The following is a 108,966-nucleotide window of genomic DNA, read 5'->3' as shown; positions in this document are numbered from 1 at the left end:
TTCGTTTTTGACGGAATGCTCGCAAAAGATCGCCTTGCGAGTTTAGCAGCCGACGGCATCCAGATTGATGTCGTCACTGAGTCTAGTGTGGTCCAGCGCGCGGAGATGCTATCTTTTCCATTACGCATTTTGACTGATGCGGGGCGAATGGCATCAGTTTTTACACTGTTTTTTTGCGTTGAAAATTCTGCGCGTGAATTGGTGACACAGAGGCTGGCCGAAAGAAGCGGAGAGAGTTGGTGGTCAACCCAAGTTCCTAAAAAGATTCAGGAGCATGTAGATCGTCTCCGATCATCGGAGGCAGTCCATCGATACCACACCCCAAGATCATCAGAATTAATCGGTTACACCACCTTCGGCCAAATCGAACAAATTATAATAAATTGCTGGGATGAGTTCTCAGACTTATTCCCTAATCAAGCCTGGGTAAGTTCAAGATTTAAAGATCTTGAAATGTCCAGAAATATTATTATGCACACCGGAATATTGTCAGAATTTGAGATTGATCGTGTCGAAAACTTAGCCCGCGATTGGGTCCGACAGGTAGGCTGAAGAGGAAAAATTATGTCCGACACCTACGACGTCCTCATCATCGGCGCCGGGCCTGGCGGCTACGTCACGGCGATCCGCGCGGCGCAGCTCGGCTTCAAGACCGCCGTGGTCGATCGCGAGCATCTCGGCGGCATCTGCCTGAACTGGGGCTGCATCCCCACCAAGGCGCTGCTGCGCTCGGCCGAGATCTACCACTACTTCCAGCACGCGGGCGATTACGGACTGACGGCGGAAAAGGTCGGGTTCGACACCGCCGCGATCGTGAAACGCTCCCGCGGCGTCTCGGGCCGGCTCAACGGCGGCGTCGGCATGCTGCTCAAGAAGAACAAGGTCGACGTGATCTGGGGCGAGGCCTCGGTCGACAGCGCGGCCCAGGGCAACCAGCCCGGGCAGGTTACCGTGAAGGAGACCACGCGCGCTGAGGCGCCGAAGGGCGCCAAGGGGGCCGGCACCTACCAGGCCAAGCACATCATCGTGGCGACCGGTGCGCGTCCTCGTGCGATCCCCGGGATCGAGCCCGACAAGAAGCTGATCTGGACCTACTACGAGGCTATGGTCCCCGAGGCGATGCCCAAGAGCCTGCTGGTGATGGGCTCGGGCGCGATCGGCATCGAGTTCGCCTCGTTCTACCGCACCATGGGCGCCGAGGTGACCGTGGTGGAGCTGCTGCCGCAGATCCTGCCCGTGGAGGATGCCGAGATCGCCGGCCTCGCCCGCAAGCGGTTCGAGAAGCAGGGCATCAAGATCCTCACCGGCGCCAAGGTCACGAAGGTCGAGAAGGGTGCCGACTCCGTCACCGCCACCGTCGAGGGTGGCGACGGCAAGACCCAGCAGATCACGGCCGAGAAGCTGATCTCGGCGGTAGGCGTGGTCGGCAACATCGAGGGCATCGGCCTCGAGAAGCTCGGCGTGAAGATCGACCGCGGGATCGTGGTGACGGACGGGCTCGGCCGCACCAACGTACCCGGCCTCTACGCCATCGGCGACGTCGCCGGCCCGCCGATGCTTGCCCACAAGGCCGAGCACGAGGGCGTCATCTGCATCGAGACCATCAAGGGCCTGCACACGCACCCGATGGACAAGGCCAAGATCCCGGGCTGCACATACTGCCAGCCGCAGATCGCCAGCGTCGGGCTCACCGAGGCCAAGGCCAAGGAGCAGGGCTTCTCGGTCAAGGTCGGCCGGTTCCCCTTCGCGGGCAACGGCAAGGCAATCGCGCTGGGCGAGCCGGACGGTCTGATCAAGACCGTGTTCGATGCCAAGACCGGCCAGTTGCTCGGTGCCCACATGGTCGGCGCCGAGGTGACCGAGCTGATCCAGGGCTACGTGGTGGCGATGAACCTGGAGAGCACCGAGGAGGAGCTGATGCACACGGTGTTCCCGCACCCGACGCTCAGCGAGATGATGCACGAGAGCGTGCTCGATGCCTACGGCAAGGTCATCCACACGTAGTCTGAAAACTCATTCTTCAACAGAGCCCTACAAGCCTAGGGCGGCCGAAGGGCTACTGTCGAACCGATGCCCCGGGACCCACGATTGGGGAGCATTCCGGGGCATTTTCGCCAGCGGAGTGTGACAGAACCTGTGACAGCGGACGTACCGGAGCCACCAGCATCAACCGCAGATCCGTGCCCGGGCCAAGAAGCCGTGACAGACCGTTTCCGACGGCCTCGTGCTAAAGTCGCAGGCTAATCTGGTGGCGCGCTTCCCTGTTCTGACGCGTCCGCCTTCGGCCCATCGCGCCCGTGCCTCTTCAACCATCGTGCGTCGATGATCCGGTCAATGCGGCCGCCGATCCCAATCAGGAGCAGCAGCAGAATCAGTCCGACCGCGACGGGAAGATAGGCGCCAACCCCGCACGATATCCCGAGCGCGGCCGTTACCCAGATGGCAGCGGCCGTGGTCATACCGTGGACGTGTGATTTGCGCGCACCTTTGACGATGACACCCGCGCCCAGGAAACCGATGCCCGTGACGATGCCCTGAATGGCCCGGCTGGCGTTGGCGTCGACACCTTCGGCCAGGAACCCTGAACCCGCCATCGTTACGAGAGCCGATCCCAGGCCGACCAACCCAAGAGTTCGGACGCCGACCGACTTGGCGTGCATCTCTCGATCAACGCCGACAACCATGCCGGCGACCACTGAAGCGCCAAGACGGAGGCACAGATCAGTCGCGGTCATCATCATCGTCGGCCAACCGCTGTTTCAGCCCTCAAGCTGTGAGAACGGCGCATCGCTGTCGCCACTCATAAGACGCGGGGACAGTTGGCGGAATGACCATGGCGCGTCCGGCACAGCCCTGTCGAAACGAAGCACCACGTCGAAGCGGTCAGAGTCCCACTTGGTCGGAACGCCCGGGATGCTCTGACTCCCCTTCAAGGCCGGGATCAGGTCCGTCACGATGGCCTTGTGCTCCCAGAAGACGACCACGACTCCGGTGAGCTTCCCTATCTCTTCGGCCAGTTCGCGTTCCTGTGAGACGCCATAATCCGTCTTGAGGGGTATTCCCAAACGTTCAGCAAGGGGTGTCGCGGTTTCGAACGGACGGTGGCTGAACTTGGCCTTCTTCGTCACCGGCTCGGGCTTGGCCGCGCAGATGAGGTTGGGTCTCGGATAGTCGGCGCTGCATCGGTCAGATCCAAACAGCGCAGCCCAAGCCCCGGCCCTCTGCCATCCACGAATCACAAGCGACTTGTCGTCAGTAGTGCCATCGACCGCGGAGCCGTCGCCGGGGAAGCCACCGCCCGGCTTCTCGGCGTGACGGATGAACATGACGGTGAGTGCGGACATGGGCACAGTGTCTCGGTTGCGTGCGACTTGATCGTTGGCCGCTGAAGGGCGCTGAACAACCGGTACGCCATCGGGGCTGTAAGAGCACGACCGGAGTCCACGGGGCGAGGATTTTCAAATCTACAACCCCGTGATTGTATGGGGCATCCTACTCACCGCGACTCGGCGGTCCAGCGATGAAGCGTCGACGGTTTTTGGCTTCTGGTCTCATCTATGTGGGGTATCAGTGCGGCGCTAAAGCTTTTCAAGGCGAGCCTGTCCATAGACTGGCCATCTTACACCCATCAGAACCATTAGAAAAACTAACCATAAAAAATAGCAACCTTGTCGGCAATGCGCTCAAGCATCTCGACAAGCTTGGATATGCCGAAGGAAAGAATCTTGAAATCAGCCGATATTCCGCGATGGGCTCAACAGAGGCGTTGCGCGAACTCGCTGCAACTGTTGTCGCAGCGAATCCTGATGTGATTCTCGCGATTAGCGGCAAGACAGTCTCACGCCTTCGAAAGTTGACCAGCACGATCCCAATTGTTGGCGTGATGAGCGATCCGGTTGCTTACGGACTAGTGACCTCACTTTCACATCCAGGCGGCAACATCACGGGTGCGTCCGTTGATCCAGGGATCGAGATCTGGGTGAAGCGGATGGCGCTTCTCAAAGAAGCCGTGCCGGGCATGTCCAGGGTCTTCTATGTCGCTCCGGATTCCACATGGACGACAGCAGTTGGCCTTGGGGTCGAGGCTGCGGCTCTGAAGATAGGCGTGGAACTGATTGGACCGCCCGTTGAAAATCCTCACGGCGAGGCTGAATACACCAAGGCTTTCTCCGAAGCGTCGAAGCGGGCGGATGCCATATTGGTGAGTAGCGCGGCTGAAAACCGCACATACGGAGAACTCATAGTCAAGCTGGCGCAGGATAATCGAATTCCCACTCTATATCCATACCGCGCCTACGTTGACGAAGGTGGTCTCATGGCTCACGACCTGGATATCGCAGATATTTGGACCCGAGCCGCAGATCAAATTGCCTGGATATTCAGAGGCGATAAGCCTGGAGATATACCGATATATCAACCAAGACAATATCATTTTGTCATCAATATGAGAGCGGCGAAGGCCATAGGATTCGAATTCAAGCAAAATCTGGTCGCCATGGCCGATGAAGTGATCGACTAGTAGGGCAGCCAATGACGACCTCGAAATCGATGCCTCCGTGCTCATCGGCAGCGTCCCATTCACCGCCATCCACAACGCGGACGCCGAAGCACAGGGGCCAATCCAGCCAATCCGCCGCTTTCATCCGATCGTAATCTTCGCCCGCATCCGTGAACGCACGGTCGAAGGCCAACTGGAGCCCGGCATAGCCGAATATGATGGGGACCGGGCCGTGCTCAAAATTGACCGTCGACAGTTCGACGGCGTTTGCCTGGATCTGTCTCTTCGGGTTCAGTAATCCATGCGCATAATGCCCAGGATCAGGTTCGATCCTGGCGTAGAGCAACGGTTCGATGGCGTGTCTCACGAACACCCATTGATCCCTGGGCCACGATCTGTGCCTACCTCGATCCTTCGTCGTTCGCACTTGATGAGGATAGGCGTAAAATCCTCGGCAAGGTCTCGCAGGCTGTTCTTTTAGCCGGGCCATGATGGTGTGCGAGTGCATCCCGGGGCTGCAGCACAAACCCGCCTCGGCACCGATGGGAGAAAATAAGGGTGCCGTTCCCCGCATTGGATCTGCTGCGCCTCCCGGGATTTCAGCCGCTCTCGTCCGACCTATCCCGCTGCGAACCGTCTCCTCAGGGAGACGCTGTTTCCGGTAGAAGCTCGTATAGATTATTAACCTCGACGATGATCTGAGACATTTACTCTGGGCTGCATCTTTCATCGTGAAGTGCCGTAGTGATGCCGCCCCCCAGCGTTCCTGCGGAGATATGCCGCGAACGGGCGAATGGCTTCGCTTGCCCGCGTGAATCGGCAGGATGCGCCCGGCCCGAAACCTCCGTATGAGACAGCCGCAGGGGATTCGAGCGAGGCGCGACCACGATGCAGGGCGAACACGTCGAGGCGACCAGCGCCCTTCCCACCTACGCCGACGTGGCGCGCGCGGCGGAGCGCATCGCGGGCGTGGCGCACCGCACGCCGGTCCTGACGTCCCGCACCGCCGACGCGATGACCGGCGCAAAGCTGTTCTTCAAGGCGGAGAACCTGCAGCGGGCCGGTGCCTTCAAGTTCCGCGGCGCCTACAACGCGATCAGCGCCCTGCCGGAGGCGGCCCGCGCCCGGGGGGTGATCACCTATTCCTCCGGCAACCACGCCCAGGCGATCGCCCTGGCGAGCCGGCTTCTCGGCACGCCAGCCACAATCATCATGCCGGGCGACGCGCCGGCTGCGAAGATCGCGGCCACCCGCGGCTACGGCGCCGAGGTGGTCCTGTACGACCGCTACACCCAGGACCGTGAGGCATTGGGCCGGGAGATCGGGCAGGCGCGCGGCCTGACGCTGATCCCGCCCTTCAACCACCCCGACGTCATCGCCGGGCAGGGGACTCTGGCCCAGGAGCTGATCGAGACGGCGGGTCCCCTCGACGTGCTGGTGGCCTGCCTCGGTGGCGGCGGCCAGCTCGCGGGCTGCGCGCTCGCCGCCGCCGCCCTGTCCCCGGGCTGCCGGGTGATCGGCGTCGAGCCGGAGGCCGGCAATGACGGCCAGCGCTCGTTCCGCGAGGGCCGGATCGTCACGATCCCGGTACCCCGCACCATCGCCGACGGGGCGCAATCGACGGCGCTCGGCGACCTCACCTTCGCGATTATCCGTGCGCAGGTGTCCGAGATCCTCACCGTCACCGACGCGCAGCTCGTCGAAACCATGCGGTTCTTCGCGAGCCGGATGAAGCTCGTCGTCGAGCCGACGGGCTGCCTCGCGGCCGCCGCGGTGCTGAACGGCTTGGTGGATGTGACGGACAAGCGTGTCGGCGTGGTGATCAGCGGCGGCAATGTCGATCTCGCGGCCTTCGCGCGCCTGACCGGCGATGCGGCCTGAGGCGGCGATTGCCGGGGCGGTGTGACCCGGGCGCGGTGGACCGGGCTTCACCCAATGCTTATCTTAGGCCTGTCAGAATGCGCGTCCCCGGGCCTTGAACCCGGATGGGCGGGAGGGTGACGATGTCCGCTAGCTTCAAGGTTCTCTCGCTGACCGATCGTGCCGCCGATCGGATCAAGGCGATCATGGCGGAGGCCGACCGGCCGATCGCCGGTCTCCGCGTCGGCGTCCGGAACGGCGGCTGTGCCGGGATGTCCTACACGATGGAATATGCCGAGGCGGTCAAGCCCGGCGAGGACGTGGTCGAGGATCGCGGCGTGCGCGTGTTCGTCGACCCGAAAGCGGTGCTGTTCCTCCTCGGCACCGAGATGGACTTCACCACCAACAAGCTGGCGTCTCAGTTCGTGTTCAACAATCCGAACCAGACCTCGGCCTGCGGCTGCGGGGAGTCGGTGGCGATCACGCCGGTCTCCGCGGACCGCCTGGCCGCGCCGGCCTGAGAGAATTCCCGAGGGGCGTCCGCCGCTGAGCGGGCGCGGCCTCGGCACGCTCCGGTTCGCGACGGGCGATAGCCGCTCGGACGTATCGGGCGCATCGCCCCGGCGGGAATGGGGCTCGCGCGCCGCATCCGGCAAAGACGGCCTCGTGCCGCGGATGGCGGGCTTGCCGCCGATGAGCGGCGGACGCTCCCGGCGGGACAATCCGCAGACCCGGCAGAGACCGCGTCTGCGAAGCCCGCCTACGCCACCTGCGACAACGACTCGGACGTGTCGTCGAAGGCGCGGTTGCGGCCCGCGCGCTTGGCCGCGAACATGCATAGGTCGGCCCGCTCCATCAGCGAGGCCGGCGTGTCGCCCGGGCGCAGCACCGCAACGCCGAGGGAAATCGTGATCTTACCGAGCGACTCGCCGGTCGAGCGCTTCACCAGTTCGCGACCCATGACACTGGCGCGAACCGTCTCGGCCACCTGCTTGGCCGCGGTCCGTTCGACCCCGGGGAGGATGATGCCGAACTCCTCGCCGCCGAACCGGGCCAGCTGCGCCTGCTTCCCGGCATTCTCCCGCATCACGATCGCCACGAGCCGCAGGACCTGATCGCCCGTGAGATGGCCGTACAGGTCGTTGAAGCGCTTGAAGAAGTCGATGTCGAGGATGATCAGGCTCATCGGGGTGGTGCGCGCCCGCGCGGCCTCCATGGCCGCCTTGAGGCTTTCCTCGAAATGCTTGCGGTTGGCCAGGCCGGTCAGGGCGTCGGTCAAGCTCTCGCGCCGGGTCGCCTCCAGCTTCTCGCGCAGGGTCTCGATCTCGGTGCGGGTCTCGCGCATGCGCGCTTCAAGGATCCGGTTGTTGGCGGCAACCTCCCGGGTCGTCGCGACCAGCGTCGCGACGATTTCGCCGAACCGAGCCCGGCTCGGAAGGCCCTGCGAGAGGTCCTGGGCCACGCCGCGCAGCGACTCGCTGTACTGTGCCGTCGAGCCCAGCGACAGGTCCAGGATCTCCGTCACCGCCGCGATCTCGCCGAGCACCACGCGGCTGACGTCGTCGGTCGTGCTCGCGAGACGCCGCCCGTCGAGATAGGTCTCGTGCAGGTCGTCGATATCGCCTTCGGTGAGGCAGCCGTTCTGGGTGGTGAGGCGCTTCACCGCGTCGGTGAGGAGCGGCAGCTCCCCCGACACGTAGCCGTACCACACCGCGTAGGCACGCGGCGTCGCGGAGGGGCCGTAATCGCGGATCAGATCGTGGCTGCGCTTCGCCAGGGCGAAGCTGCGATCGCGGTCCGAATAGGTCTCCTGGCTCATCCGTATCCCGTGGTCCGGGGCGACCGACGCGCCTGCGCCGCAGCCCTGACCTGATATACGACTGTCTGGTAGCCGGACAGTTAAGCCCGAAGGGACCTTTGTTACTTCTCCTTCTTCGCCAAGACTGGTCGAAGCAAGAAAGCCGGGACGTGCGCGCCCAGGCCGACCGGCGTATCCCCGTCCGCCTCGATCCGGCGCCCACGCTCCTCGCGCCCGGCCTCGCCGCCGCGTGACGTCGCGCGGCTGTCGGGGCGCCGCTCGGTACGCGCCTCGGGACGGCTTTCCGGGCGGCTCTCGGATCGCGGCGCGGCCGATCCAGCGCGGCTGGCCCGCGCCTTCGAGCGCTCGCGGGGTGCTGCCTCGGCATCTCCGGTGCTCTTGACGCCCCGGGCGGTGCCGGCCTTCGTGGAGCGCGGACCGCGCCGGCTCTCGCCCGACCGGCCGCGGTGACGCGTGGCGGTATCGCCGGACGACTCGGCCACCGTCGTCAGATCGCCGTCCAGCCAGGGCACCGGCTGGCCGATCAGCGCTTCGATGGCGCCGAGGGAGCGGGTATCCTCGGGAGCGACCAGCGTGAAGGCCGCGCCGCTCCGGCCGGCGCGACCGGTGCGGCCGATCCGGTGGACGTAATCCTCTGGGTGATGCGGCACGTCGAAGTTGAAGACGTGGCTGACCGCAGGGATGTCGAGGCCGCGCGCCGCCACGTCGCTGGCCACCAGGAGGGCGGTCTCGCCGTTGCGGAACGCATCCAGGGCCGCGGTGCGCGCCCGCTGGTCCATATCGCCGTGGAGGGCGGCGGCGTCGAAGCCGTGGCTGACCAGCGACTTCTGCAGCAGCGCGACGTCGCGCTTGCGGTTGCAGAAGATGATGCCGTTCTTGAGTTCCGCCTCGCCGCGGATCAAGTCCCTCAGGCGCTCGCGCTTGGCATGCCCCTCTGCGCCGGTCGCGACCAGGCGCTGGGTGATGGTCGTGGCCGTCGAGGCGGGACGAGCGACCTCGACCCGCTGGGGATTGTGCAGGAACATGTCCGCCAGCCGCTCGATCTCAGGCGGCATGGTCGCGGAGAAGAATAGGGTCTGCCGGGTGAACGGCACCATTTTGACGATGCGCTCGATATCGGGAATGAACCCCATGTCGAGCATGCGGTCGGCTTCGTCGATGACCAGCAGCTCCACGCCGGTGAGCAGGAGCTTGCCGCGCTCGAAATGATCGAGGAGGCGGCCCGGCGTGGCGATCAGCACGTCCGTGCCGCGCATCAGCTTGGCATCCTGATCGGCGAAGGACACGCCGCCGATGATCAGCGCGACGTTGAGCTTGTGGTTGGTGCCGTAGCGATCAAAATTCTCGACCACCTGGGCGGCCAGTTCGCGCGTCGGCTCCAGGATCAGCGTGCGCGGCATCCGGGCGCGGGCGCGGCCGTTCTCCAAGAGGGTCAGCATCGGCAGCGTGAAGGCCGCAGTCTTACCGGTGCCGGTCTGGGCGATGCCGAGGACGTCGCGGCGTGCCAGCACATGGGGGATGGCCTCGGCCTGGATCGGCGTCGGCTCGGTGTAACCCGCCGCTTCGACGGCGTTCAGGACTTTCTCGCTCAGTCCCAGGTCGGAAAAAGGCATTTGCGTTCAGGAACCGTTGCGCGCCCGGCCGGCGCGAAGGACACCGTCGCGGCAACGGCTGGGAAAGGCTCACGCGGGGCGATCGGACGCTCCCGGGGCCGCGGGGCGCGTGGTTTCTGTCAGTTAGGGCCTTGGCGCGACTTGTCAATCTCGCAATGTCGGCGAGACGCTATCACACACAAGGGATCCGCCGCCAAATTCCGCGTGATCAGGGCCGAAGCGGGTCGGTCGCGGGGAGCCCGCAGGGGTCAAGGCGGGTGACCCGGGCGGAGGCGATGGCACCCGTCGTCTCGGGATCGCTCAACGACGTCGCGGTCGCGAGGGCGACCACGTTCGGCCGGTTCAGGCGCGCGAGCTGGTAGGCGACGATCACGCCCACGATTCCGACGATCCCGGCCATGCGGAGCGCCCAGGGGAGGGGGCCGGCGGTCCTGCCCGACCGGACACGGGCCTCCCGCCGGACAGGGAGGTCGGGGACGGCGTCCGGCGCCCGGCGCTTGCCGAAGGTCGTCCGGCTCCGGTCGTCAGGGCTTTGCATGGACGGCTGTCTCCGCCGGGTGGGGGCCGGCTCTCATCCCAGAACCATCGGAGAACAGGGTTAACCGACCGCTTACGACGGCCCCGCACCGCGGCGAAAGTTGTGCCGGAATAAAACGCCTCCCTCTTTCTGCCCCTTCGGAGACATTGAATGATCTCGGGCAGGCCGCGGGGGCGTTTCAGAATATGCATGACCCGCAACTCAGGTAGTCGCCCTCGCTTTTCCAGGTGTCCCGACGGCATCCCAGACCGCAATCGAGGCGGCTGCTCGAGCAGAGGGTCTGTTAGTCTTCATCTTTCGTTGACGGGATCGACCTAGTCTGAGGAGGCTTGTTGCAGGAAAGCGACAGACCCGCCATCCGAGAGCGCCTAGAAGGCTGCCGGCTCAAGCTAACCCCAGGACCGACACCATCATGAAGAAGCTTCTCCTCGCATCCACCGTCCTCGCCGGCCTGACTGCCGCGGCGTCCGCCGCCGACCTGCCGCGCCGCGCCGCGCCGCCGCCGGTGTTCACGCCGGTGCCGGTGTTCACCTGGACCGGCTTCTACGTCGGTGTGAACGCCGGCTACGGCTTCGACGCCAGCAGCCGCAACACCAGCAACTACGCCCTGCCGGCCGGCTCGCTGATCAACTCGCCCGGCACCGCCGGCGTCGTCAGCGTCAACAACCGCAGCAACAACGACGGCTTCTCGGGCGGCGCCCAGATCGGCTACAACTACCAGTTCACGCCGGGCTCCGGTGTCGTGATCGGCTTCGAGGCCGACGCCCAGTACGTCGACTTCGCCCGCCGCGCCAACGCCACTCAGAACTACGCCTTCGGCGGCACCACCGGCATCGCCTTCGCTCCCCCGCGCGCCTTCGTCGCCACCAGCGGCAACGGCCTCGACTACTTCGGCACCGTGCGTGGCCGCCTCGGCTACGCCTTCGACCGCACCCTCGTGTACGGCACCGGCGGCTTCGCCTACGGCTCGGGCCAGGACGACCAGAACTTCGCTGGCAACCGCTTCCGCGACAGCTTCCGCACCGGCTGGGCCGCCGGCGGCGGCGTCGAGTACGCCCTGCCCACCGACTCGTTCCTGAACTTCTTCCGCTCCTCGGCCGTCACGCTGAAGGTCGAAGGCCTGTACGTCAGCCTCGACCGTCAGAAGAACTCGGCCGGCGGCGTGTTCTACGGCAACCTGCTGGCCCCGAACGGCACCGCCTACCTCAACGGCGCCGCCGCCAAGACCGAGTTCGCCGTCGTCCGCGCCGGCCTGAACTACAAGTTCGGCTCGTACTAAGATCGAACGGCGGAGCCGGCACGACCGGCTCTGTGCGGTGGAAGGGCTCGGCCGGAAGGCCGAGCCCTTTCGCATGTTCGGGCCTCCGGCCGGGTGCGACAGGGGAAGCCGGAACCGTCGTCGCGGCCCGGGATTGAGATCGCGGCGCCCCGGAGACATCCGACGCAGGGACCGGGCGCTCGGGAGCGATCCGCGATGCGAAGCCGAGTTCTTCTTCTGTCCCTCGCAGCCCTCTGTCTGGCGAACGCACCGGCCGGTGCGCAGGACGCGACCGTGATCGGCAAGGGTACGGTCCTGCCGGGCACGGGGCCGGGCACCTCCACGGACGGCAAAGGGACCGGCCGGCTGATGGAGGCGGCGAGCGCCGAGGAAGCCGCCAAGCGTCAGGGGCTCAAGCCCGTCGCCTTCCTGGCCACCAAGATGATCGGCGTGCCGGTGCGCAACGCCGCCGGCGACAGCGTCGGTAAGATCGACGACCTTCTGATCACCGATGGCGGAATACTGAAGGCGGTGGTGATCGACGTCGGCGGGTTCCTCGGCCTCGGCAGCAAGGTCATCGCGGTGGAGCCCGGAGCCGTGGTCCTGCGGCCCGGCGGCGAGCGGTACTCGGCGATCCTCACCCTGAGCACCGACACGGTGGCGGCCGCCCAACCCTTCGACCCGGCCAAGGCGCTCGCCGCGCCGCGATAGGCTGCCGACGCCGTCGCAGCCTCTCGCGCAGGCCCACCGCCCGGCGCGACAGGAGCCGCGCCGATGCCGCGTTCTCAGATGTCGAGATCGGCCCCCTCGGCGAAGGCCGCGCGCTCGCTGATGAAGGCGAAGCGCGCCTCCGGCTTGTTGCCCATCAGGCGCTCGACCGTGTCGCCAGTGGATTCCCGGGCCTCGTCCAAGACCGCGACGCGCAGGAGCGTGCGCTTCTTCGGGTCCATGGTGGTCTCCTTGAGCTGGGCCGGCATCATCTCACCCAGGCCCTTGAACCGCCCGATCTCGACCTTGCCGCCCTTGAACACCGTCTTGGTGATCCGCTCCCGGTCCGCGTCGTCGCGGGCATAGGCCACCTTCGAGCCCTGCTGCAGCCGGTAGAGCGGCGGGATCGCGAGGTAGAGGTGCCCGCGGTCGATCAGCTTCGGCATCTGCCGGTAGAAGAAGGTGATCAGCAGCGAGGCGATGTGGGCGCCGTCGACGTCGGCGTCCGTCATGATGATCACCTTGTCGTAGCGCAGGTCCGCCTCGCGGAACGCCGTGCCGGTGCCGCAGCCGAGCGCCAGGGTGAGGTCCGAGATCAACTGGTTGGCGCCGAGCTTGTCCCGGCTCGCCGAGGCGACGTTGAGGATCTTGCCGCGCAAGGGGAGGATCGCCTGGGTCGCCCGGTCGCGGGCCTGCTTGGCCGAGCCGCCGGCGGAATCGCCCTCGACGATGAAGATCTCGGAGCCGGCAGTGCCGGCGGCCGAGCAGTCGGCGAGCTTGCCGGGCAGGCGGAGCTTGCGGGTCGCGCTCTTGCGGGCGACCTCCTTCTCCTGGCGCCGGCGCAGGCGCTCCTCGGCCCGGTCGATCACCCAGTCGAGAACCTTGTTGGCCTGGGCCGGGGAGGCGGCGAGCCAATGATCGAAGGCGTCGCGCACCGCCGTCTCGACGATGCGCTGCGCCTCGACGGTGGCGAGCTTGTCCTTGGTCTGGCCCTGGAACTCGGGCTCCCGGATGAAGACCGACAGCATCGACGCACAGGTCGCCATGACGTCGTCGGTGGTGACGGCGGTCATGCGCTTGGCCTGGTTCACCCGCTCGGCATGCTCGCGCAGGCCCCGCAGCAGGGCGACCCGCAGGCCGGCCTCGTGGGTGCCGCCCTCCGGCGTCGGGATCGTGTTGCAGTAGGAATGCGAGAACCCGTCCTCGGTGACCATCCAGGCCACCGCCCATTCCAGCGACCCGTGCGAGCCCGGCTTGGTGATCTTGCCGGCGAACATCGCCTCCGTGACCAGGTCCTTGCCGTCGATGTCCCGGGCGAGATAGTCGCGCAGGCCGTCGGGGAAGCGGTGAACGGCCTCCGCCGGTACGCCCTCCAGCCCCTCGAGGAGGGCGGGGGCGCAGCGCCAGCGGATCTCGACGCCGCCGAACAGGTAGGCCTTCGAGCGCGCCATCTTGAACAGGCGGCGCGGGTCGAACTTCAGCGAGCCGAAGATCTGCGCGTCGGGGTGGAAGCGGACCCGGGTGCCGCGCCGGTTCTGCACCCGGCCCACCAGTTCCAGGGACCCCTGCGCATGGCCGCGCGAGAAGGTCTGGCGGTAGAGGGTCTGGTTGCGCGCCACCTCGACCTCAAGCAGGTCGGAGAGCGCGTTCACCACGGAGATGCCGACGCCGTGGAGGCCGCCCGAGGTCTCGTAGACCTTCGAGTCGAACTTACCGCCGGCGTGCAGCGTGGTCATGATGACCTCCAGCGCCGACTTGCCGGGGAATTTCGGATGCGGGTCGACCGGGATGCCGCGGCCGTTGTCGGTGACCACGAGGGCGCCGGTCTCCTCCAGCTCCACCTCGATGAAGCTGGCGTGGCCCGCCACCGCCTCGTCCATGGAATTGTCGATCACCTCGGCGAAGAGGTGGTGCAGCGCCCGCTCGTCGGTGCCGCCGATATACATGCCGGGGCGGCGCCGGACCGGCTCCAACCCCTCCAGCACCTCGATATCGGAGGCCGTGTAGCCGGAATCGGGCTCGGCCGCGGCCAGCGCCGTCACCGAGGCCGTGGCGTCCAGGCGCCGGCGCGGCTCCGGCGCGCGAGACGGAGATGCCGGGGCGGCCGCCTTGCCGCCCGGCCCGAACAGGTCGCGGGCCGGATCGCTCACGCGCGGCCCCCGCGGACGCGCCGCATCGGCCGGCTCGGATTCCCGCAGACGGTTCTGGGATCGTGATGCATGCGCCTTCATCCCCGCACGATAGCGGAACAAATCATAAACATCAAAGCCGTTCGCCCTCGGGCGACGTGACCGCACCATCGCATGCTGCGCCGCCGCGAGCGAGAGCCCGAGGGCTATCGAGTCCCGGCCGGGCAGGGCCGTCCGTCATCACGACGTTGCACAACGATGGGTTAAGGCTTTCCCGTGACCCGCCCGTCCGGCACCCAAAGGCCGCCACCGGAACGGAACGGGACGATCGACGTTGGTGGCGCAGATTAATCTTGACCGTGGTCAGGGAGGCGCAGTCCATGAGCGATGCCGCGATCGAGGCCCGCCGCCTGACGTTGATCCGCTTCGAGCACGCGGCCGGTGCTGCCTTCGGCTGCGACGACGATGCCGCCGGTATGCCCCCCGGCCGAGCCCTTGTGAATTCCACCACGATCGCCCTGGCGACCTTCGCGACGGCCCTGGCGGCGACCATCACGTATCTGGTCTGAGCCGCCGGGCGAGGCTTTCTGCGCAGGCAGAATACGCCCGGTCGCCGCGTCGGCGCGCCCGGGCTCGGCCACCTTTCAGACACGGAGAGCACCGATGACCGAGGGCGTCAGCCGGCGCCCGTCTTCTTCGCCGGGGCCTTCTTCGCCGCAGGCTTCTTCGCAGCCGTCTTCTTGGCCGCCGGCTTGTCGCCGCTCGCAGCGCGCGCGGATGTCTTGCGAACCGCCCCGCGCTTGGCCGGCTTACCGCCGCCCGAGGCCCGCTTGGCGTTGACCAGGGCGATGGCCTCGTCGAGCGTCAGCGCCTCGGCGTTCATGGTCTTCGGCAGCGTGGCGTTCACCTCGCCGTCGGTGACGTAGGGCCCGTACTTGCCGGCCTTGACCACGAGGTCGCGCCCGCTCGCCGCGTCCGTGCCGAGCGGCCGGCCGGGATCGGCGGCCGGACGGCCGCGACCGCCGCCCTGCTCCTTGGCGACGATCAGGTCGATGGCGCGGTTGCCGCCGATCTCCAGCACGTCGTCGTCCTTGCCGAGGTTGGCGTAGGTCTTCCCGTGCTGCACGTAGGGTCCGAAGCGGCCGAGATTGGCCAGGATCGGCTCGCCGGTCTCGGGGTGGCGCGCCACCTCGCGGGGCAGCGCCAGCAGCGCCAGCCCCTTCTCCAGATCCACCGCCGAGGGGCTGAGCCCCTTCGGCAGCGACGAGCGCTTCGGCTTCTCCGCACCCTTCTCGGTGGAGGCCTCGCCGAGTTGCAGGAACGGCCCGAACCGGCCGTCGCGGAGCGTCACCGGCAGGCCGGTCTTGGGATCGTTGCCGAGCACCCGCACGCCGGGCTGGCCACCCTCGGCCGAGGAGCCGTCCCCTTCGCCGTCGACGCCCGAGGCCGAGAGCTGGCGGGTGTACTTGCATTCCGGGTAGTTCGAGCAGCCGATGAAGGCCCCGAACTTGCCGAGTTTCAGCGACAGCTGTCCGGTCCCGCAGACCGTGCAGGTCCGCGGGTTCGCGCCGTCGCCCCGGTCGGGGAAGATGTGCGGCCCGAGCAGACCGTTCAGCGCCTCCAGCACGTCGGTGACGCGCAGCTCCTTGGTCTCGCCGATCGCCGCGGAGAAATCGCGCCAGAAGTCGCGCAGCACCGACCGCCAGTCGATCTCGGCGTTGGAGACGCGGTCGAGCTGCTCCTCCAGGTCGGCCGTGAAATCGTACTCGACGTAGCGCCGGAAGAAGCTCTCCAGGAAGCCCGTGACGAGCCGCCCCTTATCCTCCGGCTGCAGCCGCTTCTTTTCGATTTTGACGTATTCGCGATCCCGCAGGGTTTGGAGGACAGCGGCGTAGGTCGAGGGCCGGCCGATGCCGAGCTCTTCCATGCGCTTCACGAGGCTCGCCTCGGAATAGCGCGGCGGCGGCTCGGTGAAGTGCTGGGTCGAGCTGATCCGCTCGCGGGTGAGCGGGTCGCCGGCCTTCATCGGCGGCAGGCGGCGGCTCTCCTCGTCCTCCTCGTCGTCCTTGCCCTCCTGGTAGAGGGTCAGGAAGCCGTCGAACTTCACCACCTGGCCGGTGGCGCGCAGGTCGATCTGACGGGGGCCGACCTTCGCGGTGACGTCCACGGTGGTCCGCTCCAGCTCGGCCGATTCCATCTGGCTCGCCATGGTGCGGGTCCAGATCAGGTCGTAGAGCTTGGCCTGCTCGGGCTCCAAGTGCCGTGCCACCGCCTTCGGCAGGCGGCCCATGTCGGTCGGCCGCACCGCCTCGTGGGCCTCCTGGGCGTTCTTGGCCTTGACGCTGTACTTGCGCGGCACGTCGGGCACGTAGCGGTCGCCGAACTCCTTGCCGATCACCCGGCGGGCGTCCTGGATCGCCTCCGGCGCCATGTCGACGCCGTCGGTCCGCATGTAGGTGATGATGCCGACCGTCTCGCCGCCGACATCGACGCCCTCGTAGAGGCGCTGGGCGACCCGCATGGTCTGGGCCGGCGCCATCCCGAGTTTTCGCGAGGCCTCCTGCTGCAGGGTCGAGGTCGTGAACGGCGGCTGCGGGTGGCGCTTGGCGGGCTTCGCCTCGACGCTCGCCACATGGAAGGTCGCGAGTTCCAGGTCGCGCTTGAAGGCGGCCGCCTTGTCGCCGGAGCCGACGTCAAGGCGCTGGATCCGCTTGCCGTCGGCGCCCACGAGGCGGGCCTCGAATATCGCGCCGTCGGCGGTCGTCAGCGTGGCGATGAGCGTCCAGTACTCGCGCGGCTTGAACCGCTCGATCTCCATCTCGCGCTCGACGACGAGGCGGAGCGCCACCGACTGCACGCGCCCGGCCGAGCGGGCGCCCGGGAGCTTGCGCCACAGGACCGGCGACAGGTTGAAGCCGACGAGGTAGTCGAGCGCCCGGCGCGCCAGATAGGCGTCGACCAGCGCCTGGTCGATCTCCCGCGGCTTGCGCATCGCCGCCTCGACCGAGGCTTTGGTGATGGCGTTGAAGGTCACGCGCTCGACCGGGATGCCCTTGAGGGCCTTTCGGGCGGTGAGCGCCTCCAGCACGTGCCAGGAGATCGCCTCGCCCTCACGGTCGGGGTCGGTGGCGAGGATCAGCCTGTCGGCGCCTTTGACCGCCTTGGCGATCTCGGAGACCCGGCTCGCCCCGCGGTCGGCCAGCTCCCAGACCATGTGGAAATCCTGTTCGGGATCCACGGAGCCGTCCTTGGCCGGCAGGTCTCGGATATGCCCGAAGGAGGCGATGACTTCATAGTCGCGGCCGAGATACTTATTGATAGTCTTGGCTTTGGCCGGCGACTCGACGACGACGACTTTCATTCAGACCTCTGCCCCTGACGGGACCTGAGCGCGACGGACGAATTCTGATCGCAATTCGCGTGGGACATGAGCCCGCCGTCGGGCCGGGGCCGCGCGCCGGGGACAAGTGGGTCACGGGCGGCGGGTTGTCAAATGGGGTCGGTGACGCAAGCGTCGTCGGAGGGACTCGTCGTAAGCCGCGCGGGCGGCTTGCATGAACGGCACGCGAGGGCGGTCGCCGACCATCCGGCCACGCGCAGTCAGACCCTGGCGGAATGCGAGCGCGGGGAGACGCCGCACCGAGCGCTCAGATCCCCGCGTACCACTCGTAGCCGCGATCCTCCCAGTAGCCGCCGCTGCCCTGGCCGATGCCCCCGAGCGATTCCACCATCTCGATTCGCATCACGTACTTGGCCTGCTTGTAGCCGAGCTGGCGCTCGACCCGCAGGCGCAGGGGCGCGCCATTCGAGACCGGCAGCGACTTGCCGTTGAGGTCGTAGGCCAAGATCGTCTGCGGGTTGAAGGCATCGTAGAGGTCGATGCTCTCGTAGTAGCGGATCGGGATCCCCGCCTGCTCAGGCTCCGGGGCCGGGCTGCCCTGGCCCCAATCGTCCGTGGGGGCATCGATCTTGGGGGCATCGGTCTTGGGGGCATCGGTGGCTGTGGCCGGGCCGCCCCAATCGTCGGCGGCGGCAGCGAGCTGGACGTAGGCCTCGCGGACCGCGCCCGGATGGGTCGGGCGCCACAGGGACGCTCCCTGGCCGCGCCCCTTGCCCCCACCCTTGGGTCCCGCCTCGAACTCCAGCGTGTCGGCGCAGTGGAACACCGCGTAGCGCGCCTGCGGCTTGAGCCCGGCCCGCTTCAGCACCTCGGCGAGGGGCACCCCGGCCCATTGCCCGATGCAGCTCCAGCCCTCGACGCAATCGTGGCGGGTGATCTGCGTCCGCGACGGGAGGGCGCGCAGATCCGCGAGGCTGAGCGACAGCGGGGTCCCGACCAGCCCGTCGACGGTGAGTTTGAAGTCGGCGAATCTGTTCGCCGCGAGTGTGCGATAGGCCCGGTCCGGCGGATCGATGGAGCCGTTCGGCTTGAACCAGGGCGAGATCATCGCGGCCGGGAATTCCCGCGCCAGGGTCGCGGGCGCCATCAGCAGGCGCTGGACATACAGGTTGGCGTCCTCGCCGAGCTTGAGGGCGCGCTGCCCCGAGTCGGTCCCGGCGAACCGGTCGCAGCCGCCGAGCAGTGCGGTGCCCATCAGGCCGGCGCCGGCGGTGAGGAGCTTGCGGCGGTGAAGGATCATCGCGCGGTCTCCCGGTCACGGCCGAGGCTGAACCAGCCGGTGATCATGCCGCGCATGTTGTTGACGAGGCCGGAGACCACCACGAGCACCACGTGGACGACCACGAACAGCACGATCAGGCCGGCGGCGATGAAGTGGACGCTGCGCGCCGATTGCCGGCCGCCGAACAGCTCCGTCAGCCAGGGCCAGGCGGCGTCCATTCCGGGCGACATGGCGAGCCCGGCGAGCACCATCGCGGGCAGCAGGCCCAGCACCAGTACGAGATAGGTGAGCTTCTGGATGACGTTGTAGCGCTTGGCCTCCGTGCCCTCGGGGAAGCGCAGCAGCAGATGCTCCTTCACGGATCCGCCGAAGTCGCGGATCTGGTCGCCGTCCGGGATCAGCCGGCGGCGGAGCTGGCCGCTGAACAGACCGTAGAGGAGATAGCCGGCGCCGTTGATCACCAGCAGCCACGCGAACAAGAAGTGCCAGCGCCGCCCGGTGGCGAGATCCTGGTCGGCCGGCAGCGTCGCCCAGGACGGGAAAGCCCGCTCCGTCTCGGTGCCGCCGTCCCGGGACAGGCCGAGCACGCCGGTCGTGTCGAAGCTGTGCGTGCCGACGGTCACGACGCCGCGGGTCTCGCCGTCGCGGCCCTGATTGCTCGTGATGGCGAGCGCCGGGGTGTCGAAGGTCGAGGTCGCGCCCCAGTAGAGCGCCGGGTGGGCGTTGAAGATCTGCAGGCCGCTCATCAGCAGCACAAGCAGCACCGCGGCGTTGATCCAGTGCGCCAGCCGGATCACCAGCGGGTGTCGATAGAACCAGCGGCGCCCCTGCCGGTCGACGGCCTCGGGGGCTTCGAGGGCAGGGGAGGCGGCCAAGCGTCAGGATCCCGGTCATGCGGCGCGGGGCCGGAAGCGGTACGGCTCCCGACCGTTCGGGCCAATACGTGGCGCGGGTCGCGCCGGTTACCATCGGCCGGCAAAAAACGCCGCAGCCGCCCCTTAGCCTCCCCTCGGAACACGGCTGCACCCATGGGAGCACACGGTTGATGACGGAGCGCAACGCGCCCCCTCTCGCAAGGGAGAGGGGGCGCATCCTCCTGCCGCCGATTGAGCCAGCCGGGGCCTCAAAACCATGTCGTCCGAGGCTATTTTGGGAAGGGGCACACGCCGCGGATAGAACGATGTCTGCGACACAGCCTTGCCCCCCGGGCGCGCCGCACCTACACCCGGGCCTCATCATGACGACGCCCGCGCCCCCGGCCTTCCCGCACCGGCACCTCCTCGGCATCGAGGGCCTGACCCGGCCCGACATCGAGGTCCTCCTCGACGCCGCCGAATCTGCCGTCGACATCTCGCGGCAGGTGGAGAAGAAGCGCACGACCCTGCGTGGACGCACGCAGATCAACCTGTTCTTCGAGCCCTCGACGCGGACGCAATCGTCCTTCGAACTCGCCGGCAAGCGCCTCGGCGCCGACGTCATGAACATGTCGGTTGCCTCGTCCTCGGTGAAGAAGGGCGAGACCCTGATCGACACCGCCGCGACGCTGAACGCCATGCGGCCCGACATCATCGTGGTCCGTCACGAATCGGCCGGCGCGGTCCATCTCCTCGCCCGCAAGGTCGACTGCGCGGTGGTCAATGCCGGCGACGGCGCCCACGAGCATCCGACCCAGGCGCTGCTCGACGGGTTGACGATCCGGCGCAACAAGGGCCGGATCGAGGGGCTCCAGGTGGCGATCTGCGGCGACGTCCTGCACTCGCGTGTGGCGCGCTCCAACATCATCCTGCTGCAGGCGATGGGGGCGCGGGTCCGCCTGATCGCCCCCTCGACGCTGCTGCCCGCCGGACTCGAGCGCTTCGGTGTCGAGACCTTCACGGACATGCGCAAGGGTCTGGTGGGCTGCGACATCGTGATGATGCTGCGCCTCCAGCGGGAGCGCATGAACGGCTCGTTCGTGCCCTCCGTGAAGGAGTATTTCCGCTATTTCGGCCTCGATGCGGAGAAGCTGGCGCTGGCCAAGCCCGACGCCCTGGTGATGCATCCCGGCCCGATGAACCGCGGCGTCGAGATCTCTTCGGAGATCGCCGACGGGGCGCAATCGCTGATCCGCGAGCAGGTCGAGATGGGCGTCGCCGTGCGCATGGCCGTGCTGGAGGCGCTGGCGCGGCACCTGCCGAACGGGTGAGACCCGGACAAAGCCGGGCGGCCTTCACCCGCTCCGCTTGCCCGCAGGGCGGCCCTGGCGCAGTTTCCTGCCGAAATCCGGCCCTGATCTGTATAAGGGGCCGTCGTAACATGCAGATCGCTTCATGACCGCCTACACGCTCGCCGACCTCGCCGCCCTCGTGGCGAGCCGCGCCGGGACCGATCCGGCCACCTCCTACACCGCCAAGCTCCTGTCCGAGGGACCCGCCAAGGCGGCCAAGAAGCTCGGCGAAGAGGCGGTGGAGGCGGCGATCGCGGCCGTGCAGGGCGACAAGACCGGCCTGCGGAACGAGGCTGCGGACGTACTCTACCACCTCGTGGTGCTGCTCCGGGCCGGCGGCGTCGAACTCGACGCCGTGATGGCCGAACTGGAGCGGCGCACCGCCCAGAGCGGCATCGCCGAGAAGGCCGCGAGGCGCCACGCGTGAACGCGGCCGCGCTGCCCGGCACGGTCGAGGCGATCCTCGAAGCGTCGGCCGGGCTCTCGCCCTATCGCCGCTTCAGCCGCGAGGAATGGGCTCAGCTGCGCGCCGACACGCCGCTCACCCTCAAGCAGGAGGATCTGGAGCGGCTGCAATCGATCAACGACCCGATCTCGGTCGAGGAGGTGGTGGCGATCTACCTGCCGCTGTCCCGATTGCTCGCCCTCTACGTCGCGGCGACCCAGGGGCTATTCAAGGCGACGCAGCGCTTCCTCATGGCCGAGCGCGAGACCAAGGCGCCCTACATCATCGGGCTCGCCGGCTCGGTGGCGGTGGGCAAGTCGACCACCGCCCGCATCCTGACCGCCCTGCTGGCGCGCTGGCCCAACACCCCGAAGGTCGACCTCGTCACCACCGACGGCTTCCTGCTGCCCAACGCCGAGCTCGCCGCCAACGGCCTGATGGAGCGCAAGGGCTTTCCCGAGAGCTACGACACCGCCGCGCTGCTGCGCTTCCTCCACGACGTGAAGGCCGGCCACAAGCGCGTGACCGCGCCGCTCTACTCGCACCTCGTCTACGACCGGGTGCCCGGGGAGGAGCGGGTGGTGGAGAGCCCCGACATCCTGATCGTCGAGGGCCTGAACGTGCTCCAGCCCGCCCGCCTGCCGCGCGACGGCACCGCGATCCCGTTCGTCTCCGACTTCTTCGACTTCTCGATCTATCTCGACGGCCACGAGGACGACCTGCACCGCTGGTACGTCACCCGCTTCATGAAGCTGCGCCAGACCGCCTTCCGCGACCCGCGCTCCTACTTCCGGAAATACGCTGAGATCCCGGAATCCGAGGCGCTCGACATCGCCGACCGGCTCTGGACCACGATCAACCTGCCGAACCTGCGCGAGAACATCGTGCCGACGCGCCAGCGGGCGAGCCTGATCCTCACCAAGGGCGCGAGCCACCGGATCGAGAGCGTGGCGTTGCGGCGGCTGTGAACCGATGCAAGACGATCGCGTGATCGGCTCGCATGAAGGCCGAACCTCCGTCATCACGAGCGAAGGGAAGTGACCCAGGGCAGCGCGACGTTCGGGGGCATGTCGCGACCCTGGATTGCTTCGCTTCGCTCGCAAGGACGTGAACGACCAAGCCCAGGCGCATCACGCGAACGGAAACCCCGCCTCCGCCAGGTACGGCCCGCCGCCGGTCGAGTCCTTTGCCGAGAACAGCGTCACCCGGTCAACGACGAACGACAGCGGCGTGAAGACCGGCGCCTGCGAGAGGTACATCGCCGTCGCCTCCGGCGTCGCGTCGCGGCGCAGGCGGGCCAGGGTGACATGCGGGGTGAACTTCCGCCGTTCCGGCTCGAGTCCGGCGCGGCGCACCAGCCGCTCCTGCTCGGCTTGGAGATCGGTGAGCGCCGGGTCGGCCGTCACCGCGGCGTAGAGCGCCCGCGGCTTGTCGCCACCGAAGATGCCGAGGCCGTCGAGCGTCACCGTCAAGGGCGGGCGAACCCGCATCTCGGCGAGCGCCTCCACCACGTCCTCGGCCACGGTCGCCTCGACGTCGCCGAGGAAGCGCAGGGTGACGTGGAAATCACCGGGCTCGATCCACCGCGCACCGTGCAGGCCGCCCTGGTAGGCCTTGAGGGCGTCGGCGACCTCCGGCGGGACGGCGAGCGCCGTGAACAGGCGCGGCATCAGCGTAAGGATCCCTGGCGGAGTCGGTCGAGGAACGCGTTGACCGTCGGCAGCATGCGCGCCGCGATGGTCTCCACGCCCTGCCGGTTCGGGTGCAGCATGTCGTCGAGGTGCAGCCCGCGGTCGCCGACGATCCCGTCGAGGAAGAACGGGTAGAGGGTCAGTCCGTAGCGCTTGGCGAGGTCCGGGTAGATCGCGTCGAACCGCGCCTTGTAGTCCGGCCCGAGATTGGGGGCGGCCTGCATGCCGGCCAGCAGAACCGGGATGCCCCGGGCCTTCAGCCGCTCGATGATCGCGGACAGCGCCCCTTCGGTCACCTTCGGGTCGGTGCCGCGCAGCATGTCGTTGGCGCCGAGTTCGAGGATCACGCCGGCCGTCCCGTCCGGCACCGACCAGTCGACGCGGTCGAGACCGCCGGTCGCGGTGTCGCCGGAGACGCCGGCATTGGTCACCGTCACGGCCTCGCCCTTGGCCTTGAGCATCCGCTCCAGCACGGTGGGGAAGGCGGCATCGCTGGGCAGGCGGTAGCCGGCGGTCAGGCTGTCGCCGAGGGCGACGAGCTTGACCGGTTCGCCCGGAGCGGCCTGCGCCACCGTCACGAAAGGGACCACCAGGAGCGTTAGCGCTGCGGCAAACAGGGCTGTGCGCCGGAACACGGCGCCGCCGTCATGGCGCGGCCCCAATGCGGAACCCATATCGCGGTGCACCCGCGGCCCGTGCAGCCAAGATCGAAGCCAACCGAGGACCTCGCGCGCCATGCTCGTCATCGCCCACAGATCGGCCTGCCCGTGAGCCAAGGCAAGATGCAGCGCGCGCCCGCGATCGCGCTCTCGGACATCGATCTCAGCCTCGGCCGCGGCGCAGCCCGGGTTCACATCCTGCGCGGCATCTCGCTCACCGTGGACCGCGGCGAGGCGGTGGGGCTCGTCGGCCCCTCGGGCTCTGGCAAGTCGACGCTGCTGATGGTCATGGCCGGGCTGGAGCGGCCGGATTCCGGCGGCGTCGTGATCGAGGACACCGACCTCGTCCGCCTCGACGAGGACGCCCTGGCCCGGTTCCGGGGCCGGCGCATCGGGATCGTGTTCCAGGCCTTCCACCTCGTGCCGACCATGACGGCGCTGGAGAACGTGGCGCTACCGCTGGAACTGGCCGACCGGCCCGGTGCCCATGAGCGGGCGCGCGCCGAGCTGGAGGCGGTCGGCCTCGGGCACCGGCTGCATCATTACCCGGCGCAGCTTTCCGGCGGCGAGCAGCAGCGTGTCGCTATCGCCCGGGCGGTCGCTCCCGATCCGGCGATCCTGGTGGCCGACGAGCCCACCGGCAACCTCGACGAGGCCACCGGCCGGCAGATCGTCGACCTCCTGTTCCGGCTCAAGCGCGACCGCGGTGCGACGCTGGTGCTCGTCACCCACGACAACGGCCTCGCCCGCCTGTGCGACCGCACCGTGCGCCTGCGCTCGGGGCGGATCGAGGAGGCGGTGACGGCCTGATGCACGGCACGCTCACCCGGCCCGACCCCGCGCCCCGCCGGATCCCGCTCACCCTGCGCCTCGCGTTGCGAGAGCTGCGCGCCGGCCTCTCGGGCTTCGCGGTGTTCCTCGCCTGCATCGCGCTGGGCGTCATGGCCATCGCGGGCGTCGCGTCGATCTCGCGCTCGCTGTCGGACGGGCTCGGCCGAGAGGGCCGCCGGATCCTCGGGGGCGACCTCGCCTACAACCTGATCAACCGCGAGGCGACCGACGCCGAGCGGCAGGCGCTGGCGCGGGAGGGCCGGCTCGACGTCGTCGCCTCCCTGCGCGCCATGGCCGTCGCCGGCGGCGGCGATGCGGCCCTCGTCGAGCTGAAGGCCGTCGACCCGGCCACCTATCCGGCGGCAGGCGACCTCGCCACCGATCCGCCGGGCCGGCTCGCCGACCTCCTGGCGGAGCGGGACGGGGCGCCGGGGGCGCTCGCCGACCCGGCCCTGCTCACCCGGCTCGACGTGAAGGTCGGCGACCGGATCGCGCTCGCCGGACACACGGTGGCGATCCGGGGCACCATCGTGTCGGAGCCCGACAAGATCGCCGGCGGCATCGGGTTCGGGCCGCGGCTGATGATCTCGGAGCCGACGCTCCGCGCCACCGGCCTCGTCCAGCCGGGCAGCCTCAACCGCTGGAGCTACCGGATCCTCCTGCCGCCCGGCGCGCCGGATGCCGATCTCGACGCCGCCCAGGCGCGCATCCGCGCGGCGACTCCGGAAGCCGGCTGGGAAATCCGGTCGCGCTCCAACGCCGACCCGCGCTTTTCCAAGAGCATCGAGCGGTTCACCCAGTTCCTGACCCTGGTGGGTCTCACGGCGCTGATCGTCGGCGGCGTCGGCGTCGGCAATGCCGTCCACGCCTTCGTGGAGCGCAAGCGGGCCTCGATCGCGACCCTCAAGAGCGTCGGCGCGCCGGGCTCGCAGGTGGTCGCCCTCTACCTGACGCAGGTGATGCTGATCGCCGGTCTCGGCACCCTGATCGGCCTCGTCGTCGGCGCGAGCCTGCCCTTCGTCCTGGACGCGCTGTTTTCGGCCGACCTGCCGCTGCCGCTGAACCCGACGCTTGCCCCGGGTGAGCTGGCCCTCGCCGCCGCCTACGGACTGATCACCGCCTTCGCCTTCGCGATCACGCCGCTGGGCCGTGCCCACGACGTGCCGGTGTCCGGCCTGTTCCGCGACACGGTCGATCCCGCCCGGGTCAGCCCGCGCTGGCGGTACCGGATCTGGCTGGCCTCGAGCCTCGCGGCGCTGGTCGGCCTGTCGGTGGCGACCGCCTTCGACCGGCGCGTGGCGCTGGTCTTCATCGCCGCGGCCGCCATCGCCTTCGGCCTGCTGCACGGGGTGGCGCTCGGCCTGATGGCGCTCGCCCGCCGCCTGCCGCACCCGCGCTGGCCAGCGCCGCGGATGGCGCTTGCCAACCTCCACCGGCCCGGGGCGCTGACCCCCGCCATCGTCCTGTCGCTCGGCCTCGGCGTGACGCTCCTCGTCACCCTGAGCCTGATCGACGCCAATGTCCGCCGCACGATCAGCGCGACCCTCCCCGCGCGGGCGCCGAACCTGTTCTTCCTCGACATCCCGTCGCGGGACGCGGGCGCGTTCCGGGACTTCCTGGCGCGCTCGGCCCCGAACGGGAAGATCGAGGACGTGCCGATGATGCGCGGCCGGATCGTCGCCCTGAACGGCGTGCCGGCGAGCAAGATCCGCCCTCCGGAGGATGCCGCCTGGGTGCTCGACGGCGACCGGGGCATCACCTACGCCGACACGGTGCCGGAGGGCTCCAGCCTCACCGAGGGCGCGTGGTGGAGCGCCGAGCAGGGCGCCAAGCCCCTCGTCTCCTTCGAGGCCGACCTCGCCCGTCAGCTCGGCCTCAAGCTCGGCGACTCCGTCACCGTCAACGTGCTCGGCCGCGACCTCACCGCGACGATCTTCAACCTGCGCCGGGTGGAATGGCGCAACCTCGGCATCAACTTCGTGATGGTGTTCTCGCCCGGCACCTTCCGGGGCGCGCCGCATTCCGACCTCGCCACGCTGACGCTGCCGGGCGGCACGGATGCGGGGGCCGAGAACCGCATCCTGCGCGATGTCGCAAAGGCCTTCCCGTCGGTGAGCGCCGTCCGGGTCAAGGATGCCCTCGACGCCATCGGCGACCTCGTCGGCCGGCTGGTCCTGGCCATCCGCGGGGCGAGCGCGGTGGCTGTCCTGGCGAGCCTGTTCGTTCTGGCGGGCGCCATCGCGGCCGGTCACCGGGCGCGGCTCTACGACGCCGTGGTGCTCAAGGTGCTGGGCGCCAGCCGGTCCCGGCTGCTCGCGGCCTACGCCATCGAGTACGCCGCCCTGGGTCTCGCCACCGCCCTGTTCGGCCTCGCGGCCGGGAGCCTCGCCGGCTGGGTGATCGTCGCCAAGGTCATGCACCTCGACTTCCGGCTGGACCTGTCGGGGGCGCTGGTCGCGGCCCTCGCCGCGGTGGCGCTGGCGATCCTGCTCGGCCTCGCCGGGACGTGGCGGATCCTGGGTCAGAAGCCCGCGCCGTACCTGCGGCAGATCTGAGGGGCACGCCGGGGCAGCGGACCGCCTGCGGGGCTGTTTCGGGGGTCACCAAGAAAAAGCGCCTCCCGATCGACCCGATCGGGAGGCGCGGCATCTCGTGTCACGTCGGACCGTGGATTCCGCCACGCCGTTCCGTGCTTACGCGGCGCGGACGGTGGCGAGGAAGCGCTCGACCTCCGCCCCGAGATGCTCGGACTGGCGTGACAGCTCGGAGGCCGCCGACAGCACCTGGTTGGCGGCCGCCCCTGTCTCCTCCGAGGCCTGCGCCACGCCGGCGATGTTGCTCGTCACCTCACCCGCGCCCATAGCTGCCTGGCTGACGTTGCGCACGATCTCCTGCGTGGCAGCCCCCTGCTGCTCGACGGCCGCCGCGATGCTGGTGGCGACGGCGTCGATCTCCCGGATCTGGCCGGTGATCCCGCCGATGGCGGTGACGGCCTGCTGCGTGACGCCCTGCACCTCGCCGATCTGCCGGGCGATCTCCTGGGTGGCCTTGGCGGTCTGCTCGGCGAGGGCCTTCACTTCCGAAGCGACCACCGCAAAGCCCCGGCCGGCGGCGCCGGCCCGCGCCGCCTCGATGGTGGCATTGAGCGCCAGCAGGTTGGTCTGGCCGGCGATGCCCGAGATCATCCCCACCATGTCGCCGATCCGGGCCGAGGTGGCCTGCAGCGCCTGGACTAGGCTCACGGTCTGGTCAGCCTGGCTCACCGCGGACTGGGCCAGCTGAGCCGAGCCGAACACCTGCCGGCCGATCTCCTGCACGGAGGAACCCAGCTCCTCGGTCGCCGCCGCCACGGTCTGCACGTTCGAGGCGGCCTCCTCCGCGGCGGCGGCCACGGTGGTGGATTGCGACGCCGTCTCGGTCGCCGTGGCGGTCATCGTCCGGGCGGTGGCCTGGAGTTCGGTGGCGGAGGACGACACCATCCCGACGATGCCCCCGACCGCCCGCTCGAACCCGTCGGCGAGTTCGATCATGGTCCGCTTGCGCTCGGCTGCGGCGGCCTCGTCGGCGCGGCGCTTGATGTCGGCTTCCTCGGCGGCCTTGCGGGCGACCATGGTCTTGATGCCCTCGACCGCCTTGCCCACCGCGCCGATCTCGTCGCTGCGGGTCGCTTCCGTGATCTGCGCGTCGATCTCACCGCGGGCCATGCGCTGGAGCACGCTGACGAGGCTGCCCAGCGGGCGGGAGACCTTCACGACGATCGTATAGACGCCATAGGCGATGCTGAGCGCCGCGAGACCGAGCGCGGACAGCAACGCAAGGCGCGACCAGCTCGCGGTCGTCTCGGAGCGCTGAAATTCCGCCTCCGCTTCACGGACCTGCAGCGCGGTCAGCTTGCTGAGGGTCGCGTTGGTGTCCCGCATGTTCTGCAGCAGGTCCGCATGCGTGACCTCGAAATCCGCAGCGCCGCCTGCGAGGCGCTTGAGGATGTCGGCCGCGATGACGCCGTTACGATCGATCCGCTGCTGCATGTCCTTGGCGAGACCCGCCTCTTCCGGGGTCAGGAAGGTCGCCAGGTAGGCCGACCATTGTGTCTGCAGGCTGGAGAGATCGCGTTCGATCCTGTCCCTGGCCCGGGCCGGCTCGATCTGCTTGCCACGCACCATGCGCGAGACGTCGACCAAGTCATCATAGGCGTCTCGAATCATGCTGAACTGCCTGAGACAGACTACACGATCGTCAAATACAGTTTTCAGACTTCCGTGACTCCAGTGGAGCGCAAAATTACCCAGCGCCACGGCAGCGAGCAGCAGCAAGCCGATGACGGCCAGGAGCGAGACGAGTCGCAGCTTGATTGTCATTGAAACGAAGAATCCCTGCGCGCCGTGGCATTAGCAGCCGAAATCGCCCGAACAAAGAGCGCGACGGCCGTGCGTGGATTCAGGGCATCAAGGATAGTGATTAATATTAGACCTATAAGTCTGCATTTTCATAAATTTTTGCTATAATTCGAACCCACGCGATTGCCGATTGACCGGCAAAGTGGCCCACGGTCCGAGAGCGACGTCGCTATAATCTAGGATTGTGTTTGCCTGAAGCAGATCGACCAGACGGCGAGCAGGGCCGGCTCGCCCCCCAGAACCCGTACCGTCCAGGTCGGGATACGGGCCGCTCGGCGCCGCCGCGCCGGGAATCGAACCGGTGCCGCATTCCTCCGCGCGGAGGCGCGGCGTCAACCGCCGGGCTGATCGGGCGGCATCGCGGGTACCTGGACATTCCGGTGAACAACGCCGGCATCGGCGTGGACGACGACGCGACGCCCACCGTCGCGAGGGCGCCCCTTCTGGCGGCCCGGGCGCGGCAGCGCCCCAATCGGCAGGCCTCGCGCGCGGCGACGACGCCCTCTCGGGCGCGGCATTCGGAAGCTGTCAAGACTTCGTCCCAAGCGTTTGAAACCGCAGCAGCCCGGCAACCGCCAGTCGAACAACCCGTCTTGCACCGGGCAATGCATTTTAATCCCTGGCGGGATGGACAAAAATACATCCTCCAGACACGGAAAACAGGCGCCGCAACCGTGGCCGGGGACTTGTGTCGCGGGTTCGGGCGCAACATATTCCGCATCGAGGCGCCAGTCGGGCGCCAGAGGTCCTGCGTGGGCCTCGCCCGAACACCACGCTGAGAGAGCCTCCGCAAGGAAACTCCCATGGCATTCGAGAACAGCCCCTTCCGGTACGGCGCCCAGCAGCAGCCGACTGGCTACGCCGGCACCCAGGTCGAGGTCGACCAGGGCCTGCGCACCTTCATGCTCGGCGTCTACAACAACATGGTCGTCGGGCTCGGCATCTCGGGTCTCGTCGCCCTCGGTCTAAACATGGCCTCCGTGGCGGCCTACCAGGGCACCCGCCCGATCCTGACCCCGTTTGGTCAGACCCTCTACCTCAGCCCGCTCAAGTGGGTCCTGATGCTCGCCCCCCTGGCGTTCATCTTCGTCTTCTCCATGCGCATGGACCGGATGTCGGCCTCCTCCGCGCGGACCATGTTCTGGGCCTTCGCGGCGGTGATGGGCGCCTCGATGTCCTCGCTCCTCCTGGTGTTCACCGGGGGTAGCGTAGTCCAGGTGTTCTTCATCACGGCGGCGGCCTTCGGCTCGCTCAGCCTCTGGGGCTACACCACCCGGCGCAGCCTCTCGGGCATGGGCTCGTTCCTGATGATGGGCCTGATCGGCATCATCCTCGCGTCGCTGGTGAACATCTTCTTCGCTTCGTCGGCCCTCCAGTTCGCCATCTCGGTGCTGGGCGTGCTGATCTTCGCGGGGCTGACCGCCTACGACACGCAGAAGCTCAAGGAGATGTATCTCTACGGCGGCTTCGACGGCGAGATGGCGGCCAAGATGTCGGTGAACGGCGCTCTGACGCTCTATCTCGACTTCATCAACATGTTCCAGTTCCTGCTGAGCCTGATCGGCGACCGCCGCTGAGCCAGCGCGACTGAAGGACGAAGGAGACCCCGGGGGGCAACCGCCGGGGTTTCTTTTTGCCTGGCCCTCGGGGCCGGATGCGCTACGCTCGCGCCCATGCCCGCAATCTCCGGCCTCTCCGCCTTCCCGATCACCCCGAGCGACCGTGACGGCCGGATCGACGCCGAGGCCCTGCGCCGGCTGCTGGAACCGCTCGTGGCCGCCGGCGTCGATTCGATCGGCCTGCTCGGCAGCACGGGGACCTACGCGTATCTGAGCCGGGACGAGCGTCGGCGCGCGGTGGCGATCGCCGCCGAGACCGTTGGAGGCCGGGTGCCGCTCCTCGTCGGCGTCGGCGCGCTGCGCACCGACGAGGCGATCCGCTTGGCGCAGGATGCCCGCGCCGCGGGCGCGGATGTGGGCCTCCTCGCCCCCGTCTCCTACACGCCGCTCACCGAGGCGGAAGTCGAGGCGCATTTCGCGGCGGTGGCGGAGGAGGGCGGCCTGCCGCTCGTCCTCTAYGACAATCCCGCGACGACGCATTTCCGCTTCACGCCGGCTCTGATCGGCCGGATCGCCCGCCGCCCCTGGATCGTGGCGGCCAAATGCGCCGCACCGGATCCGGCGGGCGCAGCGGCCGGCGTGGCCGCTCTGCAGGAGGCTGTACCGGCGGGATTTCCGATCGGCTTCAGCGGCGATTGGAACGTGACCGAGGCGCTCATCGCGGGCGGCGCAGCGTGGTTCAGCGTGGCGGGCGGTCTGTTCCCGCGGACCAGCCTGGCGTTGGTCCGGGCCGTGGAGGCGGGCGACGCGGACCGGGCACGGGCGCTCAACGCGGCGCTGGAACCGCTCTGGGCTCTGTTCCGAGCCCATTCCAGCCTGCGGGTGGTCTACGCGCTGGCCGATCTCATGGGCCTGTGCCGGGTCGAGCCGCCGCGGCCGATCCGCCCCCTGGCGCCGGAAACCGTGGCCGAGATCGCCGCCACCGTCCGGCGCATGTCCCTGTCCTGAGGGGCCGAATCGGGCGCCGTGCGGCGCTCAGACCGCCTTGGGCGCCGGCTCAAGGACGGCGATCACACGGGCCAGATCCGTGCCGCGCTTCAGGATGTGGCCGCTGGCGGCGATGACCGCGTAGGCTCCCTGGCGGCGTGCCAGCCGGGGATCCTTCTCGATCCGGTAGAGCGGCATTTCGGAGGCGCGGCGGTAGATCGAGAACACCGCCTTGTCGCGACGGAAATCGAGGGCGTAGTCGCGCCATTCCCCCGCGGCGACCTGCCGGCCATAGAGATTGAAGATCGTGCGCAGCTCGTCCCGGTTGAAGGCGACCTGCGGAGGAGCCGCGCGGGCGGGAAAAGGGATGACATGCCCCGCCGCCTCGTCGGGCCTCGGCCCGGCGCTCGTCCTCTCGGTCATCGTCACTCCCGGCATTGATGCGTCGCCTGCCGATGATGGGCTTCGCCGCAGCGGCCCGCAAGGGCGGCGCGCGCCGTGTCGTACGAGACACGACCAAGCGACAAAAAACACGGTTTGGCCCAATTCGCGCCTTTTCCGGGCCTCGTTGCCGAGAGACAACACCGACCGAACCTCGCCGGGCTCTGCCCGGTCGGCGCCCGACACCCAGCTCCCCAGCCATCGGCCGCCGTCCGGGATCCCAGGATCCGGCACTCCGAGGTTTCGAGACCCAAGACTTCAGGCCGCCCCTCCGGGCGGCCTTTTTTCCGTTTCCCGTTCAGCCGGGGATGCGGGTATGCCACGGGCATCATGGGTGCGCCCGCCTTCGACGACGCCTTCCTGCACAACCTCGACGCGCTGTTCGCGTGGCGCCGCGACGTGCGCCGCTTCCGGACCGATCCGGTGGACGAGACGCACCTGCACGCCTGCCTGGCGGCGGCCCACCGGGCGCCCTCGGTCGGCAACAGCCGGCCCTGGCGCTTCGTGCGCGTCTCGGATCCGGGCCGCCGTGCCGCCGTCGCCGAAAGCTTCTCCCGCTGCAACGCCGTCGCGGCGGCGGGCTACGATGCGGACCGCGCTGCCCGATACCGGAGCCTCAAGCTCGCCGGCCTGAACGAGGCGCCAGTGCATCTGGCGGCCTTCTGCGACACGGTCACCGAGACCGGCCTCGGCCTCGGACGGGCCAGCATGCCCGAGACGCTGGCCTATTCGGTGGTGGGGGCGGTGCAGTGCTTCTGGCTCGCCGCCCGGGCACGCGGGCTCGGCGTCGGCTGGGTCTCGATCCTGGAGCCCGACGCGGTCTCGGCGATCCTGGCGGTGCCGGAGACGTGGCGGCTCGTGGCCTATCTCTGCGTCGGATACCCCGTGGAGGAACATCTCGACCCGGAGCTGGAACGCCACGGCTGGCAGCCCGAGGACAAGCGGGGCTGCACGCTGATCGAGCGGTGAGCGGGCGCGTGGCCCCCGGCCGCGCAGCCCGGCCGAGGGACCTGTCACCCCACTCGCCGGAGGCGGCACGCGAAGAAGCCGTCGAGGCCGCCGCGGGCGCCGGGGACCTCCGGCAGGTGGCACGGCAGGGTGCGCAGATTGCCGCTGCCGTCGATCAGGTCATCGGCGCCGCCGACCTCCTCGGGCCGGACCGGCACCCGCGCGAACCGAGTCTCGCGGGCCAGGAAGGCCGCGACCTGCGCCTCACCCTCGTCCGGCTCCAGCGAGCAGGTGCAATAGACGAGAAGGCCGCCCGGACGGACCAGGCCGGCGGCGTGGTCGAGGAGCCTGGCCTGGAGCCCGGCGAGCCGTGCGATGTCGGCCTCCACCTTGGTCCAGGCCACGTCGGGATGGCGGCGGATCGTCCCGGTGGCCGAGCACGGCGCGTCGAGCAGCACCGCGTCGTGGTCCTGCGCCTCCAGGGCGAGGGCGTCGGCGACCACGATCTCGACCGGGAACCCGAGCCGCGCGACGTTCTCGCGCAGGCGCTCCAGCCGCGGCGCGGACCGGTCGACGGCGGTGACCTGGGCGCCGGTGGCGGCGAGTTGCAGCGTCTTGCCGCCGGGGGCGGCGCAGAGGTCGAGCACCCGGGCGCCGGGCTGCAGCGCCAGCAGCCGCGCCGGGAGCGCGGCGGCGGCATCCTGGACCCACCACGCGCCCTCCTGGAAGCCGGGCAGGTCGGGGATCGGCGGCCCGTTCTCCGGCAGCCGCAGGGAGCCGGTCGGGAGCAGGACCGCGCCGAGCCGGGCGGCGCAATCCGCGGCGTCGCCCCGCGGGGTCAGGTCGATGGCCGCCCCCGCGAGATGGGCGCGGGCGATCGCCGCCGCCCGCTCCGGCCCGTAGGCGGCGACCCAGCGGCGGGCGAGCCAGTCCGGGGTGTTGACCGCCAGGGCATCGGTGCCCTCGGCGAGGATCGCGTCGCGCTCCCGGGCGATCCGGCGCAGCACGGCGTTGACGAGCCCGGCGAGGTGCGCGGTGCGGGTGTCCGCCTTGGCCAGCCGCACGGCGAGGTCGACGGCGGCATGGTCCGGGACGGCGAGGTCGAGGATCTGGGCGGTCGCGGTGGCGAGGAGCGCCGTGAGCTGCGGCTTGGCCGCGGGGAGCCCGCGCTCCAGCCGCTGGCCGAGGACGGCGCGGATCTGCCCGTAGCGCCGGAAGGTCGCCACCGCGATCGCCCGGGCCAGCCCGGCATCCGCCGGCGCCAGCGCCTCGGCCCGGATCGCCTGGGCGAGGGCGTCGTCGAGGGCAGGGGGGCGATCCTGGCCGATCAGGGCCGCGACGGCCTGCATCGCCGCGCTCCGCGCGCCGAGCCCCGCCGCGTCCGGACCGGTCCCGGCCGGTGTAGCTCCGTCCCGCATGTTGCGGCCTGTGTCCCCCGATGCCACTTCTGCTCCAGATCCGACGTCTCTCGGACCCATGCCCTCACACCCGAGCGCGCGCGATGCAAGACCCGACCGCACAAGACCCGCACAGACAGAACCCGAACGGACCGGAGGCCGGCGACGGCGCGGCCCCGCCCCGCGCGCTCAGCCCGGCCGCGGAACGCGCCCTGGCCGAGGCCGCCGCGCGCCGCGCGGCGATCGATGCCCGTGCCGCCGAGATCAGCGCCAAGCCCGAGCGCCAGGGGCGCGGCGGCCTGGAGCCGGTGCGCTACGACGACTGGGAGGTGAAGGGTCTCGCGGTCGACTTCTGAGGGCGACGCGCTGGCTGGCCCACCGGCTGGGTCTCTACTCCGCGGCGACCGCCAGCGCCGACTCGGCACCGGCCCGGGTGTTGGCGTCTCCCTTGGCCTCCGCGGCACCCGCCCCGAAGCGCCGATACCAGAGACCGGTCAGGATCGGCACGAGGAGCGAGGTGACGATGATGCAGATCGTCACCAGCACGGTGGCTGTCTGTGCCGCCGGGGCGAATTGCGGGGCGACGGCCGCGATCGCCAGCGGATTGGCGGCGGCCGCCCCGGCGGTGGAGGAGGCGGCGAGCCCCGCCGTGCCGGTCCCGCCTCCGATCGCCCGGTCCGCCAGGATCAGCGGGATCCCGGTCAGGACGATGACCCCTAGCGCGAGCGCGATGCCGAGCCCCGCGAGGGGCGACAGCAGGTTGTTGAGATCGACCGTATTCCCGAGGGCGAAGGCGAAGAAGGGGATCATCAGCTGGCCGCCCGGGGCGAACAGGGCGCGCAGCTTCGGATCGAGGTTGCCGAGGGCGAAGCCGACGAGGAACGGCAGCACCGCGCCCACGAAGATCTGCGGCTCGAAATGCGCGGCCCCCGAGGCGCCGAGGATGATCATGCTCATCAGCGGACCGGATTCGATCGAGGTCAGGATGAAGGCGCCCGCCTCCTCGCGGCTGCCATAGGTCTGCATGAGCGACGCGTAGAGCCCGCCATTGGTCATATCCATCGCGCAGACGATCGCCAGGATCGACAGGCCGGCGAAGAAGCCGGTCTGGACGCCCTCCGGCGGAATGAACACGGATGCGACCAAGACGATCGCCCAGGCCGCGAGGAGCTTGGTGACCACCAGCGTGCCGGACTTGCGCAGCACCGTTCCGGTCGCCCGCAGGCTGACCGAGGCGCCCATGCAGAAGAACCAGACCGCGAGGATCGGGATCACCCCGGTCATGATCCCCTGCGTGAAGCCCTTGAAATAGGCCGGCGCCCCCGGCGCGAAGGTCTTGCACAGGGCACCGAGCAGGAGCGGCATCAGCATCAGGCCGCCGGGAATCCTGTCGATCGCCGCCTTGATCTGCATGGCGTGCACCCTCCCGATCCGGATCGTCCGCCGGCGCAACGGACCCAAGCGGGTTCGCGGGCGCGGCCCCGGTCCGCGCCTCTGTCGGGCGCCTCTCGAACCGGTGCGTCATCCTGTCGGGGCGCGGCGCAGGCCGTCAAGCGGTGCGCCAAGGCAGGGCTTGCCGGCTGAGGCATGCTGTCGGGCGCGGAACGTCGGGTCCCGGGCGCCGTTGGGCTGGTTCACTGACGGGAGGAGACGATGGCGACGACGATATCAGCCCGCAGCGCAGCCGCGGGACCGCACGGCGAGATCGGCCTCGCCCGCGGCGAACGGCTCGGGATGCGGATGTGGCGGGCCGAGGAGCCGAATGCCGACAAGCCGATGACGACCTCGCCCCACGAGACCGTCGGCTACGTGATCAGCGGACGGGCCGAGCTGATCGTCGGCGGCGAGACCGTGGCCCTCGCCCCGGGCGATTCCTACTGCGTTCCGGCGGGCGTGGCGCACACCTACCGGATCCTGGAGACGTTCACGGCCGTGGAGGCCACCGCGCCGCCGGCCGCCTGAAGCCGGCGTCAGTGGGTCATGTAGACCGGTGTGCCCACGTCGACCCGGGCGTAGAGGTCGACCACGTCCTGGTTGAACATCCGGATGCAACCGTAGGACGCGTAGGTCCCCACCGAGCTCGGCCGGTTGGTGCCGTGGATCGCGTACTCGCCGCCCGCCAGGGTCATGGCCGCCGCGCCCATCGGGTTGTGCGGCGAGCCGCCCGCGATGAGGTTGGGCAGGCGCGGGTTGTCGCGCTTCACCTCCGGGGGGGGCGACCAGGCGGGGGCGACGTACTTTCCGTCGATGGCGGCGGTGCCGAACCATTGCTTGCCGGGGCGGCCCACCGCCACCGGATAGCGGATCGCCGTCCCGTCGCCATTCACGAGGTAGAGCTTGCGCTGGGACACGCTGATCACCACCGAGCCCGGCGAGACGCCGTTCTGAAAGGGCACGACCTCGCGCGCCTCGGCGGTTTGAAGACAACCGGCCAGCATCGCCCCGGCCAGACTCAACGACGCCGCCACCCGAACCGACATGACCGTGAACCTCGATCTGCAAGACTATCTGGGTCGAGTAATCCACGGCCGAGCTTGTCGTTCCAGAAAAAGCTACGGTTGATGCCGCGCCGGCCACCGAATCTGCTGCCTACGGTAAAGGAGCAACGTAAATCGAACCGGCGAGACCAGGACAGCGCAGGGTTAAGATTGCGCCGCAGGACGCTTCGAACACCGCGGCTTCAGTCCTCAAGCACAGGATTGTCCGGCGCGCGATGCGGCATAGCTTCGGAATCCTCGTGCCTTCCCAAGGGCAGGGTGGGTTGGCCGCACGATTGCGGGTCGGCCCATCGCCTGCCGTGCAGGAACTCCCGTCCTGAACATCCAGGCTCCCGTATGCGGGGCGCAGCGCCGGCGGACGGCGACGCGGCGGGGGAGGCGAACTGCCAGCGCGCCATCCGCGGGACCGGGCGCGCGGCCGCCCGCGACCCTCGGAAAGTTGACGGCGGCCCGGCGGGCTGCCATCCGCGCGTCCAACCTGTCCGCTGATCCGCGGCCCCGTGAGTCCGAAAAACAATGACAGACCTGATCGAGACGATCCGCCGGACGCTCGTGCCGATCCACAAGGAGGGCTATCCCTTCATCCTGATCGGCATCGTGCTCACGGTGCTGGCCGGCTACTTCTCGCAGTTCTTCGGGTGGATCTTCCTGATCCTCACCCTCTGGGTCTGCTACTTTTTCCGCGATCCCGAGCGGGTCACCCCGGTGGCGGACGGGCTCGTGATCTCGCCCGCCGACGGGCGCGTGAACCTCATCGCCACGGTCCTGCCGCCGCCCGAACTCGACCTGCCACAAGTGCCGACGCTGCGGGTCTCGGTGTTCATGAACGTGTTCGACTGCCACGTGAACCGGGTGCCGGTGGCGGGCCGGATCGGCCAGATTCACTACACGCCGGGCTTGTTCCTCAACGCCGAGCTCGACAAGGCCAGCGACGACAACGAGCGCAACGGCATGGTCATCGAGACGACCCATGCCGGCCAGCCGAAGCGGGTCGGCGTGGTGCAGATCGCGGGCCTCGTCGCCCGGCGGATCGTCGGCTTCGTCACGGCGGGCGACGTGCTCGGCGTCGGCGAGCGGTTCGGCCTGATCCGCTTCGGATCGCGGGTGGACGTGTACCTGCCGGCCGGCGCGACCGTGCTGGTCGGCCTCGGCCAGAAGGCGGTGGCCGGCGAGACGGTGCTGGCCGATCTCGGCGGCGGCCCGGAGCGGCTGTTCAAGCGGATCTGAGGCGGCCATGGACGATCTCTTCCCGCCCTTCGCGCCCGATCCGAACGAGCCGCGGCCCCGCCGGTTCAAGCCGGTGCCGTTCCGGATGATCGCGCCCAACATGATCACCCTGATGGCGCTCTGCCTCGGGCTGACGGCGATCCGGCTCGCCTTCGAGGGCAAGTTCGAGCCCGCGGTCATCGCCGTCGTGGTGGCCGGCGTCCTCGACGGCATCGACGGGCGGGTGGCGCGGCTGCTCAAGGGCACCTCGCGCTTCGGGGCGGAACTCGATTCGCTCGCCGACTTCGTGAATTTCGGCTGCGCTCCGGCCCTGATCCTCTACGGCTTCGTGCTGTTCCACCTGAAGTCGGCAGGCTGGATCGTGGCGTTGATCTTCGCCATCGCCATGGCCCTGCGGCTCGCCCGCTTCAACGCGATGCTGGACGACCCGAACCGGCCGGACTGGAAGAAGGACTTCTTCGTCGGCATGCCGGCGCCGGCAGGCGCGCTCACCGCGATGCTGCCCCTCTACCTGCATTTCCTGGGGTTCGGCATCGAGACCTGGGCGGCGCCCGCGGTCCTGATCTACGTGCTGTGCATCGCCCTGATGGTGGTCTCCACGGTCCCGACCTATTCGGGCAAGACCATGGGCAAGCGGGTGCCGCGCAGCCTCGTCCTGCCGATCTTCCTGTTCGGGGTCGCGGCCTTCGGCATCCTGATCAGCTACCCGTTCGAGGCGCTGGTCGCGGTGAGCGGCGGCTACCTGCTGACCATCCCCGTGGTGGCCGCCCAGTACCGCCGCCGGCTCAAGGCTGAGCTGGCGACCGCCGCGGAGGAGCGGCCCGTCCTTGCAGGGGAGACGCGGTCCGCGGGCGTCGCACCGGAATAGGTGCTGGCCGTCGCGGGATTCTCCACTACCATGAGCAAGGTCGGGGCGGAGATTTGACGATGCTCGAGGAGTTCAAGAAGTTCGCGCTGCGCGGCAACGTAGTCGATCTCGCGGTCGGCGTGATCATCGGCGCAGCCTTCGGGGCGATCGTGACGTCGGCGGTCCAGGATATCTTCATGCCGGCGATCGGCGCGGTCACGGGCGGACTCGATTTCTCGAACTACTACATCCCGCTCTCGTCCAAGGTGCAGGCCGGGCTGCCTTACGCGGACGCGAAGAAGCAGGGCGCCGTCATCGGCTACGGACAGTTCCTGACCCTGACGCTGAACTTCCTGATCGTCGCCTTCGTGCTGTTCCTGGTGATCCGGGCGATGAACCGCCTGCAGACCGCCGAGGCGAAGAAGCCCGACGAGGTGCCGGCCGACGTGAAGCTTCTGTCCGAGATCCGCGACCTCCTGGCCGCGAGGCCGCGCGTCTGAGCCTTCAGCCGTCGCGTTTGGCGTCATCCTCAGGCTTGACGCCGAGGGCATCGAGGATCTGGTCGAGGGCTTGGCCGACGGCGCCGGTCCCTTCCTCGTGGGTCTTCAGGCGGGTCTCGAGCCGGCGGATCTGCGGCTCGAAGACATCCGGGACCGGGTCGTCACCGAGGAAGCGCGGCTTGTCCGGCCCCACCGGCAGGACGCTGCGCAATTGCTGGCCCAGGTGATCGCGCACCGGTTCGGGCAGCGTCGCGTTCGGATCGTTCGGAGTGTCGTTCATGGTCGCCTCGCGGATCGAACCGCATGTCAACGGCCGGACGTATGATGCGTTGCGCCGACGGCCGCGGCTGGCGGAGGGTCCCCCGGAGCCGGGCTCCAGGGGCGCTTGGGCCGGTCGCCGACCGGCCCGCGGGATCAGTCGATGACCTCGACGATCCGGTGGCTGCGATCGACCAGCACCGGACGGTCGTTCACGACGGTGTAGCGGTAGCCCGGCTGCACGTGGTACTCGGTCGGCACGTCATAGTAGGTCACGCCCGAGGCCGGCAGGGTGGTGCCGACGGCGATGCGGCCGTCATAATCGTACGAGCGGACGTTGCGCTCGCGGACATAGCTGCGGAAACGCGGGGCCATGTCGACACCGAGAATGCCGCCGACCGTGCCGGTGGCCGCGCCGACGGCACCGCCGACGATCCCGCCGATCGGGCCGGCCGCATCGGCACCCGCAGCGGCGCCGCGCTCGGCACCCGGGATGGTGCCCTGGGCCTGGGCGGCCAGCGGCAGGGACAGGGCGAGGGCCGAGGCGGCGATGAGGATCCTGAAGGTCATGCGGGATTGCTCCGTTCCGTGGCGTTCCGCCGCGGAGACGCGGCGAAGCTCGGGCCGGTAACGCTCGACCCGGGAAACGGATGCATCTTTTTTGTGGGGCGCCGGGATCCGGACCGCGATTCGTTACGCGTCCTTGGGCATCGCCGACTGGATGAACCGGTCGGAGCCGAGATCCTCCTCGTCGTAGCCCAGCAGCTCGGCGAGCCGGCCGCGGGCGCGGCTGACGCGGCTCTTCACGGTGCCGACCTTGCAGCCCATGATCGCCGCCGCCTCCTCGTAGGAGACGCCCTCGGCGCCGACCAGCACCAGGGCCTCGCGCTGGTCCGGCGGCAGCTTGGCCAGCGCCGATTGCAGATCCTCGACGTCGAGCCGGTCGCCCTGGTGCGGGGCCGTGGCGAGCCGGGCCGCGTAGGAGCCGTCCTGGTCCTCGACCTCGCGCACCCGCTTGCGGTGGTCCGAGTAGAAGATGTTGCGCAGGATCGTGAACAGCCACGCGTTCAGGTTCGTCCCGGGCTGGAACCGCGCGCGGTGCTGCCAGCCTTTGAGCAGGGTATCCTGGACGAGGTCGTCCGAGCGGGCGGGGTTCGAGGTCAGGGACAGCGCGAAGGCGCGGAGCGACGGCACCGCCGCCAGCAGGCCGTTGCGGAACTCCGGCTCGATCGCCTCGCCGCGGGCGCGCAGGGCCGCCTCGAGCTTCTCGATCAGCTCGGCGAAGCGGGACGGCAGAGTCTCCTCGCCGATCCGCTCGTAGACAGTGCGCAGGTGTTCCCCGAGATGCGTGCGGATTCCCGGCGCCAGGTTCGGGCGGCCATCCCGCGTCCCGTCCTCCTGGGACAGGACGGATTCGGTGTCGTCGCGGGTCATGCGTGTCGCGCTCGTCGTCTCATCGTGGCTCGACCACCGGTCCCAAGGCGGTCGAGGCGGATCGCTTGTCGGTCCGAATTCGCGGCGGAATCCGGCCGATGCGCTCCTGTTCCCGGCGTTCTAGCGCATCGGGCGCGGCCATGCACCCTCGGGCGGACTTCACTTATGCTAAGTTGCGCGGTCTCAACAGGCGGATTGCCCCATCCCGGAGTGTCAGGACGTCGCCGCGGGCGAGGTCGGTCCAGCACTCGTCCCGGGTGAGCGCCTGCGTGGCGATCACCGTCACCACGTCGTGCTCGGTGGTCTCCTTCGCGAAATCCACCTGCCAGTCCTCGTCGATCAGGGTGGCCTTCCCGAAAGGCGCACGGCGGGTCAGGTAGCAGAGGCGCTTGCCGCAATGGGCGTAGAGGGTGCGGCTGTCGGTCAGAAGCATGTTGAATACTCCGAGCCCGTGCAGCTCGCCCGCGAGATCGGCGACCGCCCGGTCGAGGGTCTCGGGCCGGGGCAGGGCGCCGAACCGCGCCTGGAGCCGGCCGAGCATCCAGCAGAAGGCGTGCTCGCTGTCCGTGGAGCCGATCGGCATGAAGCCGCCGAGCGGGAGCCGCTTCACGCCCTTGAGCTGGCCGTTATGCGCGAAGGTCCAGCGGCGGCCCCACAATTCCCGCGAGAACGGGTGGGTGTTCTCCAGGCTGACCCGCCCGCGATTGGCCTTGCGGACATGGGCGACGACGATCCGGCTCTTGATCGACATGTCGCGCAGCAGCCGGGCGAGCTGCGAGCGGGCGCTCGGCTCCGGCTCGTGGAAGCTGCGGCAGGTGCGCCCGTCGTAGAAGCTGATGCCCCAGCCGTCGGCATGCGGACCGGTCTCGCCGCCGCGCCGGGCGAGGCCCGCGAAGGAGAAGCGGATGTCGGTCGGCACGTTGGCGCTCATGCCGAGCAGTTCGCACATCGTTGCAGCCGGGCCATGGGGGGAGGCGGGACGTTTAGGAGTGTTCGGCCGTCCCGACAACGGCTTTCGCGCGGATCAGCGCGCCAGATAATCGGTCAGCGTCATCCCGACCAGGATGGCGACCCAGAAGAAGCCGAGCCCCGAGAACAGCCGGATCAGCGGCGGCTCGCGGACCACCTCCATGGAGACGAGGAGGATCAGCGCCACCATCACGGCGACCACCAGCAGCTCCACGATCCAGACCTGCGCGAAGGGCAGGGTGGCGCCGAGGGTGACGTTGATGCCGAGCAGGGCGAGCAGCGCCAGGAAGGTCAGCACCGGCGTGCGCAGGCGTTTGCGGAGCAGGGCGCGGTCGTCGGAGCTCAAGGTCGCGAGGGGGCTCCGCATCCTATCGGTTCACCACGTAGAGGATCGGGAAGGCGAGGATCCAGACCAGATCGATGAAGTGCCAGTACAGGCCATACACCTCGATCCAGTTCTGGTGCCGGGCGAGGAACCCGGCCTTGGCGGCCATCCAGCTCATGCCGAGGAGGAGCGCGATGCCGGTGAACAGGTGCAGCGCGTGGAGCAGCGTCGCGACATAGTAGAGGTTCACGAACAGCCGCGCGGCCGGCGTCTCGGCGAGGGCGAAGGGCCGACTGCTGAGGAACGGCATCATGTGCTCGGCCCAGTCGGCGTAGTACTCGTAGCCCTTGAGCACGAGGAACAGGCCGCCGAGCGCCGCGGTCGCCAGCATGGCCCGCACCATGGCGCGCTGCCAGCCCATCCGGGAGAACGCGATCGCCATCGACATGGTCAGGCTGGAGCAGATCAGCACCACGGTGTTGGTGGCACCGATCCAGAACTTGAGGTGCCTGGCCGCCGCGACCGTCGCCTCGGGATGCTGGATCCGGGTGATCAGCGCCACCAGGAACAGTGCCGAGAACAGCAGGAGCTCGGTGATCAGCCACGCCCAGATGCCGAGGGTCGCCGCCTCCCGCTGCTGTGCCACCGTCTCGAAATGTTCGACGCGGGCGATCCCGACGCCGTCGGCCAGCCGCGGGCTCATCCGTGCTGGTCCCGGGATTCCTGGGCCTGGATCGGGTAATCGTAGGGGATGCGCGGCACCTCGGGCGGGGACAGGAAATTATGCGTCGGCGGCGGCGACGCGGTCTCCCATTCGAGCCCCTTCGCGTTCCACGGGTTGGCGGGCGCCTTGCGCCCGAACCACAGGGAATAGACGAGGTAGAGCATCGGGAAGATGTAGCCCGCCGCCAGGATCGTGGCGCCCGCCGAGGACAGCACGTTGAGGAGCTGGAACTCGGGCGGGTAGGTCGCGTAGCGCCGCGGCATCCCGAGATACCCGAGGATGAACTGCGGGAAGAAGGTCACGTTGAAGCCGAGGAAGATCAGCAGCGCCGAGACCCGGCCCCAGGGCTCGCTGTACATCCGGCCGGTGAACTTGGGCCACCAGAAGTGCAGGCCGCCGAGGAAGGCCAGCACCGTGCCGCCGACCATGATGTAGTGGAAGTGGGCGACCACGAAGTAGGTGGCGTGGATGTGCTGGTTGATGGCGAGCGTCGCGAGGTAGAGGCCGGTCAGCCCGCCGAGCACGAACAGCCCGATATAGCCCATGGCGTAGAGCATCGGCGTGTCGAGGCGTAAGTTTCCCTTATGGATCGTGGCGGTCCAGTTGTAGACCTTCACGGCCGAGGGCACCGCCACCGCGAAGGACAGGGCGGAGAACACCAGCGAGGCCAGGTCGCTCTGGCCGTTGACGAACATGTGGTGCCCCCAGACGAAGAACGTCACCGAGGCGAGCCCGATCGACGCGTAGGCGACGAAGCGGTAGCCGAACAGCTTCTTCTGCGCGAAGGCCGGGACGATCTCGGAGATCACCCCCATGCCGGGCAGCACCATGATGTACACGGCCGGGTGCGAGTAGAACCAGAACAGGTGCTGGAACAGCACCGGGTCGCCGCCATAGGCCGGGTCGAACACGCCGATATGGAAGGCGCGCTCCGCGATCAGCAGGATCAGCGCCGTGGTGATGACGGGCGTCGCGAGCAGGAAGATCAGGCTCGTGGCATAGTGCGCCCAGACGAAGATCGGCAGCTTGAACCACGTCATGCCCGGGGCTCGCATGGTGTGGATCGTGACCACGAAGTTGAGCCCCGTCAGGATCGACGAGAAGCCCACGATGGTGACGCCGATCAGCGCCGGGAGCACCCAGGTGTTCGAGAAGGCGGTGGAGAGCGGCGCGTAGAAGGTCCAGCCGGTATCGACGCCGCCGAGCACCACCGAGACCAGGGTGAACAGGGCGCCGGCCATGAACACGTACCAGCTCGTGAGGTTGAGCTTCGGAAAGGCGAGGTCCTTGGCCCCGATCATCAGCGGGATCAGGAAGTTGCCGAAGGTCGCCGGGATCGACGGGATCAGGAAGAACCAGACCATCACCACGCCGTGGATGGTGAAGGCCTTGTTGTAGGTGTCGTTGGTCATGATCGCGCCGTTCGGCACGACGAGGGCGAGGCGCACCACGCCCGCCGCCAGGGCACCGATCACGAAGAAGCCGGTGATCGACGTGAGGTACAGGATCGCGATGCGCTTGTGGTCGGTGGCGAGGAACCACGAGCGCAGCGTCGATTCCGCGTGCAGGTAATCCGCCTTCCGGCCGATCGTCGATTCCGGGGTGTGCGGTTCCCGGCGGGCGGTGCCGCCGATGCTGCCGGAGGCGCTCATCGTGTCGGCCTCGATCGAAGGGGATGACGTCCGAGCGTCAGGAGGATCGCGCGCTCGTCCGACGCCACTCCGTGGGCCGCGATGGTCACAGATCTGGAGCGGGCACCGCTGCTGGCGGCAGGGCGCGACGAACCCCCTCTCCCGTGCGGGAGAGGGTTGGGGTGAGGGACGAGAAGCCCCAGGATCGAGCACGCCTCTGGCGCGCAGTCTGATCGAGCCCTCTTCGGAGAGACTTGATCCCTCACCCTGTCCCTCTCCCGCACGGGAGAGGGGACCCGCGCCCGACCCTGAACATGCACGGCCAGTGCGGATGTGTGAATCCACGAGCAGCGAGAGGACCGAAACCGGCGCGCCTTACACGCCGCCGACCGAAGCTCTGGGGTGACGCCGTTCATCATCGTGTCGCGTCCGCAGCCTTCGAAGCCGGGTAGGCCTTCAGGAAGTCGATCAGCGTGCCGAGTTCGTCCGCCGGTATCCGGCCGGCGAAGCTCGGCATGATCTGCTTGCCCCCGCCGGCGAGCCGGTCGCCGTTCGGGTTGAGAATCTTGTCGCGCAGCCACCCCTCGTCGGCCGTGACCGTGCGGCCGTCGGCGAGCTTGACTTGGCTGCCGTACAGCCCCGCGAGGCTCGGCGCCTTCACGGCCGAGCCGGGCGCGTGGCAGCCGGCGCAGCCATAGGCCTCGTAGAGGGCGCGGCCCGCCGCGACCTTGCCCTGCTGCGCCCCGGCATGGGTGAGCCAGTCCTGGTAGTCGCCGGGGTTCATGAAGGTGACCACGCCACCCATCACGGAGTGGTCGGTGCCGCAATATTCCGAGCAGTAGAGGTGGTAGGTGCCGGTCTTGTCGGCCTTGAACCACAGGTCGGTGTAGCGGTCGGGCAATGCGGCCACCTGCATCCGCACCGCCGGCAGGTAGAGGGCGTGGATCACGTCCTGGCTGATGATGTGCAGGCGGATCGGCTGGCCGATCGGCAGGTGCAGGTTGTTGATCTCGGACTGGCCGGTGGGATGCTGGAACTTCCACATCCATTGCCGGCCGATGGCCTCGACCACCATCGCGTCGGGGGGCGGGTTCTTCGACTCGATGAACAGCCGCGCCCCCCAGACGAAGAAGATCAGGGTGAGGAGGAACGGGATCAGCATCCAGCTGATCTCGATGAGGTTGGAGCGGATGCCGGAAGGGCTCCGGTCGGCCTCCGAGCCCTCCCGGTAGCGCACGGCGAAGTAGGTGATCGCCACGAAGACCGGGACGGTGAGCAGCAGCGTCAGCACCGTGAACGCCAGGATGAGGACATCCGTCTCGCTCGCGGTGGCCGAGACGGCGGCGGGCCAGAGCTGGAGGGAATCGTGGCCTGGCGTCATCGGTCTCCAGGCTCCGCCGCGTCGAGGGAGCGGCCGACGATCAGATCCATCGCACGCCCGATCGGGATGCGGGCGCGGGTGCGGGCCTCGTCCCGGTAGCCGTAGCCGGAGAGATGCGCCTCGGCCTCCGCCCGCTGGCGGTCGAGATCCGCATAGGGGTCGGCCTGGAGGTTCGGGGGGGGTGGCTTGAGGCGCGTCGTCTGCTGCGGCGTCAACGCCGGCAGGGCTCGGCGCTGACGCGCCGCGAAGGTGCTCATCATCCACACCATGGTCCCGACGACAGCCACGGCCGCGAGCGCGAGGGTTGCCATGACCAGCGCGGTGTTGCGGACGTTGACGTCGCGCGTCTCGTGCCCGGGATCGTCGGGATCGCGGGGGGTGTTGGCGGCGGGGCGCGGGGGGCGTCCGCTCAGGAAGCCGCTGCCACGCAGCGTCAGTCCCGCCAGGATCGCGGGGATCAGTCCGGAGGGACCGCCGGCGCTCATGCCGGCCTCCCGGCACGGCGGGGTCCGGATGGCGTCCGATCCCCGCGCGGCCGCAGCGCCAACCGGAGCCCGGCGGCGAGGCAGGCCACGGCGCAGGCAGCAAGCACGTCGCTCGGCCGGATGACGAAGCGGTCGCGCACCGCCGGGGTGATCAGCCAGAACATCTCCACGGCGTGGACGGCGAGGGCCGCGCCGGCCAGAATCCGGGTGGTCGGGCGCCCCGGACGGAGGGTCGCGAGCCCGGCCAGGACCACGACCGCGCCGGCGACGATCGCCAGCGCCCGCCCGACCCAGCCGCCCCGGGCGAGATACCACGTCACTTCGGTGGGCAGGTTGGCCGACCAGACGATCAGGAACTGCACGAAGTGCAGGTAGGCCCAGAGCCCGAGCAGGACGACGAGGGGTACCAGCCGGCCCCGCCCCGGCGCGGTACGGCCGCGACCGACGGGCTCCGGCTCCTCCCAGGCGAGCAGGATCGCCGCCGCGAAGGCGAGGCCGCTCCAGGCCGTCATCACCAGGAGGCCGAGCAGGGTGGAATCGAGCCGCGGGTCCAGGGATGCGACCACGTCGGTGACGAACAGCGTGCCGACCACCGCGTGCAGCCCCACCGCAGGCACGGTCCGGCCCTCGCCGGGCGCGTCGAAGGGGCGGGCGAAGCGGACCGCGAGCCACGTCCAGGCGGCGAGATAGGCGATCACCCGGACCACGAAGAACGGCATCGTGAACCACAGGGCGGCCAACGGCGTCCGCGCCGGGGCGCCGACCCAGGGATAGAGCAGGGGCGCGCTGGCCAGCAGCGGCAGCGACAGCAGGGCCGCGACCGGCATCAGCGCCATCAGCCGGCGCAGGGCCGCCAGCATCTCGATGCCGCCGCGCTCGCGCACGCGCTTGCCGAACCGCTCGGCCACCACGGTCACCGGCAGGGCGCCCACGGGCAGGGCGAGCAGGACCAGCCAGGCCGCCAGATAGGAGGCCGCCGCGCCGCGCCAGCCGCCCGCGATCAGGCAGAAGGCCAGCAGGCCGAGGCCCGCGAGGCCGAGGAGGGCGGGGCGGCTCACGGCGTCGCCTCCAGGCGGGCGCGATCCTCCGCGGGCAGGCGCGCCACGAGCGCATCCTGACTGAGCTGGAGGGCGCGGACATAGGCGACGATCGCCCAGCGGTCGGCGGAGGGGATCATCTGCGCCATGCCGAACATCGCCCGCCGGCCGTTCGAGATCGCGTCGTAGAGGTCGGCCGCCGATGCCCCGCGCACGGGTCCGGCCGTGAGGGTCCCGGCAGCCGGGAAGCCCCGCGCCACGATCATCCCGGCGCCGCGTCCGTCCTGGCCGTGGCAGGGGGTGCAGAACACCGCGTAGCGGTCCCGGCCCCGGTCGAGCAGATCCCGGGTGATCGTCTGCGGCTGCGGCACCGGACGACCCGGATCGATCCGCGGCACGGTGCCGGCCACCGGCTGGCGCATGGTGATCTCGCGGGGAAAGAACGGGTTCTTGTCCCAGGTCTTCGCCCGGGCCTGGTCGGCCATGTCGGCCTCGCCGCAGGCCGCCAGGGGCGCCAGGGCGAGGAGGACGAGGGGCACGGCGATCCTCATCGCGGGATCCGCCGGATCTCGAGCGGACGGCCGGCCTCGGCCGGCAGCGACGCGAGCCGCCGCTCGATCCGATCCGGGTCGAACCGGGCGCTGCGCGCCTCCGCGGACAGGAAGAACCGGTCCTCCGAGGCCCGCAGGAAGCCCGGGATGTTGAAGGCCGGGTGGTTCAGACGAGGCAGGCGGTTGAGCAGCAGGAGCGCGAGGTGGATCGCCACGCAGCCCGCCATCATCGCGAAGGAGACGCTCGGCACCACGAAGGAGGGCCAGGACAGACGCGGCCGGCCGCCGATCAGGAACACGTAGTCGTAGGCCGTGGCGTAGACGCACATCGCGAAGAAGCCGATGCCGCCGAGGAGGGCGCCGGCGAGAGCGTAGGGCAGGATCGAGCGCCCCTCCAGGCCCAGGGGCCGCAGGGTGCGGGGCATCGGCACAGGGCCGTGCCCGTCCAGACGGACCTGATCCGGGCTGAGTCCCGAGACCGCCTGGAGGGCGGCGGCGAGGTCGCCCTGGCTCGCGAAGGTCGCCGACACGCCCCACAGGGGCGCGGAGACCGGGTCCTCCTCGGGACGGGCGGCGGCTTGGGACGAGGCCTCGCGGGACGCCGCCTGCGCGGCCGTCGACACCGCCAAGGCGAGGCGGCGGCTCTCGACGATCGAAATGGCCGGCAGGTAGCGCAGGAACAGGAGCAGCAGGGTCAGGAACAGGCCGAGGGAGCCCGCGAAGGTGGCGATGCCCCAGAGGTCGGTCGTGTAGGGCAACTTCGCGGACGGCAGGAAATCCTGGGTCAGGGTGACGACCAGCACCGCGACGTGGTCGGCATAGGCGCCGACGGCCACGAGCAGGCCCACCGCCGCGATGGCCAGCGGCGCCGTGCGGGCGCGCGCCGACCACAGGATCTGCGCCGGCAGGACGAGGCAGAGGATCGCCGTCCACGAGACGAGGGCGTGGTCGCCGGTCAGGCGCCGGACGAGGACCACGCGGGCTTGCGCATCGCCGTTGAGGAATGTGTCGAACGCCTCCGCCGCGTAGCAATAGGCGCTCGCGCAGCCGAGGCAGAGCAGCAGCCGTCCGAGCACGTCGAGATGGCGGGCCGTCACCAGGGCGTCGAGGCCGTAGACGAGGCGGATCAGCATCACGATCACCGCCGTGACGCCGACGCCCGACGAGACCGCGTTCACCAGAAAACTCACCGGCAGGAGTGTGCTGTGCCAGCCGGGCATCAGCGAGCCCGCCAGCATGACCGAGGCGCCGGTCTGCACCGAGACCACCAGGAGCACGCCGAGCAGGGCCACGGTGCGGTAGGCCTGCACCCAGATCTGCCAATGGGCCGCCGAGCCGCGCCAGCCCGAGGCGACGATGCCGTAGACCTGGGCACGCAGCAGGGCGATCCGGCGCGTCGGGGCCTTCACGTCACGCTGGTGCATGGCCTCCGCGAAGGCGCGGTCGCGCAGGGTGGCGAGGTCCGGCAGCAGGCCGATGAACCAGAGGCTCACGCAGACCACCAGGAAGGACACGATGTCGATCGCGTCCCAGAGCAGCGGCGAGCGGAACTGCGGCCAGAGACCGTAGGTGTTGGGGTAGGGCAGGTTCCAGAAGAAGAACCACGGCCGCCCGAGATGGATGATCGGGTAGAGCCCGGCCGCCGCGGTGGCGAGCAGCGCCAGGGTCTCGGCGATGCGGTTTACCGCGCCGCGCCACTCGGCCCCGAGGAGGAGGAGGATCGCCGAGACCAGGAGGCTGCCCGACGCGACCCCGATCCACCAGTCGTAGCTCGCGATGTCGAGCGCCCAGACGACGGCGTTGTTGTTCCCCCAGATCCCGGGGCCGGCGTAGAGCAGGTAGACGAGGGTGAGGACGAACAGGCCGAGCAGCGCCCCCGCCGCCGCGAAGGCGATCCACCAGCGCCGGTTGCCCGGATGCGTCAGCGGGATCGCCGCGACCGCGCCGCCGATCCCCTGAAGGGTCTCGTCGGGCCGGATCAGGGGACCGGGCTGCGGGCCGCCGGAGAGGGCGCCGGACATGCTCAGCCCTCCCGTCCGTTCGGGTCCGCGGCGGGCGCGAGCCCGGCGAGGTAGGTGGTGCGCGGCCGCGTGTTCAGGTGACCGAGGAGCGCGTATTCCCGCGGATCCCGGCGGGCGGCGGAAACCCGGCTGTCCGGGTCGGCGACGTTGCCGAAGGTGATCGCCCGGGTCGGGCAGGCGCCCTGGCAGGCGGTCTCCACGGCGCCGTCGGGAATCGGCGCGTGGGCATCCTTGGCCGAGGTGATCCGGGCCGCCGTGATGCGCTGGATGCAGTAGGTGCACTTCTCCATGACGCCGCGGGCGCGGACGGTGACCTCGGGGTTGCGCTGCTGCTGCTCAACGGGGGTCATGCCGCCGGTATAGTCGAGGTAGTTGAAGCGGCGGACCTTGTAGGGGCAGTAGCTCTGGCAGGTCCGGGTCCCGACGCAGCGGTTGTAGACCTGCAGGTTCAGGCCCTCGCTGTCGTGCAGTGTCGCCTCCACGGGGCAGCCGAGTTCGCAGGGCGCCTGCTCGCAATGCATGCAGGGCACCGGCTGGAAATGCGTGGCCGGCGCGTCGAGCTCGCCCGCATAGTAGCGGTCGACCCGCAGCCAGCCCATCCAGCGGCCGCGTTCGACCTCCTCGCGCCCGACCACCGGGATGTTGTTCTCCGCTTGGCAGGCGGTGACGCAGGCATTGCAGCCCGTGCAGGCGTCGAGGTCGATCGCCATGCCCCATTGGGCGGCGACCCAGCGATCCTGGCTCTCCGGGGGCGGGTAGAACGAGGCGGGCGCCGGCGCGCCCTTCGGGTCGCCCACGGGCGCGGCGCCGAGCGCCTGCACGCGCACGAGATCCTGCCCCTCCATGGTGCCGAGATGCTGCGTCGTGACCGGCATGCACCGCTGGCCGGTCCGCGTCAGCCGGGCGCCGGTGAGCCGCCAGGGGGAACCCGGCGGCCGCAGCGGAGCGGCGTCGTAGCCGAGGCCGCGGGCGAGGTGGTCCGGCACGGCGCGGCCGTAGCCGAGGGAGAGGGTCACGGTGTCGTCCGCCTGGCCGGGCAGGATCCAGGCCGGCCCCTCGATCCCGCGGCCGCCCGCCTCGATCCGCAGCATGTCGCCCGTGGCGATGCCCTCGCGCTCCGCGAGCCGCGGCCCGAGCGCGACCACGTTCTCCCAGACCACCTTGGTCAGGGGCTTCGGGAGTTCCTGCAGCCAGGCGAGATCGGCATGGGTGCCGTCCCAGACGGTGGGGTCGGGGCGGAACAGCACCTCGATCCCGTCGGAATCCGGTCCAACGGCCGACACGGCCTGCTGCGTCAGCGCGGCGGTGACGGCCGGATGCGCGCTGTCCGCCCAGAAGCCCCGGCGAAGGGCGTCGGAGAAGCGGGCCTCGAAGGCCGCATCCGCCTCGCCCGCGTCCCGCCAGCGGGCCTTGAGGAGGCCGAGGCCGTCCTGGCCGCTCTCCCCGCCCGTGCCGTCGGCCAGGAAGGCGAGCATCTCCGGCAGGGTCCGGCCGTTGTATAGGGGCGCGACCGTCGGCTGGATCAGCCCCACGGTCCCGTCGAGGGACCGGACGTCGCCCCAGGATTCCAGCGGGTGGGCGGCCGGCAGGTGCCAATCGGCATGGGCGCCGGTCTCGTCGTAGTAGAGCCCGGCATGGATCTTCAGCGGCACACGGGCCATCCGGGCCGCGAAGTCGAGGGCGCCGGGCGCCTCGTAGACCGGGTTGGCACCGAGCATGACGAGCGCCTCGACGGCGCCGCGCTCCATGGCCTCCGCGAGTTCCGCCAGCGTCCCGGCGCCCGTCTCCGCCGCGGGCGCGGTGTGACGGACGGTCGTGCCGGTATTGCCGAGCGCCCCGTTCAGCCGGTGCACCAGCGCGTGCAGGTCGGGGCTCGCGGTCAGGCCGGCGGTGACGATGCCGCCGCCCCGCGCCTCCGTGAGCGCCGCGCCCGCCGTCCGCGTCCAGCGCGAGACGGGATCGTCGCCCGCCGGGGCCGCGCCGCCCGCCGCCAGGGCGAGGAGGTCCCGGGCGACGGTCTCGAGGCGGCCGGCCGGCACGACAGCGCTGTGATCCGCCTTGGCGCTGGTCAGCGTCGGGGTCGGGGCCGCCGCGTGCAGCGTGAGGAGGCGACCCTCGGCATAGGCCGCGCGCCGGGCCTCGCTCCAGCGCCGGGACAGGCCGACCTGGCCGGGCCCGGGGTCGAGGAAGTCGCCGTCGAGCGCCACGATGGTGCGGGCACGGCCGAAATCGGGACGGCTCTCGAGCGGCATCCCATAGGCCCGGCGGGCGCCCTCGTAGATCCCGTCGCGGCCGGCCGCGGCGCCGACATACCAGCGCAGCGCAGGGTAGGCGGCCCGCAGCCGCGCGATCTGTGCCGCAACGGTGGGCGACGTCACCGGTCCGGTGAGGAGGGCGACGCCCGCGCCCCCGGTCCGGCGCCAATCCGCCAGATGCCCGAGAAGGTCCGCCCGGAACGCCGCCCACGACGTCGGGCGACCGAGATGCTGCACCGCCTGGGAGCGGAACGGGTCGTAGAGCCCGAGCACCGAGGCCTGGGCCAGCACGTCGGTGCCGCCGAGGCTCCAGGGGTGCTCGGGATTACCCTCGATCTTCAGCGGCCGGCCGTTGCGCGTGGTGACCTGGATGCCGTTGCCGAACCCGTCGAATACCGCCGAGGAGGCGTAGGACAGCTCCGTGCCCGGCACGATCCGCTCGGGCTGGTTGACGTAGGGCACCTCGTAGCCGCGTCCTCCGCCCGCGCCGCAGGCGGTGAGGCCGCCGAGCGCGAAGGAGGCGGCCATCAGCTTCAGGAACCCGCGCCGCTCCGGGGCGGCGGCGAGCCGCGACGCCGACGGGAACTCGGCCGCCAGATAGGCGCGGAACTCGGGACTGTCGGCCACGGCGTCGAGGCTGCGCCAGAAGCGCGGCCCGTCGCCGCCGGCGAGTCTCTCGCGCAGGGCCGCGATGTCGGGAGCGCCGGTCATCGGTGGCAGATCCCGCATTCGGTCAGCCGCGCCCCGCCGCGGATATGGTACTGGGCCACGAGTTTGGGACCCAGCGTCGCCTGGTCGGCCGGCGGCGTCCAGGTCATGTTCCAGACCTGATCCGGCGGGCGGACATACTTCTCCGGCGCCCGGTGGCAATCGAGGCAGAACCGCATCTCGAAAGCGTTGGCTCGGTAGGTCATCTGCATCGCCGTGACGTCGCCGTGGCAGGTCGAGCAGCCGATCCCCTTCGTCACGTGGACGGAGTGGTTGTAGTAGACGTATTGCGGCAGCTTGTTCAGCCGCACCCATTCCAGCGGCTTGTCATGCGCGTAGCTGTCGCGCACCGGCTTCAGCATGTCGGAACCGGTCCAGATCTGCGAGTGGCAGGTCATGCAGGTCTGCGTCGGCGGGATGCCGGCGGTGGCCTCCCGGTCGACCGTCGTGTGGCAGTAGCGGCACTGGATGCCGAGTTCGCCGGAATGGTGCTTGTGGCTGAACGGCAGCGGCTGGGCCGGCGCGACCCCGACACCGGTGACGTAGTTCGAGCGCACGATCCCGGCCGCCAGGACGGGAAGCCCGACGAGGCAGGCCACCCCGGTCATCAGGGCGAGGCGGTAGAGCGCGTCGGCCCCGGGGGTGAACAGCTGCGCCATCAGGCGGACCCGGGCCGGGAGCCGGCGGGGACATCGCGCTCGGTCTTCTCAACCCCTCGCCGCACGCGTCGCCTCACCCTCTGGTACCGGCCGAGATCCGTCGGCGCGCCGGCCCGGCGCGATACGGCCCGGATATCCGCGGCGGCCAGGCCGCGCGGGTCAGAGCCCCTCGCCGGTCGGAGCCTCGGCCGCGCCCTGCCTGACGGTTGTAACACTGGAGCGCTTCCAAACCAGGGCCGACGGCAGAAACATGCGGTCCGACGTGTCGCAGCGGCCCGCGGCAGGGCGTCCACGCGCGTGCGACACTTCCCGTGACCGTCGTGAACGCCTATGCCCCCGGGCGGGGCTCAGACGCCCGATCCCGACCGGACACGCATGGAATCCGACCCTCTCGTCCTGACGTGGCGTGCCGCGCGGCCTCTGCATGCCGCCGCGGCGGCCCTCGCGGTCGGGATCGGTGCGCCGCTCTGCGCGCTCGCGCTCCTGTGCCTGCGCGACCTCATCGCGGTGCTGCCACAGGACGAGGCGCCGGCGCTGCCCTTCCTCCGCGTGGCGGCGACGCTCCCGGGCCGCGAGCTGGTGCTGGCATCCGGCTTCCCGATGCCTCCCGCACAGCTCGAACTCACGGCCTTCCTGTGCATCGCCGTCTGCGCCGTGGCCCTGGCGGGTGTCGGCTGGTGCGTGGCGCGCCTGTGCTTCAAGGCGCAGAACCAGGCTGCCGACGCCGTTCGCGAGGGCGTGCTGCGGGCGATCCTCGACGCGCCGGCCGGAGCCCGCGACGAGGCGCGCAGCCTGGCTCGGATCGTGGGCGAGGTGCTGGCGCGGGCCGATCGCCTGCTCGCCGCCGGCATCGTCCTGCCGGCCATGACGCTCGGAGCCCTGATCCTGGCCCTGGGTTTCGCCGCGCTGGCCGCGCCCCGGCTCGTCCCGGCCGCGGTGGTCGGCCTCGCGGCGATCGGGCTGGCCTACGGACTGGTGCTCGAACGGGCGCGCGACCGCCAGGAGCTGCGGCTGCGTTCCAGTGCCCGGGCGGAGGCCAACCTGAACGACCTCGTGCGGCGGCTGCCGGCGGTGCGCAACCACGGGGCGGCGGCCATCGAGCGCCGCCGCATCGCCGCCCGCGTCGCCGCGATGCGCACCAATGTCGGGCGGGCCGAGGCACGGCTGGCCTATGCCCGGGCGCCCGCCTTGGCGCTGGCCGTCATCCTGCCGGCGATCGCCGCCGGCACGGCGCTCTGGCGCTCGGGGCCGGGGCAGCCCCCCGCCGCGCCGGTGGATCCGGCCGCCCTCCTGGCGGCCGTGGGCGCCTTCGGCCTCGCCGGCTGGCTCGCCGCCGTCTGCGCACGGCTCTGGATGGTCCGCAAGGCGGTCCGTCCGCGCCTGCGCGACCTCGCCCGCCTCGCCGCGGCCCTCGAGGGCCGGCGGGTGCGGGCCGACCGGACGGGGGCGGGCGTGCAGCCGCTGCCCCGCTCCGGGATCCTGGCGACCCAGGGGGTCGGCGCCTTCGACCCGGCCACGGGCGAGCGCCTGACCGGCGTGGATGTCGCGATGCCGATGCCGAGCCACGTGGCGATCACCGGCAGCCGCGGCAGCGGCGCCCGGGCGCTGGCGGCGGTGCTGGCCGGACAGGTCGAGCCCACCGCCGGAGCCGTCACCTATGCGGGCTCGGACCTGCGCGACTTCGACCCCGCGGAGCGCGCCCGGCACATCGCCTTCGCGGCGGGGGAGGCGATCCTGATGGAGGGGTCGCTCCGGCAGAACCTGCTCTACGGCACCGACCCGGCGAGCGCCCCCGACGATATCGCGCTGATCGGCATCAGCCGGCTCACCGGGCTCGATGGCTTCGTGTACGCCCGCGGGCTGACCGGACGGCTCGATCCGGCCACCCAGCCGCGGCTCGCCGCGGCGATCGTCGACGCCCGGCGGACCATGCGGGTGGCGCTGGCCGCCAAGGGGGCCGAGCGCCTCGTCGAGCCGTTCGATCCCGACCGCTACAACAATCAGGCGAGCATCGGTGAGAACATCCTGTTCGGGGAGCCGGTGGGCGGCGCCTTCGCGCCCCTGCGCTTCGCACGCCACCCCTACCTGCGGGCGGTCCTGGAGGCCGAGGGGCTCGTGCGCCCGCTCACGGAGATCGGCCTGTCGGTGGCCCGCAGCACGGTCGAGATCTTCGCCGACCTGCCCAACGACCATCCGCTGTTCGACGCCTACTCCCTGTTCCAGGCCTCCGAGCGCGGCTATTTCGAGGATCTCGTGGCGCGGCTCCCCGGCGCGGCGAGCCTGCGCCGGGGAGCCGCGGGGCAGCGCGACCGCACGCGCCTGATCGGGCTGGCGCTGCGCTACAGCGAGACCCGCCATCGCTTCGGCCTGATCGACGCGGCGTTCGAGGAGCGCCTCGTCCAGGCGCGCCGCTCCTTCGCGCGGATGCTGCCGCCGCACCTCGCCGGCGCGGTGGTGTTTCACGATCCGTCCCGGGTCAATCCGGCGGCGAGCCTGGAGGAGAACCTCCTGTTCGGCCGGATCAGCCTCAGCGAGGCGAATGCCGAGCCGCGGGTGCGGGAACTGGTGCGCCGGGTCCTGGCCGACGAGGGGCTCGAAGCCTCGGTTTACGGCCTCGGCCTGGACTCCGCGGTCGAGGCGCAGCCCGGCACCGGCGCCCTGGCGGACGGCGCGATCAGCGCCCGCGAACGGGTCGCGATCGAGCTGAGCCGGTGCCTCGCCCGCGAGCCCGACATCCTCGTGGTGGCGGTGACGGTGGACGAGCGGAAGGCCGAGGGCGCGCGCGCGCGCCTCGCCCAGTTGCGGCAGGCGCGGACCGGGCGCGGCCTGATCGTCTGTCTTCCCGAGGCGGCCCTTCCGGAGGGCGTCGAGCCGTTCGACGCGGTGATCGCGGTGGAGAACAGCGCGGTGGTGACGCCCGTGCCGGCGGCCGCCGAGCGGGAGCCCGCCCCGGCGGTCTGACCCGGGGCGACCGTGGGAGGCCGTGATCCGCAGGAGAGGGTGCAGCCTCACGGCCGCCGCAATAATCCGTCAGGGCGGGGAGCCGCGCCCGTCCGGCAGCCATCCCGGCCGATCCAGCGCGGACGGTTCATGCCTCGACCGACTACGATAGCCCTCGCCGCCGGCCTCGCCGTGCTCGCCCTCGCCGGCCCCGCCGCCGCGCAGGCCGGCAAGGCCGAGGCGCCGATCCCGGCCGAAACCCTCGCGCTGATGGCGCAGAAGGGTGTGACGGCCGCCTCGCCCGTCCTGTTCCGGGCCTACAAGAAGGAATCGGAGATCGAGGTCTGGAAGAAGGGCCGGTCCGGCTACGTCTTCATCAAGACCTTCCCGATCTGCCGCTGGTCCGGCCAGCTCGGCCCCAAGCGCAAGAGCGGCGACCGGCAGACGCCGGAGGGGTTCTACACGGTGCCCCGGCGCCAGATGAACCCGAACTCGCACTATTACCTGTCCTTCGACGTGGGCTACCCCAACGCCTATGACCGAGCCCATGGCGGCACCGGCTCGGCCGTGATGGTGCACGGGATCTGCTCGTCCATGGGCTGCTTCGCCATGACCAACGGTACGGTCGGCGAGATCTACGCCCTCGCGCGGGACGCGCTGAACGGCGGCCAGGCGGCCTTCCAGTTCCAGTCCTACCCGTTCCGGATGACCGCCGAGAACATGGCCCGGCACCGGACCGACCCGAACATCGCGTTCTGGCGCGAACTCAAGGCCGGCTCGGACCGGTTCGAAGCGAGTCGGGAGGAGCTGCAGGTCTCGGTGGCCGGCGGCCGCTACGCCTTCGCGCCCGCGCGGGATCCCGCCATCGAGGCCGCCGTGGCCACCCGCCGGGCCGTCGAGGAGGCGCGGATGACGGAGCTGGCCGAGGCGGGCGAACCCGCCGTCCGCACCACCTATTCCGACGGCGGCCAGAACGTCTTCTGGGCGGCCTACACGGCCCGGGGCGGCGCGGTCGGCGACATCAGCCGTCCGGAAGCCCTGGCCTTCGCGGGCCAGGAGGTCGTCGTCGTGCCGGGCCATCGCGCCCATCGGCCGGTGCCCGAGACCGTCTGGGCGTCCTGGGGCGCCCCCGATTCGGGCCTGTCGCTCCGGCAGATGGCGGGATTCGTCCCGGTCTACGAGCGCGCCCCGGACCGGTTCGGGGCGCTGACCGCCCCCTTGGCCACGCGCTACGGCGACGCCCTGCCATCCTGGCTCACCGCCGGTTTCGCCGGATCGCATCCCGGCCGCCCGATTCCGGGGGGCTCGACCCCCGGTCTCCTGGCGTCGGTCGAGCGGCTCTAGGCATGCGGAGGCCAGGCGCATCGGCCCATGCGTGTGCGCAGCCGCACATCACGACGGCCTGCGGCACACCAATTCATGGTACGGCAGGGGATCGGCGGTACACCTGCTCCGTCGGCCTGCCGTATTCAAAGCTACCTTCCCGGAACGGCGACGGGGTTTCGATCATAACCGATCGGGACCGACTGTCCGCGGATTCGTGATCGCCATGTCGAAGAGTTCCGAGCCGACCCTCGCGGCGGCCGACCAAGACCTCGTCCTCCGCTTCTGGGGCGTCCGCGGCTCGACGCCCGTCAGCGGCCCGCAATACGCCGAGTTCGGCGGCAGCACGCCCTGCATCGAGGTGCGGTGCGGACAGCGGATGTTCATCGTCGACGCGGGCTCGGGCATCTACAACCTCGGGCAGGGACACCGGACGGATCTGCCGCGGGAAGTCGACCTCCTGTTCAGCCACCTGCATCTCGACCACACCGCGGGGCTTCCCTTCTTCAAGCCGGCTGTCCTCGACTGCGACCGGGTGATCAACACCTATTGCGGCAACCTCGGCGGCGAATCGGCCGGTCCGACCCTCGACCGCCTGTTCGCGCCGCCGCTCTTCCCGGTTACCCTCGACAAGCTGTGCTGCACCTTCCACCATCACGGCTTCGAGGCGGGGCAGACCCTGACCTTCCCCGACGGGACGCGGGTCGACACGATCGGGCTGAATCATCCGCAGGGCTCGGTCGGCTATCGATTCGAACACGCCGGCCGGCGCCTGTGCCTGATCAGCGACATCGAGCACAGCGATCCCTGGCCGGCCCCGGACCTCGCCGCCTTCGTCGCCGAGGCCGACCTGATGGTCTACGACGGCATGTTCACCGACGGCGAGTATCCCACCTGCCGGGGCTGGGGGCACTCGACCTGGCAGAAGGGCGTCGAGCTGGCCCGGACGGCGGGCGTGAAGGCGCTGGCGATCATCCACCTGCACCCGGCCCATTCCGACACCGCGCTCCGCGACATGGAGGCGGACATGCAGGCCGAGATGCCGACGGCGTTCATCGCCCGCGAGCGCCAGAGCCTGACGGTCGGAGCACCCCGCGCGGTGACGGGTCGGCCGAGCGGCCGGCCCGCCGTGGCGCGGGAGATGCGCCGCCGGATCAAGGTCGCCTGACGGCACGGGTCAGGCGGACCGACCCGTGCGGGTCCGGCCGTACCGCGCCCAGGCGAACAGCACGAACAGCGCGACGCCGATGATCAGGATGCTCCAGCCGTAAGTGCTCACGAGCTGCGAATCGATCGGATGACCGACGACGCCGAGCGCCACCAGCAAGCCGAACGCCGCGATCGCCGCGGAAACGAGCATCCCTACAATCATCGAAGTCCCCGGCGCGTCCCATCCGCGCGATTCGGCAGGGTCGTTTGGTGGGGGAGAATGCACGGCGGCCGCACCCGTTCCCGCTCGGCGCCGGGCGACCGTCGTCCGTTGTCACCGGAATGCCGCCACGGTCGAAACGACGGGTCCCAACGCGGCGAAGTTAGGCTAAGTAGGCGGCCTGACGGCGCCCGGAGGCGCGCGAGGAGCCCGAGACAACGGCGATGAGCGGCCAAGAGAACACGACCGCGCCCGCGACGGCGCACACGAGTCCGGACACGAGCCCCACCTCCGTCGCTGCGCCGGGGCTCCTGCGGCCGCAGGACCAGCTCGTGACGATCTACGGGGGCTCGGGATTTCTGGGCCGGCACGTGGTGCGGGCGCTGGCGAAGCGCGGCTACCGGATCCGCGTGGCGGTGCGCCGGCCCGACCTCGCCCTGTTCCTGCAGCCGCTGGGGACGGTCAATCAGATCGTGGCCGTCCAGGCGAACCTGCGCTACCCGGATTCGGTGGCCCGGGCCGCCGACCGGTCCGACGTGCTGATCAACCTCGTCGGCATCCTTCAGGAAACCGGCTCCCAGAGCTTCGCGCGGCTGCAGGTCGACGGAGCAGACGCCATTGCCCGGGCCGCGGCGCGCCAGGGCGCCCGGATGATCCACGTCTCGGCGATCGGCGCCGATCCGGCCTCGCCGTCGCTCTACGCACGCACCAAGGCGGAAGGCGAGGCGCGGGTCTTCGCCGCCTGCCCGGAGGCGGTGGTGTTCCGGCCCTCGCTGATCTTCGGACCCGGCGACGGGTTCTTCAACCGCTTCGCCAGCCTCGCCCGGGCACTGCCGGTCCTGCCGCTGGCGGGGGGACAGTCACGCTTCCAGCCGGCCTTCGTGGGCGACGTCGCCGAGGCGATCGCCCGCGCGGTCGACGGCAGCTTGGCGGCGGGCAAGGTCTACGAACTCGGCGGCCCGGAAGTAGGCACGCTGGAGCACTTCGTGCGCTACATGCTCAAGACGATCCGGCGCAGGCGCGCGATCGTGGACCTGCCCCTGCCGGCAGCCAAGCTCCAGGCCCGGATGCTGGAGATCGCCGACACCCTGACCTTCGGTCTGCTGCCGGACACGCTCAAGCTGACCCGCGACCAAGTGATCCTGCTCCAGAACGACAACGTCGTCTCGGAGGCCGCCAAGGCCGAGGGCCGGACCTTCCAGGGGATCGGGATCACGCCGACCGCCGCCGAAGCGGTGGTGCCGGGCTATCTCTGGACGTTCCGCAAGGCGGGGCAGTTCTCCACCGACCGCGACGAGGAACAGCTGTCCGAGGTGCCCGACATGTTGGCGGCCGCGCCCATGGCGGCCGGCTCGCAGCACCGGCCGAAGACCGCCTCCGGCCCGGCGATCGGAGCCGATGCCGGCGGCGCGCCGGGGACCGCGCAGGGCAGCATGGGCGTGCGCTGGGGCACCCGGAAACCGGGCTAGGTGCCGAGCCGTCTCCCGGCTCAGGCCATGAGCGCGCCCGCACCCCTCGGTTCCGGCGGCCCGGACGCGCGGCGCATCCTCGTCACCGGGGCGGCCGGCTTCGTCGGCGGTCACGTCCTGCCGTTGCTGGCGGGCGCGGGCCATCGCGTGGCCGGGATCGGCCGGGGCCGGGCGCCCCGCCTCCCGGCGGGCGTCACCTATGCGGCGATCGACCTCCTCGACGAGGCCGCGCTCGGCGCCTTCGTGGCACGGTTCCGGCCCACCGCGATCCTGCATCTGGCGGGCCTCGCCTCGGTGGCCGATTCCGCGAGCGGCCCCGGTCAGACCTGGCGGGTGAACGTCAACGGCCTGATGAACCTCGTGGCGGCGGTCGAGGCGGTGCCGGGCTGCACCCTCTTCTTCGTCAGTTCCGGGGAGGTCTACGGCAGCGCGTTCCTCGCCGGCCACGCCTTGAGCGAGGCGGCCGAGCCCCTGCCGCGCAACACCTATGCCCGGTCGAAATGGGTGGGCGAGCAGTTGCTGCGCGACCTGCTCCCCCGGATCGGCGTGAAGCTCGTCGTGCTGCGGCCGTTCAACCATATCGGCCCGGGTCAGGACGAGCGCTTCGTCGTGGCCTCGTTCGCGGGCCAGATCGCCCGGATCGAGGCCGGCCTCGTGCCGCCCTGCCTGGAGGTCGGCAACCTCTCGTCCTATCGCGACTTCCTGGACGTCGCCGACGTGGCGGCCGCCTATGCCGACCTGATCGGCCGGGCGGAGTCCCTGTCCGACGGGAGCGTGTTCAACATCAGCTCCGGCCAGCCGCGGACGATCGCGAGCGTGCTGGAGGACCTGCGCGCCCGGGCTCGGGTGCCGTTCGAGATCCGCGTGGCCCCGGAGCGGGTGCGGCCTGCGGAGATTCCGCTGGCCGCGGGGGACGCCGCCTGCCTGCACGCCGCCACCGGCTGGGAGCCGCGGGTCGCCTGGAACGAATCCCTGACGCGGGTGCTGGACGATGCGCGCGCGCGGCTGGCGGAGTCGCGCGGCGGCGGATGAGGCGGGGCGCCCGCTCCGGAGCCTAGCGCACCACGCCCTTCGCCCGCAGCGCGTCGCGCGCGTCGTCCGGGTATTCCAGCTGCTCGGCCAGGATCTCCGCGCTCGAATCCCCGAGACCCGGCGGCATCCGCCGGACCGGGAGCCGGCGCCCGTCGAGCCGGTAGGGTGGGGCGATCACGTGCGCGTTGCCGCCGCCCGCGATCACGAGTCCGGCCTCCCGCGCCCGATCGCAGGTCAGCGCCTCGCGCAGGCCCATCACCTCGCCGCAGGGGATGCCGGCCGCCCGCAGCCGCGCGATCAGCGGCGCGCGCGTCCACTTGGCGAGTTCGGCCTCCAGCACCGGGATGAAGGCGGCGCGGTTCTTCGACCGGTCGAGGTTGGTGGCAAAGCGCGGATCGGCGACGAGATCCGGCCGCTCCAGCACCTGCTCGCAGAAGCGGCGGTACTGGCCGTTGTTGCCCACCGTGATCACCACGGGGCCGTCGCCGGCCTCGAACACGCCGTAGGGCACGATCGAGGGATGGGCGTTGCCGTAGCGCGGCGGGTCGATGCCGCGGGCCAGCGCCTCCAGGCCGTAATAGGAGGTCAGCGCCACGCCGCAATCGAACAGGGCGAGGTCGATGGTCCGGCCGCGCCCGGTGCGCTCCCGCTGGAACAGGGCGGCGAGCACGGCCTGCGCGGCGTATTGCCCGGTGAACAGATCGACCGCCGCGACCCCGAACTTCAGGGGCTGCCCGCCGGCCTCGCCGTTGAGCGCCATCAAGCCGGATTCGCCCTGGACGACCAGGTCGTAGCCGGGCCGGCCGGCCTCGGAGCCGTCCGACGCATAGCCCGCGATGGAGCAGTAGATCAGCCCGGAATTCTCCGCCGACAGGTCCGCGTAGCCGAGGCCGAGCTTCTCCGCCCCGCCGGTCTTGAAGTTCTGCACCAGCACGTCGCTCTCGCGGGCCAGCGCCTTGACGATCGCCAGCCCCTCGGGCGTGGCGAGGTCGACGCCGATCGAGCGCTTGTTGCGGTTGACGCTGTCGAAATACGAGGTGTTGCCGGGACTCGTCGGAACGCCCCAGTCGCGGGTGTCGTCGCCGCGCTCCGGGTGCTCGACCTTGATCACGTCGGCGCCGAGGTCGCCGAGCACCTGCGCGCACCAGGGTCCCGCCAGGACCCGGGACAGGTCGAGGACGCGGATCCCTGCGAGCGGCAGGTCGGCGGCGGCGGGTTGGGCATCCATCAGACGATCCTCAGGCTCCCATCACGCCGTCGAGGCTGCGCACGGCGTCGATGAGTTTCGGGCGCGCCACTTCCATGAGGAAGCGCGCGTCGGTGATGACGGTGGGTGCGCCACAATTGACCGACATCGGCGGCAGGCCGCCGCCGGGATGGAAGCCCACCGCGATGGCGGAGACGGTCTCCTGCCAGTCGCCGAAGGCGGTGCAGCAGCCGATCTCCCGATGCTCGACCACCGCCCGGTCGAGGCCGGCGCGCAGCGCCGGCCAGGCCACCGGGTCGAGCGCCTCCAGGTCCTCGTAGATGCTCGCGCGCTCCCGGTCGGGGCAGATCGCCACGTAGGCGCGGCCCATGGCGCTGCGGGCGAGCGAGATGCGAGAGCCGGTGTCGAGGTTGAGCGAGATCGCGGCCGGCCCGCGCTGGCAGTCGACGTAGCGCATGCTGAGCCGGTCGCGCACGCCGAGCCCCACCGAGGCGTTGGCCGCCTCCGCCACCGCCCGGAGCACCGGCCGGGCGATTCCGCGCACATCGAGGCCGCCCAGAGCGGCCGAGCTGAGCGCGATCGTCGCGGTGCCGAGCCGGTACCGCCCGAGTTCCGGCATGTGCTGCAGGTAGCCGAGCTTGGTCAGCGTGTAGGTGAGCCGCGATACGGTGGAGCGCGGCAACCCGCAGGCCTCGGCGATGTCGTGGTTGGCGAGGCTCGTCCGGCCGGGGCCGAAACAGGCGAGTACCCCCAGCCCCCGGGCGAGCGCCGTGACGAAGTGACGATCCTCCTTGGCGCCATCCGCCGCGGGCGCCCCCGCGTCGGGATCGGCCACCACCATCGTCTCCCCGGCCGTCATCGGCGCAGGAACGCGGCGAAGGCCGCCTGCGCCTCCGGACCGCGGCGGAGCGCGTGGAAGACCTCCGCCTCCTCGGCGAGGGCGCGGGCGACGACCTCCTCGTGGCCACGGCCCAGGGCGCGCTTGGTGGCGGCGAGCGAGGCCCGGGGCAGGGCGGCGAGCGCGCGCGCCTTGGCCATGGCGGTGTCGAGCGCGGCCCCCGCCGGGACGACGGCGTTGACGAGGCCGGCCGAGGCCGCGTCCGCCGCCGTGAAGGGCTCGCCGAGCATCAGCAGTTCGGCCGCGCGCTTCGTGCCTGCCACCAGGGGCAACAGGTAGCTCGACCCGCCCTCGGGACTGAGGCCGAGCGCCGTGAAGGGCAGGCGGAACCGGGCTCCGTCCCCCGCGTAGGCGAGGTCGCAATGCAGCAGCAGCGTCGTGCCGATGCCGACCGCATGCCCCTCCACGGCCGCCACCACGGGCTTAGGGCAGGCCCGCAGGGCCTTGAGGAAGATCAGGCCGGGGCTGTCGCCCCCCGTCTCCACGTCCTGGAAGTCCTTGAGGTCGTTGCCCGCGGTGAAGCAGCCGCCCGCACCGGTGAGCACGACGACGCGGGCGGCCTCGTCCCGGCCCGCCGCTTGGAGGGCGGCGGTCAGGCCCGCATAGGTCGCGCGGTCGAGGGCGTTGCGCCGCTCCGGCCGGTCGATGGTGACCTGCCGGATCCCGGCCTCCGGATCGGCGATGCGGACGCTCATGGTTCGGCCCCGCCGGCGTAATCCGCCGCCGAACCGGAGAGCCGCGCCCGCGCGGCCGCATACTCCCGGGCGAGCCGGGCGACGAGGTCGGCGGTGGGCGGCGCGTCCGCGATGGTGCCGACGCCCTGGCCGGCGCCCCAGACGTCCCGCCACGCCTTCACGCTGCCGCTGCCGAAGTTCATCGCGGTCTTGTCGCGCACGGGCAGCGCGTCGGGATCGAGCCCGGCGGCGCGGATGCTCGGCGTCAGGTAATTGCCCGGCACGCCCGTGAAATACGGCGTGTAGAGGATGTCGGCCGCCGCGCTGCCGGCGATCATGTCCTTGTAGCCGGCCGCCGCGTTCGCCTCCCGGGTGGCGATGAACCGGGTGCCCATATAGGCGAGGTCGGCGCCCATGGCCTGGGCCGCCAGGATCGCCGGGCCCGATGTGATCGCCCCCGAGAGGATCAGCGGACCGTCGTAGAACCGCCGGATCTCGCCGACGAGGGCGAAGGGGCTCAGGGTGCCGGCATGCCCGCCCGCCCCGGCGCAGACCAGGATCAGCCCGTCGACGCCCGCCTCCAGGGCCTTCTCGGCGTGGCGGACGTTGGTGACGTCGTGGAACACCACGCCGCCATAGGCGTGGACCGGACGGATGACCGCGTCCGGAGCCCGCAGCGAGGTGATGATGATCGGCACCTGGTGCCGGACGCAGGCCTCGACATCCTGCGCCAGGCGGTTGTTGGAGGCGTGGACGATCTGGTTCACCGCGAACGGCGCGACCTTCCGCGTGGGATCGGCCGCGCGGGCCTCCGCGAGGGTTCGGGTGATCCGCGTGAGCCATTCGTCCAGCAGTTCGGCAGGCCGGGCGTTGAGCGCCGGGAACGCGCCGACCACGCCGGACAGGCACTGGGCGATCACCAGTTCCGGGCCGGAGACGATGAACATCGGCGCGCAGATCACCGGCAGGGCGAGCCGGCCGCGCAGGACCTCGGGCAGGCGCCCGGCCTGCAGCTGCTCGGGACCGTCGCTCACCGTCCGCTCCGTGCCGTCGCCCGAAGGAAGCCCCCGGGCTGCTCACCCCGATCGATGCCACGCATCACGATCCCCCCTGTTTCCGGCGACCCAGCCGGCGGTCTCCCTCTCGGTGACCACGGGCGGCTCCCGCCAGCAGCGGTTTTGATGCCATGAGCCACCGGCAACGGTCAAACCGCCAGCGCCACCGTCTTCTGCAATGCAGAATAAGTGACGGTGCTCTGGCCCGCAACCGGGGCACGTTCTTGACGAATGCAGCGACCCAGACCAACATCCCGTGAACTTGCAGACGACTATTCTGCAATGCAGAACAACAGGGAGTCCAGGGTGGTTCGTCAGGAGGTCGATGGCGGCGTGGCCGTGCTCACGCTCGTCAACCCGCCGGTCAACGCGCTCGGCGCCGGGATGCGGGCCGCTCTGGACAGCGCTTTGGACAACGCCATCGCGGACGACGCGGTTCGAGGGATCGTCCTGGCCGCCGAGGGCAAGGTGTTCGTCGGCGGCGCCGACATCAGCGAGTTCGGCAAGCCGCCGCAACCGCCGAGCCTGCCCGATGTGCTGGACCGGCTCGATGCCAGCCCGAAGCCGGTGGTGGCGGCGATCAACGGGGCCGCGCTCGGCGGCGGCCTGGAATTGGCGATGGCCTGCCACGGCCGGGTCACGGCGCCGTCCGCCAGGATCGGCCTGCCGGAGATCAAGCTCGGGATCATCCCGGGAGCGGGGGGCACGCAGCGCCTGCCGCGCCTGATCGGACCCGACGCGGCCTTCCCGATGATGCTCACCGGCGAGCCGGTCACCGCCGAGACGGCGGCGGCGCTCGGGATCGTCGACGCCGTGGTGCTGGGCGACCTCGTCGCGGTGGCCCGGACCCGGGCGCTGGAACTGGCCGATTCGGGCGCGCTGCCGCGGGTGCGCGACCGGTCGGACAGGCTCACGCCGGGAGCGCGCGAAAAATTCGAGGCGCAGGCCGCCGAAGCGACGAAGCGCGATCCCGACGCCACCAACGTCCACGCCCTGGCGCGGGCCGTGCGCGCCGGCCTGGAGCAGGATTTCGACGCCGCCGTGGCGGTGGAGCGGGCGGAATTCCGCGCCCTGGTGGAGGACCCGCGCTCCAAGGCCCTGCGCTACGCGTTCTTCGCCGAGCGCGAGGCGGCCCGGGTGCCCGGCTTGCCGAAGGACACGCCCCGCCGCCCGATCCGGACGGCGGCGGTGATCGGCGCCGGCACGATGGGCGGCGGCATCGCCATGTGCTTCGCCAATGCCGGCATTCCCGTGACGGTGATCGAGACGGAGGCCGGCGCCCTGGAGCGCGGCCTCGACCGGGTGAAGGGGCTCTATGCGGGCTCGGCCAAGCGCGGCTCGATCACCGAGGCGCAGCGCGACGAGCGGGTCGGCCGGATCACCGGCGCGATCGGCCTGGAGCAGGCCGGGGAGGCCGACATCGTCATCGAGGCGGCCTTCGAGGACATGGGCGTCAAGCGGGACATCTTTTCCAAGCTCGACGCGATCGCCAGGCCCGGCGCGATCCTGGCGACCAACACCTCCTACCTCGACGTGAATTCCATCGCGGCGGTGACGGGACGTCCGCAAGACGTGCTCGGCCTGCACTTCTTCAGCCCGGCCAACGTCATGCGCCTCGTGGAGGTGGTCCGGGCCGAGAAGACGGCCCCGGACGTGGTCGCCACCGCCCTCGAACTCGGCAAGCGCCTCAACAAGCTGCCGGTGACGGTGGGGGTCTGCTTCGGCTTCGTCGGCAACCGCATGCTGGAGCGTCGCAGCCGCGCCGGCGAGCGCCTGCTCCTGGAGGGCGCACTGCCCCACGAGGTCGACGCGGCGGTGACCGGTTTCGGCTTCCGGATGGGTCCCTTCGCCATGGGCGACCTCGCGGGCCTCGATATCGGCTGGCGCTCGCGCAAGGATTTCGGCGGGCGGGCGCCGGTCGCCGATTCGCTGGCCGAGCAGGGCCGGTTCGGCCAGAAGACGGGACGCGGCTTCTACCTCTATCCCGACGGCGCCCGGGCCGGCACCCGTGATCCGGAGGTCGAGGCGCTGATCGCGCGCGTCGCCGCCGAGCACGGCGTTACCCGCCGCAGCTTCACACCCGACGAGATCGTCGCGCGGCTCATGTACCCGATGGTCAACGAGGGCGCGCGGATCCTGGAGGAGGGCATCGCGGCCCGGCCCGGCGACATCGATACGATCTGGATCAACGGCTACAACTGGCCAGCCTGGCGCGGCGGCCCGATGCACTGGGCCGACACGGTGGGGCTGAAGACCGTCGCCGAGGCGCTGTCGCGCTTCGCGGCGGAGACCGGCGACGACAGCCAGGAGCCCGCGCCGCTCCTGAAGCGCCTCGCCGCCGAGGGCGGCAGCTTCGCCGGCCTGAAGAACGCCTGAGCGGGAGAAAGATCATGACCGACGCGGTGATCGTCGCGACCGCCCGCACGCCCATCGGCAAGGCCCATCGGGGCGCGCTGAACCTCACCCGCGGCGCCGACCTCGCGGCCCATGCCATCCGGGGCGCCCTGGAGCGGGCGCGGCTCGAACCGGAGGCCGTGGAAGAGGTGGTGCTCGGCTGCGGCTATCCGGAGAACGCCACGGGCGGCAACGTCGCCCGCCACGCCGCCCTGGTGGCGGGGATCCCTGTCGAGTCGGCCGGGGTCACGGTCTCGCGCTTCTGCGCCTCGGGGCTGGAGGCGATCGCCAGCGCCGCGCGCCGGATCATCCTCGACGGCGTGCCGGTGGCGGTCGCGGGCGGCGTGGAGTCGATCAGCCTCGTGCAGCCGAAGGTCCAGCGGGAGCTGACCCGCAACGCCTGGCTCGAGGCGCACCTGCCGGCGATCTACATGCCGATGATCGAGACCGCCGACATCGTGGCCGAGCGCTACGGCATCTCCCGCGAGGCGCAGGACCGGTTCGCCCTGGAGAGCCAGCGCCGGACCGCGGCGGCGCAGGAACGCGGCCTGTTCGACGACGAGATCGTCCCGATGAGCGCCGTCATGGCGGTGACCGACAAGGCCACCGGCGAGACCCGGGAGGTCGAGACCCGGATCACCAAGGACGAGGGCAACCGGCCGGACACGACGCTCGACGGTCTCGCCAAGCTCAAGCCCGTGCGCGGGGAGGGCGCCTTCATCACGGCCGGCAATGCCAGCCAGCTCTCCGACGGGGCCTCGGCCAGCGTGCTGATGTCGGCCGACGAGGCGGCGCGGCGCGGCCTCGAACCGCTCGGCACCTTCCGGGGCTTCGCCTCGGCGGGCTGCGGGCCGGAGGAGATGGGCATCGGCCCGGTCTTCGCGGTACCGCGGCTCCTGGAGCGGCAGGGCCTGACGGTCTCCGACATCGACCTGTGGGAGCTGAACGAGGCCTTCGCGTCCCAGTCGGTCTATTGCCGCGACAAGCTCGGGATCGACCCGGACAAGGTCAACGTCAACGGCGGCGCCATCGCGGTCGGCCATCCCTTCGGCATGTCGGGGGCGCGGCTCGTGGGCCACGCCCTGCTGGAGGGCCGCCGCCGCGGCGCGCGCTACGCCGTGGTGACCATGTGCGTCGCCGGCGGCCAGGGCTGCGCCGGCCTGTTCGAGATCGCCAGGAGCTGAGCCGATGGACCTGCGCTTCACCGACGACGAGATCGCGTTCCGCGACGCGGTCCGCACCTTCTGCCGGACGGAGATCCCGGCCGAGATCCGCAAGAAGGTCTCGGAGGGCCGCAGCCTCTCGAAGGAGGATTACGTCACCAGCCAGCGCATCCTCAACGCCAAGGGCTGGGCGGTGCCGCACTGGCCGCAGGAATGGGGCGGCCGGGATTGGACCCCGATCCAGCGCTACATCTACACGGAGGAGCTGTTCCAGGCGGCGGTGCCGCTGCCCCAGCAGTTCAACTGCTACATGTTCGGCCCGGTGCTCGCGACCTTCGGGCGGCAGGACCAGAAGGAGCGCTTCCTGCCGCGCGCCGCCAACCTCGACGATTGGTGGTGCCAGGGTTTCTCCGAGCCCGGCGCCGGCTCCGACCTCGCCTCGCTGAAGACCAAGGCGGTGCGCGACGGCGACCACTACGTCGTCGACGGCCAGAAGACCTGGACGACCCTCGGCCAGCACGCCGACTGGATCTTCTGTCTGGTCCGCACCGATTTCGAGGCGAAGAAGCAGCGCGGCATCTCGTTCCTGCTGATCGACATGAAGACGCCCGGCATCACCGTGCGCCCGATCCTGACCCTGGAGGGTCGGCACGAGGTCAACGAGGTCTTCTTCGACTCCGTGCGCGTACCGGTCGAGAACCTCGTCGGCGAAGAGAACAAGGGCTGGGACTACGCGAAATTCCTGCTCGCCAACGAGCGCACCGGCATCGCCCGGATCGGCCTCACCAAGGAGCGGATCGCCCGCATCAAGCGTCTCGCCCGGGAGATGCCGGCCGGTCCGGGCACGATGTGGGACGATCCCGCCTTCCGGTCCCGCGTGGCGGAGGTCGAGGTCGAGCTGAAGGCCCTGGAGATCACCCAGATGCGGGTGGCGGCCAAGCAGGGCCGGGCGGATTCGGTGGAGCCGGACCCGGCCTCCTCCCTGCTCAAGATCCGCGGCTCGCAGCTCCAGCAGGCGGCGACCGAGCTGCTGGTGGAACTCGCCGGGCCCTTCGCCCTCGCGGCGCCCGCGCGCGGGGCCGGGGCCAACAACCTGCCCGGCGGCTTCGACTGGGTGGATGCGGCGGCGCCGAGCTACTTCAACAACCGCAAGGTCTCGATCTACGGCGGCTCGAACGAGATCCAGCACAACGTCATCGCCAAGGGCATTCTGGGGTTGTGAGCCGCCCCCCGCGCTGACGCACCATCAAAGACGCAGTGATCGAAACCGGATCTCCCTCCCCCCTCTGCGGGGGAGGGAAAGACCTGAGGACACCATGGATTTCGACCTGAACGAGGACCAGTCGCTCCTGCGCGACAGCGTCGAGCGGCTGGCCGCCGACCTCTACCCGTCCCTGGAGAGCCGGCAGGCGCGGCTCAAGGCGCCCCTGGGCTTCCCCGCAGAGGGCTGGGCGGCCTTCGCCGAACTCGGCGTCGCCGGCCTGCCCTTCTCCGAGGAGGAGGGCGGCCTCGGCGGCGGCCCGGTCGAGACCATGCTGGTCATGGAGGCGGTGGGCCGCAATCTCGTGGTCGAGCCGCTTCTGGCGAGCCTCGTACTGGGCTCGACGGCCCTGCGGCTCGGCGGCAGCGCAGCGCAGAAGGCGCGCCTGGTCCCGGACCTCGTCTCCGGAACCCTGCGCCTGACCCTGGCCCACACCGAGCGCCAGTCCCGCTACGACCTCGCGGACGTGGCCACCACAGCCCGGCGCTCCGGCGACGGCTTCGTGCTCAGCGGCGCCAAGAGCGTCGTGCCCAACGCCGACGCGGCCGGCCTGATGGTGGTCTCCGCCCGCGTGTCCGGGGAGCGGCGCGACGCGCACGGCATCGGCCTGTTCCTGGTCCCCACCGACGCCGCGGGGGTCGCGGTCGAGGCCTACCCGACCCAGGATGGCGGCCGGGCCGCGGAAGTGTCGTTCTCGGACGTGCAGCTCCCCGGCGACGCGGCCCTCGGCGATCCCGAGGGCGGCCTGCCGCTCCTGGAGCGGGTGGTCGAGCACGGGATCGCGGCGCTGGCCGCCGAGGCGGTCGGCTCCATGGACGCGCTCCACAAACTGACCGTGGAATACCTCAAGACCCGCAAGCAGTTCGGCGTCAGCGTCGGCTCGTTCCAGGCGCTGCAGCACCGGGCGGTGGACATGCTGATCCAGCTGGAGCAGGCCCGCTCGATGGCGCTCTACGCCGCCATGATGGTCGCTGCGCCGGATGCGCCGGCCCGGGCCGCGGCCCTCTCGGCCGTGAAGGTGCAGATCAACAAGGCCTGCCGCTACGTCGGCCAGGAGGCGGTGCAGCTCCACGGCGGCATCGGCATGACGCTCGAATACATCGGCGCCCACCACTTCAAGCGGCTCGCCATGATCGAGTACCAGCTCGGCGACACCGCCCATCACCTGCGCCGGATCACGCAGGACGCGAACGGGCTTCTGGCGGCCTGAAGGGCGGGCACGCCCGTTCGCGGCCTCGTCCTGGGGCGCCGGAGCGACGCGGAAGCCACCGACGAGGCTTCCGGACAGCGTCGTGATTGGAGCCCGCCTTCGAGACTCGCCGATGCGGGTCTCTCAGGGTGCGGGCGCCGAACGGGGAGCCGGGATCAGTTGAACAGCGAGCCCACACCGCCCTGGACGCGGCCGAGACCGGCGCGGGCGACGGAATTGTTGGGATCGATCACGGCGGCGCGCTGGTAGTTCTCCAGCGCCTCCTTGCGCTGCCCCGACTTCTCGTAGGCGAGGCCGCGGTAGGCCCAGGAGGTCGCGTCCTTGTTGTTGACGTTGAGGGCCGCGTTGTAGTCCTCGATCGCCTTCGGGTACTGGTTCGTGGCGATCAGGCTCTGGCCGCGGGCCGCGTAGGGCGCGGACTTGAAGGGGTCGCGGTCGATGGCGGCGTCGAAATCGGCGATCGCCTGGGTCTCCTGACCCTGCTTCTGCTTCACGAGGCCGCGAGCATGGTAGGCCTCGGCCGATTCCGGCATCAGCCGGATCGCGACGTTGAGGTCGTTCAGCGCCTGGTCGAGGTTGCCCTGGGCGCGCTCGACATTGGCGCGGCCGATATAAGCGGGGCCGTAATTCGGATCGATGCCGATCGCCTTGGTGAAGTCCTGCAGCGCGGGGCCGTCGCGGCCGACCTGACGGCTGGCGAGCGCCCGGTTGTTGTAGGCCGAGGCCGAGTTCGGATCGATCTGGATCGCCTTGGTGAAGTCGGCGATGGCGTCGTTGAACTGGCCGGCGCGGGCATAGGCGGCCCCGCGGGTGTTGTAGGCGGCCGCATCGTTCGGGTTGCGCTGAACCACCTCGGTCAGCGAGGCGATGTTCACGTTGGTGGCGCCCGTGGTGTCCGTCTCCAGCACGGCGTATTGCCGCGCGCCGGCGGCGCTCCCCACGGTCTCACACCCCGCCAGGGCCGCGGCCGAAAGCGCGGCCGCGCCGATCAGTGCCGACTTCCGCGCCAGCCCGTTGCGTACGATCATCGCCCCACTCTCCCCGAGGCGCAGCCCGCCTGCCGCGTGCCCGCCCCGCCCCTCTCAGTCCAAGAGCCCGCGCGCCGCGCCGGGCACACCCGAATCCGGGGTACCGTCGCGCATCACGGTGAAGGCCGGCTTAAGAAGCGCCGCCTCGTGATCCGGCCGCCGCCGGTCCCGACGGGACTCAGGCGATGCGGGCGGACTCGATCGACAGGCTTCGGAACCGACCACGACGTGGTGGAAGCGGCGGGATGTGGCGAAGGTATGGCTCGACGGGCCCCGGCGCCGAGTCCGGGCTCGCGGCCGCCACGCGGCGGCGCGAGTGTGCCCTCGAAGCCTCAGGAACCGGTCGGGCAGGTGCCGAGGCGCGTCACGTGACCCATCTTGCGGCCGGGACGGGCCTCGCCCTTGCCGTAGAGGTGCAGATGGGCGCCGGGCTCGGCCAGCAGGGCGTGCCAGTCGTCGGCCTGGGCACCGATCAGGTTGCGCATCTCCACCGGCAGGCCGCCGACGCGGGCGGCATCGCCCAGGGGCCAGCCGCAGACGGCGCGGACGTGCTGGGCGAATTGCGAGGTCAGCGCCCCCTCTCTGGTCCAGTGGCCGGAATTGTGCACCCGGGGTGCGATCTCGTTGACGACGAGCCGCTCCGCCCCGTCCTCCCGCACCAGGAACATCTCCACGGCGAGGACGCCGACATAGTCCAGGGCGTCGGCGATGCGCCGGGCGATGTCGAGGGCCGCGCGGCCGGTCTCAGGGGCGAGGCCGGGGGCCGGCACCCGGGTCAGCGCCAGGATGTGGTCGCGGTGCTCGTTCTCGCACAGGTCGAAGGCCGCGAAGCTGCCGTCGCGGGCGCGGGCGCCCACCACCGAGACCTCGCGCTCGAACGGCACGAAGCCCTCCAGGATCAGCGGCGCGCCGCCGAACTCGGCGAACAGCGCGTTGCGGTCACCCTCGGCCCGCTCGCGCAGGATGCGCTGACCCTTGCCGTCATAGCCGAAGCGCCGGGTCTTGAGCACCGCCGGCAGGCCGATCACCTCGATCGCCCGGTCGAGGTCGTCGGGCGCGTCCACCGCCCGGAACGGCGCGGTCGGGATGCCGAGGCCGTTGACGAATTCCTTCTCGGTGAGGCGATCCTGCGTGGTGGACAGCGCCCGCGCGTTGGGGTGCAGGGGGGCGTGCCGCGCCAGGATGTCGGCGGTGGCGTGCGGGATGTTCTCGAACTCGTAGGTCACGACGTCGACGCTGCGGGCGAAGGCCGCGAGCGCCTCGGGATCGTCGTAGGCCGCGCAGGTGGTCCGTGCGGCCACGTCGAAGGCGGGGCTGTCCGCGTCGGGGGCGTAGACGTGCACCTTGAGGCCGTAATCGGCCGCAGCGAGCGCGATCATGCGCCCGAGTTGCCCGCCGCCGACGATGCCGAGGGTGGAGCCGGGGCCGAGGATCCTGTCCGTCACGCGTTCTCTTCCGTCACCGGCCGTTCGGCCACCGAGGCGGTCTGGGCCGCGCGCCACGCCTCCAGGCGCTCCGCCAGTCCCGCGTCTGACAGCGCCAGGACCGAGACGGCGAGCAGGGCGGCGTTGATGGCCCCGGCCCGGCCGATCGCCAGGGTCCCCACCGGGATTCCGGCCGGCATCTGGACGATGGAGAGCAGGCTGTCCTGGCCGGACAGGGCCTTCGACTCCACCGGCACGCCGAAGACCGGCAGACGGGTCATCGCAGCCGCCATGCCGGGCAGGTGCGCGGCACCGCCCGCACCCGCGATCACGACCTTGAGACCGGCCGCGACCGCGCCCTTGGCGAAGGCCACGAGCCGGTCGGGGGTGCGGTGGGCCGACACGATCCGCGCATCGTAGGGCACGCCGAGGGCGTCGAGCGTCTCGGCGGCATGCCGCATGGTCGCCCAGTCGGACTGGCTTCCCATGATGATCGCGACCGGAGGCGACACCATCGTTGATCCCGGCAAAAGAGGGCGCTTACAGGCGGCGCGGGTCCGCGGCAAGGCGGACACCGGAAGCGTCCACCGGCATCAGGCGATGATGTCCGGCGTGACCATGTCCTCGACGTGGCGGATCCGATCCCGCAGGGTCAGCTTGCGCTTCTTCAGCCGCTGGATCTGGAGCTGGTCCCCGGCGACGCTGCGCTCCAGCGCCTCGATGGCGCTGTCGAGGTCCCGGTGCTCCTCCCGCAGGCGGGCCAGCTCGCCGAGGAGGTCCGACTGCGCGCTCTCACTCGACTCTTCCGCCATCGTCACCTGCGGATCCGAAGACCGTTCATCGCCCGGGACGTTCATGGCCCGCGCATTCATCGTCCAAGAGCATGCGGCACGGCCCCGCCCCGGACAAGCCGGCGCGGTAAGCATTCGTCAGACTTAGCAGCAGAAAACGCTTCGACAGGTCCGGCATCCTGTGCCAATCTCGACGTGTCGAAACGATGACAGGAGATTCGGCTCATGTCGCTGCAGACGCATCTGAACCAGCTCGCCCGGAAGCACGAAGCCCTCGAGCGTGAGATTCACGAAGCGATCCACAGGCCTTCGGCGAACGACCTCCATATCGCCGAGCTGAAGCGACGGAAACTCCTCCTCAAGGACGAGATCAACAGGCTCCAGGCCGGCAACGACACGCTGCACTGAGCCGCGGATCCGTCAGCCACGTTAGCAGACCCACTCTGACAGCCGCCGCAACGGGAGCCCCCGATGCGGCGGTTTTTCCATGGTCCGCACCTTATCCAGCCCGTCTCATTCCAAGTCCCGCGACTTTCCATGCTCCACGCGTCGCCGGTTCGTAGCCGGGCCGCGTGGGGCTCCGCCGCCGGACCGGACGGCGCAGGCGCGGGCGTCGCGGGCTGGACCCCGGCCAGCCCTCGCCCCGGCGCGAGAATGGGCTAATCTGCTCCGACCGCCGGAGAGCGGCCCGTGAGGAAACGCCGAGCCGATGACGACCGCCAGCCTTCCAGGCCGCTATCCCGAGACCTACGAATCGGCCCTTCGCGATCCGGAGGCGTTCTGGCTCGCTGCCGCCCGAGCCCTGGACTGGACGCGGGCGCCCGCCCAGGCCTTCGCGCCGGAATCCGGCCCCTACGGCCGCTGGTTCCCGGACGGGTCCCTCAACGCCTGCCACAACGCCGTCGACCGCCACGCCGCGGGGGCACGGGCGGAGCAGGTGGCGATCCACTACGATTCGCCCGTCACCGGGACCAAGCGCAGCATCACCTACCGGGCGCTGCGCGACGAGGTGGCGGTGCTGGCCAGCGTGCTCGCCGGGCTCGGCGTCGGCAAGGGCGACCGGGTGATCCTCTACATGCCGATGGTGCCCGAGGCGCTGTTCGGCATGCTGGCCTGCGCCCGGCTCGGCGCGGTCCATTCGGTCGTGTTCGGCGGCTTCGCGGCCAACGAGCTCGCGGTGCGGATCGAGGACGCGGCGCCGAAGGTGGTGCTCGCCGCCTCCTGCGGCATCGAGCCGAACCGGGTGGTCGCCTACAAGCCGCTGCTCGATGCGGCCATCGCCGCCTCCCGCCACAAGCCCGAGGCCTGCCTGATCCTGCAGCGCCCGCAGGCCGCCGCGACCCTCCTGCCGGAGCGGGACCACGACTGGGCGGAGAGTGTCGCGGCCGCCAGGGCGGCGGGCGCCGAGGCGGCGTGCGTGCCGGTCGCCGCCACCGACCCGCTCTACATCCTCTACACCTCGGGCACGACGGGGAAGCCGAAGGGCGTGGTCCGCGACACCGGCGGCTACCTCGTCGCCCTCGCGTGGTCGATGCCGAACCTCTACGGCGTCCAGCCCGGCGAGACCTATTTCTGCGCCTCCGACATCGGCTGGGTGGTCGGCCACTCCTACATCGTCTACGCGCCGCTGCTCCACGGCTGCACGACGGTGCTGTACGAGGGCAAGCCGGTGGGCACACCCGATGCCGGCGCCTTCTGGCGGGTCGTCGCCGAGTACGGGGTGGCGTGCCTGTTCACCGCGCCGACGGCCCTGCGGGCGATCAAGAAGGAGGATTCCGCCGGCGCCCGGATCGCCGACTACGACCTCTCCGCCTTCCGCAGCCTGTTCCTGGCCGGCGAACGCGCCGACCCCGACTCGGTCGCCTGGGCCGAGCGCGTGCTGGACAGGCCGGTGATCGACCATTGGTGGCAGACCGAGACCGGCTGGCCCATCGCCGGAAATCCGATGGGTCTCGGCCTCCTGCCGGTGAAGCACGGCAGCACCTGCGTGCCGATGCCGGGCTACCGGGTCGAGGTGCTGGACGAGGGCGGCAAGCCCGTCCCGGCCGGCACGATGGGCACCATCGCGATCCGGCTGCCCCTGCCGCCCGGCTGCCTGCCGACCCTCTGGGGGTCGGACGACCGCATGCGGTCGAGCTATCTCGCCACCTTCCCGGGTTACTACGACACCTCGGATGCCGGGGTGATCGATCAGGACGGCTACATCACGGTGCTCGGGCGGACCGACGACATCATCAACGTGGCGGGCCACAGGCTGTCCACCGGCGGCATGGAGGCGGTGCTGGCGGGCCACCCGGATGTCGCCGAATGCGCGGTCATCGGCATCCGCGACGCGCTCAAGGGCGAGGTGCCCTGCGGCTTCGTGGTGCTCAAGGCCGGCGTCGACCGGCCCACCGAGGCGATCGAGCGGGAACTCGTCGCCAAGGTGCGCGACGAGATCGGCCCGGTGGCGGCCTTCAAGCTCGCCCTCACCGTGCCGCGGCTGCCCAAGACCCGCTCGGGCAAGATCCTGCGGGCCACGATGAAGCGCATCGCCGACCACGAGCCCTGGACGATGCCGGCGACGATCGACGATTCTACGGCCCTGGACGAGATCGGCGAGAGCCTGAAGGGCCGGGGGATCGGCGCCGGCTGATCGTCGGATCCGCGTCCGGGCCGCGGCGTCATCGCCGGGACCGGGCGCAGCGATCCGAACGAAGGCGGCCGGTCTTCGGAAGGAGGCCCTCCGCACCGCTCGGCGCGCGCAAGCTGTCGAATCCGGCTCCGGCACGATGGCCGGGTCCGTCGGCCACCCGATCGCCTCCAGCCGGCGCATCCAGGCCGATCCCGGGCACCGCGCGCCCTCGCGGCGCGCCGGCATCCGTGGGACGGACATGCGCCCGCAGGCCCGTGCCTGCGGGCGAAGCGGCGTCATCCCGTGACGCCGCGCTTTCCGACGTCGCACGGCCCCGGGTCGGGTCGCTGCGCCGGCGATGACGGCAGTGGCGGCGATCCGGCGACGCCCCGATCCGCCTGCCCTGGCGACGCCCTTCGAAACACGTCCGTCCAGGCCGGATCGCAGGGCCGTGATACCCGTCGGCGCGCCCTGCATCTTGCGCCGACCTTGCGCGTCTCCATCTATAGACCATCCAACCGGATGGCCAAGAGCAGGTATCACGATGACCGACGCCAGTCGCGACCTCCGTCCGAAGGTGCCGGACAGCGAGAAGATCACGGTCAATCTCGGCTTCGTCGATCTCGGGCGCGTCGATCTGATGGTCCGCGACGGTTTTTACGCCAACAGGGCCGACTTCATCCGCACGGCCGTGCGCAACCAGCTCGACCGCCAGGAGGAGGCGCTCCGGCAATCGGTGGCGCGGCGCCAGCTCCGGCTGGGGGTCCTGCACGTCTCCCGCGCGGAGCTGGAGGCGGCCCGGGATGCCGGCTCGCCCCTGCACATCCAGGTCCTGGGCCTCGCCACGATCGCCATCGACGTCACGCCCGAACTGGCCCGGGCCGCCATCGCCTCCGTGGAGGTACTGGGTGCCCTCCAGGCGAGCCCCGCCGTCAAGGCGGCCCTCGCCGACCGCACCGTCTGACCGTTCGCGCCGCTTGCGCGAACACGCCGTCCGAACGACGCCGCACAAGGATCACCCCATGTTCCGCTTCCCCAAGTTCGACCCGTCGAAGCTCGACCCTGCGGCGTTCGGCATGCCGAACTTCGATCCCCGTACCTTCGCCCCTCCTGCCTTCGACGCCGCGGCGGCAGCGACCGCGGCGGGGGCCGGGGCCGGCGACCGTGCCGCCCGGATGCAGGACGCGATGGCGCGGTTCCGCCGAGCCCAGGAAGCCGCCTTCGCGCAATGGACCGAGGCCCGGCGCAGCATGGCCGACCGGCCGGACGCCGTGAGTCCCGACGGGCCGACCCTCGACATGGAGGCACCGACGGTCGCCGGGGGAGCCTGGACGGCGCCGGACCAGGGCGGCGGCGCGGAGCCGGCGGCAGGCCCGGACCTGTCGGCGCTGATGCAGGCGCTGCGCGCGCGCATGCCGAATCCCGTCCCGGCGGGTCGGGGCAGCGCCGTGGAGATCCCGCACGGGGCGCGGTTCGAGGATCGTGTCTTCGCGGAGGCTGCCGGGAGCCGGCGCTACAAGGTCTACGTCCCGAGCGGCTATCGGGGTCAGGCCCTGCCCGTCATCGTGATGCTGCACGGCTGCACCCAGAACCCCGACGACTTCGCCGCCGGCACGCGGATGAACGCCCTGGCCGAGGCGCAGACCTTCCTGGTCGTCTACCCGGAACAGCCCCCGTCGGCCAATCCGCAGCGCTGCTGGAACTGGTATGCGGCCGGGGATCAAGTCCGCGAGGGCGGCGAGCCGGCGCTGATCGCCGGCATCGCCCGGTCGGTGGTCGCGGAGTTCTCTGCCGATCCCAGCCGGGTCTACGCGGCCGGGCTCTCGGCCGGCGGCGCCGCGGCGGCGATCCTGGCCGCGACCCATCCGGACCTGTTCGCCGCCGTCGGGATCCATTCCGGGCTGGCCTGCGGGGCGGCCCGGGACATGCCCGGCGCCTTCGCGGCGATGAAGGGCCAGGGCCTCGCGCCGGGGCGTAACCGGACGGCCGTCCCGACCATCGTGTTCCACGGCGACGGTGACCGCACCGTCCATCCCGTCAACGGCGATCGGGTGGCCGCGCAGGCCGCCGCCCAGGCGCGGCTCGTCGAGACGGTCAGCCGGGGCACGAGCCAGGACGGCATGGCCTATACCCGGACCATCCGCAGCGACGCGTCCGGACGGGCTCTGCTGGAGCAGTGGGTCCTGCACGGAGCCGGGCATGCATGGTCGGGGGGGAGCCCGGCAGGATCCTACACCGAGCCGCGCGGCCCGGATGCCAGCCGCGAGATGGTCCGGTTCTTCCTGGCGCAGGCCCTCGATCCGGACAGCCGCGCCTGAGCACTGCAACCGACGGCGCGGCCGGGTCGCCGCGCCGTCACCCGGACGATCCGGGGCAGGGTGTCAATCCGCGTCGGGACCGTCGGAATCGTCGTCCAGGTCGGCCGGCGCCGACCGGTCCAGGGTCGGGGCGTAGGTCCCCTGGGGCTGGTCCGTCGAGACCGATGCCGGCACGCTCTGGGCGCTCGGGTCGGTGGGGATCAGGGTCGCGGTGGCTGCCACGAGACCGGCCATCGACCGGACGTTCCGGGGCTGGCTCGGGTCGCGGGAGATCAGTGTGGCTTCCCGCTGCAGGCGGAGATTGCAGGCCTGCGACGGCAGACCGCCCTCCGGCGTGCAGGCATCGTGGCGGGCGCAGGCCGCGTCGAGGGCATCGATCGGCGGCAGGGGCGCATTGTTACCCGGGCCGCAATAATTGCCGTGCACGAGCATCTTGGGTCCGCCAAGGGCGGCCGGCTGGGCGTAGGACGGCCCCGCGACGGCGGCGCAGCCGGCCGTGAGGAGGAGCGAGGCGGCAAGTTTCGTGAGCATGTTTCAGAACCCCGGGCGATCTCGCCCCCTCAGGCGGCTCGCGTCGTGGCGAGAGCGCGAAGAACGGCCGGTCGCCTAAGCAGGTTCCCGCACGGCCCGCCGCAGGGCTGCTCTGACGCACCGCACTGGCCGCCGCGCCCATCCTGCGCCAGAGTGGCGGCTCCATCCGGAGTTGCCGATGACCGCTCGCCTGTTCGAACCCCTGACGCTCGACGCCCTGACCCTCGAGAACCGTATCCTCATCGCGCCGATGTGCCAGTATTCGGCCCGGGACGGTGAGGCCACCGACTGGCACATGATGCATCTCGGCCAGCTCGCCATGTCGGGTGCCGGCCTGCTGACCCTCGAGGCCACCGCGGTGTCGCCCGAGGCGCGGATCACCGCCTGGGACCTCGGACTCTACAACGACGGCTGCGAGCGGGCGCTGGGCCGGGTGCTCGATGCCGTGCGCGAATACGCGCCGATCCCGATCTGCATCCAGATCGCCCATGCCGGCCGCAAGGCGTCGAGCGACGCCCCCTGGGCCGGCGGCCAGCAGATCCCGCCGGAGCACGCCTACGGCTGGCGCACGGAGGCGCCCTCGGCGGTCGCGCACGGGGAGGGCGAGGTCCCGCCCCACGCCCTCGACGCCGCCGACCTGAAGCGCGTCCGCGACCAGTTCGTGGCCACGGCCAAGCGCGCGGTGCGGCTCGGCATCGAGGCGGTGGAACTGCACGGCGCCCACGGCTACCTGCTGCACCAGTTCCTGTCGCCGATCGCCAACAAGCGCACCGACCAGTACGGCGGCAGCCTGGAAAACAGGATGCGCTTCCCGCTGGAGATCTACGACGCGGTGCGCGACGTCGTCCCGGCCGGCAGCCCGGTCTGGCTGCGCGTCTCGGCCACCGACTGGGTCGAGGACGGCTGGGACATCGACGAGACCGTGGCGCTGGCCCAGGCGCTCAAGCGGGCGGGATCTCCGGCGCTCCACGTCTCGACGGGCGGCGTCTCGCCCAAGCAGGCGATCAAGCTCGGGCCGGGCTATCAGGTGCCCTATGCCGAGCGGATCAAGGCCGAGACCGGGCTCACCACCATCGCGGTCGGCCTGATCACGGACGCCCGTCAGGCGGAGGCGATCCTGCAGGAGGGGCGGGCGGACGCGATCTCGCTGGCCCGCGCCATGCTGTACGATCCGCGCTGGCCCTGGCACGCGGCGGCCGAACTCGGCGCCAAGGTGCGCGCGCCCAAGCAGTACTGGCGCTCGCAGCCGCGGGAGTACAAGGATCTGTTCAAGGACACGGCGTTCGGGCAGCGGTGACGCGGCTCCCGCGCCTTGAGTCGACGCGTTCGTCTCGCGGGACCGGCTCAACTTCGGGAGAGCGCATCAGAGTTGAAACCTGATGCGCTCGGCCGTGCGAGGGGACTGCCATCGACCCATGTCGGCCCTTAAGTGGACCGCCAGCGCTTCCTGAAAGCGGCCATACGTCAGCCCTCAGGCAACTCGCCCAGAGATGGTTTGCAGATGCCGTCTGTGGAACGGGAGAGGCCGCCATCTCGCCGCCTCAAGCTATGCGGCGGGCTCCGCGCACGGCCATCAACATCAGCGCCGATGCTGCCACAGCCAGCGGTCCGAACGAGACCCAGAGGACCGTGTGCCATCCGTAGCTCGTCAGCAGACCGCCGGACGAAAACGAGCCCAGGGCTACCATGCCGAAGACGATGAAGTCGTTGACCGACTGCACTCGCGTCCTCTCCTCGGGACGGTGGCATTCCAGCACCATCGCCGAGGCCCCCACGAAGCCGAAGTTCCAGCCCAGGCCGAGGAGGATCAGGGACAGCCAGAAATGCGTCACGTCCACGCCCGCCAAGCCGATGATGGAAGCCGCGCCCGTCAGTACCAGACCGGCTGCTACGACGCTGGAGGCGCCGAAGCGCGTGATCAGGCGTCCGGTGAAGAAGCTCGGCCCGTACATGGCGATCACGTGCCACTGGAGGCCGAGGTTCGCATCCTCCTGCGCATGACCGCACAGGTGCATGGCCAGCGGCGCGGCCGTCATCACGAAGTTCATCAGCAGGTACGACACGGCTCCGCAGACCACCGCGATGATGAAGCGCGGCTGTGTCAGGATCGCAGCCAAAGGCCGCCCACCCTCGAGACCGTCTGCGACGGGTCGCGGCAGGCGGACGCCGGAGAGGACCACAGCCGCCAGTACGGCGACCGCGGCCTGGGCCATGAAGGTGGCGGCGAACAGGTAGGGCGGCCACAGGTTCATGGTGTACGTGACGAGTTGCGGGCCGATCACCCCCGCGAAGACCCCGCCCGCCATCACGGTGGACAGCGCGCGTGGTCGCCGCTCAGGCGGGACGCACTCCGCCGCGGCGAAGCGGAAGGAGAAGACTACGGCAGCGTAGGCTCCCCCGAAGAACATGGCCGCGCTGAACAGCCAGAAGTTGGCTGTCAGGATAGCAAGCGCGGACAGCACCCCGACCAGCACTCCACAGCCAGTTCCGGTCAAGAAGGCCGCGTTCCGGCCGTAGCGGCGGGCGATGCTACCGGCCGGCAGGGAGCAGGCGGCCATTCCGACGACGAAGATCGAGATCGGTAGCGTCGCTAGGACCTTGCTCGGCGCCAGCATGTTGCCGACGATCGCACCTGTTGAGAAGACGACGACCGAATTCGCCCCAGCAAGCGCCTGAGCAATGGCCAACCTCAAAACGTTGGCTGCCCCAGATCGGGCAGAGGAGGTAGGGTCGCGGTCGACGATCGACGATGAGGCGTAGGACATCAGGCGCTCGGATTTCGGCGGACAGTGTTCTCGTGCCCCGGCTTGGATGACACCAGGCGGCGAACCCGGCTGACCGAGTTAGGCGGGCTGACCGGGCTATACGTGAGGGGCGCCCGTCTGTATCTCGACGGGATGCCAAGTTGTGTCGAATAGCTGCCAACCTGGGGGGACGATGAGGTGGGAGCCGATCAAGGCGCCGCCCGGGCTCGTACCGCCTCGGCCGATCACAGTGCGTGCGCAGACCATCCCGGCACGCGGGTACTTCGCCGAGCACGCTCACCCATGGCATCAGATCGTCTACGCCACGTCCGGGGTGCTCACGGTGGCGGTGGAAGGACGTTCGTTCGTGATCTCGCCGGAGCAGGCCGTCTGGCTTCCGACCGGCGTCCGGCACAGGGTCGGATCACTTATAGGCGCTCAGTTCCGCAGCCTGTGGGTCGCCGATGAGGCCGGACATGACGTGGCGGAACGTCCAGCGGTCTTCGCCGTACAACCGCTGCTGCGAGCCCTGATCTTGGAGGCGGTGGCGGTCGAGGGGTTAGAAGACCAGGGCGGCTATGCCGATCGCGTCACCGTCCTGATCCTCGATCAGTTCCGGCGGGCTCGACCGCTGCCGGGAGCGCTGCCCTGGCCCCGGGAAGGCCCTCTGGTCTCTCTGTGCGAAGCCCTATACGCCGATCCAGCAGACCCCCGCGGAGCGGCGGCCTGGGGGCGGGAACTCGGCCTGTCGGAACGGACCCTGGCGCGGCGTTTCGAGACCGACGTCGGCATGAGCCTGCGATCCTGGCGGCGGCGTTTGCGCTTATTCAGGGCCGTCGAGTTGATGGGCGGGGGCATGAGCGTGACCGAGACCGCGATGCAACTCGGCTACGGCTCAACCTCCGCGTTCGTTTATGCATTCCGCGCCGAACTCGGCAGCACTCCGCTAGCCTACATGCGCGAGAAAATTTCAGGATAGCCGGGCGATTACGGTCTCATCTGCCCGTTTAAGTCCGGCAGCGTCATTCCTGACCTAGGCGCATCCCGACCTGTGTCCTGGACTGGCATGCGCTGTGAACGGATCCAGCGGCGACGTCCGCACTTGTGCATGGACGTCTGAAATCGGACTGGCTGAAATCCACCCGAAGCTGCCCTTCACACGGTCGCGTTGATCAGATCAGGTCCTACCGCGGCACCGCCCCCACCAGCGGCCCCAGGGGCCGGCTGATGTCCGTGCGGCCGAGATTCGGCGCGTATAGGCTCGATACCGAGCCGTCGAGGAACAGGGCGTTGCGGCAGCCGAGATCGTCGCGGAACAAGCGCGCGAAGGCCCCGAAGGTGACCGGGCGCTCGGAGATGGCGAAGATCGCGACGTGCCCGTCTCCGGGCACGCCGACGCCGTTGCGGATCTTCTGGCTCGGCCCGTCGGCCGAGATCTTCGGGTGGATCTGGCCGTCGATCACCAGCATCGGCCCGGACTGCGTGGCGAAGTCCGGGCGGAACTTCCCGCGCAGATAGCGGCCGGTGTCGATCACGCCGCTGCGCTCACCCTTCACCCAGAAGACCCCGTTGGGCTTGAGGTGGAAGTTGCCCGGGCCGTCCGCCGTGGAGGGGCGCTTCAGCTCACGCCCATCCTCGACGTAGAGGCCCACGGGCGCCTGGTCCTTGTCGTACATGCCGGCATTCATCGCGAAGGCGAGGCGGCCACCCTGCGTCTGGGCGAGCGTGCCGAGGGCGCCGTAGGGCTTGCCGTCGTCCTGAAGCCAGAACAGCCGCAGCCGCATCCGCCGCAGGTCGATGGTGCAGACCGTAAAGGTCTCGCCCTGCGCCTCCACGGGCCGGCACGGTTCCATCGCGGCCGGGGCCGCGGCCCGGGCCGGGGCCGCGAGGGCCAGTAGCGCGATCAACAGGGCGTGAGCCGGTCGCAACATCGTCGTTCGTTCCATGGGGCGCGGGGGGCGAGTCGGGGGACTGGGACTCTCGATCGGCGCGCCTCTTGCTTGGGAAAGCGGCGAATTTCGAGTCCGGAGCCGACCGCGGCCTGCTTGGGCGCCTCGCGGCGCGGCGCCGCGGCCGAAGACTGGACCGTTTTCCCGGTTCGCACGTTCTTAGCGCCAGAGGGCGATTTTTTCACGGAGATGACGTGATGAAGGGTGCAGTGCTTGGCTCGGCCCTGCTGGCGGCGGGGGCTCTGGCTCTGGCGCCGGCCAGCGCAGATGCGCGCGGCTTCGGCGGCGGCGGCTTCCACGGCGGCGGCTTCCACGGTGGCGGCTTCCACGGTGGCGGCTTCGGCGGCGGGTTCCGCGGCGGCGGTTTCGGGGGCTTCCGCGGCGGCGGGTTCGGTGGCGGCTTCCGCGGCGCCGGCTTCCGTCCGGGCGGCTTCGGCTACGGTCGCGGCTTCTACGGCCGCGGCTACGGCTATCGCGGCGGTTACGGCTACGGCCTGGGCGGCCTCGGTCTCGGCGTCGGCCTCGGTCTGGCGGCCGGCGGCCTCTACGGCGGCTACGGCGGCTACGGCTACCCGGGCTACGGCGGCTATTACGCGCCCGCCGCCTACGGCTACGGCGATTACGGCTACGGCGGCGGCTGCTACACGGTCCCGCGAGTGCGCTGGACCCCCTACGGCTACCGCCGGGTCCTGGTCGAGCGCTGCTACTGAGCGGAGCGCGACCGCGAAAAGCCGGGACAGGCCGCCTTCGGGCGGCCTTTTCCTTGCCTGCCTGCCCCGCGGCGTTGGACAGCTCAGCCTGGGACGCCGATACTGGTATCGGGTGGCAGGAGCGGGTTCATGGGTACGGCGAGCGGGCAGGGATCCTCGGGCGTGGAGGCGGTCGAGATCCGCGACGCCAGCCTCACCGCCTTCTATCGCTCGATGACACCGCCGGAGCGGCACACCTTCTGGGCGTGCGCCGCCGGGTGGTGCCTCGACGGCATGGACTTCATGATCTACCCGCTGGTGATCGGGACGATCATGGCCCTGTGGCACGTCGATGCCGGCACCGCCGGGCTCGCCGCCACGGTGACGCTGCTGGCCTCGGCCCTGGGCGGCTGGCTGGCGGGCTTCGTCGCCGACCGGATCGGCCGGGTGCTGACCCTCCAGATCACCATCCTGTGGTTCTCGCTGTTCTCGCTGCTCTGCGCCTTCGTGCAAAACTTCGAGCAGCTCCTCGTCGCCCGGGCAATCCTCGGCCTCGGCTTCGGCGGCGAGTGGGCGGCGGGCGCCGTGCTGATCGGCGAGACGATCCGGGCCGAGTATCGCGGCCGGGCGGTCGGCTCCGTCCAATCCGGCTGGGCGATCGGCTGGGGTCTGGCCGTCCTGTCGCAGGCGGTGCTGTTCTCGATCCTGCCGCCTGAGACCGCGTGGCGCTGGATGTTCGCGGTCGGCGCCCTGCCGGCCCTGCTGATCTTCTACCTGCGCCGCTACGTGGAGGAGCCGCAGGTCGCCGCCGAGGCCCGCGCCCGGGCCGCCGCGGCCGGCGACCGGCCGCAGATCTGGGAGATCTTCTCCGGGCCGATCCTCAAGACGACGCTGCTCGCCTCCCTTGCGGCGGCGGGTTGTCAGGGCGGGTACTACGCGATCACCACCTGGGTGCCGCGCTTCCTGACCACCGAGCGGCACCTGTCGATCGTGTCCTCCACCGGCTACCTCGCGGCGCTGATCATCGGCTCGTTCACCGGCTACCTCGTGGGTGCGTGGCTCGCCGACCGGCTCGGACGGCGGCCGCTGTTCCTGATCTTCTCCGTCGGGGCCATCGCGGTGGTGATCGCCTACACGCAGATCCCGCTCTCGAACGGCGTTCTATGGGTGCTGGGCTTTCCCCTGGGCTTCTTCGCCTCCGGCTACTTCTCCGGCATGGGCGCCTTCCTGACCGAGCTGTACCCGACCCGCCTGCGCGGTTCGGGGCAGGGGTTCTGCTACAATTTCGGCCGGGGCATCGGCGCGCTGTTCCCGGCGCTCGTCGGCTACCTCGCGGAGCGCACCGGCCTCGCCTCCGCCATCGCGATCTTCGCGGCCTTGGCCTACGGGATCTTCTTCCTGGCGGCCTTCGCGCTGCCCGAGACGCGTGGCAAGGTCCTGCACGCGGATTCCTGACCATGCCCGAGATCCGAGACTGCCCCGCCCCGGATCCGCATCCGGAAGGCCCGACCCGTTACCGCGTGCCGGACGGCGCGGTCGACACCCACGCCCACGTCATCGGGCTGCCGCCGGACTACCCGCTGGTGGCGGACCGCAGCTACACGCCCCCGGCGGCGTCCGCCGAGCGCTACCTCGCGATGCTCGACGGGACCGGCATGGCCAACGGCGTGCTCGTCCAGGTCAGCGTGCACGGCACCGACAACCGCCTGATGGTCGAGACGCTCCGCGCCCACCGGCAGCGCCTGCGCGGCATCGCGGTGATCCCGCTCGGGCTGCCCGACGCGGACCTCGCCGCCCTCAAGGAGGCCGGGGTGGTGGGCCTGCGGCTCAACGTGCTGTTCGGCGGCGGCGTCGGGCTCGACGCGGTGGAATCCTACGGGGCGCTCGCCCGCGAGATGGGCTGGCACCTGCAGTTCCTGCTCGATGCCCGCGAGCTGCCGCCCATCGCCGGCCGCCTGTCCCGGCTGCCGGTGCCGCTCGTCTTCGACCACATGGGCCACATGCCGACCTCGGCCGGCGTGGACCACCCGGGCTTTAAGGCGCTGCTCGGCCTCGTCGCCGACGGCAACTGGGTGAAGCTCTCGGGCGCCTTCCGGGATTCCGTGACCGGTCCGCCTTATGCCGACACGATCCCGTTCGCCCGCGCCCTCAACGACGCCGCGCCCGAGCGCTGCGTCTGGGGCTCGGACTGGCCGCACGTGGCCGCCTGGGACGGGCCGCCCCGGACCGCGACGCTCCTCGACCTGATGGCCGACTGGGTGCCGGACGCGGATCGGCGCCGGATGGTCTTCGTCGACAACCCGCGGCGGCTCTACGGTTTCGGGTAGGCCGGGGGTTCAACGGCGGCCGGAGCGTAGGCCGTCTTCGCGCGCGCAAGACATCGACCCCGTGGTTTAAGCACAGTGCGAGGCCGGACCCGCGGAGCGCGGCCGGGATTTCCGGCCGACCCTTAAAACGGGTGTCCCGGTCAGACCCGCAGGTCGACGCTCAGCCCCTGTCCGGGGGGCGCCGGGGGGCTGGCGCTCGCCGCGCTCTGGGCGCTGTCCGCGACGAGCCCGGCAACGGCCTTGTCGGCCCCGAGCTGCTGCTTGGCGACGGCAATGCCGATCTGCTGGTTCTGGGACGAGCCCAGCATCTGAACGGCGGTGGCGGCCAGGGTTTCCATGGCCCCTGTCTAATCCTCCGGCCTGAATCCGGCGTTACTCAGGTCCGGGGCTTTAGAGCGAATCGGGATTTCTCGGCCCGGACGACGGCACGAGCAGGCCGACACAGCCCGGCCCCATCCGGTCCTCGGCGCGCGCGCCGTCAGAAGCTCGGCGGCGTGCAGGCGCTCACCACCTCGCAGGGGCTCGGCCCGACGCAGCGGAACCGGTGCGGGCGGCGGCTGTCGAAGCTGTAGGCGTCGCCGGGGCCGAGGATCCGGCGCTCGGCATCCACCGTGACTTCCAACCTGCCGGACAACACGATGCCGCCCTCCTCGCCCTCGTGGGAGAGCGGCACCCGGCCGGTATCGGCGCCGGGCTCGTAGCGCTCCTTGAGGATCTGGAGCTTGCGGCCGAACAGGCTGTCGCCGACCTGACGGTACGAGATCGCCCCCTTGGCGGCCCGCCGGCCGATCTCGGTGAGGTCCTCGGCGGCGAAGAACGCCTTGCGCTCCGGTTCCGGCTCCAGGGCGAAGAACTCGGCCATGCCGATCGGCACCCCGTCGAGGATCCGCTTCAGGGCGCCCACCGACGGGTTCACCCGGTTCGCCTCGATCAGCGAGATCGCCGAGTTGGTCACGCCGGCGCGCTTGGCGAGCGTCCGCTGCGAGAGGCCGTGGCGGGCGCGCACGAAGCGCAGGCGCGCGCCGACATCGATGCTCATCCGGCGGGGCTCCGTTTCAGGTGTTGCGGATCCCGCAACGGTGTCACCTGCGGCCCCATTCCTGCAAGGGGTTGGCGGCGACCAGAAAAGGACTTGTTGCCCGATCGGTGAAGGTGTCCCCTGGCCCGGTCGCCCGATCCGCGCCGTCCGCTCCGGAGAGCCGCCCCATGACCGACCATCCGCTCCGCAACACGCCCGCGATGGACGCCTTCTGGATGCCGTTCACGGCCAACCGCCAGTTCAAGGCGGCGCCGCGCCTCCTCGTGTCGGCGGAGGGCATGCATTACACCGCCGATGACGGCCGCACGGTCCTCGACGGCACCGCCGGCCTCTGGTGCGTCAATGCCGGGCACGGGCGCCGGGGAATCGCCGCCGCGGTGGAGCGCCAGCTCGCGACCCTCGACTTCGCCCCGACCTTCCAGATGGGCCATCCCATCGCCTTCGAATTCGCCGAACGCCTCGCCGAGATCGCCCCGGGCGGGCCGGATCAGCGCCTCGACCGGGTGTTCTTCACCAATTCCGGCTCGGAATCGGTCGATACCGCCCTCAAGATCGCGCTGGCCTACCAGCGGGCGATCGGGCAGGGGACCCGCACCCGGCTGATCGGTCGCGAGCGCGGCTATCACGGCGTCGGCTTCGGCGGCCTCTCGGTCGGCGGCATCGTGTCGAACCGGCGGGTCTTCCCGCAGCTCAACGGCACCGACCACCTGCGCCACACCCACGACCCGGCCCGCAACGCCTTCGTGAAGGGCCAGCCCGAGCACGGGATGGAGCTCGCCGAGGATCTGGAGCGGCTTGTGGCGCTCCACGGGGCCGAGACCATCGCGGCCTGCATCGTCGAGCCGGTTGCGGGTTCGACCGGCGTGCTGGTCCCGCCGAAGGGCTACCTCGAGCGCCTGCGCGAGATCTGCACCAAGCACGGCATCCTGCTGATCTTCGACGAGGTCATTTCCGGTTTCGGCCGCCTGGGTGCGCCGTTCGCCACCGATTATTTCGGCGTCGTCCCCGACCTCGTGACCAGCGCCAAGGGCCTGACCAACGGCACGGTGCCGATGGGCGCGGTCTTCGCGAGCCGCGCGGTCCATGACGGGCTGATGCACGGCCCGGACGGGATCGAGCTGTTCCACGGCTACACCTATTCCGGGCACCCGGTCGCCTGCGCGGCCGGCATCGCCACGCTGGACATCTACCGGGACGAGGGGCTGCTGACCCGCGTCACCGACATCGCCGACGACTGGGCGGCCGCGATGCACGACCTGCGCGGGCGCAAGAACGTCACCGACATCCGCACCATCGGGCTGATCGCCGGCATCGAGCTGGCACCGCGGCCGGACGCGCCGGGCAAGCGCGCCTACGACGTGTTCGTGGACTGCTTCGAACGCGGCCTGCTCACCCGGGTGACCGGCGACATAGTCGCCCTGTCGCCGCCGCTGATCATCGAGCGCGGCCAGATCGGCGAGATCGTGGACGTCCTCGGCGCGGCGATCGACCGGGTCGCCTGAGGGCTATCGCGGCTGCCCCGCCGTCTTTGCGAGCGCAGCGAAGCAATCCAGAGTCGCGCCACGGCTCGAAACCGCGCGCCGCGCCGGGTCGCTTCGCTGCGCTCGCGATGACGGTGAAGGCGCGGCAATCGCGCAACCCTTGCGCGCCGCACAGGCGTCCCCGCTGCCCGGCGGGGTTGTCGCGACACCCCCTGTGCCCATCTGCCCCGGACCCGGGTTTTGACCGGGCACGAGGGTTTTTATGTCGAACACCGCCCTGATCGTCGGCGCCAGCGGGATCGTGGGCAGCGCCACCGCGGCGCTGCTTCATCGGGAGGGCTGGAAGGTCGCCGGCCTCGCGCGCCACCCGGTGGCCCAGGCGGGCGTCGAGCCGGTGGCCGGCGACCTGCAGGATCCGGCCTCGCTGGAGCGGGCGCTGGCCGACCTCGCGCCGAGCCACGTGTTCCTGGCGACCTGGCAGCGGCGGCCGACCGAGGCGGAAATGATCCGCGTCAACCGGGCGATGGTGGAGAACCTGCTGGATGCCCTGCGCCCGAAGAAGAGCGTCCGCCACGTCGCCCTGGTGACCGGGCTGAAGCACTATCTCGGCCCGTTCGAGGCCTACGGCAAAGGCACACTGCCGCAGACGCCGTTCCGCGAGGACCAGGGCCGCCTCGACATCGAGAACTTCTACTACGCCCAGGAGGATGCCGTGTTCGCGGCCGCCGCCCGCGACGGCTTCACCTGGAGCGTCCACCGCCCGCACACGATCATCGGCAAGGCGGTGGGCAACGCCATGAACATGGGCACGACCCTCGCCTGCTACGCCACCCTGTGCCGGGAGACGGGACGCCCGTTCGTCTTCCCGGGCTCGGCCGCGCAGTGGAACGGCCTCACCGACATGACCGACGCGCGGCTGCTCGCCCGCCACCTGCTCTGGGCTTCGACCGAGCCGAAGGCCGCCGACGCGGCATTCAACGTCGTCGACGGCGACGTCTTCCGCTGGAGCCGGATGTGGGGCCGGATCGCCGCCTGGTTCGGGATCGAGGCAGTGCCCTTCGACGGCACGCACCGGCCCCTGGAGCCCCGGATGGCGCAGGACGGGCCGGTCTGGGCGGAGATCGCGGCACGCCACGGCCTCGCGGAGCCGAACCTCGAAAAGCTTGCCTCCCCCTGGCACACGGATGCCGATCTCGGCCGGCCGATCGAGGTCGTCACCGACATGAGCAAGAGCCGGCGCCTCGGCTTCACGGCCTACCAGCCCACCGACGACGCGTTCTACGACCTGTTCGCCCAGCTCCGCGCGGACCGGCTGATCCCCTGACGGCGAACACCGCCGTCATCGCGAGCGCAGCGAAGCGACCCAGTGCGGCGCGACATTCGTATGTGTGGCGCCACCCTGGATTGCTTCGCTCCGCTCGCAAAGACGGCAACTGATCAGGCCGCCTTCCGCTCCGTGCCGCACCACTCGGCCACGAACAGGGCCATCGCGGTGGTGCAGCGCTTCACCGAGGCGAGACTGACGCGCTCGTCGAAGGCGTGGATGTTCTGGGAGATCGGGCCGTAGCAGAGGGCCGGCACCCGGTCGTAGAGGGCGTGGACCCGCGTATCGAGATAGCCCGCCGTCATGAAGCTCTGGAGCGGCGACCCGATCGCCCGCTCGTGGGCGCGGCCGAGCATGGCCTCGGCCTCCGAGCCCGCCTCCAGCACGTAGCCCTCGGCGAAGAAACCGTTGAACACCACCCGCGGCGGGTTGTTGGCCAGGAACGGGTCGGTGCGGGAGAAGGACGCCACGGCGGCCTCGATCTCGTCGGCGGCCTGCGCGGCGGTCACGCCCGGATAGAGCGCGATGCGGCAATGGATCCGGCACCAGGCCGGGACCGAGGAGGCCCAGTCGCCGCCCTCGATCTTGCCGATATTGAGGTTGATCGGGTGGTCCTCGGTCTCGAAATGCGGGTGCGACGCCTTCTCGGCGTTCCAGCGGGCCTCGACGTCGCGCAGCGCGCCGATCACCCGGTAGGTGGCGTCGATGGCGTTGGCGCCCGCGCCCATCTCGCGCACGTGGACCGGTACGCCCCGGACCTCCACGGTGAACCACAGCACGCCGGTATTGGCGCGCACGAGCTTCTCGTCCTCGGGCTCGGGGATCAGCACGGCGTCGGCCCGGTAGCCGCGCAGGTGGGTCATCAGGGCGCCGTTGCCGGTGGATTCCTCCTCGACCACCGACTGCACGGATACGGAGGCCGCCGGCTGCAGGCCGAGGCGCGCCAGGGCGTCGAGGGCGAACAGGTTGGCGGCGTGGCCGGCCTTCATGTCGCCGGCGCCGCGGCCGTACAGCCAGTCCCCCTCGATGACCGGGTCGAAGGGCCGATGGGTCCAGAGGTCGAGGGGGCCGGTCGGCACCACGTCGACATGGGCCTGCAGGATCAGCGAACGGCCCGTCTCGGCGTTCGGACGGTGATGGCCAACGACGATCGGCGCGTCCGAATGGTGCGCGTCGTCGATCCTTGAGCCACCCGGATGGGCCGCGATGGCGGCCCGGTCCATGGCGAAGCGCTCGGTGGCGTAGCCCCGGGCGCGGAACTGCGCGAACACGTAATCCTGGCAGGCATGTTCCGCGCCCCGCAGGGAGGCGAACCGGACCAGCGCCTGCGTGTGGGCGACCTGATCGGCGAAACCCTCCGCCACGGAGGCTTCGATCTCGGCAGCGAGTCTGGGGTCGAGGGCCATGGGAACTCCGAACCGGTTGCGGCCGGAGGAAGCGCCCGGGCTCCGGGCGCTGTCAACCGGCGGTTGCTCGCCGCAGGGTCCGTGCCGGCGCGGGTGCCGTCACTGCGGGAAGGCCGTCCGGATCTGCTCGGCGAACCGCGCGAAGGCCGCGCTCGGCTGGCCGTCGCCGCGACGGACCAGGAGGGTCTCGGCGCGTCCGTCCCCGTCGGGCAGCGGATGGACCGACACGCGCCCCGCCCGGCACGCGGGCTCGGCCACACCGCGCGGGATCAGGGTCACGCCCATCCCGGCCGCGACGCAGCCGAGGATGCCGTCGAGGGTCCCGAACTCCATGCGGCGCACGTGGACCAGGCCCTGTCGCGCCAGGAAGTCCTCCAGGCGCCTCCGATACGAGCAGCCGGCCCGGAACACGAGCACCTTCGCCTCCCGCGCGCGCCCCAGCCGCTCGAGCAGCGCCGTCAGGTCGCCGACCTCGGGATGGGCGACCAGCACCAGATCCTCGGTGAGCACCGGGATCCCGATGAGGTCGGCCTGGGTCACGGGGCCGGCGACGAAGGCGCCCTCGAGGCGCCGGTCGAGGACCCGCGCGATCAGCAGCTCTGTCGGACCTGTCTCGAGTTCGATGTCCACCTCCGGGTGGCACGCGGCGAAGTCGGCGAGCGGGCCGGGCAGGCGCAGGGCCGCGGTCGTCTCCATGGCGCCGATCCGCAGGGGTCCGCGGGGCTCACCCTCGGCCAGCAGGGCGTGCTGCGCCTCCGCGAGCAGCCGGCCGACCTGGAGGGCGTAGGGCAGGAGCCGCTCCCCGGCCCGGGTCAGCGTCACCCCGCGGCTGCCGCGGTGGAACAGCGGCACGCGCAACGCCTGCTCCAGCGCACGGATCCGCCCGGTGACGTTGGACTGCACGGTGTTGAGCCGAACCGCCGCCCGGCCGATGCCGCCGGTCTCGGCCACCGTCGCGAAGACCATCAGGTCGGTGCTGTTCATGCCATCTGCTTTTCCGATGCCTTCCTTCTGAAGGAATCACTTTTTCCGCATCACATCGACCGTTAAGCCCGGACAGGCGGTCCGCGCAACCGCGCGGCCGGATACTCCGGGGAGGGGAAAGATGGCCTTGAGAACCAGACTCACCGAGGCCTTCGGACTGCACCATCCGATCGTGTTGGCCCCGATGGATCCGGCCTCGGGGGGCGCCCTCGCGGCGGCGGTGAGCGCCGCCGGTGGCCTCGGCTTGATCGGTGGCGGCTACGGCGACCATGCGACCCTCGCGCGCGAATTCGACCGCGCGGGCAACCAGCGGGTCGGCTGCGGCTTCATCACCTGGTCCATGGCTCGGGATCCGTCGCTTCTCGAGGCGGCGCTCGCCCGGTCGCCCGCCGCCCTGATGCTCTCCTTCGCGGATCCCGCCCCCTTCGCCCCGCAAGTCCACGCCGCGGGCGTGCCGCTGATCTGCCAGGTTCACACCCTGGCCCAGGCCCGGCGCGCCCTGGAGGTCGGCGCGACCGTGGTGGTGGCGCAGGGCACGGAAGCCGGCGGCCACGGTCTCGCGGCCCGCGGCACGCTGCCGTTCGTGCCGGCGGTCGCCGACCTGATCGCTCGGGAACGCCCCGAGACGCTGCTCCTCGCGGCGGGCGGCATCGCGGATGGCCGCGGCCTCGCCGCCGCTCTGGCCCTCGGGGCCGACGGCGTCCTCATGGGGACGCGGTTCTGGGCGACCCGGGAGGCGCTGATCCACCCGGCCGCGAAGGAGCGGGTTCTCGCGGCCACCGGCGACGACACGGTGCGCACGCAGGTCTACGACATCGCCCGCCAGCGGCCCTGGCCGGCGCCCTATACCGGCCGCCTCCTGCGCAACGCCTTCATCGAGACCTGGCACGGCCGCGAGGCGGAACTGCGCGCGGCCGCCGCGGCGCGGCGGCAGGACGTGGAGGAGGCCGATGCGGCGGGCGACTACGACGTCGCCAACGTTACGGTCGGCGAGGCCGTCGGACTGATCGAGGATCTGCCGGGCGCTGGCGACGTGGTGAGGCGGATCGCCGAGGCGGCGGAGGCCGCGATCCTCCGGACTTGCGGCCGGATTGCTGCGGCCCCGTGATGGGCTTCAGCAAAGCGTGACTACGCAGGGTTGAGAGCGGGCGGAACCTCGGTGTCGCCAACGGTTTAGCGTGACGGTACAGCGCTGCGGTTGGTCCAGCCGGAGTCTTGGTACCAGTCGGAGTCTTGGATGCGTATCGGTCTGATCTCGATCCTGTCCGGCGTCCTCCTGTGGGCCGCCGGTCCGGGTGCGGCCAGCGCGGACGTCCTCGTCAACGTCGACAAGAGCAGCCAGCGCATGGAGGTCTCGGTCGACGGACAGCCCCGCTATTCCTGGCCCGTCTCCACCGGGGTCGCGAGCCATGACACCCCGTCCGGATCCTACCGCCCGTTCCGGATGGAGCGCACGCATTTCTCGAAGGAATGGGATGACGCGCCCATGCCCTTCGCGATGTTCTTCACCAATCAGGGTCACGCCATCCACGGCACCAACCACGTCCGCAACCTCGGGCGTGCGGCTTCCCACGGCTGCGTCCGCCTGTCGGTGCGCAATGCCGCGACGTTGTTCAACCTCGTCAAGAGCCAGGGCATGGGCCGCACCCGGGTGACGATCGACGGCATGGACGCCCCGGTAGCGGAGCGGGGTCAGCGCGGGGTGCGCGTCGCCCGGCACCGCAGGCCCTACGAGGTCGACGATCTGCTGGCGGACAGCGACCAGATGGGCCGCCAAGTCGGGTTCCCGATCGACGACGCATGGTAGTGCGCACGGGTAATACTTTGGCAGTTCAGTGGAACGACGGGGTTCACGGCGGCTTCGCACGACGGGGTGTTCCGGTGCGGACGGTCGCGATGGCAACAAACGATAGCGGGCGTGTGGAATTGTCTCTCTGGCTTGAGCCGTTCCTGACGGCTCTGTCCCACCCGGCCCGTCGCGCCACATGCCTGTCTGTGTGGCCGGCCTGATCGGGTCGGGCGAGCGCAAGAGCATCCAGCCCATGGCGGCGCGCGCCGAAGGCGGTTCCTATGGCCTGCAGCATCACGCCATCGCCGCTGGGATCTGTCAGTCGGCCCCTCCGGAACGGGTGATCGTCTCGCTGGCCGATCGGCTGGCGGGCGGTCCGGACGCGATCCTCGTGGTCGGCGTCACGGCCCTGCCCGAGAGGGATGACGCTTGGCCAGCGTGGCGCTGCACTACACCGCCACGCTGGCCAAGTCCGCCAACTGCCTGAGATCGGGATTGGGATTGCGCCGTTTGTGATACGGTTGGCGAATTGGGGGGCTCGTTTCGCGAGGGCGGGCGTTTCCGGATCGAGGCTTAGAACGCGCGGTGATCCGGGAGGTCGACGATGTTGCTCCGGCCGACGCTCGGTGCCGGCGTACCGCGTGAGACCGCCCGCTGCCGCCTCGTAGCCGGCGACGCCACGGCTCTGCTGTTCGACACCTTGATCACCCTCTGCCGCGAGCGCGGCCTCCAGCGCACCGACCACGTCCCCAGGGCAGTCCGCCACCTCAACGCGCCTCGGCTGCGCCATCGGGACCTTACGAGATCCTGCGTGTCGCACTCAACGCCCTGGCAATTGCCGCACCGGACTTGCTGCGCGCCTGCGCAGAAGCGAATGGGGGGATGACGGGCCTCGGCTGATCGCAGCCATCGACGCCGGGGCCGCACCGGGCTGACTGCTCGACGTCCCCGCCGTGGTTGTCCTTCCCGAGGCTGGATGCAGAGCTTCCGCCGCGCCGAACCTACCGCCGGAGGATCTGATGGAGGCGGCCGGAGACCGACGGCATCTTCCCCAACGAGGCCGCCATCACCCGCCTCGTCGACGCGACCCTGCTGGAGCAGAACGAGGAACGGGGCGTCCAGCGCTCGCGCTCGATGATTCCGGACAGCACGCCCCGATCGGCGGCGGCGTCCTCAGCATCTGCCCGGAGCGACGGCGCCGGGCGCAATGCGTGTGGCTGTCGCGTAGGCTGACGCCGTTCATCCGCATGGCGGCCTCAGGCGTCGTGATCCAGCCATTCGCGAGTCTCGGCCAGGATCTCGTTCGAGAGCGCGGGGTCGTCGACCGCGCGCGCGAGGATCAGCGCTCCCAGCATAGCGGCGTAGGTGCCGATGGCCTCGCGGCGGCGGTCGCGGACGACGGTGTTCGAGAGCGCCGCCTCCATGCGATCGATCTGCGAACGTATGCCGGCCGTCATTGCGGAGCGCGTGGGCGCCGGCCGGAGCCGCACGTCCGCCGCCAGGGCGGCCATCGGGCAACCGCCGGCGGCGTCGTCCCGGTGGGCCGGCGACAGGTAAGCCTTCAGGAATTCGGGAAGGCCGCCCCCCGATCCGGACTTCTCGGCCGCCGCGTGCGCGATGGCGTGCGCCATCAGGTCCTCCTTCGAGGTGAAGTGACCGTAGAAGCCGCCGTGCGTAAGGCCGGCGGCCTTCATCACCTCGGCCACCCCGACCGCCTCGAACCCCTTCTCGCGGAACAGGCGGCTCGCCTCCGCGAGGATGCGCCTCCGGTTCTCCCGCATCTGCTCCTGGGTGACCCGCATCCCGAAAATTCCCCACCATAGCCGTTGACACTATTATGATCGCGATCATATTAAAGTTCAATCATGACAATGATCATGAATACCGACCCGCTTTGATTGGACCCCGTCATGTCGACCAAGCCCACCGTTCTCGTCACCGGCGCCTCCTCCGGGATCGGCGCGACCTATGCCGACCGGTTCGCGCGGCGCGGACACGACCTCGTGCTGGTCGCCCGCGATAAGACCCGGATGGACGACCTCGCCGAGCGGCTTCGCCGGGAGACCGGCGTGGCCGTCGACGTCGTGCCGGCCGACCTCACCGACGCGGCCCAGACGCGCGCCGTCGAGGCGCGCCTCAGCGATGACGGGCGCGTCGGAATCCTGATCAACAACGCGGGCGCGAACGTCGGCGGAGCTTTCGCCGCGCAGTCGCAGGACGACATCGAGCGCCTCATCACCCTCAACGCCACGTCGGTGATGCGCCTCGCCCGGGCTGTGGCCCCCCGCTTCGCCGAGGCCGGCGAAGGCGCCATCGTCAACATCGGGTCCGTCGTCGGGCTCGTCCCGGAATTCGGCTCGACGGTCTACGGCGCCACCAAGGCCTTCGTACAGTTCCTGTCGCAGGGCCTGGCACACGAGCTCGGCCCGAAGGGCGTCTACGTCCAGGCCGTGCTGCCGGCGGCCACTCGCACCGAGATCTGGAGCCGGTCGGGCGCCGACGAAGCCACCCTCCCGCCGATGATGGAGGTCGGCGCCCTCGTCGACGCCGCCCTGGCCGGCTTCGACCGCCGCGAGTCGGTGACGATCCCGCACCTCCACGACGCCGGCCGGTGGGACGCCTTCCAGGCGGCGCGCCAAGCGATGATCCCGGGCTTCGGCACGGTCGAGCCGGCCCCGCGCTACGCGTCCGCCTCGTGACGCGGCGCCATCCTCGGCACACGGAGTTCCGGCGATCATGAAGGCGTTCATCCTCGACCGCTACAAGAAGATGCAGCCGCTGCGGCTCGGCGAGATGCCTGAGCCGGCGGTGGGGGACGGGGACGTCCTCGTCGCCGTCGCGGCCGCCGGGCTGAACCCCCTTGACGCCAAGATCCGCGACGGCGCGTTCAGGCCGCTGCTCAAGTACCGTCCCCCCTTCGTGCTGGGCCACGACCTGGCCGGGACCGTCGTCAGGGTTGGGCGGAACGTCAGGCGATTCAAGGTCGGCGACGAGGTCTACGCCCGGCCGCGGGACGGGCGGATCGGCGCCCTGGCCGAGCGCATCGCCGTCGATGAGGCGGATCTCGCCCTCAAGCCCAAGACCCTGTCGATGGCTGAGGCGGCGTCCATCCCTCTCGTCGGCCTGACGGCGTGGCAGGCCTTCGTCGAGGTGACCCAGGTGAAGCGGGGCGACAAGGTGTTGATCCACGCCGGCTCGGGTGGCGTCGGCACCTTCGCGATCCAACTTGCCAAGCACCTCGGCGCGACGGTGGCAACCACGACGAGCGCGGGCAATGCCGACCTCGTCAGCAGCCTCGGCGCCGACCTCGTCGTCGATTATCGCCGCCAGGACTTCGAGAAGGTCCTGTCCGGTTACGACGTCGTCCTCGCCAGCCTGGACGGGGCGACGCTGCGGAAGTCCCTGGACGTCCTCAAGCCCGGCGGGACGCTGATCTCGATCTCCGGGCCGCCGGACCCGGCCTTCGCGAGAGCGGCAGGCTTGAACGCGGTCCTCGCGCTGGTCATGCGACTGCTGAGCCTCGGCATCCGCCGCAGGGCCAAGGCACAGGGCGTCGATTACGCCTTCCTCTACATGCGCGCGAACGGCGCCCAGTTGGCGGAGATCACCGCGCTGGTCGAGGCGGGGATTATCCGCCCGGTCCTCGACTGCGTGGTCCCGTTCGCGGCGACCGACCAAGCCCTGACCGATCTTGAGGCCGGCCGGTCCAGGGGCAAGGTCGTGGTCGAGATGCCTTCGGCGCGAGCGGCGTGACGCGCACGCCGTCCCTGCGGTGCGCGGACCCCGTGGCGCGATGGAGCGGCGCCCCGGGGCCGCGTCGTCGCGGCCGCGGGAACGACGTTCGCCTGTCGGCTCCTCGGTCCGTCCGCGGGCCTGCCGAGGACGTGGCCAGAAGGCTGCCGAACGCGAAGTTCGCCCTCCACGGGGACGCCGGCCACGGCAGCATGTCCCGGAACCATGAGGACTTCACGCGGAAAGCCGTCGCCTTCCTCGACGCCTGAACCCATCGCAGCCCATCATGGCGGATCACGTGAGAGCCCCACGTCTCAAAGCCGGCAGGCTCCTGCTCGGTAGCGCCGCTCTGATCATCGGCGTCACCGTAGCCGCGTACGCGTCCGCGATGACGGTCTCGATCCCGTCGGTCTCGCCATTCCCCGAAGGCCTGGCCGCGACCTCAGACGGAACCCTCTAAGCGAGCAGTCTCGCGAACGGCGGGATCGTTTGCGTGAGGGCCGGTTCGGACGTCGCCGAGCCCTGGATCAAGCCGGGGGCGTTCGCCACGCGCTCGACGTTCGGCGTTCTAGCCGACGAGCGGGCGGGGCTCCTCTGGGTCTGCTCCAACGACGCGACGCCCCTCGGGGTCGCGGGACCCAACGCCATCGAGGGCGCCTTCGTGAAAGGCTTCGACCTCGTGACCGGGGAAGGCAAGGTCAGCGTCCCGCTTCCCGGAAAGCCGTCGCTCTGCAACGACCTGACGGTCGGACCCGACGGTGCCCTCTACGTCACGAATACGCGTAGCCCCAGATCCTACGTTTGAAACCAGGGGCATCCGCGCTCGAAGTCTGGGTGCAGAACGACCGCTTGAAGGGTGGGCTCGACGGCCTTGCCCTCGGCCGGGACGGCTCGCTGTACGTCAATACGTTCCTCGGCAGCGAACTCTTCCGCATCGAGGCCAAGGGGGAGGTGGCGGGATCCATCACGAAGCTCCAGACATCCCGACCGCTCAAGTTCCCGGATGGCTTCAAGGCGGACGGAGCCAGGTTTCTCATGGTTGAAGGTGCAGGCCCCCTCTCCAAGGTGACCGTCGCCGGTGGCCTCGCCGAGGTCGAGACGGTCAAGGAGTTCGCAGGGCCGACCGGAGTGGCGTGGGTAGGCGACTCGGTCTGGTTGGCGGAGGGCCAGCTCGACTCCCTCATGAATCCCGAGCGAAAGGGGCAGACCCCGACCTTCCAGTTGCGTGCGCTCCGCACCCCCTAACGCACGCGTCGCGTTCGAGTTCGTAGGGCCGTTCTCGGTCGTCGGGCCTGAAAACCGCCGGGAGGGGCTCGGCATGGATGTCGGCCTCTCGGAAGCCGAACGGTTCTGGACCGCCTGCCTGCGAGATTTCGCCCGGTGCGGCCTGCGTAGCGTCAAGCTCCGTTCGACGAGCCCGCCGGAGGGCCTCAACGGCGAGATTGGGCGCCGCACCGAGTTCGTTGGCATCGTCCTGAGCGAGGCTGCCGTCACCCGCCTCGTCGGCGCGCACTGGCGCGGACTGACGGATGGGCCGTCCAGCGCGCCCGCGGCATCAAAGCGGAGGGCATCGCCCCGATCGGCGATACGCCTCTCGTCAGCCTGCCGACCCTGACAGACTGATCGATCCGACCCCGGCCGGCCGCCGCGGTTACCCCGCCGCAACTGCAACACGCCAGGAGACACGACCTCCGAATGTTGGAGCGTGCCGTGGGCCTGCACGGCCTCAGGCACCTCGAAGCCGAGCACGGACAGCCTGTCGGCCGTCGCCGTGCGGACGATCGCTTCATCTTCGGCGAGGACGGCGACAGGGCGAGATACCGGCATGGACCGAGATAAGGCGGCCGTTGCGGCGCGCTTCAGCTTTGCCGTCGATTCTCATGAGCCGATCGCAGTGAAGGTTCCGGCGTTCGACGCCCCTCCCGGCATTCGACGCCCCGTTGCCTCGCGATCCGAAGAGCCGACAAGCCGGTCATTCTGTTCCTCCCTGGCCGGACATCCCGAGGCGTTCACGCGAGTAGTAAGACAGATCGACAACTTACACTGATCTGAGGTGCCGTATGCTGGTAGGGACGGCTTAATCCCGACGCGGTAAATTGCTTCGACGGATTTTTGCTACCAAGTCGCGATGCCAACAACCTTACTAAAGTTCCCTGCTCGCGCACCGCAACTTTTGATTGCCACAGGCGTCGCCATCATCGCGGTGCTCTGCGGATCTGCAGCCGTGACCGTCACAGGTCTGCGCGACACGGCGTGGGAGCAGGCCTCCGTCGGTGCCGAGTCGTTGCTTGAGAGCCTTACGCGGACGCTGGCGCGCGACTTCGAGCTGTATGACCTATCGCTGCAGGCGGTCGCAGAACGCCTGCGAAATCCGATACTTGAGAGCGTGTCTCCTGAGGTGAGGCACCTTGCCCTCTTTGATCGTGCGGCGACCGCCTCGGGCTACGGCGCGATTTTTGTCCTCGATGCTCAAGGGGATGCCTTCCTCGATTCCGGATCACTGATCCCGCGCCGGCTCAACGGCGGCGACCGCGCCTACTTCCAGATGCAGCGTGACCACGACGCCGGCCTCTACGTCGGGCGGCCGTGGCGCACACGCGTCAGCGGCCGCGAGATGATCCCGCTCAGCCGCCGCTTTTCCTACGCCGACGGTGCGTTTGCCGGGATCGTCGTCGGAGCGATCGAACTCGCCTACTTCGAGGCAGTGTTCGCGCGGCTCAATCGCAACCTCAATCTCAAGATCACCGTGCTGTTCGAGGACGGCGCTGCGACGGCCGACGGCCAAGCGGCCGCCCAGTACCCATCGGCTGACCCAATCGACAACCAGACCATCGCGGCTCTCGGGCGCGCGGAAAACGTGACCCTGATTGCGCCTGCGGCCGGTGGAGACGTCCTGCATATCGCGCGGCGCGTTGGGACACTGCCGATGCGGGTCGTCGTGTCGGTCCCCATCGCGACGATCAACGCGGTCTGGCATGGCCGAGCGACTGCGATCGTGCTGATCGTGGGTACCCTCGCCATAGGACTGCTCTGCCTTCTGCGCCTGCTCGGAGGAGAGTTGCGGCGGCGGGCTGCCGTGGAAGCAGAATTGGCTGCCCTCGCGCTCACGGACGCACTGACGGGCATCCCGAATCGCCGCCACTTCGAGCAGATGCTTGCGGAAGCGGAGCGGAGAAGCCGGGGGGGGCAGTTCGCTCTCGCGCTGATCGACGTGGATCGCTTCAAGGCCTTCAACGATCGCTACGGACATCCCGCCGGCGATCACGTCTTGAAGGCCGTCGGTGCAGGGCTTGCGACCTGTGCAGCGGACGCAGGGGGAAGTGCTTACCGGATCGGTGGAGAAGAATTCGCGGTCCTTCTCGATGACGTCGATGAGGCTCGCGCTTTGGAGGTCGCGCACACGTGCCGGCGCGCGATCGAGGCCATGGCGCTCCCCCATACTCAGAGCCCGATGGGCATCGTGACCGTGAGCATCGGGCTCATGCATACCGGCCGCTATCCCTTGGCGACCCGGGCCGAATGGCTGGATCGCGCGGACGCGGCTCTTTACGAAGCCAAGCGCGCAGGGCGCAATCAGGTCCGCGCCACGGGCGACGTGGACCCCAGTTGCGGCCCTTCGAAACTGGTCGTGCAGGAAGCGGCCATCCCGATGTGAGGGAAGGACATCGGAATTGCCCTCCCGCTCTACGATGGGCAGCCGGGTCAGAGCCCGCAGCGTGTCGGGTTAGCCACCAGGACTGTCTGGTCGGTTTGGCTTTGAGACCGTCCGCTTCACGGCGGGGGTTGAGAAACCGGCCGTCCGGAATGGCGCCCTGGGATCTGAGTGTCTCAGTGATCACGCAACGCGGACGGCACAACGGTGATGTCGTCCGTTGCGATCTGGATCGGGCCATAGACAAACCAAGACAGTCCGTAGCTGTGTCAGTGCTCGGAAACCGCCGCCATGTGCGGGTCGCACTCCGTTCTGGACACAGGACCTGACGTCGCTTGAGCGCGCCCCTCGACGACGATGACAACCCTCGTTCAGGTCACGCGCCCGGCCACCGTTCAAGTAGTGTTCATTTTCCGCAGCGAGGACCTGCGAGAGGACCGATGCGCAGATCTGTAGTTCGCGCCCCGATTCAAGTGGTTAAATTCACGGAAATTTGCACGCCGGCGTCTTTATGACGAACACTGAGCACCTAAATCACCCTCGCGGCTACGACGATGCCGTGGAGGGAAGATTATCATGATGAAGCGTGTCGCTGTGGCCGCCGTCGCGGCGAGTGCCCTGCTGGCCGCCGGTCAGGCGGCCGAGGCGAAGGGCTGCATCAAGGGCGCCATCGTCGGCGGCATCGCCGGTCACTATGCCGGGCATGGCGTCCTCGGCGCCGTCGGTGGCTGCGCCGCGGGCCGCGCCCTGGCCAATCGCCAGGCCGAGCGCCAGCGGGTTGCCCCGCCCGTGAATACCGGCGGCGCGGTCCGGCCCTCTCAAGGCGCCGGCGGATACGTGAGCTACTGAACCGGAGGTGGCGCCGCGCGGGTGCGCGGCGCTGCCCTGTCTCGGCCCACTCTGAAACATGCTGGTGGTCAAGGCAGCGCGACGAGACGTGCCCCTCGCGGGCGCCCGGACCGCCGCCGAAGGCGACATGCAGACTGCCGCCGCCGCCTGCTTGGCCGTGCATATTGTTTGTCGCCCGGCTCCTTCCCATCCCACAGTCCAATGCGTCCACGTCTGGGCTTGCCCGGCGGCGGCTCAGCCGCGCTGAACCGAGGATGACACGCACGAACCCCGCCCAAGGGGTGGACCCGTTCTTCGCGGCGGAGGCGGAACCGCCCGGTCAGTCGCGCTTGCCGGCCTGATCGGCGTCGACGACGTCCTTGTCCGGCAGGGCGAGGACCTGCCCGGGATAGATGAGGTCCGGATCGCGGACTTGGTCCTGGTTCGCGTCGTAGATCAGCGTGTAGCGTTCGCCTTCGCCGTAGGTCCGTCGGCTGATCGTCCAAAGATTGTCGCCGCGTACGATGCGGGCTGTCTCGATCCTGGGGACATAGACGTTGGCGGAGCCCGCCATAGCCCCGGACGGAACCTCAGCCGCGAGGCTGTCGGTGCCGCTTGGTTGCACCGGGTCCGCCGGACGCCCGGGCGTCGTGTCGGCCTCCTCGGGGGCCGTCCCTCCGCCCTGTCCGGCACGGCGGCCGGGCGGCCTTCGCCCGGCTGCGCCGCCGCGTATTCGCCCCCCTCGTCGTGGCCGGCGCCGGGTGCCGTGAACGGCACCTCGGCCCGGTCTCGGACCTTGCCCGTCGTGGGATCGACCCGATCGAGCCGAACCTTGTAGCGGCCCGGCTTCACGCCCTGGCCGATGGTGAACGTCACGGTGCCGTCGCGGCCCACCGTCGCCGGGGCGACCGGCGTATCGTTCACGTAGAGCCGCAGGCTGGCTCCCGGGACTGTCCGTCCGGTGACGAAAAGCCTCCCTCGGACCTGTGTATCGATGCTGACGATCTTCGGGGTCGCCGTCGTCGCGTGGGCGACGGAGCTTTCGGCCTGGCGAGCCTTTCGCGCTGCGTTTTGATCGGTCGACGGAGTAGTCTCCCCGACCCGTGGGCGCGCGCTGGGCTCGATACCCGTCATCGGGATGCCTGCTTCGCCGCCACGCACGTTCCCGCCGAGGTTCGACGCATCCCGACCCGGAGCGGGGAGGTCCCGTCGTGCCGCGGCACCACCCGCATCGCTGAGCGCCTGTCGCCCCGGTACCGTGGCGGGAGCCGGGTCGCCCGGGACAGGATCGTCCGGCCGGGACAGGACCAGGGTCGGCGCGTCGGGCGCCGACAGGGCGATGAGGGGTTTGGCATCCCGGGACGGCGCGACCACGACCGCGATGCGGGCCGACGCGCCTTGCGTCTGGCGCGTCGCACGCAGCCCGATCTCGCTGCTCCCGGTCGGGAGCGGCGGCGGCGTGTGGGTGAAGTGCCCTCCAGCGTCGGCCTGCGCGTGCGCCACGGGCTTGCCATCGACGAGCAACTCGACGGACGCGTTCGGCGCGGCCCGTCCCGCAATCACGGCGTCGCCGTTCGGTTCGACGCGCACGACGTCGAACGTCGGCGCGACCGATGCCGGCGGGCGCGAAGGCGGGAGGTTGGCCGGTGGGCCGGGCTCTTGGCGCGCCCGCGCCGACCCCGTCGGCAGCGCATCCGCTAGCCTCGGCGTGCGTGCGGTCTCGGCGCTGGATGGCATCCGGGCTGCCAGCGGCTTGGCAGCGCCGTCCGGCGCGTGAGAACCGGTGCCGATGAGCGCGTCACGGCTTTCGTACACGATCCCGGCCAGCCCCATCAGGAGCAACAGGCCCCCGACCCCGAGGGCCAGACCCCGCCCGCCGCCCGCAGACGGCGTGCCCGGCGATGGAGCCGCGACAGGGACTGGCACTTCGGTCCGTTGCACCCGAAGCGTCCGCGGGCGCCGGCCGAGCAGAGCCGTCATCACACCCAGGCCGGCAAGCGCAGCGATGAGCGCTGTGATGATGAGGCGGCGCAGGGCGGTGGTCATGGCGTGCCGGTTCCCCCGCGTCATGCAGGCTGCCGGCTGATGCCGGCTCTGGCCGGACGCCCGGCCGCCGCGGGGGGCGACCCGGACGCTCGGGTCTCGATGTCAGGCGAAGCGGCGGCCGTCGGTCGCGTAGCGGTCGATGGCCGACGGCAAATCGCGCGACAGGCGCGAGAGGATCACCGACCGGCTCAGGCCGGTCTGCTGGGTGAGGTGCTCCAGGGTCAGCGGGCCTATGGCGCGCTCCAGGTCGGCCTCGGCGATATCGCGGTTGGCGCCCTGGTTGATCCAGGACTTCGCCGTCTCGCCGTGGCCACCCTTGGTGAAGTGCTCGACGAGTTCGGCCAGCCCGCTGGCCAGCAGGCCGCCGACTCCGGCCGAGCCGACGCCGCCGAGCACGCGCTCCAGGTCAAACGGAGCCGCAGAACCGGTCGCCGGGGCGGTCCGCGCCACCGGCGGCACCACCGACACTTGAACTGCCGATCCATGAACAGGTGACCCATGGGCGTCCCGGGCGGGCGTGCCGAGCCACTCAGCGATCTTGTCCCTGTTCTGGTAGCCCGCCACCGCGAGCAGGCCCAGCAGAGCGGTCATCGAGGGGTATCCGTTGCTCATGTCGCGTCCTTTCCGTGATGGGTCGGCGGAAGCCGCCGGATTCGGCGGTCAGTAGCCCCGGCGTGGCGGCGTGGCCGCCCGGCCGGTGACGCGGCGCGTGATGAAGGCGATCACCCTCGGCAGAAGGAAGGCGGTCAGAAGCTTGCGGATCATCGGAATCTCCAGGTTGGGGGGTGTCAGCGCGAGGCGCGTGCGAGCCAGCCCAGCGCGAAGGCAACGCCGACGACGGCGAGCAGCGTCGTGGTACGGTTGGTGTCGGCGTAGCGGATCGCGCGGCGGCCGTGGGTCTGGACACGTCGGCGGGCCTCTTCGACGTAGTGCCGACCGTCGTCGATGAGATCGTCGGCCCGCTCCCACGCCTCGTGGGCGAGGTGGCGGCCGTCCTCGGCGAGGTCCTCCGCCCGGTCGCGGGCACGGCCGTAGGCGTTCTGGGCGCCGCCGGCCATCTGGTTCACGGCGCCGCGCACTTGGCGGGCCGGGTCGCCGGTCACGCCGCCGACGGCGGTCTGCGCGCGACCCTTGAGGTGACGGGCTGCGCCACGGATCTGGTCGTGGTTCATGATTCACTCCATTGCTGGTTGGACGCAGCTCCTTCGGGCAGCGCCGGACGTCCCGGCGCCGCTGGCGGTGCGGTCAGTGCTTGCCGGTGATCTTGTCGGCGAGGGTCTTGGCGCCGTCCTTGACGTCGCCGACCGTCTTCTGCGCTTCGCCCTTCAGCTCCTGCGCCTTGCCCTCGGCCACGAGCGTGTCGTTGCCGGTGGCCTTGCCGGCCGCCTGTTTGACGTTGCCGACGGCCTCGTTGGCCAGACCCTTGAGCTTGTCGGTGGTGCTGTTCATCGTGTGCACTCCTGCTGTGTGAGGAAGGCCGTATGCTCCGGCCGGTTGCGGCCCCCGCCGCGCGGCGGGGGCCGGAGAAGGAATTCAGACGCGCCGCGCGTCGTAGGAGGCGAGGAGCGTCGCCGGCTTCGGGGCGCCAAGGCGACCGCCGAAGAAGGCCGCCAGCGCACCGAGGATCAGCGCGAGGGCCGCGTAGAAGGCGCCCTGGGTGGCGGCGGACTTCGCCGTCACGGCCGCGGCCTCGGCCTTCTGCTTGGCGGTGGCGACAGCCTGCTCGTACTGCGTCTGGTAGTCGTCGATCTGCGCCTTGGCCTGATCCGGCGAAATGCCCTGGGCCTTGGCCAGCGCGTCGGCGGCGCGGCTCTTGGCCTGCTCCTTCTGGGCCGGATCACCGGTCAGCACGGCGCGCACCGCCGCCACCGCCGCATCCTTGGCGGCCTGCGGGTCCTGGCCGGCGGCCTGCTGGCGGACCGTCTGCTCGATGCCGTCCAGCGGGTTGGTGATCTTCGACAGCGACGGCGCCGCGGCCTGGGCGGCCGTCTGAATGGTGCCGCCGACGAGATTGCCCGCGCCGCCGAGCGCGCCGGAGACCGTGCCGAGCGTTCCTCCGACGAGGCCCGTGGCGGCCGAGGTCAGAAGGTACAGGACAACGAGCGTCGTCACCGCCCAGGACACCAGGCCGTGCAGGGCGGCCGCGCCCGGCAGGGGCT

103 protein-coding genes and 2 pseudogenes are annotated in these 108,966 nt (G+C 70.3%); 52 read left to right on the top strand and 53 right to left on the bottom strand.

What is annotated here, in order from left to right; all coding sequences use genetic code 11:
* On the top strand, positions 1–552 hold a 552-nt coding region (locus ACXJKQ_RS09940; protein WP_457105592.1), incomplete at its 5' end, for a Swt1 family HEPN domain-containing protein.
* Positions 553–564: 12 nt separating this feature from the next.
* Positions 565–2,004, top strand: coding sequence for a dihydrolipoyl dehydrogenase (gene lpdA, locus ACXJKQ_RS09935; RefSeq protein ID WP_457105591.1), 1,440 nt, complete (start codon positions 565–567; stop codon positions 2,002–2,004).
* A 236-nt stretch (positions 2,005–2,240) separates the two neighbouring features.
* On the opposite strand, the gene ACXJKQ_RS09930 is transcribed toward lpdA, so the two are convergent.
* A complete protein-coding gene (locus ACXJKQ_RS09930) occupies positions 2,241–2,741 on the bottom strand; it encodes an MgtC/SapB family protein (protein ID WP_457105590.1) in 501 nt (166 codons plus the stop codon).
* An 18-nt stretch (positions 2,742–2,759) separates the two neighbouring features.
* Positions 2,760–3,344: a histidine phosphatase family protein gene (locus ACXJKQ_RS09925; protein WP_457105589.1), complete on the bottom strand. Its 585-nt coding sequence runs from the start codon at positions 3,342–3,344 to the stop codon at positions 2,760–2,762.
* Between the two features lie 176 nt (positions 3,345–3,520).
* Here ACXJKQ_RS09925 and ACXJKQ_RS09920 point away from each other — a divergent pair, with 176 nt between their 5' ends.
* On the top strand, positions 3,521–4,519 hold the full coding sequence (locus ACXJKQ_RS09920; RefSeq protein ID WP_457105588.1) for an ABC transporter substrate-binding protein: 999 nt from the start codon (positions 3,521–3,523) through the stop codon (positions 4,517–4,519).
* On the opposite strand, the gene ACXJKQ_RS09915 is transcribed toward ACXJKQ_RS09920, so the two are convergent.
* Positions 4,476–4,865: a hypothetical protein gene (locus ACXJKQ_RS09915; protein WP_457105587.1), complete on the bottom strand. Its 390-nt coding sequence runs from the start codon at positions 4,863–4,865 to the stop codon at positions 4,476–4,478. The two genes, ACXJKQ_RS09920 and ACXJKQ_RS09915, sit on opposite strands and share 44 nt — an antisense overlap.
* Before the next feature lie 521 nt (positions 4,866–5,386).
* Between ACXJKQ_RS09915 and ACXJKQ_RS09910 the strand changes: the two genes are divergently transcribed.
* Entirely contained in the window at positions 5,387–6,379 is a 993-nt protein-coding gene (locus ACXJKQ_RS09910; RefSeq protein WP_457105586.1) for a threo-3-hydroxy-L-aspartate ammonia-lyase, read from the top strand.
* Positions 6,380–6,501: 122 nt separating this feature from the next.
* Positions 6,502–6,879, top strand: coding sequence for a HesB/IscA family protein (locus ACXJKQ_RS09905; protein ID WP_457105585.1), 378 nt, complete (start codon positions 6,502–6,504; stop codon positions 6,877–6,879).
* Between the two features lie 239 nt (positions 6,880–7,118).
* Here the strand turns inward: ACXJKQ_RS09905 and ACXJKQ_RS09900 are convergent, their stop codons facing one another.
* From ACXJKQ_RS09900 to ACXJKQ_RS09890, 3 genes are all read right to left on the bottom strand, one after another.
* Positions 7,119–8,177, bottom strand: a complete 1,059-nt coding sequence (locus ACXJKQ_RS09900) for a GGDEF domain-containing protein (protein ID WP_457105584.1) — start codon at positions 8,175–8,177, stop codon at positions 7,119–7,121.
* Between the two features lie 101 nt (positions 8,178–8,278).
* The gene (locus tag ACXJKQ_RS09895) at positions 8,279–9,790 is read right to left on the bottom strand and encodes a DEAD/DEAH box helicase (protein ID WP_457105583.1); all 1,512 of its coding nucleotides are present in this window, start codon (positions 9,788–9,790) and stop codon (positions 8,279–8,281) included.
* A 208-nt stretch (positions 9,791–9,998) separates the two neighbouring features.
* Positions 9,999–10,328, bottom strand: a complete 330-nt coding sequence (locus tag ACXJKQ_RS09890; protein WP_457105582.1) for a hypothetical protein — start codon at positions 10,326–10,328, stop codon at positions 9,999–10,001.
* A 412-nt stretch (positions 10,329–10,740) separates the two neighbouring features.
* Here ACXJKQ_RS09890 and ACXJKQ_RS09885 point away from each other — a divergent pair, with 412 nt between their 5' ends.
* Positions 10,741–11,607, top strand: a complete 867-nt coding sequence (locus ACXJKQ_RS09885; protein WP_457105581.1) for an outer membrane protein — start codon at positions 10,741–10,743, stop codon at positions 11,605–11,607.
* Between the two features lie 195 nt (positions 11,608–11,802).
* Positions 11,803–12,297, top strand: a complete 495-nt coding sequence (locus ACXJKQ_RS09880; RefSeq protein ID WP_457105580.1) for a PRC-barrel domain-containing protein — start codon at positions 11,803–11,805, stop codon at positions 12,295–12,297.
* Positions 12,298–12,371: 74 nt separating this feature from the next.
* Here the strand turns inward: ACXJKQ_RS09880 and parE are convergent, their stop codons facing one another.
* Positions 12,372–14,444, bottom strand: a complete 2,073-nt coding sequence (gene parE, locus ACXJKQ_RS09875) for a DNA topoisomerase IV subunit B (RefSeq protein ID WP_457105579.1) — start codon at positions 14,442–14,444, stop codon at positions 12,372–12,374.
* Positions 14,445–14,803: 359 nt separating this feature from the next.
* Here parE and ACXJKQ_RS09870 point away from each other — a divergent pair, with 359 nt between their 5' ends.
* A complete protein-coding gene (locus ACXJKQ_RS09870) occupies positions 14,804–14,992 on the top strand; it encodes a hypothetical protein (protein ID WP_457105578.1) in 189 nt (62 codons plus the stop codon).
* A gap of 107 nt (positions 14,993–15,099) precedes the next feature.
* Here the strand turns inward: ACXJKQ_RS09870 and topA are convergent, their stop codons facing one another.
* The 3 genes from topA to ACXJKQ_RS09855 form a co-directional block, all read right to left on the bottom strand.
* Positions 15,100–17,784 carry a type I DNA topoisomerase gene (gene topA, locus ACXJKQ_RS09865; RefSeq protein ID WP_457105577.1) on the bottom strand — a complete coding sequence of 895 codons (2,685 nt, stop codon included), beginning with the start codon at positions 17,782–17,784 and terminating at the stop codon, positions 15,100–15,102.
* Positions 17,785–18,070: 286 nt separating this feature from the next.
* Positions 18,071–19,063: a molybdopterin-dependent oxidoreductase gene (locus tag ACXJKQ_RS09860; protein ID WP_457105576.1), complete on the bottom strand. Its 993-nt coding sequence runs from the start codon at positions 19,061–19,063 to the stop codon at positions 18,071–18,073.
* Positions 19,060–19,920 carry a cytochrome b/b6 domain-containing protein gene (locus tag ACXJKQ_RS09855; protein ID WP_457105575.1) on the bottom strand — a complete coding sequence of 287 codons (861 nt, stop codon included), beginning with the start codon at positions 19,918–19,920 and terminating at the stop codon, positions 19,060–19,062. The genes ACXJKQ_RS09860 and ACXJKQ_RS09855 overlap by 4 nt, the downstream gene beginning before the upstream one ends.
* 362 nt (positions 19,921–20,282) lie before the next feature.
* Between ACXJKQ_RS09855 and ACXJKQ_RS09850 the strand changes: the two genes are divergently transcribed.
* The 3 genes from ACXJKQ_RS09850 to coaA all read left to right on the top strand — a co-directional run bounded on the left by ACXJKQ_RS09850 (position 20,283) and on the right by coaA (position 22,664).
* A complete protein-coding gene (locus tag ACXJKQ_RS09850) occupies positions 20,283–21,230 on the top strand; it encodes an aspartate carbamoyltransferase catalytic subunit (protein WP_457105574.1) in 948 nt (315 codons plus the stop codon).
* Between the two features lie 124 nt (positions 21,231–21,354).
* Complete coding sequence (locus ACXJKQ_RS09845) at positions 21,355–21,678, top strand: phosphoribosyl-ATP diphosphatase (RefSeq protein ID WP_020095338.1); 324 nt, start codon at positions 21,355–21,357, stop codon at positions 21,676–21,678.
* Positions 21,675–22,664, top strand: a complete 990-nt coding sequence (gene coaA, locus ACXJKQ_RS09840; RefSeq protein ID WP_457105573.1) for a type I pantothenate kinase — start codon at positions 21,675–21,677, stop codon at positions 22,662–22,664. Before ACXJKQ_RS09845 ends, coaA begins: the two co-directional genes overlap by 4 nt.
* A gap of 162 nt (positions 22,665–22,826) precedes the next feature.
* On the opposite strand, the gene thpR is transcribed toward coaA, so the two are convergent.
* On the bottom strand, positions 22,827–23,366 hold the full coding sequence (gene thpR / locus ACXJKQ_RS09835; protein ID WP_457105572.1) for an RNA 2',3'-cyclic phosphodiesterase: 540 nt from the start codon (positions 23,364–23,366) through the stop codon (positions 22,827–22,829).
* Positions 23,366–24,124, bottom strand: coding sequence for an arylesterase (locus ACXJKQ_RS09830; RefSeq protein ID WP_457105571.1), 759 nt, complete (start codon positions 24,122–24,124; stop codon positions 23,366–23,368). Before ACXJKQ_RS09830 ends, thpR begins: the two co-directional genes overlap by 1 nt.
* Before the next feature lie 45 nt (positions 24,125–24,169).
* Between ACXJKQ_RS09830 and ACXJKQ_RS09825 the strand changes: the two genes are divergently transcribed.
* Both ACXJKQ_RS09825 and ACXJKQ_RS09820 read left to right on the top strand, forming a co-directional pair.
* Positions 24,170–24,856, top strand: a complete 687-nt coding sequence (locus ACXJKQ_RS09825) for an ABC transporter ATP-binding protein (protein ID WP_457105597.1) — start codon at positions 24,170–24,172, stop codon at positions 24,854–24,856.
* Positions 24,856–27,432 carry an ABC transporter permease gene (locus ACXJKQ_RS09820; protein WP_457105570.1) on the top strand — a complete coding sequence of 859 codons (2,577 nt, stop codon included), beginning with the start codon at positions 24,856–24,858 and terminating at the stop codon, positions 27,430–27,432. The genes ACXJKQ_RS09825 and ACXJKQ_RS09820 overlap by 1 nt, the downstream gene beginning before the upstream one ends.
* A 138-nt stretch (positions 27,433–27,570) precedes the next feature.
* Here ACXJKQ_RS09820 and ACXJKQ_RS09815 read toward each other — a convergent pair whose 3' ends face one another.
* Positions 27,571–29,235: a methyl-accepting chemotaxis protein gene (locus ACXJKQ_RS09815; RefSeq protein WP_457105569.1), complete on the bottom strand. Its 1,665-nt coding sequence runs from the start codon at positions 29,233–29,235 to the stop codon at positions 27,571–27,573.
* 842 nt (positions 29,236–30,077) lie between these two features.
* Here ACXJKQ_RS09815 and ACXJKQ_RS09810 point away from each other — a divergent pair.
* Together ACXJKQ_RS09810 and ACXJKQ_RS09805 are read left to right on the top strand one after the other, a co-directional pair.
* Positions 30,078–30,851 carry a Bax inhibitor-1/YccA family protein gene (locus ACXJKQ_RS09810; RefSeq protein ID WP_457105568.1) on the top strand — a complete coding sequence of 258 codons (774 nt, stop codon included), beginning with the start codon at positions 30,078–30,080 and terminating at the stop codon, positions 30,849–30,851.
* 96 nt (positions 30,852–30,947) lie between these two features.
* On the top strand, positions 30,948–31,841 hold the full coding sequence (locus ACXJKQ_RS09805) for a dihydrodipicolinate synthase family protein (RefSeq protein ID WP_457105567.1): 894 nt from the start codon (positions 30,948–30,950) through the stop codon (positions 31,839–31,841).
* A gap of 27 nt (positions 31,842–31,868) precedes the next feature.
* Here ACXJKQ_RS09805 and ACXJKQ_RS09800 read toward each other — a convergent pair whose 3' ends face one another.
* Positions 31,869–32,243: a DUF2794 domain-containing protein gene (locus tag ACXJKQ_RS09800; RefSeq protein ID WP_457105566.1), complete on the bottom strand. Its 375-nt coding sequence runs from the start codon at positions 32,241–32,243 to the stop codon at positions 31,869–31,871.
* A 348-nt stretch (positions 32,244–32,591) separates the two neighbouring features.
* Here ACXJKQ_RS09800 and bluB point away from each other — a divergent pair, with 348 nt between their 5' ends.
* Positions 32,592–33,230 (top strand): 5,6-dimethylbenzimidazole synthase, encoded by a 639-nt coding sequence (gene bluB, locus ACXJKQ_RS09795; RefSeq protein ID WP_457105565.1) that lies wholly within the window; start codon positions 32,592–32,594, stop codon positions 33,228–33,230.
* 44 nt (positions 33,231–33,274) lie between these two features.
* Here bluB and ACXJKQ_RS09790 read toward each other — a convergent pair whose 3' ends face one another.
* Positions 33,275–34,627: an RsmB/NOP family class I SAM-dependent RNA methyltransferase gene (locus ACXJKQ_RS09790; RefSeq protein ID WP_457105564.1), complete on the bottom strand. Its 1,353-nt coding sequence runs from the start codon at positions 34,625–34,627 to the stop codon at positions 33,275–33,277.
* Between the two features lie 83 nt (positions 34,628–34,710).
* On the opposite strand from ACXJKQ_RS09790, the gene ACXJKQ_RS09785 reads away from it, so the two are divergent.
* Entirely contained in the window at positions 34,711–34,962 is a 252-nt protein-coding gene (locus tag ACXJKQ_RS09785) for a DUF1674 domain-containing protein (protein WP_457105563.1), read from the top strand.
* 34 nt (positions 34,963–34,996) lie between these two features.
* Here the strand turns inward: ACXJKQ_RS09785 and ACXJKQ_RS09780 are convergent, their stop codons facing one another.
* Positions 34,997–36,019, bottom strand: coding sequence for a 2-keto-3-deoxygluconate permease (locus ACXJKQ_RS09780; protein WP_457105562.1), 1,023 nt, complete (start codon positions 36,017–36,019; stop codon positions 34,997–34,999).
* Between the two features lie 240 nt (positions 36,020–36,259).
* Here ACXJKQ_RS09780 and ACXJKQ_RS09775 point away from each other — a divergent pair, with 240 nt between their 5' ends.
* Entirely contained in the window at positions 36,260–36,568 is a 309-nt protein-coding gene (locus ACXJKQ_RS09775) for a cupin domain-containing protein (RefSeq protein WP_457105561.1), read from the top strand.
* An 8-nt stretch (positions 36,569–36,576) separates the two neighbouring features.
* Here ACXJKQ_RS09775 and ACXJKQ_RS09770 read toward each other — a convergent pair whose 3' ends face one another.
* Positions 36,577–37,086: a L,D-transpeptidase gene (locus ACXJKQ_RS09770; protein WP_457105560.1), complete on the bottom strand. Its 510-nt coding sequence runs from the start codon at positions 37,084–37,086 to the stop codon at positions 36,577–36,579.
* A 534-nt stretch (positions 37,087–37,620) separates the two neighbouring features.
* Between ACXJKQ_RS09770 and ACXJKQ_RS09765 the strand changes: the two genes are divergently transcribed.
* Genes ACXJKQ_RS09765 through mscL form a run of 3 tightly spaced genes read left to right on the top strand, consistent with a single transcriptional unit; the run spans position 37,621 to position 39,678 of the window.
* Positions 37,621–38,331, top strand: coding sequence for a phosphatidylserine decarboxylase (locus ACXJKQ_RS09765; RefSeq protein WP_457105559.1), 711 nt, complete (start codon positions 37,621–37,623; stop codon positions 38,329–38,331).
* 7 nt (positions 38,332–38,338) lie between these two features.
* Positions 38,339–39,199: a CDP-alcohol phosphatidyltransferase family protein gene (locus ACXJKQ_RS09760; RefSeq protein WP_457105558.1), complete on the top strand. Its 861-nt coding sequence runs from the start codon at positions 38,339–38,341 to the stop codon at positions 39,197–39,199.
* 59 nt (positions 39,200–39,258) lie between these two features.
* The gene (gene mscL, locus ACXJKQ_RS09755; protein WP_457105557.1) at positions 39,259–39,678 is read left to right on the top strand and encodes a large conductance mechanosensitive channel protein MscL; all 420 of its coding nucleotides are present in this window, start codon (positions 39,259–39,261) and stop codon (positions 39,676–39,678) included.
* Positions 39,679–39,682: 4 nt separating this feature from the next.
* On the opposite strand, the gene ACXJKQ_RS09750 is transcribed toward mscL, so the two are convergent.
* The 14 genes from ACXJKQ_RS09750 to ACXJKQ_RS09685 form a co-directional block, all read right to left on the bottom strand.
* Positions 39,683–39,958 (bottom strand): hypothetical protein, encoded by a 276-nt coding sequence (locus ACXJKQ_RS09750; protein WP_457105556.1) that lies wholly within the window; start codon positions 39,956–39,958, stop codon positions 39,683–39,685.
* Positions 39,959–40,092: 134 nt separating this feature from the next.
* A complete protein-coding gene (locus tag ACXJKQ_RS09745) occupies positions 40,093–40,506 on the bottom strand; it encodes a DUF1236 domain-containing protein (protein WP_457105555.1) in 414 nt (137 codons plus the stop codon).
* Between the two features lie 123 nt (positions 40,507–40,629).
* Positions 40,630–41,370 carry a NepR family anti-sigma factor gene (locus ACXJKQ_RS09740; RefSeq protein ID WP_457105554.1) on the bottom strand — a complete coding sequence of 247 codons (741 nt, stop codon included), beginning with the start codon at positions 41,368–41,370 and terminating at the stop codon, positions 40,630–40,632.
* A gap of 163 nt (positions 41,371–41,533) precedes the next feature.
* Positions 41,534–42,319 carry a class II glutamine amidotransferase gene (locus tag ACXJKQ_RS09735; protein ID WP_457105553.1) on the bottom strand — a complete coding sequence of 262 codons (786 nt, stop codon included), beginning with the start codon at positions 42,317–42,319 and terminating at the stop codon, positions 41,534–41,536.
* Between the two features lie 75 nt (positions 42,320–42,394).
* The gene (locus tag ACXJKQ_RS09730; protein ID WP_457105552.1) at positions 42,395–42,706 is read right to left on the bottom strand and encodes an oxidase; all 312 of its coding nucleotides are present in this window, start codon (positions 42,704–42,706) and stop codon (positions 42,395–42,397) included.
* Between the two features lies 1 nt (position 42,707).
* On the bottom strand, positions 42,708–43,367 hold the full coding sequence (locus tag ACXJKQ_RS09725) for a cytochrome c oxidase subunit 3 (protein ID WP_457105551.1): 660 nt from the start codon (positions 43,365–43,367) through the stop codon (positions 42,708–42,710).
* Positions 43,364–45,040, bottom strand: a complete 1,677-nt coding sequence (locus ACXJKQ_RS09720) for a cytochrome c oxidase subunit I (RefSeq protein ID WP_457105550.1) — start codon at positions 45,038–45,040, stop codon at positions 43,364–43,366. The genes ACXJKQ_RS09725 and ACXJKQ_RS09720 overlap by 4 nt, the downstream gene beginning before the upstream one ends.
* A gap of 394 nt (positions 45,041–45,434) precedes the next feature.
* Positions 45,435–46,400: a cytochrome c oxidase subunit II gene (gene coxB / locus ACXJKQ_RS09715; RefSeq protein WP_457105549.1), complete on the bottom strand. Its 966-nt coding sequence runs from the start codon at positions 46,398–46,400 to the stop codon at positions 45,435–45,437.
* The gene (locus tag ACXJKQ_RS09710; protein WP_457105548.1) at positions 46,397–46,885 is read right to left on the bottom strand and encodes a hypothetical protein; all 489 of its coding nucleotides are present in this window, start codon (positions 46,883–46,885) and stop codon (positions 46,397–46,399) included. Before ACXJKQ_RS09710 ends, coxB begins: the two co-directional genes overlap by 4 nt.
* Complete coding sequence (locus ACXJKQ_RS09705) at positions 46,882–47,943, bottom strand: hypothetical protein (protein WP_457105547.1); 1,062 nt, start codon at positions 47,941–47,943, stop codon at positions 46,882–46,884. Before ACXJKQ_RS09705 ends, ACXJKQ_RS09710 begins: the two co-directional genes overlap by 4 nt.
* Complete coding sequence (locus tag ACXJKQ_RS09700) at positions 47,940–48,473, bottom strand: c-type cytochrome (RefSeq protein WP_457105546.1); 534 nt, start codon at positions 48,471–48,473, stop codon at positions 47,940–47,942. Before ACXJKQ_RS09700 ends, ACXJKQ_RS09705 begins: the two co-directional genes overlap by 4 nt.
* A complete protein-coding gene (locus tag ACXJKQ_RS09695) occupies positions 48,470–50,494 on the bottom strand; it encodes a quinol:electron acceptor oxidoreductase subunit ActD (protein ID WP_457105545.1) in 2,025 nt (674 codons plus the stop codon). The genes ACXJKQ_RS09700 and ACXJKQ_RS09695 overlap by 4 nt, the downstream gene beginning before the upstream one ends.
* 2 nt (positions 50,495–50,496) lie before the next feature.
* Positions 50,497–53,460 carry a TAT-variant-translocated molybdopterin oxidoreductase gene (locus ACXJKQ_RS09690; RefSeq protein ID WP_457105544.1) on the bottom strand — a complete coding sequence of 988 codons (2,964 nt, stop codon included), beginning with the start codon at positions 53,458–53,460 and terminating at the stop codon, positions 50,497–50,499.
* Entirely contained in the window at positions 53,457–54,116 is a 660-nt protein-coding gene (locus ACXJKQ_RS09685) for a cytochrome c3 family protein (protein WP_457105543.1), read from the bottom strand. Before ACXJKQ_RS09685 ends, ACXJKQ_RS09690 begins: the two co-directional genes overlap by 4 nt.
* A gap of 375 nt (positions 54,117–54,491) precedes the next feature.
* Here ACXJKQ_RS09685 and ACXJKQ_RS09680 point away from each other — a divergent pair, with 375 nt between their 5' ends.
* From ACXJKQ_RS09680 to ACXJKQ_RS09670, 3 genes are all read left to right on the top strand, one after another.
* Positions 54,492–57,077 carry an ABC transporter ATP-binding protein gene (locus tag ACXJKQ_RS09680; protein ID WP_457105542.1) on the top strand — a complete coding sequence of 862 codons (2,586 nt, stop codon included), beginning with the start codon at positions 54,492–54,494 and terminating at the stop codon, positions 57,075–57,077.
* 129 nt (positions 57,078–57,206) lie between these two features.
* Complete coding sequence (locus ACXJKQ_RS09675) at positions 57,207–58,400, top strand: L,D-transpeptidase family protein (protein ID WP_457105541.1); 1,194 nt, start codon at positions 57,207–57,209, stop codon at positions 58,398–58,400.
* Between the two features lie 205 nt (positions 58,401–58,605).
* Positions 58,606–59,547, top strand: a complete 942-nt coding sequence (locus ACXJKQ_RS09670) for an MBL fold metallo-hydrolase (RefSeq protein ID WP_457105540.1) — start codon at positions 58,606–58,608, stop codon at positions 59,545–59,547.
* A gap of 9 nt (positions 59,548–59,556) precedes the next feature.
* Here ACXJKQ_RS09670 and ACXJKQ_RS09665 read toward each other — a convergent pair whose 3' ends face one another.
* The gene (locus ACXJKQ_RS09665; protein WP_457105539.1) at positions 59,557–59,739 is read right to left on the bottom strand and encodes a hypothetical protein; all 183 of its coding nucleotides are present in this window, start codon (positions 59,737–59,739) and stop codon (positions 59,557–59,559) included.
* 233 nt (positions 59,740–59,972) lie between these two features.
* On the opposite strand from ACXJKQ_RS09665, the gene ACXJKQ_RS09660 reads away from it, so the two are divergent.
* Both ACXJKQ_RS09660 and ACXJKQ_RS09655 read left to right on the top strand, forming a co-directional pair.
* A complete protein-coding gene (locus ACXJKQ_RS09660) occupies positions 59,973–61,217 on the top strand; it encodes a complex I NDUFA9 subunit family protein (RefSeq protein WP_457105538.1) in 1,245 nt (414 codons plus the stop codon).
* Between the two features lie 27 nt (positions 61,218–61,244).
* Positions 61,245–62,249 (top strand): NAD-dependent epimerase/dehydratase family protein, encoded by a 1,005-nt coding sequence (locus tag ACXJKQ_RS09655; RefSeq protein WP_457105537.1) that lies wholly within the window; start codon positions 61,245–61,247, stop codon positions 62,247–62,249.
* A 22-nt stretch (positions 62,250–62,271) separates the two neighbouring features.
* On the opposite strand, the gene ACXJKQ_RS09650 is transcribed toward ACXJKQ_RS09655, so the two are convergent.
* From ACXJKQ_RS09650 to ACXJKQ_RS09635, 4 genes are read right to left on the bottom strand one after another with little or no spacing between them, the layout of a single operon-like run.
* Positions 62,272–63,477 carry a CaiB/BaiF CoA transferase family protein gene (locus ACXJKQ_RS09650; protein ID WP_457105536.1) on the bottom strand — a complete coding sequence of 402 codons (1,206 nt, stop codon included), beginning with the start codon at positions 63,475–63,477 and terminating at the stop codon, positions 62,272–62,274.
* Positions 63,478–63,487: 10 nt separating this feature from the next.
* Positions 63,488–64,297, bottom strand: coding sequence for an IclR family transcriptional regulator (locus ACXJKQ_RS09645; RefSeq protein WP_457105596.1), 810 nt, complete (start codon positions 64,295–64,297; stop codon positions 63,488–63,490).
* Positions 64,298–64,311: 14 nt separating this feature from the next.
* Entirely contained in the window at positions 64,312–65,049 is a 738-nt protein-coding gene (locus ACXJKQ_RS09640) for an enoyl-CoA hydratase-related protein (protein ID WP_457105535.1), read from the bottom strand.
* Positions 65,046–66,062 (bottom strand): NAD(P)H-dependent flavin oxidoreductase, encoded by a 1,017-nt coding sequence (locus ACXJKQ_RS09635; protein ID WP_457105534.1) that lies wholly within the window; start codon positions 66,060–66,062, stop codon positions 65,046–65,048. The genes ACXJKQ_RS09640 and ACXJKQ_RS09635 overlap by 4 nt, the downstream gene beginning before the upstream one ends.
* 303 nt (positions 66,063–66,365) lie before the next feature.
* Between ACXJKQ_RS09635 and ACXJKQ_RS09630 the strand changes: the two genes are divergently transcribed.
* From ACXJKQ_RS09630 to ACXJKQ_RS09615, 4 genes are all read left to right on the top strand, one after another.
* Positions 66,366–68,459, top strand: a complete 2,094-nt coding sequence (locus ACXJKQ_RS09630) for a 3-hydroxyacyl-CoA dehydrogenase NAD-binding domain-containing protein (protein ID WP_457105533.1) — start codon at positions 66,366–66,368, stop codon at positions 68,457–68,459.
* A 14-nt stretch (positions 68,460–68,473) separates the two neighbouring features.
* Entirely contained in the window at positions 68,474–69,661 is a 1,188-nt protein-coding gene (locus tag ACXJKQ_RS09625; protein WP_457105532.1) for an acetyl-CoA C-acyltransferase, read from the top strand.
* A 4-nt stretch (positions 69,662–69,665) separates the two neighbouring features.
* A complete protein-coding gene (locus ACXJKQ_RS09620) occupies positions 69,666–70,862 on the top strand; it encodes an acyl-CoA dehydrogenase family protein (protein ID WP_457105531.1) in 1,197 nt (398 codons plus the stop codon).
* A 94-nt stretch (positions 70,863–70,956) separates the two neighbouring features.
* On the top strand, positions 70,957–72,111 hold the full coding sequence (locus ACXJKQ_RS09615; protein WP_457105530.1) for an acyl-CoA dehydrogenase family protein: 1,155 nt from the start codon (positions 70,957–70,959) through the stop codon (positions 72,109–72,111).
* 155 nt (positions 72,112–72,266) lie between these two features.
* Here ACXJKQ_RS09615 and ACXJKQ_RS09610 read toward each other — a convergent pair whose 3' ends face one another.
* From ACXJKQ_RS09610 to ACXJKQ_RS09595, 4 genes are all read right to left on the bottom strand, one after another.
* The gene (locus ACXJKQ_RS09610; protein ID WP_457105529.1) at positions 72,267–73,139 is read right to left on the bottom strand and encodes a tetratricopeptide repeat protein; all 873 of its coding nucleotides are present in this window, start codon (positions 73,137–73,139) and stop codon (positions 72,267–72,269) included.
* Positions 73,140–73,471: 332 nt separating this feature from the next.
* A complete protein-coding gene (locus tag ACXJKQ_RS09605; RefSeq protein WP_457105528.1) occupies positions 73,472–74,584 on the bottom strand; it encodes a 5-(carboxyamino)imidazole ribonucleotide synthase in 1,113 nt (370 codons plus the stop codon).
* Entirely contained in the window at positions 74,581–75,078 is a 498-nt protein-coding gene (purE, locus tag ACXJKQ_RS09600; protein ID WP_457105527.1) for a 5-(carboxyamino)imidazole ribonucleotide mutase, read from the bottom strand. The genes ACXJKQ_RS09605 and purE overlap by 4 nt, the downstream gene beginning before the upstream one ends.
* Positions 75,079–75,156: 78 nt before the next feature.
* Positions 75,157–75,375, bottom strand: a complete 219-nt coding sequence (locus ACXJKQ_RS09595) for a YdcH family protein (RefSeq protein ID WP_457105595.1) — start codon at positions 75,373–75,375, stop codon at positions 75,157–75,159.
* 204 nt (positions 75,376–75,579) lie between these two features.
* On the opposite strand from ACXJKQ_RS09595, the gene ACXJKQ_RS09590 reads away from it, so the two are divergent.
* The 4 genes from ACXJKQ_RS09590 (at position 75,580) to ACXJKQ_RS09575 (ending at position 80,286) form a co-directional block, all read left to right on the top strand.
* Entirely contained in the window at positions 75,580–75,762 is a 183-nt protein-coding gene (locus ACXJKQ_RS09590) for a YdcH family protein (protein ID WP_457105526.1), read from the top strand.
* A 301-nt stretch (positions 75,763–76,063) separates the two neighbouring features.
* Positions 76,064–77,989: a propionyl-CoA synthetase gene (locus ACXJKQ_RS09585; protein ID WP_457105525.1), complete on the top strand. Its 1,926-nt coding sequence runs from the start codon at positions 76,064–76,066 to the stop codon at positions 77,987–77,989.
* 523 nt (positions 77,990–78,512) lie between these two features.
* Positions 78,513–78,932: a CopG family transcriptional regulator gene (locus ACXJKQ_RS09580; protein ID WP_457105524.1), complete on the top strand. Its 420-nt coding sequence runs from the start codon at positions 78,513–78,515 to the stop codon at positions 78,930–78,932.
* Positions 78,933–79,143: 211 nt separating this feature from the next.
* Entirely contained in the window at positions 79,144–80,286 is a 1,143-nt protein-coding gene (locus tag ACXJKQ_RS09575) for an extracellular catalytic domain type 1 short-chain-length polyhydroxyalkanoate depolymerase (RefSeq protein WP_457105594.1), read from the top strand.
* 63 nt (positions 80,287–80,349) lie between these two features.
* Here the strand turns inward: ACXJKQ_RS09575 and ACXJKQ_RS09570 are convergent, their stop codons facing one another.
* A complete protein-coding gene (locus ACXJKQ_RS09570) occupies positions 80,350–80,817 on the bottom strand; it encodes a hypothetical protein (protein WP_457105523.1) in 468 nt (155 codons plus the stop codon).
* A gap of 178 nt (positions 80,818–80,995) precedes the next feature.
* Between ACXJKQ_RS09570 and ACXJKQ_RS09565 the strand changes: the two genes are divergently transcribed.
* Entirely contained in the window at positions 80,996–82,114 is a 1,119-nt protein-coding gene (locus ACXJKQ_RS09565) for an NADH:flavin oxidoreductase/NADH oxidase (protein WP_457105522.1), read from the top strand.
* A gap of 244 nt (positions 82,115–82,358) precedes the next feature.
* Here the strand turns inward: ACXJKQ_RS09565 and ACXJKQ_RS09560 are convergent, their stop codons facing one another.
* On the bottom strand, positions 82,359–83,582 hold the full coding sequence (locus tag ACXJKQ_RS09560; RefSeq protein ID WP_457105521.1) for an MFS transporter: 1,224 nt from the start codon (positions 83,580–83,582) through the stop codon (positions 82,359–82,361).
* A gap of 229 nt (positions 83,583–83,811) precedes the next feature.
* On the opposite strand from ACXJKQ_RS09560, the gene ACXJKQ_RS09555 reads away from it, so the two are divergent.
* Positions 83,812–84,540, top strand: coding sequence for an AraC family transcriptional regulator (locus ACXJKQ_RS09555; protein ID WP_457105520.1), 729 nt, complete (start codon positions 83,812–83,814; stop codon positions 84,538–84,540).
* 205 nt (positions 84,541–84,745) lie between these two features.
* On the opposite strand, the gene ACXJKQ_RS09550 is transcribed toward ACXJKQ_RS09555, so the two are convergent.
* The gene (locus tag ACXJKQ_RS09550) at positions 84,746–85,492 is read right to left on the bottom strand and encodes a phosphodiester glycosidase family protein (protein WP_457105519.1); all 747 of its coding nucleotides are present in this window, start codon (positions 85,490–85,492) and stop codon (positions 84,746–84,748) included.
* Between the two features lie 215 nt (positions 85,493–85,707).
* On the opposite strand from ACXJKQ_RS09550, the gene ACXJKQ_RS09545 reads away from it, so the two are divergent.
* The 3 genes from ACXJKQ_RS09545 (at position 85,708) to ACXJKQ_RS09535 (ending at position 88,526) form a co-directional block, all read left to right on the top strand.
* Positions 85,708–86,220 carry a hypothetical protein gene (locus ACXJKQ_RS09545; protein ID WP_457105593.1) on the top strand — a complete coding sequence of 171 codons (513 nt, stop codon included), beginning with the start codon at positions 85,708–85,710 and terminating at the stop codon, positions 86,218–86,220.
* Positions 86,221–86,349: 129 nt separating this feature from the next.
* On the top strand, positions 86,350–87,654 hold the full coding sequence (locus ACXJKQ_RS09540) for an MFS transporter (RefSeq protein WP_457105518.1): 1,305 nt from the start codon (positions 86,350–86,352) through the stop codon (positions 87,652–87,654).
* Positions 87,655–87,656: 2 nt separating this feature from the next.
* On the top strand, positions 87,657–88,526 hold the full coding sequence (locus ACXJKQ_RS09535) for an amidohydrolase family protein (RefSeq protein WP_457105517.1): 870 nt from the start codon (positions 87,657–87,659) through the stop codon (positions 88,524–88,526).
* Between the two features lie 140 nt (positions 88,527–88,666).
* Here the strand turns inward: ACXJKQ_RS09535 and ACXJKQ_RS09530 are convergent, their stop codons facing one another.
* Together ACXJKQ_RS09530 and ACXJKQ_RS09525 are read right to left on the bottom strand one after the other, a co-directional pair.
* The gene (locus tag ACXJKQ_RS09530) at positions 88,667–88,864 is read right to left on the bottom strand and encodes a hypothetical protein (RefSeq protein ID WP_457105516.1); all 198 of its coding nucleotides are present in this window, start codon (positions 88,862–88,864) and stop codon (positions 88,667–88,669) included.
* A 140-nt stretch (positions 88,865–89,004) separates the two neighbouring features.
* Positions 89,005–89,565: a cupin domain-containing protein gene (locus ACXJKQ_RS09525; protein WP_457105515.1), complete on the bottom strand. Its 561-nt coding sequence runs from the start codon at positions 89,563–89,565 to the stop codon at positions 89,005–89,007.
* A 167-nt stretch (positions 89,566–89,732) separates the two neighbouring features.
* Between ACXJKQ_RS09525 and ACXJKQ_RS09520 the strand changes: the two genes are divergently transcribed.
* Positions 89,733–91,067, top strand: coding sequence for an aminotransferase class III-fold pyridoxal phosphate-dependent enzyme (locus ACXJKQ_RS09520; RefSeq protein ID WP_457105514.1), 1,335 nt, complete (start codon positions 89,733–89,735; stop codon positions 91,065–91,067).
* A gap of 241 nt (positions 91,068–91,308) precedes the next feature.
* The gene (locus tag ACXJKQ_RS09515; RefSeq protein WP_457105513.1) at positions 91,309–92,370 is read left to right on the top strand and encodes an SDR family oxidoreductase; all 1,062 of its coding nucleotides are present in this window, start codon (positions 91,309–91,311) and stop codon (positions 92,368–92,370) included.
* A 113-nt stretch (positions 92,371–92,483) separates the two neighbouring features.
* Here the strand turns inward: ACXJKQ_RS09515 and ACXJKQ_RS09510 are convergent, their stop codons facing one another.
* Positions 92,484–93,776 carry an ArgE/DapE family deacylase gene (locus ACXJKQ_RS09510; RefSeq protein WP_457105512.1) on the bottom strand — a complete coding sequence of 431 codons (1,293 nt, stop codon included), beginning with the start codon at positions 93,774–93,776 and terminating at the stop codon, positions 92,484–92,486.
* 99 nt (positions 93,777–93,875) lie between these two features.
* A complete protein-coding gene (locus tag ACXJKQ_RS09505) occupies positions 93,876–94,760 on the bottom strand; it encodes a LysR family transcriptional regulator (RefSeq protein WP_457105511.1) in 885 nt (294 codons plus the stop codon).
* Positions 94,761–94,881: 121 nt separating this feature from the next.
* Here ACXJKQ_RS09505 and ACXJKQ_RS09500 point away from each other — a divergent pair, with 121 nt between their 5' ends.
* The 4 genes and pseudogenes from ACXJKQ_RS09500 to ACXJKQ_RS09485 form a co-directional block, all read left to right on the top strand.
* Positions 94,882–95,868 carry an NAD(P)H-dependent flavin oxidoreductase gene (locus ACXJKQ_RS09500; RefSeq protein WP_457105510.1) on the top strand — a complete coding sequence of 329 codons (987 nt, stop codon included), beginning with the start codon at positions 94,882–94,884 and terminating at the stop codon, positions 95,866–95,868.
* Between the two features lie 129 nt (positions 95,869–95,997).
* Positions 95,998–96,567, top strand: coding sequence for a L,D-transpeptidase (locus ACXJKQ_RS09495; RefSeq protein ID WP_457105509.1), 570 nt, complete (start codon positions 95,998–96,000; stop codon positions 96,565–96,567).
* A 178-nt stretch (positions 96,568–96,745) separates the two neighbouring features.
* Positions 96,746–97,036, top strand: a complete 291-nt coding sequence (locus ACXJKQ_RS09490; RefSeq protein ID WP_457105508.1) for a transposase — start codon at positions 96,746–96,748, stop codon at positions 97,034–97,036.
* A gap of 536 nt (positions 97,037–97,572) precedes the next feature.
* Positions 97,573–97,698 (top strand): annotated as a pseudogene (locus ACXJKQ_RS09485) (IS256 family transposase); the annotation flags it as partial.
* Positions 97,699–97,805: 107 nt separating this feature from the next.
* On the opposite strand, the gene ACXJKQ_RS09480 reads toward ACXJKQ_RS09485, so the two are convergent.
* Positions 97,806–98,351: a helix-turn-helix domain-containing protein gene (locus ACXJKQ_RS09480; RefSeq protein ID WP_457105507.1), complete on the bottom strand. Its 546-nt coding sequence runs from the start codon at positions 98,349–98,351 to the stop codon at positions 97,806–97,808.
* Between the two features lie 108 nt (positions 98,352–98,459).
* Between ACXJKQ_RS09480 and ACXJKQ_RS09475 the strand changes: the two genes are divergently transcribed.
* From ACXJKQ_RS09475 to ACXJKQ_RS09445, 7 genes and pseudogenes are all read left to right on the top strand, one after another.
* Positions 98,460–99,248: an SDR family NAD(P)-dependent oxidoreductase gene (locus tag ACXJKQ_RS09475; RefSeq protein ID WP_457105506.1), complete on the top strand. Its 789-nt coding sequence runs from the start codon at positions 98,460–98,462 to the stop codon at positions 99,246–99,248.
* Between the two features lie 37 nt (positions 99,249–99,285).
* The gene (locus tag ACXJKQ_RS09470; RefSeq protein WP_457105505.1) at positions 99,286–100,302 is read left to right on the top strand and encodes an NADP-dependent oxidoreductase; all 1,017 of its coding nucleotides are present in this window, start codon (positions 99,286–99,288) and stop codon (positions 100,300–100,302) included.
* Between the two features lie 472 nt (positions 100,303–100,774).
* On the top strand, positions 100,775–101,086 hold the full coding sequence (locus ACXJKQ_RS09465) for a hypothetical protein (RefSeq protein ID WP_457105504.1): 312 nt from the start codon (positions 100,775–100,777) through the stop codon (positions 101,084–101,086).
* Between the two features lie 29 nt (positions 101,087–101,115).
* Complete coding sequence (locus ACXJKQ_RS09460) at positions 101,116–101,526, top strand: hypothetical protein (RefSeq protein WP_457105503.1); 411 nt, start codon at positions 101,116–101,118, stop codon at positions 101,524–101,526.
* Between the two features lie 151 nt (positions 101,527–101,677).
* Positions 101,678–101,904, top strand: a pseudogene (locus tag ACXJKQ_RS09455) (IS256 family transposase); the annotation flags it as partial.
* A 601-nt stretch (positions 101,905–102,505) separates the two neighbouring features.
* Positions 102,506–103,936, top strand: coding sequence for a diguanylate cyclase domain-containing protein (locus tag ACXJKQ_RS09450; protein ID WP_457105502.1), 1,431 nt, complete (start codon positions 102,506–102,508; stop codon positions 103,934–103,936).
* 573 nt (positions 103,937–104,509) lie between these two features.
* On the top strand, positions 104,510–104,782 hold the full coding sequence (locus tag ACXJKQ_RS09445; protein WP_457105501.1) for a hypothetical protein: 273 nt from the start codon (positions 104,510–104,512) through the stop codon (positions 104,780–104,782).
* A 319-nt stretch (positions 104,783–105,101) separates the two neighbouring features.
* Here the strand turns inward: ACXJKQ_RS09445 and ACXJKQ_RS09440 are convergent, their stop codons facing one another.
* The 5 genes from ACXJKQ_RS09440 to ACXJKQ_RS09420 all read right to left on the bottom strand — a co-directional run.
* Complete coding sequence (locus ACXJKQ_RS09440; RefSeq protein WP_457105500.1) at positions 105,102–105,335, bottom strand: LysM peptidoglycan-binding domain-containing protein; 234 nt, start codon at positions 105,333–105,335, stop codon at positions 105,102–105,104.
* 1,574 nt (positions 105,336–106,909) lie between these two features.
* Positions 106,910–107,419, bottom strand: coding sequence for a YidB family protein (locus ACXJKQ_RS09435; protein ID WP_457105499.1), 510 nt, complete (start codon positions 107,417–107,419; stop codon positions 106,910–106,912).
* Positions 107,420–107,595: 176 nt separating this feature from the next.
* Complete coding sequence (locus tag ACXJKQ_RS09430; RefSeq protein ID WP_457105498.1) at positions 107,596–107,979, bottom strand: CsbD family protein; 384 nt, start codon at positions 107,977–107,979, stop codon at positions 107,596–107,598.
* Between the two features lie 73 nt (positions 107,980–108,052).
* Positions 108,053–108,256 (bottom strand): CsbD family protein, encoded by a 204-nt coding sequence (locus tag ACXJKQ_RS09425; protein WP_457105497.1) that lies wholly within the window; start codon positions 108,254–108,256, stop codon positions 108,053–108,055.
* An 84-nt stretch (positions 108,257–108,340) separates the two neighbouring features.
* A partial coding sequence (locus tag ACXJKQ_RS09420) for a PhnA-like protein (RefSeq protein WP_457105496.1) occupies positions 108,341–108,966 on the bottom strand: 626 nt, incomplete at its 5' end.

The sequence above is a fragment of the Methylobacterium sp. P5_C11 genome (genome assembly GCF_054049775.1).
Note: the sequence above shows the minus strand (reverse complement) of the source record. Positions and strands in the feature narration are given on the sequence as shown.

Bases quoted from the DNA above. Each gene is read 5' to 3' on its own strand.
- ACXJKQ_RS09660 (WP_457105538.1), top strand. From the start codon at position 59,973: ATGAGCGGCCAAGAGAACACGACCGCGCCCGCGACGGCGCACACGAGT.
- bluB (WP_457105565.1), top strand. From the start codon at position 32,592: ATGGGTGCGCCCGCCTTCGACGACGCCTTCCTGCACAACCTCGACGCG.
- ACXJKQ_RS09730 (WP_457105552.1), bottom strand. From the start codon at position 42,706: ATGCGGAGCCCCCTCGCGACCTTGAGCTCCGACGACCGCGCCCTGCTC.
- ACXJKQ_RS09890 (WP_457105582.1), bottom strand. From the start codon at position 10,328: ATGCAAAGCCCTGACGACCGGAGCCGGACGACCTTCGGCAAGCGCCGG.
- ACXJKQ_RS09735 (WP_457105553.1), bottom strand. From the start codon at position 42,319: ATGTGCGAACTGCTCGGCATGAGCGCCAACGTGCCGACCGACATCCGC.
- ACXJKQ_RS09490 (WP_457105508.1), top strand. From the start codon at position 96,746: ATGCCTGTCTGTGTGGCCGGCCTGATCGGGTCGGGCGAGCGCAAGAGC.
- ACXJKQ_RS09470 (WP_457105505.1), top strand. From the start codon at position 99,286: ATGAAGGCGTTCATCCTCGACCGCTACAAGAAGATGCAGCCGCTGCGG.
- ACXJKQ_RS09900 (WP_457105584.1), bottom strand. From the start codon at position 8,177: ATGAGCCAGGAGACCTATTCGGACCGCGATCGCAGCTTCGCCCTGGCG.
- ACXJKQ_RS09650 (WP_457105536.1), bottom strand. From the start codon at position 63,477: ATGGATGCCCAACCCGCCGCCGCCGACCTGCCGCTCGCAGGGATCCGC.
- ACXJKQ_RS09530 (WP_457105516.1), bottom strand. From the start codon at position 88,864: ATGGAAACCCTGGCCGCCACCGCCGTTCAGATGCTGGGCTCGTCCCAG.
- ACXJKQ_RS09615 (WP_457105530.1), top strand. From the start codon at position 70,957: ATGGATTTCGACCTGAACGAGGACCAGTCGCTCCTGCGCGACAGCGTC.
- ACXJKQ_RS09870 (WP_457105578.1), top strand. From the start codon at position 14,804: ATGAGCGATGCCGCGATCGAGGCCCGCCGCCTGACGTTGATCCGCTTC.
- ACXJKQ_RS09690 (WP_457105544.1), bottom strand. From the start codon at position 53,460: ATGACCGGCGCTCCCGACATCGCGGCCCTGCGCGAGAGACTCGCCGGC.
- ACXJKQ_RS09585 (WP_457105525.1), top strand. From the start codon at position 76,064: ATGACGACCGCCAGCCTTCCAGGCCGCTATCCCGAGACCTACGAATCG.
- ACXJKQ_RS09860 (WP_457105576.1), bottom strand. From the start codon at position 19,063: ATGATCCTTCACCGCCGCAAGCTCCTCACCGCCGGCGCCGGCCTGATG.
- ACXJKQ_RS09905 (WP_457105585.1), top strand. From the start codon at position 6,502: ATGTCCGCTAGCTTCAAGGTTCTCTCGCTGACCGATCGTGCCGCCGAT.
- ACXJKQ_RS09720 (WP_457105550.1), bottom strand. From the start codon at position 45,040: ATGAGCGCCTCCGGCAGCATCGGCGGCACCGCCCGCCGGGAACCGCAC.
- ACXJKQ_RS09920 (WP_457105588.1), top strand. From the start codon at position 3,521: ATGAAGCGTCGACGGTTTTTGGCTTCTGGTCTCATCTATGTGGGGTAT.
- ACXJKQ_RS09430 (WP_457105498.1), bottom strand. From the start codon at position 107,979: ATGAACCACGACCAGATCCGTGGCGCAGCCCGTCACCTCAAGGGTCGC.
- topA (WP_457105577.1), bottom strand. From the start codon at position 17,784: ATGAAAGTCGTCGTCGTCGAGTCGCCGGCCAAAGCCAAGACTATCAAT.
- ACXJKQ_RS09800 (WP_457105566.1), bottom strand. From the start codon at position 32,243: ATGACCGAGAGGACGAGCGCCGGGCCGAGGCCCGACGAGGCGGCGGGG.
- ACXJKQ_RS09910 (WP_457105586.1), top strand. From the start codon at position 5,387: ATGCAGGGCGAACACGTCGAGGCGACCAGCGCCCTTCCCACCTACGCC.
- ACXJKQ_RS09640 (WP_457105535.1), bottom strand. From the start codon at position 65,049: ATGAGCGTCCGCATCGCCGATCCGGAGGCCGGGATCCGGCAGGTCACC.
- ACXJKQ_RS09445 (WP_457105501.1), top strand. From the start codon at position 104,510: ATGATGAAGCGTGTCGCTGTGGCCGCCGTCGCGGCGAGTGCCCTGCTG.
- ACXJKQ_RS09505 (WP_457105511.1), bottom strand. From the start codon at position 94,760: ATGAACAGCACCGACCTGATGGTCTTCGCGACGGTGGCCGAGACCGGC.
- ACXJKQ_RS09515 (WP_457105513.1), top strand. From the start codon at position 91,309: ATGTCGAACACCGCCCTGATCGTCGGCGCCAGCGGGATCGTGGGCAGC.
- thpR (WP_457105572.1), bottom strand. From the start codon at position 23,366: ATGCCGCGCCTGTTCACGGCGCTCGCCGTCCCGCCGGAGGTCGCCGAC.
- ACXJKQ_RS09760 (WP_457105558.1), top strand. From the start codon at position 38,339: ATGGACGATCTCTTCCCGCCCTTCGCGCCCGATCCGAACGAGCCGCGG.
- ACXJKQ_RS09630 (WP_457105533.1), top strand. From the start codon at position 66,366: ATGCAGAACAACAGGGAGTCCAGGGTGGTTCGTCAGGAGGTCGATGGC.
- ACXJKQ_RS09745 (WP_457105555.1), bottom strand. From the start codon at position 40,506: ATGACCTTCAGGATCCTCATCGCCGCCTCGGCCCTCGCCCTGTCCCTG.
- ACXJKQ_RS09610 (WP_457105529.1), bottom strand. From the start codon at position 73,139: ATGATCGTACGCAACGGGCTGGCGCGGAAGTCGGCACTGATCGGCGCG.
- ACXJKQ_RS09425 (WP_457105497.1), bottom strand. From the start codon at position 108,256: ATGAACAGCACCACCGACAAGCTCAAGGGTCTGGCCAACGAGGCCGTC.
- ACXJKQ_RS09670 (WP_457105540.1), top strand. From the start codon at position 58,606: ATGTCGAAGAGTTCCGAGCCGACCCTCGCGGCGGCCGACCAAGACCTC.
- ACXJKQ_RS09885 (WP_457105581.1), top strand. From the start codon at position 10,741: ATGAAGAAGCTTCTCCTCGCATCCACCGTCCTCGCCGGCCTGACTGCC.
- ACXJKQ_RS09580 (WP_457105524.1), top strand. From the start codon at position 78,513: ATGACCGACGCCAGTCGCGACCTCCGTCCGAAGGTGCCGGACAGCGAG.
- ACXJKQ_RS09785 (WP_457105563.1), top strand. From the start codon at position 34,711: ATGCAAGACCCGACCGCACAAGACCCGCACAGACAGAACCCGAACGGA.
- ACXJKQ_RS09575 (WP_457105594.1), top strand. From the start codon at position 79,144: ATGCAGGACGCGATGGCGCGGTTCCGCCGAGCCCAGGAAGCCGCCTTC.
- lpdA (WP_457105591.1), top strand. From the start codon at position 565: ATGTCCGACACCTACGACGTCCTCATCATCGGCGCCGGGCCTGGCGGC.
- ACXJKQ_RS09500 (WP_457105510.1), top strand. From the start codon at position 94,882: ATGGCCTTGAGAACCAGACTCACCGAGGCCTTCGGACTGCACCATCCG.
- ACXJKQ_RS09665 (WP_457105539.1), bottom strand. From the start codon at position 59,739: ATGCTCGTTTCCGCGGCGATCGCGGCGTTCGGCTTGCTGGTGGCGCTC.
- ACXJKQ_RS09775 (WP_457105561.1), top strand. From the start codon at position 36,260: ATGGCGACGACGATATCAGCCCGCAGCGCAGCCGCGGGACCGCACGGC.
- ACXJKQ_RS09700 (WP_457105546.1), bottom strand. From the start codon at position 48,473: ATGAGGATCGCCGTGCCCCTCGTCCTCCTCGCCCTGGCGCCCCTGGCG.
- ACXJKQ_RS09825 (WP_457105597.1), top strand. From the start codon at position 24,170: ATGCAGCGCGCGCCCGCGATCGCGCTCTCGGACATCGATCTCAGCCTC.
- ACXJKQ_RS09645 (WP_457105596.1), bottom strand. From the start codon at position 64,297: ATGGTGGTGGCCGATCCCGACGCGGGGGCGCCCGCGGCGGATGGCGCC.
- mscL (WP_457105557.1), top strand. From the start codon at position 39,259: ATGCTCGAGGAGTTCAAGAAGTTCGCGCTGCGCGGCAACGTAGTCGAT.
- purE (WP_457105527.1), bottom strand. From the start codon at position 75,078: ATGGTGTCGCCTCCGGTCGCGATCATCATGGGAAGCCAGTCCGACTGG.
- ACXJKQ_RS09740 (WP_457105554.1), bottom strand. From the start codon at position 41,370: ATGACCCGCGACGACACCGAATCCGTCCTGTCCCAGGAGGACGGGACG.
- ACXJKQ_RS09620 (WP_457105531.1), top strand. From the start codon at position 69,666: ATGGACCTGCGCTTCACCGACGACGAGATCGCGTTCCGCGACGCGGTC.
- ACXJKQ_RS09535 (WP_457105517.1), top strand. From the start codon at position 87,657: ATGCCCGAGATCCGAGACTGCCCCGCCCCGGATCCGCATCCGGAAGGC.
- ACXJKQ_RS09435 (WP_457105499.1), bottom strand. From the start codon at position 107,419: ATGAGCAACGGATACCCCTCGATGACCGCTCTGCTGGGCCTGCTCGCG.
- ACXJKQ_RS09560 (WP_457105521.1), bottom strand. From the start codon at position 83,582: ATGTCCTACGCCTCATCGTCGATCGTCGACCGCGACCCTACCTCCTCT.
- ACXJKQ_RS09810 (WP_457105568.1), top strand. From the start codon at position 30,078: ATGGCATTCGAGAACAGCCCCTTCCGGTACGGCGCCCAGCAGCAGCCG.
- ACXJKQ_RS09525 (WP_457105515.1), bottom strand. From the start codon at position 89,565: ATGAGCATCGATGTCGGCGCGCGCCTGCGCTTCGTGCGCGCCCGCCAC.
- ACXJKQ_RS09925 (WP_457105589.1), bottom strand. From the start codon at position 3,344: ATGTCCGCACTCACCGTCATGTTCATCCGTCACGCCGAGAAGCCGGGC.
- ACXJKQ_RS09830 (WP_457105571.1), bottom strand. From the start codon at position 24,124: ATGGCGCGCGAGGTCCTCGGTTGGCTTCGATCTTGGCTGCACGGGCCG.
- ACXJKQ_RS09695 (WP_457105545.1), bottom strand. From the start codon at position 50,494: ATGTCCGGCGCCCTCTCCGGCGGCCCGCAGCCCGGTCCCCTGATCCGG.
- ACXJKQ_RS09815 (WP_457105569.1), bottom strand. From the start codon at position 29,235: ATGACAATCAAGCTGCGACTCGTCTCGCTCCTGGCCGTCATCGGCTTG.
- ACXJKQ_RS09880 (WP_457105580.1), top strand. From the start codon at position 11,803: ATGCGAAGCCGAGTTCTTCTTCTGTCCCTCGCAGCCCTCTGTCTGGCG.
- ACXJKQ_RS09475 (WP_457105506.1), top strand. From the start codon at position 98,460: ATGTCGACCAAGCCCACCGTTCTCGTCACCGGCGCCTCCTCCGGGATC.
- ACXJKQ_RS09845 (WP_020095338.1), top strand. From the start codon at position 21,355: ATGACCGCCTACACGCTCGCCGACCTCGCCGCCCTCGTGGCGAGCCGC.
- ACXJKQ_RS09550 (WP_457105519.1), bottom strand. From the start codon at position 85,492: ATGTTGCGACCGGCTCACGCCCTGTTGATCGCGCTACTGGCCCTCGCG.
- ACXJKQ_RS09930 (WP_457105590.1), bottom strand. From the start codon at position 2,741: ATGATGATGACCGCGACTGATCTGTGCCTCCGTCTTGGCGCTTCAGTG.
- ACXJKQ_RS09595 (WP_457105595.1), bottom strand. From the start codon at position 75,375: ATGGCGGAAGAGTCGAGTGAGAGCGCGCAGTCGGACCTCCTCGGCGAG.
- ACXJKQ_RS09895 (WP_457105583.1), bottom strand. From the start codon at position 9,790: ATGCCTTTTTCCGACCTGGGACTGAGCGAGAAAGTCCTGAACGCCGTC.
- ACXJKQ_RS09710 (WP_457105548.1), bottom strand. From the start codon at position 46,885: ATGAGCGCCGGCGGTCCCTCCGGACTGATCCCCGCGATCCTGGCGGGA.
- ACXJKQ_RS09780 (WP_457105562.1), bottom strand. From the start codon at position 36,019: ATGCAGATCAAGGCGGCGATCGACAGGATTCCCGGCGGCCTGATGCTG.
- ACXJKQ_RS09510 (WP_457105512.1), bottom strand. From the start codon at position 93,776: ATGGCCCTCGACCCCAGACTCGCTGCCGAGATCGAAGCCTCCGTGGCG.
- ACXJKQ_RS09750 (WP_457105556.1), bottom strand. From the start codon at position 39,958: ATGAACGACACTCCGAACGATCCGAACGCGACGCTGCCCGAACCGGTG.
- ACXJKQ_RS09685 (WP_457105543.1), bottom strand. From the start codon at position 54,116: ATGGCGCAGCTGTTCACCCCCGGGGCCGACGCGCTCTACCGCCTCGCC.
- ACXJKQ_RS09495 (WP_457105509.1), top strand. From the start codon at position 95,998: ATGCGTATCGGTCTGATCTCGATCCTGTCCGGCGTCCTCCTGTGGGCC.
- ACXJKQ_RS09850 (WP_457105574.1), top strand. From the start codon at position 20,283: ATGACGACGCCCGCGCCCCCGGCCTTCCCGCACCGGCACCTCCTCGGC.
- ACXJKQ_RS09540 (WP_457105518.1), top strand. From the start codon at position 86,350: ATGGGTACGGCGAGCGGGCAGGGATCCTCGGGCGTGGAGGCGGTCGAG.
- ACXJKQ_RS09820 (WP_457105570.1), top strand. From the start codon at position 24,856: ATGCACGGCACGCTCACCCGGCCCGACCCCGCGCCCCGCCGGATCCCG.
- ACXJKQ_RS09680 (WP_457105542.1), top strand. From the start codon at position 54,492: ATGGAATCCGACCCTCTCGTCCTGACGTGGCGTGCCGCGCGGCCTCTG.
- ACXJKQ_RS09480 (WP_457105507.1), bottom strand. From the start codon at position 98,351: ATGCGGGTCACCCAGGAGCAGATGCGGGAGAACCGGAGGCGCATCCTC.
- ACXJKQ_RS09590 (WP_457105526.1), top strand. From the start codon at position 75,580: ATGTCGCTGCAGACGCATCTGAACCAGCTCGCCCGGAAGCACGAAGCC.
- ACXJKQ_RS09520 (WP_457105514.1), top strand. From the start codon at position 89,733: ATGACCGACCATCCGCTCCGCAACACGCCCGCGATGGACGCCTTCTGG.
- ACXJKQ_RS09625 (WP_457105532.1), top strand. From the start codon at position 68,474: ATGACCGACGCGGTGATCGTCGCGACCGCCCGCACGCCCATCGGCAAG.
- ACXJKQ_RS09725 (WP_457105551.1), bottom strand. From the start codon at position 43,367: ATGAGCCCGCGGCTGGCCGACGGCGTCGGGATCGCCCGCGTCGAACAT.
- ACXJKQ_RS09440 (WP_457105500.1), bottom strand. From the start codon at position 105,335: ATGGCGGGCTCCGCCAACGTCTATGTCCCCAGGATCGAGACAGCCCGC.
- ACXJKQ_RS09790 (WP_457105564.1), bottom strand. From the start codon at position 34,627: ATGCGGGACGGAGCTACACCGGCCGGGACCGGTCCGGACGCGGCGGGG.
- ACXJKQ_RS09770 (WP_457105560.1), bottom strand. From the start codon at position 37,086: ATGTCGGTTCGGGTGGCGGCGTCGTTGAGTCTGGCCGGGGCGATGCTG.
- ACXJKQ_RS09655 (WP_457105537.1), top strand. From the start codon at position 61,245: ATGAGCGCGCCCGCACCCCTCGGTTCCGGCGGCCCGGACGCGCGGCGC.
- ACXJKQ_RS09765 (WP_457105559.1), top strand. From the start codon at position 37,621: ATGACAGACCTGATCGAGACGATCCGCCGGACGCTCGTGCCGATCCAC.
- ACXJKQ_RS09675 (WP_457105541.1), top strand. From the start codon at position 57,207: ATGCCTCGACCGACTACGATAGCCCTCGCCGCCGGCCTCGCCGTGCTC.
- ACXJKQ_RS09565 (WP_457105522.1), top strand. From the start codon at position 80,996: ATGACCGCTCGCCTGTTCGAACCCCTGACGCTCGACGCCCTGACCCTC.
- ACXJKQ_RS09545 (WP_457105593.1), top strand. From the start codon at position 85,708: ATGAAGGGTGCAGTGCTTGGCTCGGCCCTGCTGGCGGCGGGGGCTCTG.
- coxB (WP_457105549.1), bottom strand. From the start codon at position 46,400: ATGACGCCAGGCCACGATTCCCTCCAGCTCTGGCCCGCCGCCGTCTCG.
- ACXJKQ_RS09570 (WP_457105523.1), bottom strand. From the start codon at position 80,817: ATGCTCACGAAACTTGCCGCCTCGCTCCTCCTCACGGCCGGCTGCGCC.